This is a genomic window from Streptomyces tibetensis (assembly GCF_040647715.1).
Taxonomy (GTDB): Bacteria; Actinomycetota; Actinomycetes; order Streptomycetales; family Streptomycetaceae; genus Streptomyces; species Streptomyces tibetensis_A.
Genome location: NZ_JBEZCR010000013.1, coordinates 57,672 through 170,368, shown reverse-complemented (window position 1 = coordinate 170,368; position 112,697 = coordinate 57,672). Strand labels below are relative to the sequence as shown.

Below are 112,697 nucleotides of genomic sequence, written 5' to 3'. Positions count from 1 at the left end.
TGGAGACGGAGGGCGGGCCGGCCGAGGCACGGGCCCTGATGGCGGAGGCCGTCCGCGTGTGTGAAGCGGCACGGGAGTCGGCCCCCGACCAGGAGACCCGGCAGCAGCTCGTCGCCGAACTCGGCGACACCCACCGGCAGTTCGCCGACCTGCTGACGCGATCCGTCTCCGAGGGCGGCGAGGGCCCCGCCGGCCGGGCCGTGTTGGAGGAGGCCCTGTCCCGGCTGCAGCGGGCCGCCGAGGTGTTCACCTCCCTCGGGGAGGGCGCCCTGCACAGCCGTACCGGCACCGAACTCACCGCGGGCTGGCTGGAGATCGAGCTCGACCGCCCGGCCGACGCGAGAGCACGGGCGCGTGCAGTGCTGTCGGCATACGACGGCTACGACGGCTACGACAACGCCGGTACCGACGCCGACGCGGAGACCGGGTCCGGCGACGACGGCGACGGCGACGGCGACGGCGACGGCGGGGACGACGGCCGTTCGACGGTGCGGGCCCGGCGGGCGGAGGCGCAGCACATGCTCCGCGTCGCCTCGCAGGACTGACCGCCGCCGCTCACTCCACGCCGATTCACTCCCCGCCGGCTCATTCCACGCCGATGAGGAGCAGGGCCCCCTGCCGTCCGCCCCGGTACAGCACCGTGTCGACGGCGAGGTACCCCACGCGGACCCGGCTCTCCAGACGTTCGGCGACGGTGTCGGGGACGTCGTCGCCGAGGACCAGGGTGACCATCTCACCCCCGGCCGAGAGCATGCGGTCCAGGACGGTCTCGGCGGTCACTGCGACGTCCGAGCCGATCACGGCCACGTCCCCGTCGATCAGGCCCAGGACGTCGCCGGCCTGGCAGATGCCGGCCATCGTCCAGGCCTGCCGTTCGGCCACGGTGACCTCGGCGTAGCGGGTGGCCCCGGCGGCCGAGGTCATGGCCACGACGTCCTCGTCGAAGCGGCGGTCCGGTTCGTGGACGGCCAGCGCCGCGATGCCCTGGACCGCCGAGCGGGTCGGGATCAGGGCCACCCGGACGCCCTCCACGCGGACCTGCTCGGCCGCCGCGGCGGCGGTGTGGCGCAGGTCGGCGTCGTTGGGCAGCAGCACGACCTCGCGCGCGTGGGCCCGCCGTACGGCCTGGACGAGCTCACCGCTCGCGGGCGGCTCCCCGGGACGGGCGAGCACGGCCGTCGCCCCGGCCTCGGTGTACAGCCTGGCCAGACCCTCGCCGGGCACGACGGCCACGACCGCCCGCTCGGCACGCTCCCGAGGCGGCCGTTCGGCGCCGGTGGTGTGCACGTCACCGGCACCGAAGTGCGTGATGCGGATGCGGTGGGGCCGCCCGGCCTCGATGCCGGCCTCTACGGCCGCGCCCGCGTCGTCGACATGGACGTGGACGTTCCACAGCCCGTCGCCGCCGACCACGACCAGGGAGTCCCCGAGGGCGTCCAGCCGCCCCCGCAGCCGCTCCACGGCCGCGTCCTCGGCCTCCAAGAGGTAGATCACCTCGAAGGCGGGCCCTTCCCGGCCGGGCAGGGCGGCGGCACTGTCGGCGCACTCCCCCGGGACGCCGCCGGCTGAGGCGTGGCCGTCGGCGGAGGTGGGGGCGACGCCCGGGGCGGGGACGGCGGCCGGGGCGGGGCCGCCGGCTGAGGCGTGGCCGTCGGCTGAGGTGGGGGCGACGCCCGAGGCGGGGCCGCCGGCGGGGGTCTGGCCCTGGACGGCCTCGACGCGCGCACGGGGGCCGGGGCACGCGACGCGCGCCTGGGGGACGGGGCACGCGCTTACGCCGCCTCGGCCGCTGGGCCCGCCGGGTTCCGCCGCCCGCACCCTCTCCCCCGTGAACGTCTCCACCAACGCCCCGAGCACCGCGACCAGTCCCCGCCCGCCGGCGTCGACCACCCCGGCGCGTTCCAGGACGGGCAGCTGGCCCGGGGTCGCGGCGAGGGCCGTGCGGGCTCCGTCGTAGGCCGCCCGGGCCACGCTCCCGCAGTCGCCCTCCGCGCCGTCGGCCGCGTCGGCGGCGGCCGAGGCGACCGTGAGGACGGTGCCCTCGACGGGGTGGGCGACGGCCCGGCGGGCGGAGTCGGCCGCGTGCCGCAGGGCGAGCCGCAGGCCCCGGCCGTCGGCCCGGGGGGTGCCGTCGTCGGCCAGCACCTGGGCCATGCCGCGCAGCAGCTGGGCGAGGATCGTCCCGGAGTTCCCGCGAGCGCCGATGAGGGCCCCGTGCGCCATCGCCCGGGCGGCATCGGCGAGCGTCGGCTCTCCCGCGCCCCCGGCATCTGCGCCCCCGATGCCCGTGCTCCCGGCGTCCGCCCTGCCGGCACCCACCGCGGCTTCGGACCCCGCCGCATGCCCCGCGAACACCGCCTCGACCGCCGCGACCGCCGACTCCACGGTCAGATACAGATTGGTGCCGGTGTCGCCGTCCGCCACCGGATAGACGTTGATCGCGTCGATCTCCTCACGCGCCCGCCCCAGTGTCTCCAGCGCGAGCCCGCACCAGGTGCGCACCGCGAGAGCATCGAAGAATGTCTGCGGCACCTGCGCCACTACGCCTCCCTGAGCTGCCGGACGTGGCAGGCAGCGTAGACCCCGGGGCGGGGTTCACCGGAAGTGGGCGGGGACGGGCCCCTGAGCTGCCATGGTAGTTTCGCTCTACGGGTGCAGCCGTTGTATGCTGCTCCGGTTGCCCGATCTGATCGGGCCTTCCCCCTGGCAACGCCACTCAGATTTCGAACGGCTGTTCACAGCCCGAGAGTCTCGATCCCGGCCTGCCGGGATCAACCGTAAGTGCATCTGAAGTCTTTGGAGTGACCCGTGGCTGCCAACTGCGACGTCTGCGGCAAGGGGCCGGGCTTCGGCAACAACATCTCGCACTCGCACCGCCGTACGCCCCGTCGCTGGAACCCGAACATCCAGCGTGTGCGTACCGTGGTGGGCGGGACGCCGAAGCGCGTGAACGCTTGCACCTCGTGCATCAAGGCCGGCAAGGTCTCGCGCTGACGCTCAGCTAGCGCGCAACCACTGCTGGTTCGCTGCAGAGCCGGTCCACCTCTGGTGGGCCGGCTCTTTGCCGTGCCCGGACGTGCCGAAGTTCGCCGAGCCTGATCTTCGCCGTGCCCGCTCTTGCGTCGCCCCCTCTTACCCGTGCCCGCTGTTACCCGTGCCCGCTCTTCGCCCTGCCCGCTCTGACGATCAGCACCCTCACCGCGTCTGGCCGTCAGCGTCGTCGACGTCGTCAGCGCCCGGTGCCCGGCCGGAAGCGCCAGCCGTGATCCACCGGCCCGATCCCCCCGCCGAGGGCGAACCCGGCCGCGACGGCCCCCGTGACGTACTCCTTCGCCGCCGCCACCGCCTCCGGCACGGACTGCCCCTTGGCGAGCTGGGAGGCGACCGCGGAGGCGAGGGTGCAGCCGGTGCCGTGGGTGTGGCGGTTGTCATGCCTCGGCGCCCGCAGCCAGTGCTCCTCGGAGCCGTCGGTGAGCAGGTCGACGGCGTCCCCGGGCAGGTGGCCGCCCTTGATCAGCACCCAGCGCGGCCCGTACGCCAGCACCGCCGCGGCGGCCGTGCGCATGTCGCGTTCCGCCTCGACCCGTACGCCCGCGATCTGGGCCACCTCGTCGAGGTTGGGGGTGGCGACCGTCGCCACCGGCAGCAGCTTCGTACGAACGGAGTCCAGCGCGGAGGCGGCCAGCAGGGCGTCGCCGTGCTTGGAGACGCCCACCGGGTCGACGACCGCCGGGGCGTCCGTCCCGGCGATCAACTCGGCGACCGCCTCCACGAGTTCCGCCGAGGCCAGCATGCCCGTCTTGACGGCCTGCACGCCGATGTCGTCGACGACGCTGCGGTACTGGGCCCGCACGGCCTCCACGGGCAGTTCCCAAGCCCCCTGCACGCCGAGGGAGTTCTGCGCGGTCACCGCCGTGAGGACGCTCATGCCGTGCACGCCGAGCGCGAGCATCGTCTTGAGGTCGGCCTGGATGCCCGCGCCGCCGCCGGAGTCGGAGCCTGCGACCGTCAGGACGTTGGGGATCATGACTCTATGTCCCCGAAGTGGTCCCAGCCGCCCTTGCTGGTCCACGGCGCCCCGTCGACCGTCACCTGGGGCAGCGCCGAGGGGTTGAGGACCTCGCCGATGACCTTCCAGCGGGCGGGCAGCTTCACATCCGGCGGGAAGGTCGCCACGATCGCGTGGTCCTCTCCCCCGGTCAGCACCCATTGCATGGGGTCGACCCCGACGGCCTGCCCGATGTCGTTCATCTGGGACGGGATGTCGATGGCCCCGGAGCGGACGTCGATCCGGACCTTGCTCGCCTCGGCGATGTGCCCGAGGTCCGCGATCAACCCGTCGCTCACGTCGCACATCGCGGTCGCCCCGAGCCCGGCGGCGGCCGGACCCGCGTGATACGGCGGCTCCGGGCGCCGGTGGGCCTCCACGAACGCCCGCGGTGAGCGGAATCCCCGCGCCAGCACCGCGTACCCGGCGGCCGACCAGCCCAGCCAGCCGGTCACCGCGACGCGATCGCCGGGGCGGGCGCCCGCCCGCGTCACCGGCTCCTGGTTGCGCAGATCACCGAGCGCGGTGATCGACACCATGATCGAGTCGCCGCGCACGACGTCACCGCCGACCACGGCGGCGCCCGCCACCTGGCACTCGTCGCGCAGGCCGTCCATCAGCTCGCTCGGCCACGTCACCGGCAACTCGGCCGGGACGACCAGACCGAGCAGCAGCGCGGTCGGTACGGCGCCCATGGCGGCGATGTCGGCGAGGTTCTGCGCGGCGGCCTTGCGGCCCACGTCGTAGGCGGTCGACCAGTCGCGCCGGAAGTGCCGGCCCTCCACCAGGATGTCCGTGCTCGCCACGACCCTGCGGTCGGGCGCGGCCACCACGGCGGCGTCGTCGCCGGGGCCCACCCGGACCGCCGGGGTGGTGGTCAGACGGGAGGTGAGCTCCCTGATGAGCCCGAACTCACCGAGCTCACCAACAGTGCCCTTCATCGCCCTCTCTCCCCTTCTGTCCCTGTCCGTGCCCGGTCGCGAGGCATCTCGGTCCTCGCTACGGTCGAAGTGACCGTCACGTCCTGCCGGACCTGCACCCCGGCGCGCACAACCCCGCCCCCGCAGGTCTCCCCGCGGCGAGCGGCGACGCGATACCGTGGCGTTCCTTTTCCCCACATGATCCTCGTGGCCGCCCTGGAGGTTCCGTGGTACAGGCGTACATCCTGATCCAGACCGAGGTCGGAAAGGCCTCGGTCGTCGCCGAGACGATCGGCAAGATCCCTGGGATCATCCAGGCCGAAGACGTGACGGGACCCTACGACGTGATCGTGCGGGCCCAGGCCGACACCGTCGACGATCTCGGCCGCATGGTGGTCGCCAAGGTTCAGCAGGTGGACGGCATCACCCGCACCCTGACCTGCCCGGTCGTCCATATCTAGCCCCCGTCTACCCTGGGCCGGTGAACTCTTTCCGTCACCGGCACCGTTGTGTCTTCCGCGTGTTCCGCCTGCCCGCTGTCGCGCTGTTGATCACTGCTGCGGGCTGCTCCTCGGCAGACGACAGCGCGTCGGCGGCGGTTCCCAGTCCGGACGCGAAGGTCGTGGGACTGTGCCGGAACCTGGACAAGGTACTGCCCGCGAAGGTGGACGGTGAGCATCGTGCGGATCCCGAGCCCGCGTCGGCGCTGACGGCGGGCTGGGGCAGCCCGGCGATCATACTGCGCTGCGGTGTGCCGCAGCCGCCGAAGATGGTCGATCCCAGGGTGGCCGACGGACACGATCCGGATGCCGTCGCCGGAGGTGTGAACGGGGTCGACTGGCTGATGGAGAAGCAGGACGACGGGGGGTACGTGTTCACCACCGCCAACCGGGAGGCGTACGTCGAGGTCCGGGCGCCCGAGGGCGTGGACAGCTCGGGTGTGCTGATCGATCTGGCCGCGGCCGTGAAGAAGGCGATCCCCGAGGGGATCGCCTCCTGAGCGCCCTACCGGCGCCCTTGCCCTGAGTCCGCGGGTCGTTCGTGGCTGATCGCGCAGTTCGCGGCGCCCCTCGAGGGCCGGTTCAGCGCAGGCCCGTGGACCTGCGCAGTGCCGCCTGCACCAGCCGGTCGATCAGCTCCGGGTAGCTCACCCCGCTCGCCTGCCACATCTGCGGGTACATCGAGATGGGCGTGAAGCCGGGCATCGTGTTGATCTCGTTGATCACGAACTCGCCGTCCTCGGTGAGGAAGAAGTCCGCGCGGACCAGGCCCTCGCAGGACGCGGCCTCGAACGCCTCGACCGCCAGGCGCTGGACGTCGTCCGTCTCCTCGGGCGTGAGGGGTGCGGGGACCAGACCCGGAGTGGAATCGATGTACTTGGCCTCGAAGTCGTAGTACGCCTGGGCCTCGGGCGGGGGGATCTCGGCGGGGAGGGAGGCCCGGGGGCCGTCCTCGAACTCCAGGACGCCGCACTCGATCTCACGGCCGCGCAACGCGGCCTCCACGAGGATCTTGGGGTCGTGCCGCTGGGCCTCGGCGATGGCCTCGTCGAGTCCGGAGAGGTCGTCGACCTTGGTGATGCCGATCGACGAACCGGCCCGCGAGGGCTTCACGAACAGCGGCCAGCCGTGCTCGCCGGCGAAGTCGACGATCTTCTTGCGGGCGGCGGCTTGGTCCTGCTCCCACTCGCGCGGGCGCACCACCACGTACGGGCCCACCTTCAGCCCGAAGGAGGTGAACACCCGCTTCATGTACTCCTTGTCCTGGCCCACGGCCGAGGCGAGCACGCCCGAACCCACGTACGGGACGCCGGAGAGCTCCAGGAGGCCCTGGAGGGTGCCGTCCTCGCCGTACGGGCCGTGCAGCACCGGGAAGACCACGTCGACCTCGCCGAGCGCCTTGGGGACCGATCCCGACTCGCTGTAGACGACTTCGCGGTTGGCCGGGTCGACCGGGAGGATCACTCCGCCCTCGGCGGACTCGGCGAGGGCGTCGACGCTCGGCGGGCGCCGGTCCACGATCGCCATCCGCTCCGGTTCGTCCGCCGTGAGCGCCCAACGCCCGTCCTGGGTGATGCCGATCGGCAGGACGTCGTACTTCGTCCGGTCGATGGCCTTGAGGACGGCGCCGGCGGTGACCACGGAGATCCCGTGTTCGGAGCTGCGCCCGCCGAACACGACGGCCACACGCGGCTTGCGAGGCGGCTGCTCGGGGCTCTGGGGGAGGTTCTCGGTGCTCATATCGCGTTGAGAGTACCCGTTGGTAGGGCGGCTAGTAAGCGCCGTCGGCCTCGCGTCGCTCAGCGTCGTTCGGGCTTCGCGCTGCGCGACATCAGCTCCTTGAGGGCCACCACCGGAGGCTTGCCCTCGTGCACGATGCCGACGACCGTCTCCGTGATGGGCATGTCGACGCCGTGCCGGCGGGCCAGATCGAGCACCGACTCGCAGGACTTGACGCCCTCGGCGGTCTGCTTGGTGACCGCGATGGTCTCCTGGAGGGTCATGCCCTTGCCGAGGTTGGTGCCGAAGGTGTGGTTGCGCGACAGCGGCGAAGAGCAGGTCGCCACCAGGTCGCCCAGGCCCGCGAGTCCGGAGAAGGTCAGCGGGTCGGCTCCGAGGGCCATGCCGAGCCGGGTGGTCTCGGCGAGGCCACGGGTGATGAGCGAGCCCTTGGCGTTGTCACCGAGGCCCATGCCGTCCGCGATGCCGACGGCGAGCCCGATGACGTTCTTCACGGCTCCGCCCAGTTCGCAACCCACCACGTCCGTATTGGTGTACGGACGGAAGTACGGCGTGTGGCAGGCGGTCTGGAGCCGCTGGGCGACGGCCTCGACGGTGCAGGCCACCACGGCCGCGGCCGGCATCCGCGCGGCGATCTCCCGGGCAAGGTTGGGCCCGGTGACCACGGCGATCCGGTCCGGGCCGACCTTGGCGACGTCGTCGATGACCTCGCTCATCCGCATCGCGGAGCCGAGTTCGACGCCCTTCATCAGCGAAACCAGCACCGTGTCGGGGGCGAGCAGCGGGCTCCACTCGGCGAGGTTGCCGCGCAGGGTCTGCGAGGGCACCGACAGCACCGTGAAGTCGGCGTCCGCCGCGGCTTCGGCGGGATCGGTGGTGGCCCGGGCGTTCTCCGGGAGTTCGACGCCCGGGAAGTAGTCGGGATTGGTCCGCGTGGAGTTGATCGCCTGAGCGACCTCCGGGCGGCGCGCCCACAGGGTGACCTCGCACCCCGCGTCGGCGAGCACCATGCCGAAGGCCGTACCCCACGAACCGGCGCTCAGGACCGCCGCCTTGACCGGCTTGCTCACTTGCCCAGCCCCTCTTCCTGCACGGTGTGCCCGGCCTCCTTGTGCGTCTGCGTCTGTGCCTGGGTGCGGCGCCGCTGCTCGATCCGCTCCCGGCGCGGGTCGTACGGCGTCTCGGGTGCCTTCTCGCCGCGGATCAACTCCAGCTGGGCGGTGACGGCGGCCATGATGACCTCCGTGGCCTCCTTGAGCAGGTCCGCGGTCATCTCCCGGTCGTAGAACTGCGCGAGGTCCACGGGCGGCCCGGCGAGCACGCGGTGCGTCTTGCGGGGCAGGAGATTCGGCTTCTTCGCGTACGGCGGCAGCAACTCGTTGCAGCCCCACTGGGCGACGGGGATGACCGGGCACTTGGTCTGCAGGGCCACGCGCGCGGCCCCGGTCTTGGCGGTCATGGGCCAGCCGTCCGGGTCGCGCGTGAGGGTGCCCTCCGGGTAGAAGGCCACGCATTCGCCGCGGTCCACGGCTTCGATCGCGGCCCGGAAGGCACTCAGCGCGTCCGTGCTCTCGCGGTAGACGGGGATCTGCCCGGTGCCCCGCATCGCGGCCCCGACGAATCCCTTCTTGAAAAGCCCGCTCTTCGCGAGGAATCGCGGGACGCGCCCGGTGTTGTACTGAAAGTGCGCGTAAGCGAAGGGATCGACGTGCGAATTATGGTTCACCGCGGTGATAAATCCACCCTCGGCCGGAATGTGCTCCATTCCACGCCAGTCCCGCTTGAGCAGAACGACCAGCGGCGGTTTGCAGATCACCGCGGCGAAGCGGTACCAGAAGCCGATTCTGCGGCGGGGCACGCGGACACCTTCCTCTAGGGCCTGAAGCCGGGGCCACGGGGGGCCGCACAAGTGTCGCCCCAGGCCGCCGGTCTGTCGAGGACACCGTACGCCCCGGCACGCTGCCCGCCCGATGCCCCGGGTGACAATGACCGCGACAAGAGGAGGACGGAACACCCGTGCAGTGGACCTTGGTCGTACCCCTGAAGCCCCTGGCCCAGGCCAAGAGCAGGCTTGCGGACACCGCGGACGACGGGCTGCGGCCGGATCTGGCGCTGGCCTTCGCCCAGGACACGGTGGCGGCCGCGCTGGCCTGCCCGGGGGTGGGGGATGTGGCAGTCGTCACGGACGACGCCCGGGCGGGCCGTGAGCTGGCCGCGCTGGGCGCCGCGATCATTCCCGACGAGCCGGGTGGTGGTCTCAACGCCGCCCTCGCACACGCGACGCGGGCCGTACGGTCCGCCCGCCCGGCCCGGGCGGTGGCCGCGCTGAACGCCGATCTGCCGGCTTTGCGCCCGGCGGAATTGTCCCGGGTACTGGATGCCGCCGCCGAATTCCCGCGCGCATTTCTCCCGGACGCGGCCGCAATAGGAACGACCCTGCTGACCGCCGCCCCGGGCCGGGAATTGCACCCGGCCTTCGGCACGGACTCCCGGGCCCGGCACCGCGCGTCGGGGGCCGTGGAACTGCCTCTCACCGAGGTCGATTCCGTACGCCAGGACGTGGACACCGGCGACGACCTGCGCAGCGCGCTGGCCCTGGGGGTCGGCCCTCATACGGCCGCGGCCGCCGCGCGGTTGCTGATTCCCGGGCAGTAGGCTGCGGCCATGCAGGCGACCGCGTACACGTACGACCCCGAAAGCCGCAGCGGGCAGGTGCTCCTGGACGACGGCACTCCGGTGCCCTTCGACGCGGCCGCGTTCGACGCGGGAGGCCTCAGACTGCTGCGCCCGGGCCAGCGGGTGCGCATCGAGGTGGAAGGGGCCAGGGACGCGCTGCGGATCACTCTGGTGACCCTGCAGACCCTCTGACCACCACCGACCACGTGCGGAACACACCGCGGGCCGGACTCCGTGCGGAGTCCGGCCCGGCGCGTGAGTACCCCGGTGCCCTTACTTCTTGCGGGCGGTGGTCTTCTTGGCGGTGGTGGTCTTGCGAGCCGTCGACTTCTTGGCGGGCGCCTTCTTGGCCGTGGCCTTCTTCGCCGGGGCCTTCTTCGCGGTGGTCTTCTTCGCGGCGGTGGTCTTGGACGTCGCCGTGGTCTTCTTGGCGGGCGCCTTCTTCGCGGTGGTCTTCTTCGCGGCCGCGGTCTTCGTCGTGGCCTTCTTCGCCGTCGTCTTCTTGGCGGTGGTCTTCTTCGCGGCGGCCGACTTGGTGGTCGCCTTCTTCGCGGCGGCCTTCTTGACCGTCGCGCCGGCACCGCCGGTCAGGCTGCCCTTCGGCGCCTTCTTGACGGACACCTCGCCGCCGCGCGGCAGCTTCTTCGAGCCGCTGACCAGGTCCTTGAAGCCCTGACCGGCGCGGAAGCGCGGAACGGAGGTCTTCTTGACCCGAACCCTCTCGCCCGTCTGGGGGTTACGGGCGTACCGGGCCGGACGGTCGACCTTCTCGAACGAACCGAAGCCGGTGACCGACACCCGCTCGCCCGAGACGACCGCTCGGACGATGGCGTCCAGTACATGGTCGACAGCGTCGGCGGCCTGCTGGCGGCCGCCCATCTTGTCGGCAATCGCTTCTACGAGCTGCGCCTTGTTCACGTCTTCCCCTTCGGAGACATCGCCCGAACGAAAGTGTTCAAGCTTTTTCGCACGTTAGGCAGATATATACCGCAAATCAAACACGAAACGGGCTTATCACCCTTGTGCCGCAGCGAACTCGACGGTGTCGAGAGGTTCAGCGTTCCTCGACGGGGAGACGTCCCTCGTCGAGGTCCGTAGTGAACCGCTCCAGCCGCCTTGCCGCGTCGGCGAGATCGTGCTTGGCCGCGGCCGTAATGACCAGCAGCTTCCGGGTCAGCGCCATCCGTACGCCCTCCGGGACTTGCAGTGCGCGCACCCTTGTGTGCGCTTCCTTGAGTTGGTCCGCGACCGCCGCATAGAGCTCGAGTTGGCCGTCGTGTTCCATGCACAGATTGTGCCATCTGGGGCGAGTTGTCGCCTGCGCAGGGGACAACTGCCGCCTCAAACGGCCTTCCCGGCACACGTGGAAGTCACGGCTGTACCCCTCGCCTACCCCAGCAACCACGGGCTTAACGTGGGAAGTTGGCAGCCGAACAGCGGGTGGGCAGGGCCGTTCGGGTGCAGACACAGCTGTACCCCCGATCGGGCTGATCGGGGGTACAGAGGGGATGTTGCTGTGGCCGAAAGTCGCCTTGTTCTCAGGCGGCGGACCGTGCCGGGGTCAGACCGGGAGGGTGCGCGGCTTGAAGGAGGGGCGCTTGGCCTCGTAGGCGGCGATGTCGGCCTCGTTCTGCAGGGTGATCGAGATGTCGTCGAGGCCGTTCAGCAGCCGCCAGCGGGAGTTCTCGTCCAGCTCGAAGGCGGCGGTGATGCCCTCGGCGCGCACCTCGCGGGCCTGAAGGTCGACGGTGATCTCGGCCTGCGGGTCCTTCTCGGTGAGTTCCCACAGCGCGTCCACGGTCTGCTGCTCCAGAACGACCGTGAGCAGGCCGTTCTTGAGCGAGTTGCCGCGGAAGATGTCGGCGAAGCGGGAGGAGATCACGGCCTTGAAGCCGTAGTTCTGCAGGGCCCAGACGGCGTGCTCACGGGAGGAGCCGGTGCCGAAGTCGGGGCCGGCGACCAGGACCGTGGCGCCCTTGCGCTCGCTCTGGTTGAGCACGAACGTCTCGTCCTTGCGCCAGGCCTCGAACAGCCCGTCCTCGAACCCGTCGCGCGTGACCTTCTTGAGCCAGTGGGCGGGGATGATCTGGTCGGTGTCGACGTTGGAGCGGCGCAGCGGGACGGCCCGGCCGGTGTGGGTGGTGAAGGCTTCCATGGCTGATCAGACTCCAGCGGGCGTGCGGGTTGCGGTGTCGGACAGGTCGGCCGGGGAGGCCAGGTGACCCAGGACGGCGGTGGCGGCCGCGACCTGCGGGGAGACCAGGTGGGTGCGTCCGCCCTTGCCCTGCCGGCCCTCGAAGTTGCGGTTGGAGGTGGACGCCGAGCGCTCACCGGGGGCGAGCTGGTCGGGGTTCATGCCCAGGCACATCGAGCAGCCCGCGTGCCGCCATTCGGCGCCGGCGTCCTTGAACACCACGTCCAGGCCCTCGGAGACGGCCTGCAGACCCACCCGCGCCGAGCCCGGCACGACCAGCATCCGTACGCCGTCGGCGACTTTGCGGCCCTTCAGCAGCTCGGCCGCCGCCCGCAGGTCCTCGATGCGGCCGTTGGTGCACGAGCCTACGAAGACGGTGTCGACGTTGATGGAGCGCAGCGGCTGCCCGGCCTCCAACCCCATGTACTCCAGGGCCTTTTCGGCGGCGTAGCGCTCCGATGCGTCTTCGTACGAAGCAGGGTCGGGGACGGACGCCGAAAGCGGTGCACCCTGCCCGGGGTTGGTGCCCCAGGTGACGAACGGCGACAGTTCGGCGGCCTCGATGACCACCTCGGCGTCGAACACCGCGTCCTCGTCCGTGCGCAGCGTCTTCCAGTACTCCACCGCCGCGTCCCAGTCGGCGCCCTCGGGGGCGTGCGGGCGGCCCTGGAGGTAGGCGAACGTGGTCTCGTCCGGGGCGATCATGCCCGCGCGGGCGCCGGCCTCGATCGACATGTTGCAGATGGTCATGCGGGCTTCCATCGACAGCTTCTCGATGGCCTCGCCGCGGTACTCCAGGACGTAGCCCTGGCCGCCGCCGGTGCCGATCCTCGCGATGATCGCCAGGATCAGGTCCTTGGCGGTGACACCCTCGGGCAGTTCGCCGTTGACCGTGATCGCCATGGTCTTCGGCCGGGACATCGGCAGCGTCTGGGTGGCCAGCACGTGCTCCACCTGGGAGGTGCCGATGCCGAACGCCAGCGCACCGAACGCGCCGTGCGTGGAGGTGTGGGAGTCACCGCACACCACCGTGGTGCCCGGCTGGGTCAGGCCCAGCTGCGGACCCACGACGTGCACGACACCCTGCTCGACGTCGCCCAGCGGGTGCAGACGCACCCCGAAGTCGGCGGCGTTCTTGCGCAGCGTCTCCAGCTGCACCCGCGAGACCGGGTCCGCGATCGGCTTGTCGATGTCCAGGGTCGGGGTGTTGTGGTCCTCGGTCGCGATGGTGAGGTCCAGACGCCGCACCGTGCGGCCGCTCTTGCGCAGACCGTCGAAGGCCTGCGGGCTGGTCACCTCGTGCAGCAGGTGCAGATCGATGAAGAGAAGGTCGGGCTCGCCCTCCGCGCGCCGGACGACATGGTCGTCCCAGACTTTCTCCGCGAGTGTCCTACCCATCGCTGTTCCCTCCGGTCGGCGACGGTCCGCCGACCCAACTAGAGATCTTGAGGAGGCAGTGCCCGTACCCCTGATTCCGGGCACACACCGCCAGGCCCTTACGTCACGGGCCGTTGTGACTTCGTGATTCCAGGGTGGCGCGTTCCACGGAAAATTGAACTTGCGTTTCACAGAGTGAGACGCGAGTATCGTTTCATGGACAACAGTAGCGGCGTCGGCGTTCTGGACAAGGCGGCCCTCGTCCTGAGCGCTCTGGAGTCCGGTCCGGCCACCCTCGCGGGATTGGTCGGCGCCACCGGACTGGCACGACCCACGGCCCACCGCCTGGCCGTGGCCCTGGAACACCACCGCATGGTGGCGCGCGACATGCAGGGTCGTTTCATTCTCGGCCCTCGCCTGGCCGAGCTTGCCGCGGCCGCGGGTGAGGACCGTCTCCTCGCCACCGCGGGACCGGTGCTCACCCATCTTCGGGACATCACGGGCGAGAGCGCGCAGCTCTATCGCCGCCAGGGCGACATGCGCATCTGTGTCGCCGCGGCGGAGCGCCTGTCCGGCCTTCGGGACACGGTCCCGGTCGGTTCCACGCTCACGATGAAGGCCGGCTCCTCGGCGCAGATCCTGATGGCCTGGGAGGAGCCGGAGCGGCTGCACCGCGGCCTGCAGGGTGCGCGCTTCACGGCGACGGCCCTGTCGGGTGTGCGGCGGCGGGGCTGGGCCCAGTCGATCGGCGAGCGGGAGCCGGGCGTCGCGTCCGTGTCCGCGCCGGTGCGGGGACCGTCGAACCGGGTGGTGGCCGCGGTGTCCGTGTCCGGGCCGATCGAGCGGCTGACTCGGCATCCCGGCCGTATGCATGCGCAGGCTGTGATCGACGCCGCGGGGCGTCTGTCCGAGGCGTTGCGGCGCACCGGCTGAAGCGACCAGGTGTTTCGGGGAGAGCTCGCCTCAACGCCGCGGCAGGTTTTCCCCGACTCGGCGCCATGACAGGGACGGTTTCGTCGTCAAGTGCGGGCCGTCGGTGGTTGTTCGCGCAGTTCCCCGCGCCCCCAAAGACCAAAGAGGCCCTCCACCGAAGTGGAGGGCCTCTCGTTGATGTACCCCCGACCGGATTCGAACCGGCGCTACCGCCTTGAGAGGGCGGCGTGCTAGGCCGCTACACAACGGGGGCGTGGAGCCTGCGTTTCCGCAGGTCCGAGCTGGTCTACCTGGACTCGAACCAAGACTAACTGAACCAGAATCAGTCGTGCTGCCAATTACACCATAGACCAATGTGGTTTAGACCAGTCAGTACCCCCGACCGGATTCGAACCGGCGCTACCGCCTTGAGAGGGCGGCGTGCTAGGCCGCTACACAACGGGGGCCCTAGCAGTCCCGAGATGATCGTCGATCTGCCGATCTTCGGAACCAGTACCCCCGACCGGATTCGAACCGGCGCTACTGCCTTGAGAGGGCAGCGTGCTAGGCCGCTACACAACGGGGGCGATGCAGATGAGCTCTGCGAGCTGGCCTACCTGGACTCGAACCAAGACTAACTGAACCAGAATCAGTCGTGCTGCCAATTACACCATAGGCCACTGGAACGCAAGACCTGGAAGGTCTGTGTTCTAGCTGTGCGCCTGGGATTCCGGCCTTCCGGCCCGTTCCCCGCGGCGCAGGAAGAACATTACCCGAAGGTGGACGGGGCTCCAAAACGACTATCCGGGCCGAGCAGGGACGGCAGTTCGCCCAGGGACGCGATGCGGTGCGGCCCGACGGGCGGGTCGATCGTGGCGTACAGGCCACCGCGGTCGATCCACACCGACAGCAGTCCCGCGTCGGCGGCGCCCCGTCCGTCGATCTCCGGGTGGTCGCCGACGTAGGCGACCTGGTGCGGCGGCAGACCGAGGACATCGCAGGCCGCGAGGAACGCCCCGGCCTCGGGCTTGGAGACGCCGAGCTCGGCCGCGCACAGGATGGTCTCGAAGCGATCGTGGACGCCGAGGGCGCGCAGCTTGCGGTCCTGGACGTGGAGGCTGGAGTTGGAGAGCACGGCGTGCCGGTGGCTCGTGGAAAGGGCGTCGAGGACGGGCAGTACGTCCGGGAAGAGGGCCCAGACCGCCTCGTAGTGGGTGATGTACCGCTGGAACCACGCGTCGGCCTCGGCGTCGGTGAGGTCCCGGTCCAGGAACACCCGTACGCGGTCGCGCCGCTGCTCCTCGAAGGTGGCCTCGCCGGCCGAGAAACGGGCCCACTGCAGGTCGGTGATCTTCCGCCAGTGGTCGATGGCCTGCTCGACGCTGTCGTAGCCGTCGAGCAGGCCCTCCGCTGTGAGGTGGGCGCGCATGCCGAGGCGGTCGGCGGTGGTGTAGTCGAAGAGGGTGTCGTCGACGTCCCAGACCACGGCTTGGATGCTCATGTTCCGACCGTACCCACCACGTCCCGTGCTCAGCCCAGGGTCATGGTGCCGGTGAGGGTGAGGTCCGGACCCTGGTCGTCGCGGGGGTGGGCGGTGAGTTTCCAGGTGTACGCGCCGCCCGTGGCGCCGCCGCTGTCGGTGGTGCCGTCCCAGGCCGGGCGTACGGCGGCTCCGGTGGAAGCGCCGCTCAGGGTGCGGACGGTCGTGCCGAAGGCGTTGGTGAGGGTCAGGGTCCAGGTGGAGGGCTTGTTCAGCTGCCAGACCGGCGCCCAGGGGAAGGACTTGCCGATCACGGACGGCGAGTAGACCTGGGCTTCCATCTGCGCCAGGGGCGAGGTGGGGACGCCGCTCGGGACGATCGAGACCTCGCCGTACGTGCCGTTGAGGTAGGCGACGTGGCCGCCGAAGCGGTCGACCGCCCAGCGGCCGTTGCCGCCGCCGGTGTTCTGGTCCGTGGCGGGCAGCTTGACCAGGGTGCGGGTGGTGGCCGTACCCGTGTGGAAGTCGGTCAGCAGCAGTTCGTGGGTGGTGCGGTTCTCGCGGAGCAGGAAGCCGTCGGCGAGGCGGGCCGGGCCGAGGTCGGCCGGGACCGTGATCCTGCGGTCGGCGGCCCGGTCGTAGACGCCGGCCGAGGTGCCGCAGGACCAGTAGAGCCAGGTGTTGACGGCCTGGATGTCGGTGGGGGTGCAGGGGGCTCCGGTGGCGACGGTGGTGGTCGTGCCGGTCTTGAGGTTGCGGCCGGTGACCTGGCCCTGGGCGCTGCCCGGGGCCCACAGGGTCTGCCCCCACACCGCGGAGGCGCTGCGCTCGCGGGTGAGAGTGGTCTCGCCCGTGGTCGCGGCGCGCGGGAAGTCGACGATCCGCTGCTTGCCGGAGCCGCCGCTGTAGAGCACGTACCTGCCGGTGCCGCCGCCGATGCGACCGCGGGAGTCACCGTCCGTGGGCGCGCTGAGGACGGTGGTGGTGTCGAGGCCTACGGTGCTGACGGATTCCTGGCCCGCCTCGCTGGTCCACAGGTGGCTGACGCGGCCGTCGCCGAGGGCCTCCAGCTGGGGGCAGGCGGCGTCTCCGGTGAGGCAGGTCGGCGCGCTCAGAGCGGGGCTGCGGCGCGTCTGGGGGCCGGTGGGCCGGCCGGCGGCGTCCAGCTGGAAGCTGCTGTAGCGCAGCGAGGCGCCGGGCGTCGCTCCGTAGAGGAACAACTCGCCGCCGGCGACGGCCAGCCCTTGTACTGCGGTCGCGGCGGCGGGGACCCGCCGCCGGCGACGGCCAGCCCTTGTACTGCGGTCGCGGCGGCGGGGACCTGGGCCACCTCGGCGGTGGTGAGGCCGCCGCTGCGGTCGGGGGTGATGCGGTGGATGTTCCAGTCGAGGCTGGAGGGGCCCGCGGTGGCCAAGGCACCGCCGTCCGGGGTCGGGCCGATGCCGCCGAACGACGAGGGGAGCACGGTGGCCGAGGCGCCGGTGACCAGGGAGCGGGCGGTCAGCGCGGCCTCGGTGCCCCCCAGCACGAAGGTCGGGTTGCCGATCAGGAGCTGGTCCCCGACGACGGCTTCGAGTTGGGCGTCCGTGCTGGTCAGGGCGGTGGGCTCGGTGCCCGGTGCGGCGGCCACCCGGATCGCCTTCCAGTCGGCGACGAGCCAGCGGTCGTTGAAGGCGATCTGGGGGGTGGCGGTGTCACCGGTGACGTAGGTGCGGAACGTGCCGTCGGAGAGGTCGACCAGACCCACGGACGTCTTGCCGTCCAGCGCGTAGACGATCGCGAGGCGGGTGGCCGAGCCGCCGGTGCGGTAGAGGACGGGCCGGGCGCCCGCGGGGAAACCGGTGACCGGGGTGTCGACGGTGAGGGTGCCGTCGACGGTGCGCAGCACGTGCAGGGCGCCGGTGCCGTCCATGGTCAGCACGCTCCAGCCGACGGCGGCCCGGTAGGCCTGGCCGGTGGGGATCGTGACGGTGACGGTGACGCCCGTGGAGCGGTGCTTCTGGACCACTCTCTGGCCGTCACGGGTGTTCACCACGTCGGTTCCGGTGGCCAGGTCGTCGGGGCCCGCGTGGGCGGGCGGGACGGTGTCGGGGTAGTCCACGGTGGTGACCGAGGTGGTGCCCGGCCGGTACTGGAAGCCGGACGCGCCGGCCCAGGGGTAGTCGACGGTCACACGCTTCTCGGTGGCCAGCCGCACCGTGCCGGTCGGTTCGTCGACTGCGGGCGCCGCCTGTGCGGGTGTGGTCAGCACCGTGCAGGACAGCGCCATCGCCCCGCCGAGCGCCGCGTGGACGAGTCTTCGTGAACGGATCATGCTCTCTCCCCCTGCACCTGGGCGCACACGCGCACCGTGCACACAGGGGCATCCAACGTCCGCTCTTGAGACGGGAGTTGGCTGGAAGGGTGAACTCCGGGTGACGGCTGGGCGGACATGGTGAGGGCGGCGCCGGAAACCGGACGCCGCCCTCACCATGTGGTGCTTCGCGTTATGCGGCCAGCTTCGCCAGCGCCGCGTCGATCCGGGCCAGGGTGGTCTCCTTGCCCAGGACCTCCAGGGACTCGAACAGCGGCAGGCCGACCGTGCGGCCCGTCACGGCGACGCGGACGGGGGCCTGGGCCTTGCCGAGCTTGAGGCCGTGGGCCTCACCGGCGGCCAGGACGGCCTCCTTGAGCGACTCGGCGGAGGTCCAGTCGGCGGCCTCGAGCTTCTCGCGGGCCGTGCGCAGCAGGGCGTCCGAGCCCTCCTTCATGGCCTTGGTCCAGGAGGCCTCGTCCTCGGCCGGCTCCGGCAGGAACAGGAAGTCGACGTTGTCGGTGATCTCGGAGAGGACCTTGAGGCGGGTCTGCGCGTGCGGCGCGATGGCCTGCCACTTGGCCTCGTCGAAGGCCTCCGGGGCCCAGGGGGCGAACGGGGCCTGGAGCCAGGGGCGGCAGCGCTCGGTGAAGTCCTTCACGTCCAGCAGGCGGATGTGGTCGCCGTTGATCGCCTCGCACTTCTTCAGGTCGAAGCGGGCCGGGTTGGGCTGCACGTCGGAGATCTCGAACGCCGCGGTCATCTCGTCGATCGAGAAGACGTCCTGGTCGGCCGAGAGGGACCAGCCGAGCAGGGAGAGGTAGTTGAGCAGGCCCTCGGGGAGGAAGCCGCGCTCCCGGTAGAGGTTGAGGGAGGACTGGGGGTCGCGCTTGGAGAGCTTCTTGTTGCCCTCGCCCATCACGTACGGCAGGTGGCCGAAGGACGGGATCTCCTTGGCGATGCCCAGCTCGATCAGCGCCTTGTACAGGGCGATCTGGCGGGGGGTGGAGGAGAGCAGGTCCTCGCCGCGCAGGACGTGAGTGATCTCCATCAGGGCGTCGTCGACCGGGTTGACCAGCGTGTACAGCGGGGCTCCGTTGGCGCGGACGATGCCGTAGTCCGGAACGTTCTCCGGGGTGAAGGTCAGCTCGCCGCGGACCAGGTCGGTGAAGGTGATCGTCTCGTCGGGCATCCGGAAGCGGACGATCGGCTCGCGGCCCTGGGCCTGGTACTCCTCGACCTGGGCGGCGGTCAGCTCACGGCAGTGGCCGTCGTAGCCGGAGGGCTTGCCGGCGGCGCGGGCTGCCTCCCGGCGGGTGTCCAGCTCGTCCTGGGAGCAGTAGCAGCGGTAGGCGTGGCCGGCGTCGAGCAGCTTCTGCGCGACGTCCTTGTAGAGGTCCATGCGCTGCGACTGGCGGTACGGCGCGTGCGGGCCGCCGACCTCGGGGCCCTCGTCCCAGTCGAAGCCCAGCCAGCGCATCGAGTCGAGCAGCTGGGTGTACGACTCCTCGGAGTCGCGGGCGGCGTCGGTGTCCTCGATGCGGAAGACCAGGGTGCCCTGGTGGTGCTTGGCGAACGCCCAGTTGAACAGGGCGGTGCGGACCAGGCCCACATGGGGGTTACCGGTGGGCGAGGGACAGAAACGGACGCGTACGGGGGTACCGGATGCGCTAGCCACGCTTGACAACCTTGTTGGTGAGAGTGCCGATGCCTTCGATGGTGACGGCGACCTCGTCGCCGACGTTCAGGGGGCCGACCCCAGCCGGGGTGCCGGTGAGGATGACGTCGCCGGGGAGCAGTGTCATGGCCTCGGAGATGTTGACGATCAGGTCCTCGATGGAGTGGATCATCTCGCTGGTGCGGCCGAGCTGGCGCTGCTGGCCGTTCACCGTGAGCTGGATGGTGAGGTCGCTCGCGTCCAGGTCCGTCTCCACCCAGGGGCCGAGCGGGCAGGAGGTGTCGAAGCCCTTGGCCCGGGCCCACTGCTTCTCGCGCTTCTGCACGTCACGGGCGGTGATGTCGTTGGCGCAGGTGTAGCCGAAGATCACGTCCTTGACGCGTTCGCGTGGGACCTCGCGGCACATCCGGCCGATGACCACGGCCAGCTCGGCCTCGTGGTGCACCTCCTCGGAGAAGGAGGGGTACTGGATCTCGTCACCGGGGCCGATCACCGAGGTGGACGGCTTGAAGAAGGCGAAGGGGGCGTCGGGGACCTCGTTGCCCAGCTCGCGCGCGTGCTCCGCGTAGTTGCGGCCGAAGGCCACGACCTTGTTGGGGAGCACCGGCGGCAGCAGCCTGACCTTGCTCACGGGCACCTTCGTGCCGGAGAGCTCGAAGTCCGCGAACGGGATGCCCTTGATGATGTTCAGGACGAGTTCGTCCTGCTTGTCGCCCTCGATGGCGCCGAAGGCGACGTTCCCGTCGATGGAGAACCTGGCGATGCGCACGGGTTGCTTGGCCCCTTGACTGAAGCGGCTGGAGTCTGACGGTCCAGGCTAACGCGGGGAGGTGACCCCGCCCCGCGCATTAAGCCGGGGCGCCCCGCCGTGTACGGGTTAGGCGCCCCGTCACGCACGAAGGGGCGCCCTGTCATGGGGCGCCCCTCGGGAATCCGGTCCCGTCGCCGTGAGCATCCGGCGGCCGGCACACGTACTGGCTGGTGTCACTCCGCGGCCGCGGCGGCCGCGACGGGGATCTCCATGAGGATGGTGCGCTTGGGGTTTGCGGTCTGGGCCGGCAGTTCGACGGGGTGCTCCGGCTGCTCCGGCGTCTGCAGTTCGTCGGCGTCGTCCAGGTGTGCCAGCGTCGTGCGTCGCGGGTTGGCGATCTTGTGGAACATCGTCGTCGTCTTCACTGTTTACTTGACCCTGTCCTGTGACGGGCGCCCCGAGGGTGTGTGAACCCCCGTACGGGCGCGGGTTGTCGGTTGTGCCATCGCTGTAAAGCGTCAGGCTAAACATGCGATTCCCCGGCCCCGCCGCACGGGGGTCATGATCGGCATGTGAGTTTTCTCACGAATCAGAGGGCGAATCGGTCAATCCGGACTTGCGCTTCACCCCAACGAAACGGACATTGACCTACTGAAGCCATCATTCCGCTGCTGATCATGGCGACTGGGACACCCGACGGGGCTCATCGACTCGCGGGTTTATGCCCGAAATGGACGAACTCTCTTTCTACGACCGGTGATCCACCACTCACATGGTGTCACCTACATCACGGCTCGGCCTACGGGCCTTGTTGGAGATCCTGTGCTGTGCTGGAATCTCACGGACCGCCGCAGGATCGAGCCGGCGCACAGGGGGCGCACAGACGCGCCGAGTGGCGGTGAGAAGGGGAAGCCAGCGCCGGTCACTCACGACCACCACGGGGGCGTTTTTCAGGGCGTCCCCAGAACGCCGACACCGTGCCCCGCCGTTCAGGCGACGGGGTGCCTGGTCCAGAGGTTGCGACGCTAGTGCAGGGACGTTTCAAGAGGGATGGCAGCGCTTCGGCGGAGCCGGAGCCGCACGGCGGGACTGGCCCCGTGAAAGGCGGCCCCGCGCCCCAGCACGCCCAGAACCAGGGCCCGGCCGGTAACGGCGGTGAACGCTCCGCGCGTGCCGGCACGCCGGCCCCGTCGGGGGCCGCGGGTTCCTCCCCGGCGCTGAAGCCGCCGACGGGCCCCACCGGCCCGGGGTCGCGAATAGCCCTGCGCAACTGGCGCATCTCCACGCGACTGGTGTCGCTGCTCGCCCTCCCGGTGGTCGCGGCCACCTCGCTGGGCGCGCTGCGTATCGACCAGTCCATGGACGACATCCAGCAGCTGGACAACATGAAGCTGCTGACGGACATGACCAAGCAGGCCACCGAGCTGTCGGCCGCTCTCCAGGAGGAGCGCGACCAGTCGGCCGGCCCGCTGGCGCACGGCGGCAAGGCGACCGACTTCACGGTCAAGGGACTTCGCGAGAAGACCGACCGGGCGAGGAAGAACTTCCTCGACAGTTCCGAGGAGATCGACGGCGCCAGCAAGGACGGCAACCTCAAGGGCGTCCGCGAGTACCTCGTCCAGCTCGCCGGCGAGCTCGGCGACCTGGAGCAGATCCGCAAGGGCGCCTACGCCTCCGAGGGCAACTCCACGCAGACGATCGAGGCGTACCACCGTCTGATCGAGAACCTGATCGACCTCTCCCAGGACATGGCCGAGGCGACCAGCAACCCGGACATGATCCAGCGCACGCGTGCGCTCGCGGCGTTCTCCTCCGCCAAGGAGTACTCCTCGATCCAGCGCGCGGCCCTCGCGGCGGCACTGCCCGCGAGCAACACCACGACCGGCAAGCTCTCGCCCAACGACCGGCTCTACGCCGAGTCCGCCCTGGAGAGCCAGAACTCCGAGATCCGAAGCTTCAAGAGCATCTACGGCGAGGACGCCGCCGCCGAGCTGCTGAAGCCGATCGAGGACGGCGGCAACTCCACGATCAAGGCGACCGACACCTACGCGGGTCGCGCCCTGGTCTCCGCGAGCGGTCTCGCCCAGCAGGACAAGCGGTCCTACCGCGACTGGCTGGACGACAGCTCCACCAAGATCCAGCAGATGAAGAACATCGAGCACACGCTGCTCGAGGAGATGGAACAGAAGGCCCGCGAGCTGCGCAGCGCCACCGAGCGCGACGCGATCATCTCCGGTGCCCTGATCCTGATCGTGCTCGGTGTGTCGCTGGTCGGCGCCTTCGTCGTGGCGCGGTCCATGATCCGCTCGCTGCGCCGCCTGGAGGACACGGCCACCAAGGTCGCCTCCGACCGTCTGCCCGAGCTGGTCAAGCAGCTGTCCGAGTCCGACCCGCAGGACGTCGACACGTCCGTGGAGTCCGTCGGTGTGCACTCCCGGGACGAGATCGGCCGGGTGGCCGCGGCCTTCGACGACGTGCACCGCGAGGCGGTCCGCCTCGCCGCCGAGCAGGCCCTGCTGCGGGGCAACGTCAACGCGATGTTCACCAACCTCTCGCGCCGCTCCCAGGGTCTGATCCAGCGCCAGCTGTCGCTGATCTCCGAGCTGGAGTCCCGCGAGGCCGACCCGGACCAGCTGTCCTCGCTGTTCAAGCTCGACCACCTCGCCACGCGTATGCGCCGTAACGGTGAGAACCTCCTCGTCCTCGCGGGTGAGGAGCCCGGCCGCCGCTGGACCCGTCCGGTCCCGCTGGTCGACGTGCTCCGCGCCGCCGCGTCCGAGGTGGAGCAGTACGAGCGCATCGAGCTGGCCTCGGTGCCGACCACCGAGGTGGCCGGCCGCGTGGTCAACGACCTCGTGCACCTGCTCGCCGAGCTGCTCGAGAACGCGACCTCCTTCTCCTCGCCGCAGACCAAGGTCAAGGTCACCGGTCACGCGCTGCCCGACGGCCGGGTGCTGATCGAGATCCACGACACCGGAATCGGTCTGTCGCCGGAGGACCTGGCCGCGATCAACGAGCGGCTCGCCTCTCCCCCGACGGTGGACGTCTCCGTCTCCCGGCGCATGGGCCTCTTCGTGGTCGGCCGGCTGTCGCAGCGCCACGGCATCCGCATACAGCTGCGCCCGTCCGACTCCGGTGGTACGACCGCGCTGGTCATGCTGCCCGTCGATGTCGCCCAGGGCGGCAGGAAGCCCCAGCCCAAGCAGCCCGGTCAGCCGTCGGCCGGCGGCGGTCCGGCCGCCGCGCAGGCCGCCGCCGGTGCGGCCGCGGCCCGGCGTTCCGCCGGGGCCGGCCAGGGCGGCGGTGCCCTCGGCGCCGGTGCGTCCGGCGGGGCCTTCGGCGGCGGTGCCTTCGGCGGCGGTACGTCCGGCGGCGGCCGGCTCGCCTCCGGTCAGGGCCCGCGGGCCGCGCTGCCCGGACGTGACGCGGACGGTGGCCGTCCGGGAACGCCCGGTGGAGCGCGCGGACCGCAGGGTCCCGGGGCCTCGTCGTTCGAGCAGGGTGGTCCCTCGCAGGGCCGTCCCGCTCCCGCGGGCGCCGGGTTCGGCCAGCAGGCGCCGGGTGCCCCGCAGGGTCTGCAGGCGGCGGGCACCAACGGGCCCCAGGGACAGGACGCCTTCGGTGGAGGCCGGAGCCGCAAGAAGCAGGGCGGCGACTCCGAGCAGGGCGCGGGCCGCAGGCCGCAGTTGCCGCCGCGCGGCGGACCGCGGGCCGAGCTGCCCGGCGGTGACACGCAGCCGCGCGTGCCCAGCTGGAGCGACGAGAACGCCCAGCCGCCGGCGCCGCGCGCCTCGCTCGACGCTCCGCGCGGGCACGAGGAGCCGGACCTCTCCCGCACGTCTTCGCTGCCGCGCGCCGACGACCGGCAGGGACCGGGCACGACGGCCGAGATGCCGGCCGTGCCGCGCGACGACGACCGGCAGGGCCTCGGCTCCCCGGCCGACTTCGGCGCTCCCCAGCAGGCGGACCCGTTCGGCCCCGGCGCGAACACCTCGCAGGGCCAGGGCCAGTTCGTCCGCCCGGACGTCTTCGGCACCCCCGGCGGCCACCGCGACACCTCGTCCGCGTCGGGCCAGTACCCGGCACCGCAGTCCTACGACAACGGCTCGACGGGCCAGTACCCGGCGCCCCGCCAGGACAACGGCAGCCAGTACCCGGCACCGCAGTCCTACGACAACGGCTCGACCGGTCAGTACCCGGCCCCCCGCCAGGACAACGGCAGCCAGTACCCGGCACCGCACCAGGACAACGGCTCCACGGGCCAGTACCCCGCGCCCCGCCAGGACAACGGCAGCCAGTACCCGGCACCGCGCCAGGACAACGGCTCCGGGCGGCCCACCCTCCCGGCTCCGGCCACACCGGCCGACCCCGCGGGCACGGGCCGGTTCGAGCGGCCGCAGGCAGGTGGCGGCCGGGGTCCGGCCGACTTCGGTGCCCCGCGTCCGCCCGCCCCGCAGGCCCGGCCGGTCCGGCAGGAGCCCGAGGCCCTGCCGCCGGCGTCCGGCCCGGGCGACGGTCGTACGCCGCTGTACGACACGCTGGAGACCAACTGGTTCCACGGCCAGCAGGAGGAGCAGCCGCAGAACAACGGCTCCGCCCCGGCGGCCCCGCAGCAACCGCAGGGATCCACCGATCCTCAGCGGTCCGCACCCGCCGGCTGGCGCACCTCGCCGAACGACGACCTCGTCCGCCAGGCCGAGCGCGTCCGCCAGCCCGCCGCGGGTGGTGTCACCACCTCCGGCCTGCCGCGCCGGGTGCCCCGGGCCAACCTCGTCCCGGGCACGGCGCAGCAGCAGACCCACCAGAGCGGTCCGCAGATCTCGCGTGCGCCCGATGACGTGCGCGGCCGGCTGACCAATCTCCGTCGGGGAATCGCACAGGGTCGTCAGGCCGGGTCCACCCAGACCGGCAGCCACCCACGGCCCACTCACCAGCAGGAGCGTTAGTTGAGTCCGATGAGCCAGGCGGCACAGAATCTCAACTGGTTGATCACCAACTTCGTGGACAACACCCCCGGGGTGTCCCACACCGTCGTCGTGTCCGCCGACGGTCTCCTCCTGGCGCTGTCGGAGGGCTTTCCGCGCGACCGCGCCGACCAGCTCGCGGCCGTCGCCTCCGGCCTGACGTCCCTGACGGCAGGCGCCTCCCGGATCTTCGAGGGCGGTGAGGTCGCGCAGACGGTCGTGGAGATGGAGCGGGGGTTCCTCTTCCTGATGTCCGTCTCGGACGGCTCGTCCCTCGCGGTACTCGCCCACCCCGAGTGCGACATCGGCCTCGTCGGCTACGAGATGGCGCTCCTGGTCGACCGCGCGGGCGCGGTCCTCACCCCCGACCTCAGGGCTGAGCTTCAAGGCAGTCTGCTCCACTGATCGGCCCCGGCACCACCCGTCTCACCACATCACCGTCCGGCCGCCACACACCCCACACAGGCCCCGTCAGACGGCTTGCTGACCGACTTGCTGTCCCGCCCGGAGGACCCATGACCCCGCCCACCGCCTCTCATGATCCGTACGCGGAGCCGTACGAGGACGAGGGCGACCAGCCGCTGGTCCGGCCGTACGCCATGACCGGCGGCCGGACCCGGCCGCGCTACCAGCTGGCGATCGAGGCACTGATCAGTACGACAGCGGACCCCGCCGCGCTCATGGGGCTGCTCCCCGAGCACCAGCGGATCTGCCACCTGTGCCGTGAGGTCAAGTCGGTGGCCGAGGTGTCGGCGCTGCTCAACATGCCGCTGGGCGTGGCCCGGATCCTGGTCGCGGACCTCGCCGAGGCCGGTCTCGTCGCGATCCACCAGCCGGGCGGCGACGACGCCACCGGCGCGCCGGACGTGACACTGCTCGAAAGGGTGCTCAGTGGACTTCGCAAGCTCTGACGCGGGACGGTCCACCACCTCCGCGAAGATAGTGGTGGCCGGCGGCTTCGGCGTCGGCAAGACCACGTTCGTGGGTGCCGTCTCGGAGATCAACCCGCTGCGCACCGAGGCCGTCATGACGTCCGCTTCGGCGGGTATCGACGACCTCACCCACACCGGGGACAAGACCACCACCACGGTGGCCATGGACTTCGGCCGTATCACCCTGGACCAGGACCTGATCCTGTACCTCTTCGGTACGCCCGGTCAGGACCGCTTCTGGTTCATGTGGGACGACCTGGTGCGCGGCGCCATCGGCGCGGTGGTGCTCGTGGACACCCGGCGCCTGGCCGACTGCTTCCCGGCCGTCGACTACTTCGAGAACAGCGGCCTGCCGTTCGTCGTCGCGCTGAACGGCTTCGACGGACAGCAGCCCTACCAGCCCGAAGAGGTGCGCGAGGCGCTGCAGATCGGACCCGACACCCCGATCATCACGACGGACGCCCGGCACCGGTCCGATGCGAAGAGTGCCCTGATCACGCTGGTCGAGCACGCGCTGATGGCACGGCTGAGGTAGCACCCAATTCAGGAGTGCCATACGGCAGTTGTCGTAGATACACCGGAGCCGACTGTGTCCTTTGACACGGTCGGCCAAGGTGTTCATAACGTTTCGGCAGAGGAATCGGGTGGTACGGCCACGCGTCGCGCACATCCGGTCTCGCTGCGCGCACAATCGCCCCGCCTTTTGGCGGGGCTCGCTCTTTATGACCGTTTTATCTGGGGCTTACATCACCGGGAATCCGCCCTCGGGACTGTTTGGAAGAGCGCAGGTCGTCGTGCTGGAATGCCTGAACTGCCCAATAGTCAATGACGCCCTCGTCCGTCGCTGGCGTCTTGGGCTCTGAACACTGCGGCACAACGTTGGTGCCGACCGCCGAGAGGTTGTTGGTCGAGTGAGGCGAAGCAAGAACAGTCCCGAGCCGTCGGCCCGGGGCAACTTCACCCCGCCGCCGCGCACAGCGGCGCCCGCCCCCGTGCCCGGTTCGGAACCGACGGCCGCGCCCGCCGAGAGCGGCGGCCGTTTCTCCCCGCGCAACTGGCGGGTGGCGACCAGGCTGAACGCGATCCTGCTCATACCCGTGGTGGTCGGCCTCGTCATGGGCGGCTTCCAGGTGAAGAGCTCGATCGACACCTGGCAGGAGGCCGAGGACGCGGAGAACACCGCGCGCCTGGTCCGCGCCTCGCTGCTCTACGCCAACGCCCTCTACAACGAGCGCGACATCACCGCCGCCCCGCTGCTGCAGGGCAAGGGCAAGGACGACAAGACCGTCGTCGACGCCCGCAATCTCACCGACCGGGCCGCCGACGAGTTCGACGCCGCGGCGCAGAACATGCCGGCCAAGCCCGGTCTGGAGCGCCGGCTGGACCTGTTCCGCAAGGCGGAGCCGAAGCTGGCCACCCTGCGCCAGCTCGCCTACACCTCCAAGCTCAAGGGCGTGCAGACCGAAGAGGGCTACGTCGAAGTCGCCCACCCGCTGACGGAGTTCGCCAACGAGCTCGGCCTCGGCACCGGCAACATCACCAGCTACGGCCGGACCGTGTACGCCATCGAACTGACCAAGGCGGCCTTGTCGCTCCAGCGGTCCATCGGCATGCACATCCTGGTCAAGCCGGGCCCCGACGACGGCAACCTCTCCAGCCAGCGCATCGCCCTGTCCTCGTACGCCTACCTCGAGCGCATCGCCGTGCAGGAGTACATCGGCGGTGGCACCGAGCAGGACGCGGCCAAGCTCAAGACGGCGGAAGCCAAGATCAAGGCCGACGGTGCCGCGATGGCCCAGGAGGCCAAGGCGAAGAACCCCGACTACGTGCCGCCGCCGGCCAACCCGACGACGATGATCTCGGCCGTGGCGACGCTGCCCAGCACGGACCCGAGCGCCCGTGCCGCGCTCGCCCAGAAGGGCATCACCGCCGAGAACTGGTGGGCGGTCAACACGCTCAAGTTCAACGCGTACGAAAAGATCGAGCAGGACATGGCCGACAAGGCCGTGAGCGAAGCGTCCGACATCGCCGACGACGCCCAGCGTGACGCCTACATCACCGGTGCCGCCGTCGTGGTCGCCCTGCTCCTGGCCTTCATCCTGGCCGGTGCGGTCGCCCGCCAGATGAGCCGCTCGATGCGCCAGCTGCGCAACGCCGCCTTCGGCATCGCCGAGCAGCGTCTGCCGATGCTGGTCGACCAGCTCTCCCGCACCGACCCGGGCCGGGTCGACACCCGTGTCGCGGCCATCCCGATCGCCACCACGGACGAGATCGGCGAGGTCGCCCGGGCCTTCGACCAGGTGCACCGCGAGGCGGTCCGGCTCGCCGCCGAGCAGGCCCTGCTGCGGGGCAACATCAACGCGATCTTCACCAACCTCTCGCGCCGCAACCAGTCCCTGATCGAGGGCCAGCTGACCCTGATCACCGACCTGGAGAACAACGAGGCCGACCCGGACCAGCTGGAGAACCTCTTCCGCCTGGACCACCTCGCGACCCGTATGCGCCGCAACGGCGAGAACCTCCTGGTCCTCGCCGGCGAGGAGCCCGGCCGCCGCTGGGACCAGCCGGTGCCGCTGGTCGACGTGCTGCGCGCCGCCTCCTCCGAGGTGGAGCAGTACGAGCGCATCGAGCTCTCCGGCGTCCCGGAGGCCGAGATCCACGGCCGCGCCGTGACCGACCTCGTGCACCTGCTCGCCGAGCTGCTGGAGAACGCGACGACGTTCTCCTCCCCGCAGACCAAGGTCCGCGTGACCGCCACCCGTCTGCCCGACGGCCGCGTCATGATCGAGATCCACGACAAGGGCATCGGCCTGACCGCCGAGGACTTCGCGGACATCAACCACAAGCTGGCCAACCCGCCGACCGTGGACGCCGCGATCTCGCAGCGCATGGGCCTGTTCGTGGTCGGCCGGCTGTCCGACCGGCACGGCATCCGCGTCCAGCTGCGCCCTTCGGGCGAGCAGGCCGGAACCACCTCGCTGGTCATGCTGCCCGACGCGATCACCCACGGTGGTGGCGGCGAGCAGCACGTGGACCGCGACGAGTTCACCGTCTCGCAGATCATCCCGGAGCAGAACTTCGGCGGGGGCGGCGAGAACTTCAACCAGCAGCCCATGCGCACGGCCGCGGAACTCGGCTTCGACGACAGCCGCTACTCCGACGTCCCCGACGACATACGGGAGCTGGACCCTGTCGGCCGCTCCCTGATGCGCGAGGAGCGCCGGGCGGCTCTGGAGGCCCAGTCGCACGAGCAGCCCGAACTGCCGGGGCAGAGCGGCCAGGAGCCCTCCCAGGCGACCGGCTACCGCGACGAGTACAACGGGCAGCAGGGCTACGAGGGCGGCCAGGCCTACGACACCGGCCAGACCGGCTACCCGGAGCAGCAGCCGTCCGCGTACGACCGCCAGGCGCCGTACGAGCAGCAGCAGCCGTCGTACGACGAGCAGCGGCACACGGCGTACGAGGAGCCGCAGCGGTCTGCTTACGGCGAGCAGTACTACGCGCCGAACGGCAACGCGCCGCAGAACGACACCTTCTCGCCGAACGGCGGCTACCCGGAGCCCTCCTATGCGGAGCCGGCCCAGGAGGAGCCCTCGGGGCAGGGTGCGGGCGGCGCGGGCGGTTTCGCCGCGTTCGAGCAGCGACGTCACCAGGACGACTGGCCGCAGCAGGACGGTTACCAGAACGGCTACCCGAGCCAGTACCCTTCTGGAGCCCCGGAAACGGAATCTGCGCAGGCCGCTGACGTAAGTGAGCAGGACCGCGTAGGCTTCGACCGTCCGGGATCGGGCCCCTCTGCCGCTCACACGATGACCGACGCCGGGCTTCCCCGCCGTGGGCCCGCCGCGAGCGGTGCGAACGGTACGGGTGGCGCACGGCACGTGAGCCAGGAGCCGCCGGCCTCCGCTCCGGAGAGCAACGGCGACGACTGGCGCTCGGCCAACGACGAGCGGTGGCAGCAGGCCTCGCAGCTCCGGAAGCCCAAGGCGGGCGGGGTCACCTCCTCCGGCCTGCCGAGGCGGGTACCCAAGGCGAACCTGATCGAGGGTGCCGCCGAAAGCACCCCCCAGGGAGGCCCACAGGTCTCCCGCGCCCCGGAGGACGTCCGGGGCAGGCTGAGCAACCTGCGTCGAGGCGTCCAGCGCGGACGCAGCGCAGGCAGTGAAACGAACGGCCAGGGCTTCGGTCCTGACAGCACCTACAACCAGGAGCGTTAGTGTGAGCCCGATGAGCCAGGCGGCACAGAACCTGAACTGGTTGATCACCAACTTCGTGGACAACACCCCGGGGGTGTCCCACACGGTGGTGGTCTCCGCCGACGGACTCCTTCTGGCGATGTCCGAAGGCTTCCCCCGCGACCGCGCCGACCAGCTCGCGGCCGTCGCCTCCGGTCTGACGTCTCTGACGGCAGGCGCCTCCCGGATCTTCGAGGGAGGCGCGGTGAACCAGACGGTTGTGGAGATGGAGCGGGGATTCCTCTTCATCATGTCCGTATCCGACGGTTCGTCGCTGGCCGTCCTCGCTCATCCCGAGGCGGACATCGGCCTCATCGGGTACGAGATGGCGCTGCTGGTGGACCGAGCCGGTACGGTCCTGACACCGGACCTTCGTGCAGAGCTCCAGGGGAGCCTGCTCAACTAGTAGACGGACGGTGCGTTTTGGCGTCCCGGGGCCGTAAGGTTTCGGGACGCGGCTCCACAGCGATGGGTGCCAGGCACAGTCGGAGGAGGAGAAAGTGGCAACACCCCCAGGCGGTTCGTCTTCGGGCAACTGGTCGTACGGCCCTGCCCAGGGCCAGGGCGACGGTGGTCAGAACCCGAACCGTTACAACTTCCCCTCCGCACCGAGCCACCGGCAGCCGTACGCGCCGCAGGGCCCCGGCCCGTCGCCGTACGACCAGCCGCCGGCCCCGCGTATCCAGCCCGTGCAGCCGCAGCGCCGCACCCCCGAGCCGGCGCCCGCCGGGGCGTCGAACAACCCCCTGGTGCGTCCGTACGCCATGACCGGCGGCCGGACCCGCCCGCGCTACCAGCTCGCCATCGAGGCGCTGGTGCACACCACTGCGCAGCCGCACCAGATGCAGGGCCAGTTGCCCGAGCATCAGCGGATCTGCAACCTCTGCCGGGAAATCAAGTCGGTCGCCGAGATCTCGGCGCTCCTCACGATCCCTCTCGGCGTGGCCAGGATCCTCGTCGCCGACTTGGCGGAGGCGGGACTGGTCGCCATCCATCAGCCCGGCGGCGACGAGAACGCCGGCGGCCAGCCAGACGTGACACTGCTCGAAAGGGTGCTCAGTGGACTTCGCAAGCTCTAGCGGAGGGCCTTCCCGCTCCACCACGTCCGCGAAGATCGTGGTGGCTGGCGGCTTCGGCGTGGGCAAGACCACGTTCGTGGGTGCCGTCTCGGAGATCAACCCGCTGCGCACCGAGGCCGTCATGACGTCCGCTTCGGCGGGTATCGACGACCTCACCCACACCGGGGACAAGACCACCACCACGGTGGCCATGGACTTCGGCCGTATCACCCTGGACCAGGACCTGATCCTGTACCTCTTCGGTACGCCGGGCCAGGACCGCTTCTGGTTCATGTGGGACGACCTGGTGCGCGGCGCCATCGGCGCGATCGTGCTGGTCGACACGAGGAGGCTCGCCGACTGCTTCCCCGCCGTCGACTACTTCGAGAACTCGGGTCTGCCGTTCGTCATCGCGCTCAACGGCTTCGACGGACAGCAGCCGTACACGCCGGACGAGGTGCGCGAGGCGCTGCAGATCGGGCCTGACACGCCGATCATCACGACGGACGCGCGGCATCGGGCCGATGCGAAGAGTGCTCTGATCACGCTGGTCGAGCACGCTCTGATGGCACGACTGCGTTAGTTCTTCTGCTGTGGGACAGCCCCTGGCGGCCTCTGGGCTGCCGGGGGCTGTTGTGTGCCGGGTGCGGGTGGTGTGTGGCTTGTCGCGCAGTTCCCCGCGCCCCTGAGGCATGCATTCCTGGGCGCTGCCAGAAAAGAGGCCCCTCCGTGAGGAGGGGCCTCTTTTCGAGCTGTGGGTCAGCGCCAGCTGTGCGGGGCCCTGAAGCCGGGCTCGCGTTCCAGGCGGCGCCAGCCTGCCTTGATGCGGCCGCGGTGGGTCGGGGTCGGGTCCGTGGGGCGGGCGGCGGCGCGGGCCAGGAGGATGGCCGTGATGGCGGCGACCTCCTCGGGCTCGGCGTGGCCCTTCTCGACGCGGATGTCAGGCGATTCCATGGGTGTCAGTCTCCGTGAGGAAGATGTCCGCCGGGTTACTGCGGCGGGTTGCCGTGCTTGCGGGACGGCAGGTCCGCGTGCTTGGTCTGGAGCATGGCGAGGGACTTGATCAGCACCTCGCGGGTCTCGGCGGGGTCGATGACGTCGTCGACCAGACCGCGTTCGGCCGCGTAGTAGGGGTGCATCAGCTCGGACTTGTACTCCTTGACCATGCGGGCCCGCATGGCCTCGGGGTCCTCGGCCTCGGCGATCTGGCGGCGGAAGATGACGTTGGCGGCGCCCTCGGCGCCCATGACGGCGATCTCGTTCGTGGGCCAGGCGTAGGTGAGGTCGGCACCGATGGACTGGCTGTCCATGACGATGTACGCACCTCCGTAGGCCTTGCGCAGGATCAGCGAGATCCTCGGCACGGTCGCGTTGCAGTAGGCGTAGAGGAGCTTCGCGCCGTGGCGGATGATGCCACCGTGCTCCTGGTCGACGCCCGGGAGGAAGCCGGGGACGTCCAGAAGAGTGATGATCGGGATGTTGAACGCGTCGCACATCTGAACGAAGCGGGCCGCCTTCTCGGAGGCCTCGATGTCCAGCACGCCCGCCAGGGCCTGGGGCTGGTTGGCCACGATGCCGACGACCTGGCCGTCCATCCGGCCCAGCGCGCAGATGATGTTGCGGGCCCAGCGCTCGTGGACCTCCAGGTAGTCGCCGTCGTCGACGATCTCCTCGATGACCTTGGCCATGTCGTACGGCCGGTTGCCGTCCGCCGGGACCAGGTCCAGGAGGACGTCCGAGCGGCGGTCGGCCGCGTCCGAGGACTCCGAGCGGGGCGGGTTCTCGCGGTTGTTCTGCGGGAGCAGGGAGAGCAGGTAGCGGACCTCGGCGATGCAGGTCTCTTCGTCGTCGTAGGCGAAGTGGCACACACCGGAGGTCTCGGCGTGGACGTCGGCGCCGCCCAGGCCGTTCTGCGTGATCTCCTCGCCCGTGACCGCCTTGACGACGTCGGGGCCGGTGATGAACATCTGCGAGGTCTCGCGGACCATGAACACGAAGTCGGTGAGGGCGGGGCTGTAGGCCGCACCGCCGGCGCACGGGCCGAGCATCACCGAGATCTGCGGGATCACGCCCGAGGCCTTGGTGTTGCGCTGGAAGATGCCGCCGTAGCCGGCGAGGGCGGAGACACCCTCCTGGATCCGGGCGCCGGCGCCGTCGTTCAGCGAGACCAGCGGGGCACCGGCCGCGATGGCCATGTCCATGATCTTGTGGATCTTCGTGGCGTGGGCCTCGCCCAGGGCGCCGCCGAAGATGCGGAAGTCGTGCGCGTAGACGAAGACCGTGCGGCCCTCCACCGTGCCCCAGCCGGTGATCACACCGTCGCTGTAGGGCTTCTTGGCCTCCAGGCCGAAGCCCGTGGCCCGGTGCCGGCGCAGCTGCTCGACCTCCCGGAAGGACTCCGGGTCCAGGAGGAGTTCGATCCGCTCCCGCGCGGTCAGCTTGCCCTTGGCGTGCTGCGCCGCGGTCGCCTTCTCGCTCGGTCCGGCCACCGCCTGCGCACGGATCTCGTGCAGTTCGGCCACGCGTCCGCGCGCGTCGGTCGGCTCACCCGGCGCCTCATCCAAAACGGTCATGTAGCGACCTTACGAAGTCAACCGCGGAATGCGGGCCGTCGACTCCTCACAGTCTCCGGCGTGTTTTCCTGGTACCCCTGAACAGAACCCGGACGGGGTTGACCCTTTCTGACTGCTCAGGGGGCGTGTCGCTTGTAGGGGTCGCACAAAGCGGTCAGGCGAGGGTCACCTCGCAGAGATGTGTGGCGCATGCCGCCCCCGGAGTGACGCGCAGGCGCAGGCCGCGGCCGGCGGACAGCACCTCGACCGTCTCGTCCACGCGGCCGACCCGCCGGACCGGGCGGTCCCAGGCGATCTCCAGGGGCTCGCCGGTGCGGGGCGGTTCGCTCACGCAGAGGGTAGCGGTGCGGCCCCGGACCACGGTCAGCACGCTCGCGGCGGCGGAGGCGGTGAGGGGGCCCGCCGTGCCGGCCCGCCAGAAGTTCCCGGCCGTGCAGCCGAGTGAGGGCACGGTGACGGCCTGGCGGCCGGCGTCGTTGGCGAGCACCGACATCCAGCGGCGGTCGGCGGCCCGGCGGGCGACCGCCCGGCGGGACGCCCCGGGCATCAGGACGTAGGCGTACGTGGCGTCCTCGGGGTCGGTGCCGTGGTCGAGCCACAGGGTCTGCCAGCGGCGCGTGCGCCGCTCCCGCGTGCCGCCGGTGTTGATGTCGGACCAGGCGCCGGTGCGGTCCTCGCGCAGCGCCTTCGGCTCGCGGCCGAACAGGAGCCAGCCGCCGTGGTCCTCCAGGTGGGCCCAGTGGGGGCCCTTGACGAAGCGCGGGGTGCAGGACGCGCCGAGATTGCGGTTGTCGACGATCGTCTCGACCGGGACGCCGTCGGAGCAGGTGATCCCGGCACCGAGGCAGATCACCGCGTCCTCGACACAGAACCAGGACTTGCGGGCCTGAAGGGTGGAGCCGAGGCCCTTGAGGTGCTGGCCGAGGGCCGCGTACCTGCCGTCGGTGGTGCCGCCCACCCAGTGCGCGTCCGGGCGGGCCGTGCCCCATTCGCCGCCTTCGCGGTCGGCGAGCCGTCGGGTGGAGACGGTGGTGCCGGGCAGCCGGTACCAGTCGACGGTCGGCCAGAACCAGTCCGTGTACTGGTCGCTCGTGCCGGGCCACCAGCTGACCATGCCCGCGCCGGTGTGCCAGCCGCGGGGGTTCTCGCCGTTGCCGCACTCGTAGTGGGCGATGCGGTCGCTGGCCATGGCGATGTTCACGGTGAAGCCGGGGCCGCGGTGGACGGCACGGTCCATGGCGGGGAAGAGATGGTGCCCGGCGGGTTCGGGCGCGGCCGGGGCGGGTGAGGCGGCGACGGTGTGCAGCCGGGCCAGGTCGGCGACGCCGAACTGGGGTGCCGTCAGGATCGGGCTCACGGTGTCCCGTTCGATCCAGCCCTTGATGCGGGCGTGCCAGCGGTCCCGTTCCGCGGGGCTCGCTCCGGCCGCGAGGAGGGCGATGGCGGCGATGAGCTGGTGGCCGTGGTAGTGGTCGCTGCGAAGGATCTCGCGGTCGTCGGCGGTGAGGTGACCGCGGCTGATGGCCCGGCCGTTGACGCTGTCCATGACCAGTCCGTCGTGGACGAGCGGCACATAGGACCGCTCGACGCTGTCGAGGACGATCTGCCGGTTCGGGTCGGTGACCTCCCATGCGGATCCGGCGAGCAGGGCGAAGAGCCGGCCGAGGCCGTCGAGCATGACCTGGCCGTAGGTGCCCGAGTAGGCGACCCAGGTGTGCTGGACGAAGGAGCCGTCGGCGTAGAGGCCGTCGCCCCGGGTGACGTACGGGAAGACCGGGGAGAGCGCGTCCCGGGCGAGGGCGATCTTGGCGGGGTCTCGGCCGAGGACGCCGCGCAGGGCCACGGAGCGGCACAGGTCGACGCGGTTGGCGCCGGTGGAGGTGCCGCTGTAGTCGCCGAGGACCGAGTCGGGGACGAAGTGGTCGACGGCGGCACAGGCCGCACGGACGCGGGCCTCCCCCAGCTGTTCGTACAGGGCGGCCGTGATGTCGGTGAGCAGGCGAGGGCTGCCGATCTGCCACTCCCACCAGTTGCCGTAGGGGGTGGTGGAGGGGTGGTAGACGGTGGCGGAGAGGTGGTCGAGGCCGCGCAGGATGCCGGCGAGGAGGGCGGGGTCGGCGGTGGAGCCGGTGCCCTGCTGGACGTAGGCCCGCGTCATGGTCCACAGGCGGGCGTAGCCGAGGGTGATGCCGGCCGGTGGGTCGAAGGGATGGCCGGGCCAGAGGGAGTTCGCCGTCGGCGCCATGCTCGCGTGCAGGTCGCGGGCGAGTGCGCCGGTCTCGGCGAGCCGGGCGGCGTAGGGGTCGGCGGTCGGGTCGTAGCCGGTGCCGAGGGAGATGCCGAGCCAGCGGCGGCGGAGGGTGTCGTACGGGTCACCGGGCTCGTCGGCGGTCCGGCGACAGGGCGCCGCGCCGCCGGTCGCCGCGAGGGCCGCGGCTGCGAGCAGCAGGGCGCGGCGGCCGGGCCTGAGCAGGGCGGCGGCCCCGGCGGTGCGGCGAGGGAAGACGCGACGCTGGGGAGTCATGCCCATGCCCTACCACGGCGAGACGGTCACCTGAACGGTGGATCAGGCCGGAGTGACCGGAACGGGGGAACGGTCGTACGGGGGGGGCGGCCGCCGAGGCCCGGCGGACGCGCCTGCTCAGCCGAAGCGATGGAGCAGGCGGCGGTACAGGCCCGGTGCCAGGCCTCGGACCCGGCCCGGGAGGGTCAGCCAGGTGGGGACGTAGGCCTCGTCGCGGTTCTGCCGGACGGCCTCCCAGATCGTGCCGGCCACGCAGCCCGGCGAGAGGAGGCCGCTGCGGGTGCCGTGGTCGGGCCTGCCGCGGCGGATGTGGAAGGCCGTGTCGACGGCTCCGGGCACGACGAGGGTGACGCCCACGCCCGTGCCGCGCAGCTCTTGGCGCAGGGCCTCGGCGAAGGCGGCGAGGCCTGCCTTGGCGGCGGAGTACACCGCCTCTTCCCGCAGGCCCACGCAGCCCGCGACCGAGCCGAGCAGCACCACGCGGCCCCGTCCGGCGGCGATCATGGAGGGCAGCACCTCACGCACGAGGTGCAGCGTGGCGTTCAGGTCGAGGGTCAGCACCCGGTCGATGTCGGTGTGCGGCATGGCGGTGAAGGGGCCGGTCCAGCCCATGCCCGCCCCGGCGACCAGGACGTCGATGCGGCCGGTGGTGTGCAGCGCGGACTGGGCCAGCAGGCGTGGGCCGTCCGGGGCGGCGAGGTCGGCGGGCAGTACGACGGCCGAGGTTCCGGACGCCGTCTGCTCCAGGCGGCGCCGGTCGCGTCCGCTGAGGAGCAGCTGCCAGCCGTCCATCGCGAAACGCCGTGCCGTGGCCGCGCCGATGCCGGAGGAGGCGCCGGTGACCAGGGCCACGCGCCGGTCCAGGCGTCGCGGTGGACCGTACTGGTGCACGCGGGCCGGGGCGGGGGCCGTGGAGCGGCGCGGGGCGGGATCCGCCGGTGGGTCGTAGGCCGAGCCGGAGCCGGTGAGTGTCACGAGTCGCTCTCCCCTGCGCTGGGCGTCCGCCGTGGTCTCGTCTGTCTCCATGCGCTCCCTTGACACGGAACCCCGTCTCGCGGAGCGCCGCCACCGCACCGGGCACCGGCCGGGGGTGGCCGCTCCGGCCGCGATGGGTCCGCGACCCCTGGTCCGACCGGCGTGGGGCCGCCGTGCACCGCGTCCGGCGGTGACGCCCCGAGGGGCCGTGGATTGCGCCAAGCGGTGGAACGAGAAGGGGTGGCGGGCGCGAGACGGAGAAACCCCTCCCGAAGATGTTGAACATTGAACGGAATAGGTCTACGGTGGGTCGCGTTGGAGTAGTTAAACGTTCAACTTCACCTACGGGAGGCGTACACCATGAGCATCTTCAGCCGCACCGACAACCGGACCGCCGCCACCGACGCCGCAGTGAACCCCGAGCCGGCCGCCCTGACCGGCGACTACACGATCGACCCCGCACACTCGACGATCGGCTTCACCGCCCGGCACGCCATGGTCACGAACGTCAAGGGCAGCTTCCAGGACTTCACCGGCACGCTGCACCTCGACGGCACCGATCCGTCGCGCTCGACGGCCTCCCTCGACGTCGTGATGGACAGCATCGACACCGGCAACGCCGACCGGGACGGCCACCTCAAGAGCGCGGACTTCTTCAAGACGGACGAGTTCCCGAACATGACCTTCCGCTCCACCGGCGTCGAGGCCCTGGGCGGTGACGACTACCGGATCACCGGCGACCTGACGATCCTCGGCACCACCCGCCCGCTCGCCATCGACCTCGAGTTCAACGGCGCCGCCAAGGACCCCTTCGGCAACGAGCGCGTCGGCTTCGAGGGCAAGGCGCAGATCCTGCGCTCCGAGTGGGGTCTGACCTGGAACGCCGCACTGGAGACCGGCGGCGTCCTGGTCTCCGACAAGATCAAGCTGAACTTCGACATCTCGGCCATCAGGAACGCGTGAACCCTGGGGGACCGGCCCGGTGATTCATCGCCGGGCCGGTCTGGCCGGTTCCCGCCCCTTGTGCGGAGACTGTCGGCGTTCTCATAATCCAGCAGCAATATTTTGACCAGTCCATGCCAGCACATGGACGTTCTTTTTGCCTTGCTGCTGTCATGCGCTCGTCAATCTGATGCTCCGGTTGCACCTCCCCAGTCAACCCCCCACGGAAGGCATCACGTTGAAGAGACTCCTCACGGCCCTCAAGAGATGCGCGGTCCTCGGCGCCGCCGCGCTCGCGATCGCCAGCCTCCAGCCCGTCTCCGCCGCCCAGGCAGCCCCGTCGCCCGTCGTCGGCGGGACCCGGGCCGCGCAGGGCGAGTTCCCGTTCATGGTCCGGCTCTCCATGGGCTGCGGCGGCGCGCTCTACACCCAGCAGATCGTGCTCACCGCCGCGCACTGCGTGGGCAGTTCCGGCAACAACACCGGCATCACCGCCACCGCGGGGGTCGTCGACCTGCAGTCCAGCAGCGGCCGGGTCCAGGTCCGGTCCACCAAGGTGCTTCGCGCCCCCGGCTACAACGGCACCGGCAAGGACTGGGCGCTCATCAAGCTCGCCCAGCCCATCAACCTGCCGACCCTGAAGATCGCCACCACGACGCAGTACAACACCGGTGACTTCACCGTCGCCGGATGGGGCGCCAACCGGGAAGGCGGCTCCCAGCAGCGCTACCTCCTCAAGGCGACCGTGCCGTTCGTCAGCGACGCCGCGTGCAAGGCCTACGGCGGCCTCTACAGCGGTCTCGTCGCGAACGAGGAGATCTGCGCCGGCTTCGACGCGGGCGGTGTCGACACCTGCCAGGGCGACTCCGGCGGCCCGATGTTCCGCAAGGACAACGCCGGCAACTTCATCCAGGTCGGCATCGTGAGCTGGGGCGAGGGCTGCGCCCGGCCCGAGGCTCCCGGCGTCTACACGGAGGTCTCCACCTTCGCCTCGGCCATCGCCTCGGCGGCGTCGACCCTCTGACACGCGGCTGACCTGGGCCCGGCGCCGGAGGGTGCCGGGCCCGTTCGGCTGTGGGCCAGGACGGAGCGGACCGAGCCGGGGCTTCCCGCTCCAGCGCCGCCTTTTGACCCTCTGGCACCTCGGCCTCCTTCTGCTACGCGTACGCCGCCCCCACCGGCCGTCCGGCGGTCGTCATCGTCCATCGGCGGGGGCGGCCGGAGGGACACGACACTGACCGTCGCACGGGCGGAGCCTCGGGAAAACCGGTGGATCCGACCCCGCCGGCCCGGCTAGCCTGCCGCCCATGTCCAGCCCCGAGGCGTCCAGAGTGCGGCCACCGGCTCTCCGGTGGCTGTTCGTGACGCCGATGCCGGGCCGCTGAGGCCGCCCGCTCCGCTCCGCTGCCGGTTTGCCGTCCGACCTGTCGTGTCCGACGTCGACCTCCGGTGCGGAGTTCTTTCATGCCGTTCGCTCTTCTTCTGCTGGGCCTTGCCGTGTTCGCGCAAGGCACGTCCGAGTTCATGCTGTCCGGGCTGGTGCCGGACCTCGCGCGGGACCTGGGGGTGTCCGTCGCCACGGCCGGCACGCTGACCTCGGCCTTCGCGGCCGGGATGGTGGTGGGGGCGCCCCTCGTGGCGGGACTCGCGCGGCGCTGGCCGCGGCGGGGCGCCCTGCTGGCGTTCCTCGTCGTCTTCCTCGCCGTCCATGTCGCCGGTGCGCTCACCGGCAGCTTCGCCGTCCTGTTCGCCACCCGGGTGGTGGGGGCGCTCGCCAACGCCGGTTTCCTGTCGGTCGCCCTGGTCGCCGCCGTGGGCATGGTGCCGTCCGACGCGAAGGGGCGGGCGGCGTCCACGCTGCTGGGCGGAGTGACACTGGCGTGTGTCGCCGGGGTCCCGGCCGGGGCCGTGCTCGGCGAACTGTGGGGCTGGCGCGCCGCGTTCTGGGCCGTGGCGCTGCTGTCGCTGCCCGCGCTGTTCGCGGTGGCACGGTCCGTGCCGGGCGGTGCGGCCGAGGGCGAGCCGCCCGCGCTGCGCCGTGAACTGCGCTCGCTGCGCGACGGCCGGCTGCTCTTCACCCTGCTGCTGGGCGCCCTGGTGAACGGCTCGACGTTCTGCACGTTCACCTATCTCGCGCCGCTGGTCACCGAGGTGACGGGGCTGGGCAGCGCCTGGGTTCCCGGAGTCCTGGCCCTGTTCGGGGCCGGGGCGTTCCTCGGGGTGACCGCCGCGGGGCGTTTCGCCGACCGGCGTCCCGTGCCGGTCCTCCTCGGCGGGGGCCTGGCGCTGGGAGCGGGTTGGTGCGCCCTGGCCCTCGGGGCCGGGCACCCGGCCCTGGCCCTCCCGCTCGTCCTCGCGCAGGGCGCCCTGTCCTTCGGCGTCGGCTCCACACTGATCTCCCGGGCGCTGTACGCGGCGCAGGGCGCGCCGACCCTGGCCGGCGGTTTCGCGACGGCGGCGTTCAACGTGGGTGCGGCGCTCGGCCCTTGGGCCGGAGGGGTGGTGATCGACGCGGGGCTCGGGTACCGGGCACCGGTGTGGGTCAGCGCGGGTGTGGTGGGGCTGGCGTTCACGGTCGCCGGGGTGGCGGGGCGGACGCGGGAGCGGGCCGCGGGGCACCAGACGCCGCTACGACGCTGAGCTCGCGGGCCCATCCTGCCTTCACCGGCCCACGGGCCCCGCAGATCAGGCCCTCGCCAGGCGCCCCACCTGCCGTGCAGACAGGGCCCTGGTCAGGCGCCCCAGCCGCCGTGCAGATCGGGCCCTGGTCAGAACCCGCCCCCGAAGTCCCCTCCTCCGCCGAAGTCCCCGCCTCCGAAGCCCCCTCCGAAGTCGCCGGCGTCGAAGTCCGCGCCGGAGACGTCGCCGCCCTCGTAGCCGCCGAAGTCGCCGTAGCCGGAGCCGTAGTCGGCCGCGTAGGCGGGGCCGGCCATCATGCTGCCGAGCATGGTGCCGACGAGGAGGCCGGGCAGCAGGCCGCCGCCGAAGTAGCCACCGGCCCAGGGGCCGTACGCCGGGCCGGCCTCCCAGTAGGGGCGGCGGCCGTGGTCGGTGTCGACCTCGCGGATCGCCGGGTCACGGCCCTCGGCCAGACGCCTGTCGTCGGCCGCGCAGACGGGGACCTCGCGGGCGGCTCCGGCCGGTGGCGTCCAGGTGGCATCGGCGACGGACGGGCCGTGGCGCGGGTCGAAGAAGCAGGGCGGGCGGCGCTCCGGCAGGGCCCCGCCCTCGCGGCGGGCCGCGAGCCGGGCCAGGGAGAACCGGCCGTCCTCCACGGCCTGGGTGACGGCCCGGACGTCCTCCGGTTTCGCCGCGGCCGCCATCAGGGACTTGGCCTGCTCGTAGGAGTCCAGGGCACGCTCGTAGTCGGTGCGCATCGCGTCGTCCGCCCCCGGCTCCCCGGGATGGAAGTCGAGCCGGTCGAGCTCCTCGCCGAACGCGGTGATGTCCTCGTCGACGACCACCCGCAGCTTCTCCAGCGCGGCCCGCTGCTCCTCCTCGCGGCGGCGCCGGTTGCGGCGGGCCACGGCGTAGACGCCGGCGCCGCCGGCCGCCACCAGGGCGCCGATGGTGATCAGGCCGCCGACCGGCACGTCCGTGCCCGAGCCGTCGCTCCAGCTGCTCGGCGCCGAACCGCCCACGTTGCGCAGGGCGTCGTCGACGAAGTCGTTCAGCTGGGCCTTGGTGTCCCCCGCGTCCTGCACCGCCGTGACCAGGTTGGACACCGCCGTCCTGCTCATCACGGAGCTGTCGGCCCGGGCGTCGAACCGGTCGCCGAGACGGATGCCGTACAGGCCGGTGATGCCGGTCTCCGTGCGGAGGTTCCGGAAGAGGTCCTGCGTGGGGTAGCCGGCCGGGAGGACCGCCACGAAGACGGGCTTGCCGGCGTCCTTGATCTTGTCGGCGAGCGCCTCGGCGTCCGACGCCGCGAGCTGCCCGGAGGCGGCCGGGTCGACGTAGACGGGACTCTCGCGCAGTGCCCGGGCGACCTGGGAGACGTCGGTTGCGGCGTGCGCGCCCGGCGCACCGGCCAGCAGCACCGCCAGCACGGCGGCGAACGGCACGATCAGCAGACGTACGACGGTACGCACCAGTGCGGCCCTCATATGTTCGAAAGTACCTGAAACGGCGCAGAAAGGGTTATCCGTCGAGGCGGGGATTTGCCGGCGCGGCTGCGCCTAGGATGCCCCTGGCCATCCAGGAGGGCGGGAGCGGAGCATGTTCGGACGACGCAGGGCTGCGGACATGACGGTGTCCGAACTGACCGAGCTCGACCGGTCGCGGACGCGCGCCGACCTGCTGTGGGAGCTGTTCCGGCATGCCGAGGCGGAGGTGACGTCGGCGATCGGCTGGTATCTGTCCCGCCGCCGGGTGCCGTCGCTGTGGTCGCGTTCGCTGCGGGCGCTCGCCACGCTGCTGGGCATCGTCGGCACGATCACGCCGCTGGTGCACGCGGCCTCGCCCACGACCGTGCAGCCCGAGTGGGGGTTCGTGTTCCTGGCCGGCGGCGCGGGCTGTGTGCTCTTCGACCGGATCTTCGGGTTCTCGGCGTCCTGGACCCGCTACATCCGCGCGGAGATGGCGCTGCAGCAGATCCTGAAGAAGGCGCAGTCCGACTGGGCGCAGGCGTTCCTGAGGACCACCGACTCCCCCAGCGACAAGGAGCAGGCCACCCTGCTCGGGGTGATCGAGCGGCTGCGGACCGACGCGCAGCGGATCATCGAGGACGAGGGCGCGGCGTGGGTCGGCTATCTGGCCGACGGCGTCGAGGAGCTGACCCGCTCCACCAGCACCGCCACCGGCCAGCGCGCCCACACCGCGGGCCTCTTCCGTCTCGACCGGACCCCGGGCCGTGACCGCGGCGGCGACGTCCCGGGGCCGCGGTCCCGGGACACGGCGATCTGACACGCGCCCCGGGCCACCCGGCCCGCGGGGGCGAGCGCTACTCGGCCGGAGCGACGCCCGCCCGCAGCAGCCCGTAGGTGTACGCGTCCTCCAGGGCCTGCCAGCTCGCGGCGATGACGTTCTCGGCGACGCCGACCGTCGACCACTCGCCCGCGCCGTCGGACGTGGAGATCAGCACGCGGGTCGTGGAGTTGGTGCCGTGCTTGCCCTCCAGGATGCGGACCTTGTAGTCCACCAGCTCCAGCTTGGCGAGCTGCGGGTAGATCTTCTCCAGGCCCACGCGCAGGGACCGGTCGAGGGCGTTGACCGGGCCGTTGCCCTCCGCGGTGGCGACGATGCGCTCGCCCTTGGCCCACAGCTTGACGGTGGCCTCGTTGGCGTGGGAGCCGTCGGGCCGGTCCTCGACGATGGCCCGCCAGGACTCGACCTCGAAGTAGCGCAGCCGCCTGCCCTGGACCTCGGCGCGCAGCAGCAGTTCGAAGCTCGCGTCGGCGGCCTCGTAGGTGTAGCCCTCGAGTTCGCGCTCCTTCACCCGCTCGACCACCCGGCCGACCAGCTCGCGGTCGCCGCCGAGGTCGACGCCGAGCTCCTTGCCCTTGAGCTCGATGGACGCCCGCCCGGCCATGTCGGAGACCAGCATCCGCATGGTGTTGCCGACCCGTTCGGGGTCGATGTGCTGGTACAGGTCCGGGTCGACCTTGATCGCCGAGGCGTGCAGTCCGGCCTTGTGGGCGAAGGCCGAGAGGCCGACGTAGGGCTGGTGCGTGGAGGGGGTGAGGTTGACGACCTCGGCGATGGCGTGCGAGATGCGCGTCATCTCCCGCAGACGGCCCTCGGGCAGGACCTTCTTGCCGTACTTCAGTTCCAGGGCCGCCACGACCGGGAAGAGGTTGGCGTTGCCGACGCGCTCGCCGTAGCCGTTGGCCGTGCACTGCACGTGCGTCGCACCGGCGTCGACGGCGGCCAGGGTGTTGGCGACCGCGCAGCCCGTGTCGTCCTGGGCGTGGATGCCGAGCCGGGCGCCGGTGTCGGCGAGGACCGTGGAGACGACGGCCTGGATCTGGGCCGGGAGCATGCCGCCGTTGGTGTCGCACAGGATGACGACGTCGGCGCCGGCCTCGGCGGCCGTACGGACGACCGCCTTGGCGTACTCGGGGTTGGCGCGGTAGCCGTCGAAGAAGTGCTCGCAGTCGATGAAGACCCGGCGGCCCTGCTCCTTGAGGAAGGACACGGTGTCGCGGACCATCGCCAGGTTCTCGTCCAGGGTGGTGCGCAGCGCGAGCTCGACGTGGCGGTCGTGCGACTTGGCGACGAGCGTGATCACCGGTGCGCCGGACTCCAGGAGCGCTCTGACCTGAGGGTCCTGGTCGGCGGTGGTGCCGGCGCGGCGGGTGGAGCCGAACGCGACGAGCTGGGCGTGCCGGAAGTCGATCTCCTGCCGGGCGCGGGCGAAGAACTCGGTGTCCCGGGGGTTGGCGCCCGGCCAGCCGCCCTCGATGAAGCCCACGCCGAAGTCGTCCAGGTGCCGTGCGATGGCCAGCTTGTCCGCGACGGTGAGGTTGATGCCCTCCCGCTGGGCGCCGTCGCGCAGGGTGGTGTCGAAGACGTGGAACGAATCGTCGAGCTCGCTGGTTTCGGTCATGGTCTCAAGGCTCCTGAGGATGGGATCTCGGTCGTACCGGAATGACCGGCTCCACCGCCCTCACATACTCCCTCGCGCTCTCGCCTCCGGCTGTGGGTGGGCCAGAAATGCGAAAAACCTCTCGCGGGTGCGAGAGGTCTGCGCGCGGGTCGAGGACGACGGTGTCCACCCGTACCTGGTCGTACGTGATGGTCACTGCGGACCGGCGCGCCTGCTGCCAATAATCGTGGCGAACGAGAGCACGGGGGAAGTCTGGCACACCTCCCGCGCTCCGCTCACCGCCGTCTCAGGATGCGGTCGGTCACCTCGGGTGACGGACGTGGATACGACCCGGGCGGGCGTTCAGCCGTCCGTGAGGAGGCTGTCGGTGAGGAACTCGCTCACATGCCGGAGGATCTGCGCCCGGTCGGTGCCGCGCAGGCCGATCGCCACGTGGATGGCGAAGCCGTCCAGCAGGGCCCGCAGCCGGGCGGCGAACCGGTCCGGGTCGACGCGGCGGAACTCGCCCCGCGAGATGCCCTCGGCGAGCAGGGCCACCAGGTCGCGGTGCCAGGCGCCCTCGATGGCGGCCTGCCGGTCCCGGGCGTCCTCATCGGCGTTCTGCGAGCGGTTCCAGACCTCCAGCCACAGCGTCCAGTGCGGGTCGCGGTGGCCGTCGGGGACGTACAGGTCGACGTAGGAGTCGAGACGTTCACGGGCGGGCGCGGTCCGGGTCAGCAGCCGCCCCCGTTCCGTCCCGAGCCGTCCCTCGCTCCACTCCAGGGTGCGCAGCAGCAACTCGTCCTTGGAGCCGAAGTAGTAGAGCAGATGGCCGCTGCTCATCCCGACCTCACGGCCGAGGGCGGCCATGGTGAGCTTCTCCAGGCCGCGCTCGGCGATCATCTCCATGGCGGCGGCGAGAACGTCCTCGCGGGGCGGGGCCTGCCTTCGCCCACCGGCCATGTGCGCTCCTAGATCCTCGGCTGCTGTTGTGTGATGCAGTGGATGCCGCCACCGCCCGCGAAGATCGTACGGGCGTCCACCAGCGTCACGGTCCGCTCCGGGAACAGGCGGCGGAAGATGCCGGCCGCGATCTCGTCGCGCGGGTCGTCGAAACCGCACAGCACCACGCCGCCGTTGCAGAGGTAGTGGTTGATGTAGGAGTAGTCGGCCCAGTGGCCGTCGGCTTCCAGGACGGTCGGGGCGGGGACCTCGACGACCTCCAGGCGCCGCCCGCGGGCGTCCGTCTGCGACCTCAGCCGGCCGATGACGTCCTTGGTCACCTCGTGGTCGGGGTGGGCCGGGTCCGGCTGGGAGTGCGCCACGACGACGCCCGGGCGGGCGAAGGCCGCGACGATGTCGACGTGCCCGAGGGTGCCGAAACCGTGGGGAGGATAGTCGCCGGTCAGGCCGCGCGGCAGCCAGATCGCCTTGCGGGTGCCGAGCTGGGCGTGGATCTCGGTCTCGACCTGCTCGCGGGACCAGCCCGGGTTGCGCTCCGGTCCGAGCTGGACGGTCTCGGTCAGCAGGACGGTGCCCTCGCCGTCGACGTGGATCGCCCCGCCCTCGTTGACGAGCGTCGAGGCGTACGTCCGGGCCCCGGCGAGGTCGGCGACGTGCGCGGCGATCTTCGTGTCGTGCTCCCAGCGGGCCCACTCCTGGGCGCCCCAGCCGTTGAACGTCCAGTCGACGGCGGCCAGTCCGCCCTTCCCGTCGGTCAGGAAGGTCGGACCGATGTCGCGCATCCAGGCGTCGTCGAGGTCCCGCTCGACCGTGTCGACGCCGTCGCCCAGCAGAGCGCGCGCCTCGCCCGACCGTCCCGGCCCGCACACCACCGTCACCGGCTCGAAGCGGCGCACGGCCCGGGCCACCGCGGCCCAGGCGACCCGGGCGGCGGCCAGCTCCCCGGGGTCGTCGAAGGTCTGGTTCGGGCCCGGCCAGGCCATCCAGGTGCGCTCGTGCGGAGCCCATTCGGCGGGCATGCGGAAGCCGTCGGCGGCTGCGGGCATCGTTGATCCTCAGAGGAAGTAGAGACGGTTGAGGGAGACGGACTCGGCCGGTTCGGAGCGCAGCGGCTCGCCGTCGAGGGTGACGAGACCGGTGCGCTGGTCGACGTCGACGGCTCCGGTACGGGAGTTGAGGCGCAGGTCGGCCGGGCCGATGCCGCGAGTGCCGCGCACGGCGACCCTGCGGCGCCGGGTCGGCATGGTGTCGTTCCCCTGGTCGAGGGCGGCCTGTGCGACGAAGGCCACCGAGATGTCGGCCGGTGTCGCCCCGTGCGCGCCGAACTGCGGCCCGAGGACGAGGGGTTCGCAGGTGTCGGTCGCCGCGTTGGGGTCGCCGACCACGCCGTACGCGGGGAAGCCGGCCTTCAGCACCAGCTGCGGCTTCGCGCCGAAGTACTCGGGCCGCCACAGCACGATGTCGGCGAGCTTGCCGGTCTCGAGGGACCCGACCTCGTGCGAGAGCCCGTGCGCGAGGGCGGGGTTGATGGTCAGCTTGGCCATGTAGCGCAGGACGCGCTCGTTGTCGTGCTCGGCCTCGGGAGCGCCGAACTCTGCCTTCATCTTCCCGGCCATGGCGAAGGTACGGCGGACGGTCTCGCCCGCGCGTCCCATGCCCTGCGCGTCCGACGAGGTGATGCCGATCGCCCCCAGGTCGTGCAGGACGTCCTCGGCGCCCATGGTCCCGGCCCGGATGCGGTCCCGGGCCATGGCGGCGTCGCCGGGCAGGTCGGTCTTGAGGTCGTGGACGGAGACGATCATGCCGTAGTGCTCGGCGACGGCGTCCCGGCCGAAGGGCAGGGTCGGATTGGTGGAGGAGCCGATGACGTTGGGCACGCCCGCCATCTTCAGGACGTTGGGGACGTGTCCGCCGCCGCAGCCCTCGATGTGGAAGGCGTGGATGGTCCGGCCCTCCAGCACGCGCAGGGTGTCCTCCACCGACAGGCACTCGTTCAGCCCGTCGCTGTGCAGGGCGACCTGGACGTCGTGCTCCTCGGCGACGCGCAGGGCGGTGTCCAGGGCGCGGGTGTGGGCGCCCATGTCCTCGTGCACCTTGAACCCGCAGGCGCCACCCTCGGCGAGGGCCTCGATCAGCGGCGCCTCGTGGGAGGAGGAACCCCGGCCCAGGAAGCCGATGTTGACCGGCCAGGCGTCGAACGCGTTGAACGCGTGCCGCAGCGCCCAGGGCGAGTTGACGCCGACGCCCCACACCGGGCCGAACTCCTGCCCGATGACCGTGGTGACGCCGGAGGCGAGCGAGGCCTCCATGATGCGCGGCGACAGCAGGTGGACGTGGGTGTCGACGGCCCCGGCGGTCGCGATGAGCCCCTCGCCGGAGACGATCGAGGTGCCCGTGCCGACGACGACGTCGACGCCGTCGAGGGTGTCGGGGTTGCCGGCCCGCCCGATCGCGCGGATCCGGCCCTCGCGGATGCCGATGGAGACCTTCCGGACGCCCTGCACGGCGTCGATGACGACGACGTTGCTGATGACGACGTCACAGGTCTCGCGGACCGCGGCGGCCTTGAGGTGCAGTCCGTCGCGGGCGGTCTTGCCGAACCCGGCGAGGAACTCGTCGCCGTGGAGCTGGGAGTCGGACTCGACCCGGACGACCAGCCCCGAGTCGCCGAGACGGATGCGGTCACCGGCGCGGGGCCCGTGGGTGGCGGCGTACTCGTAGGGGGTGAGGCGGCGCGCCTCGGCGGGGTGTCCTCCTGGGCGGCTCATCGCTCGACCTCCTGATCAGGTGTTTCCGGTACGCCGAGGTAGCCGCAGGCGGCGGCCCGCCGCAGCGCGTCCTCCTTCGCGCCCGGCGCGTCCAGCGGCCCGTCGACGAGCCCGGCGAAACCGATGGCGATCCGCTCGCCCCCTATCGGCACCAGCCCGACCTCGGCGCTCTCCCCCGGCCCGAACCGCACGGACGACCCCGCGGGCACGGCCAGTCGCATGCCGTAGGCCCGGCCGCGGTCGAAGGCCAGCCGGGGGTTGGCCTCGAAGAAGTGGAAGTGGGAGGTCACCGAGACGGGCACCGTCGCGGTGTTGGTGACCGTGAGCCGCTCGGCCGGCTCGGGCTCGGGACGGTCCGGCCCGGGCAGCAGTGCGCCCGGCGCGTCCGGCCCCGAGCCGCCGCCGATGGGGTCGGAGACGACCGCGAGCCGGGAGCCGTCGTCGAAGACGGCCTCGACGTGCACCTCGGTGACCACGTCGGCGACGCCGGGCAGCACGTCGTCGGGCCCCAGGACGGACCGGGCCGCCTCGACGGCCTCGGCGAGCCGCCTGCCGTCCCGGGCGGCCTCGCACACCGTGTCGGCGATGAGCGCGGTCGCCTCGGGGACGTTGAGCCTCAGCCCCCTGGCCCTGCGGGCCCGGGCGAGCTCCGCGGCTCCGAAGAGCAGCAACCGGTCGCGTTCGGTCGGGGTCAGCCGCATGTCACTCCCTCCATTTAGAGCGTCACTCTAAACCTAAATTTCCCGTGCTCGTAAGGTTGACGACAGACCCGCGCACCGAGCACATTGAACGTCGCTCTAACCGAGGGAGACAGCATGCCGATAGAACAGCGCGGAGTCGACACCATCCCCGAGGAGGAACGCACCAGCGGGCCGCGGGACCTCGTCTCGATCCTGCTCGGCTCCAACCTCTGCCTGGGCGTGATCGTCTTCGGCTGGCTGCCGCCGTCGTTCGGCCTGGACTGGTGGTCCTCGGTCAGCGCGGTGCTCGCGGGCACGGTGGTGGGCGTGCTGTTCACGGCCCCGCTGGCACTGGTCTCGCTGCGCACCGGCACCAACCTGTCGACCTCCTCCGGCGCCCAGTTCGGGGTCCGCGGGCGGCTGGTCGGCTCGGTGGTCGGGCTGCTGCTGGCCCTCGGCTACACCGCGCTGACGGTGTGGATCGGCGGGGACGTGATGGTGAGCGTGCTGGGCCGGCTGGCCGGACTGCCACAGGGCGGGAGCTCGTACGGCGTGGTCTACGGGCTGCTCGCCGCGGCCACCGTCGCGGGCGCCGTCTACGGCTACCGAGTGCTGCTGGCGATGTCACGGGTGCTGGCCTTCGGCATGACGGCCCTGCTGGCGCTCGGCGTGATCGCCTACGCCCCCGGCTTCACCACCACCGCGCTGCCCGAGGCCGGCGGCTATCTGCTGGGCGGGTTCTGGCCCACCTGGCTGCTCGCGGCCGTGGCCGCCGGGCTGTCCGGGCCGGTCGCGTTCATCACGCTGCTCGGCGACTACACCCGCTACATCTCACCGGCCCGCCACTCCTCGCGCCGGGTGCTGCACGCGACCTGGCTCGGGCTGATGCTGGGCCTGCTGGTGCCGCAGCTGTTCGGCACGTTCACGGCGTACGCGGCCGGGGCGGCCCTCGACTACGCCGGCCCACTGGTCGACGCCGCCCCCGGCTGGTACCTCGTCCCGCTGCTCCTCGCGGCCTCGGCCGGCTCGGTCGGCAACGCGGGGCTGATGCTGTACTCGATGGGCCTCGACCTGGACGCGATCCTGCCGCGCGCCTCGCGGGCCCGGGCGACCTACGTGGTCGCGGCCGTCGCCACGGCCTGTGTCTTCGCCGGGCACCACTACTCGACCGCACAGGACGCGATGACGTCCTTCGTGCTGCTGCTGACCGCCATCGGCACGCCCTGGGCGGTCATCACCCTCATCGGCTTCGCCCGCTGCGGCGGGGTCTACGACGCGGACGCCCTCCAGGTCTTCAACCGCCGCGCCCGGGGCGGCGTCTACTGGTACCGCGCCGGCTGGAACGTCCCGGCGACCCTCTCCTGGGCGGCCGGAGCGACGGTGGGCGTCCTGGCCGTGTCCCTGCCGTCTCATGAGGGCCCCCTGCTGTCCCTGACGGGCGGGGTGGACTGCAGCTTCCTGCTGTCGGGGGTGGTGGGAGGGGCGGCGTACGTGCTGTCGGCCCCGGGCTCGTCCGCGGAAGAGCCCGGGGCCGCTGAGGCGACGCCCGCTTCTCACCCGGTCGATTCGCGCCCCGCTTCTTGAGCGGCGGTTTCCCGGCGGAGCGACGGTCCGTCTTCTTTGTCCGACTGATTCGGGCGGTGGTGGGGCAGAGGTCCGGGGGTCCGGGGGCGGAGCCCCCGGGACCAGGGCGGCTCAGCCCAGGCGGTGCATCCAGCCGTGCTGGTCCGACGCCGTACCCCGCTGGATATCGAGCAGCGCCTGACGAAGGCGGAGCGTGACCTCGCCCGGCTCTCCCCCGCTCTGCTTCCACTCCGCCGTAGCCCGCTTCACCGTACCGACCGGAGTGATCACCGCGGCCGTACCGCAGGCGAAGACCTCGGTCAGCGACCCGTTCTCCGAGTCCCGCTGCCACTGGTCGACCGAGACCCGGCCCTCCTCGGCCTCGTACCCGAGGTCACGGGCGACGGCGAGCAGGGAGTCCCGGGTGACGCCCTCCAGGATCGAGCCGGTGAGCGACGGCGTGACGATCTTGTTCCCGTACACGAAGTACAGGTTCATGCCGCCCAGCTCCTCGACCCAGGTGTGCTCCACGGCGTCGAGGTAGCAGACCTGGTCGCAGCCCTTCGTCGCGGCCTCGGCCTGCGCGAGCAGGGACGCCGCGTAGTTGCCGCCCGTCTTCGCGTCGCCCATGCCGCCGGGGACGGCGCGGACGCGGTCCTCGGAGACCCAGATGGACACCGGCTTCACACCACCCGGGAAGTACGCACCCGCCGGCGAGGCGATCACCAGGAACAGGTACTCGTTGGCCGGCTTCACACCCAGCCCGACCTCAGTGGCGATCATGAAGGGGCGCAGGTAGAGGGACTCCTCGCCGCCGTGCGCCGGCACCCATGCCTTGTCCTGCTGCACCAGGACGTCGCACGCCTCGATGAACGTCTCGACCGGCAGCTCGGGCATCGCGAGCCGGCGGGCGGAGCGCTGGAACCGCTCGGCGTTCTTCTCGGGGCGGAACGTGGCGACGGACCCGTCGGGCTGCCGGTAGGCCTTCAGCCCCTCGAAGATCTCCTGCGCGTAGTGCAGGACCGTGGTGGCGGGGTCGAGGGAGATCGGCGCGTACGGCACGAGCTGACCGTCGTGCCAGCCCCGGCCCTCCGTCCACTTGATCGTCACCATGTGATCGGTGAAGTGGCGGCCGAACCCGGGATTGGCCAGGATCTGCTCGCGTTCGGCGGCGGAGAGCGGGCTGGCGGAGGGCTTGAGCTCGATCGTGGGCGTCGTCATGGGTTGATGTCCTTCACCGGTTGTAGTGACGGGCCGCGCTCGGTACTGCTCTGATGGTGACCAGTGCTAGGACGTCCGAGCATTCCCTCATGTCGCGGCCTCGCGTTCGATTATCGCCCGGAGGCGGCGGCGGAAGGAACGGGGTGACTGCGGCCCGGTGGTCGAGGGTGGCACCCGGCGGGAACATGCGGAAGCCGCCGGGCGCGGATGCGACCCGGCGGCTTGCGAAGAGCAGCGGCGGGTCAGCCGGCTACGCGTACGGCGAGCGCGTCGCCGATCTCCGAGGTGGAGCGGGCGGGCTTGCCGGTGCGCTCGCCGAGGTCGGCGGCGACCGCCTCGTCGATGCGGGCGGCCTCGGCCTCGTAGCCGAGGTGGCGCAGGAGCAGGGCGACGGACAGCACGGTGGCGGTCGGGTCGGCCTTGCCCTGCCCGGCGATGTCCGGGGCCGAGCCGTGCACGGGCTCGAACATGGACGGGAAGTCGCCGGAGGGGTTGATGTTGCCGGAGGCGGCGACGCCGATGCCGCCGGAGACGGCCGCGGCCAGGTCGGTGACGATGTCGCCGAAGAGGTTGTCCGTGACGATCACGTCGAAGCGCTCGGGCTGCGTGACGAGGTAGATCGTCGCCGCGTCCACGTGCATGTACTCGGTGGTGACCTCGGGGAACTCCTCCGCCACCTTGTTGAAGACGTTCGTCCACAGGTGACCGGCGAAGGTCAGCACGTTGTTCTTGTGGATCAGCGCGAGCTTCTTGCGGGGGCGGGCCTGGGCCCGGGCGAAGGCGTCCCGGACCACGCGCTCCACACCGAAGGCGGTGTTCACGGAGACCTCCGTGGCGACCTCGTGCTCGGTGCCCTTGCGGATGGTGCCGCCGTTGCCGGTGTACGGGCCCTCGGTGCCCTCGCGGACCACGACGAAGTCGATCTGCGGCTCGCCCGCGAGCGGGGTGGCGACACCCGGCAGGAGCTTGGAGGGGCGCAGGTTGACGTGGTGGTCGAAGGCGAAGCGCAGCTTGAGCAGGAAGCCGCGCTCCAGGACGCCGGAGGGCACGGTCGGGTCGCCGATGGCGCCGAGCAGGATGGCGTCGTGCCGCTTCAGGGCGTCGAGGTCGGCGTCGGTGAGGGTCTCACCGGTGGCGTGGTAGCGCCGGGCGCCGAAGTCGTACTCCTCGGTCTCCAGCTTCACATCCTGCGGAAGGACGGCGGAGAGGACCTTCAGACCTTCGGCCACGACCTCCTGGCCGATGCCGTCACCGGGGATCACTGCGAGATTGATGCTGCGAGACATGCGGGCACCCTACTCCTCGTCCCATGGGATGACACACGGCGTCCGTCATGCGGACACGCCCGGAGGCGCCCATCCGGGGGACGGCACGCGTCCGTCGGGTGCCGTTCACCCGTATGTGGTGCGGCCGTTGGCCTTTGCTGGGAAGTTCTCGGGACATGGAGATCCCCCACTTCGGCATCCCGCCCGAGCTCGCACGCCGGATGAGCATGGCCGAGCAGCACGAGTACCTGCGGACGCGGCTGTCGCGGCGGCGCACCCTGGTGACCGCGGGCGCGGTGGCGAGCGGGCTGCTGACCGGCTGCGGCTCCGGGTCCGGCTCCCGTTCCGGGCAGGGTGGCGCCACCGGGACCGGGAGCCCGTCGCCCGCCACGTCGAAGGCGCCCGGCTCCCTCGTGACCCCGTTCGGCCGTCATCTGGCCTTCGGCGCCGATCCGAAGACCCAGATGCGGATCTCCTGGCAGGTGCCGCTCGCGGTGCGGAAGCCGTACGTCCGTATCGGCCTGCGCCCCGACGACCTCGGCCGCAGGGTCGAGGCGGAGCTGCGCGACCTGCACACCCCGGAGCTGAAGGGCGTACGGGCGGCGGTCGAGCAGTACTACCTCCATGCGGCGCTGGACGGGCTGCGCCCGGACACCACCTACTACTACGGCGTCGGCCACGAGGGCTTCGACCCGGCCTCCCCGCGGCACCGGTCGACCGTCACGACCTTCCGCACGGCACCGGCGAGCCCGCCCGGGCGGTTCGTGTTCACCGCGTTCGGCGACCAGGGCGTCGGTGACGAGGCGGCCCTCAACGACCGTACGCTGCTGCGCCGCGAGCCCGCCTTCCATCTGCACGCCGGCGACATCTGCTACGCCGACCCGACCGGCAAGGGCAAGGAGTCGGACGTCTTCGACGCGACCCAGTGGGACCGGTTCCTCAAGCAGACCGAGCCCGTGGCCCGGTCGGTGCCGTGGATGGTGACGACCGGCAACCACGACATGGAGGCCTGGTACTCACCGGACGGCTACGGCGGCCAGCTCGCCCGCTTCTCCCTGCCGGACAGCGGCTTCGACGCGCGTACGGCACCGGGCGTCTACGCCTTCACGTACGGCAACGTCGGCGTGGTCGCGCTGGACGCGAACGACGTGTCGTACGAGATCCCCGCCAACTTCGGCTACACGGAGGGACGGCAGACGAAGTGGCTGGACGGGAAGCTCGGCGAGCTGCGGGCTTCGAAGGACGTCGACTTCATCGTCGTCTTCTTCCACCACTGCGCGTACTCGACGTCCACGCACGCCTCGGACGGCGGGGTGCGCGCCGAGTGGCTGCCGCTGTTCGCCCGGCACGAGGTGGACCTGGTGATCAACGGGCACAACCACGTGTACGAACGGACCGACGCCGTCAAGGGCGGCGAGGTGGGCCGGCCGGTGCCGGTCGGCGGCACGACGGACCCGAGGCGGGACGGGATCGTGTACGTCACCGCGGGTGGCGGCGGCAAGGAGCTGTACGGCTTCCCCGACGGCGTGAAGGAGAGTTACGAGGGCAACACCGCCGGCCACGAGGCGGTCAGCACGTTCCGGTGGACCAAGTCGCGGAACATCCAGGAGGAGTCGGCGCAGTGGTCACGGGTGCGCTACCGCGGGTTCTCGTTCCTCTCGGTGGAGGCGGTCAGCGGCGCCCGGCCGAGGCTGAAGGTGTCGGCGCTGGCGTCGAGCGGTGAGCGGATCGACCATTTCGAGGTGCGGCGCGGGGCGTGAGACCCCGCACCGCGCCTCGTCGGGCGGCTCCCGGTCCTGGTGACGCTGTGGCTCAGTGGCCGCTGGATCCGCCGTTGTCCCTGCGGTCGAGGGCGCGCTGGAGCGCGGCGGCGGCGTTCTTGCGGTCGGACTCGGTGGTGCGGGAAACGTGACGGACTCGGCGGCGGACGGTCGTCTCGGCCATGGGAAATCGACTCCTTCGACAGCACGGAGTGCAACAGGGAGGGATACGAGACGCCGGAAGAGGCGGGGAGCGGTGCCGCAGGGATTGCCTGCACGGGGCGCGGCTCACGACCGCCATTCGCTTGGTCGAGCGAGACGTTCGGCTCCTACAAAGCTAAGGGAGCGCGGAGCGTCTGTCTCCACAATTACTCGGACTTCCTACTATCTGAGACGGTGGACTGAGTCACACCGCGCTGACCTGCGGTGATTCCTAGAGCACGTCACCGTCGCGCCAGTCGAAGACCAGCTCGTGCGCGGGGTCGAGGAGGCCGGCGAGGGCGGGCCGCACGTACGTGCTGTCCTCTTCCTCCGGCAGGCGGACGATGCCGTCCCGCGGGCTGAGGGCGTGCACCGCGCCGTCCCAGAGCCGCCAGCCCCGGGAGGTGTAGAGGCGGGCGCCCTCGTCGCTCGCGGACAGGGCACCGAGGTCGTAGGCGCGGTCGACGACACGCTCCAGCTCCGCCATCACCCGTGCGCCGAGCCCGCCGCGACGGACATCGGCGCGCACGGCGACGTTCTCGACGTACCCGGCCCGCAGCCACCGCCCGCCGTGCCGCACCCGGCGCATCACGACCGCCCCGTGCGCGGCGAGCCCGGAGCCGTCGTGCACGAGGGCGTGCATGCCCCCGAGACCGTGGTCCCAGTCCTCGTCACCGAAGTCACCCTCGAACGCGGCGTCCAGCAGGCCGCGCACGGCGTCGAGTTCGGCGACGGTCAGATCGGCGGTGTGGGCGGTGCGCACTCGGATGCTCATCGGCCCAGTCTTTCCCCGGACATGCCGACGGGCCAGGTCTTTTCGACCCGGCCCGTCGGTTCACGCGGGGGATGTCAGCCCATGTGCGGGTAGGTGTAGTCGGTCGGCGGGACCAGGGTCTCCTTGATGGCGCGGGTCAGGGTCCAGCGCATCAGGTTCTGCGGGGCACCGGCCTTGTCGTTGGTGCCGGAGGCGCGGCCGCCGCCGAAGGGCTGCTGGCCGACGACGGCGCCGGTCGACTTGTCGTTGATGTAGAAGTTGCCGGCCGCGTAGCGGAGCTTGTCGGCCGTGTAGGCCGCCGCCGCGCGGTCGTTCGCGATGACCGAGCCGGTCAGGGCGTAGTCGGAGACGGACTCCATCTGGGTCAGCATCGCGTCGTACTGGTCGTCCTCGTAGACGTGCACGGCGATGATCGGGCCGAAGTACTCGGTGCGGAACACCTCGTTCTCCGGGTCGGTGCACTCGATGACGGTCGGGCGGACGAAGTAGCCGACCGAGTCGTCGTAGGTGCCGCCCGCGACGATCGTGCAGGTCGGGTCCTCCTTGGCGCGGTCGATGGCGGCCTTGTTCTTGGCGAAGGCACGCTCGTCGATGACGGCGCCGATGAAGTTCGACAGGTCGGTGACGTCACCCATCTTGATGCCGTCGACCTCGGCGGCCAGCTCCTCCTTGAAGCCGGAGTTCCAGATCGAGGCGGGGATGTAGGCCCGGGAGGTGGCGCTGCACTTCTGGCCCTGGAACTCGAAGGCGCCGCGGGTGAACGCCGTCTTCAGGACGGCCCGGTCGGCCGAGGGGTGGGCGACGAGGAAGTCCTTGCCGCCGGTCTCACCGACGAGGCGCGGGTAGGTGCGGTACTTCTCGATGTTCGCGCCGACCGTCTTCCACAGGTACTGGAAGGTGGGGGTCGAGCCGGTGAAGTGGATGCCGGCGAGGTCGCGGTGCTCCAGGGCGACCTTGGAGACCTCGATGCCGTCGCCGGTGACGAGGTTGATGACGCCCTTGGGCAGCCCGGCCTCCTCCAGCAGCTGCATCAGCAGCACGGCGGCGTGGGTCTGCGTCGGGGACGGCTTCCACACGACGACGTTGCCCATCAGGGCCGGGGCGGTCGGCAGGTTGCCGGCGATGGCGGTGAAGTTGAAGGGCGTGATCGCGTAGACGAAGCCCTCGAGCGGGCGGTGGTCCAGTCGGTTCCAGACGCCCGGGGAGTTCGCCGGGGGCTGCTCGGCCAGGAGTTTGCGGGCGTAGGAGACGTTGAAGCGCCAGAAGTCGATCAGCTCGCAGGGCGTGTCGATCTCGGCCTGCTGGGCGGTCTTGGACTGGCCGAGCATGGTGGAGGCGGCGAGCGTCTCGCGCCAGGGGCCGGACAGCAGCTCGGCGGCGCGCAGGATGATCGCAGCGCGGTCGTCGAAGGACATCGCACGCCAGGCGGGCGCGGCAGCCAGGGCCGCGTCGATGGCGTCCTGGGCGTCCGCCTGCGTGGCGTTGCGGTACGTGCCGAGCACCGCCTGGTGGTTGTGCGGCTGGACGACCTGGAAGGTCTCGCCGCCGCCCATCCGCTTCTCGCCGCCGATGGTGCAGGGCAGGTCGACGGGGTTGTCGGCCAGCTCCTTCAGCCGGGCCTCCAGCCGGGCCCGCTCGGGCGAGCCGGGGGCGTAGCCGTGCACCGGCTCGTTGACGGGGGTGGGGACCTGGGTCACAGCGTCCATGTTTTCCGTAACTCCTTACTGAGCGGTGATTCGGTCTCGGCCCTTGTCGGGCTCTGGCCCCTTGAGGGCTCTCAGCCCTTGGTGAGCATCGAACGGGCGAAGAAGCGCAGGTTGGCCGGCTTCTCCGCGAGACGGCGCATGCTGTGCCTTCCCGGGGGACGACCCCCGGACCCCCAGCAGACGCCGCAGCACAGCCACGTTCCCTCAGCCACGGGTGATCACGCTCCGGGCGAAGAAGCGCAGGTTGGCCGGCTTCTCCGCGAGACGGCGCATGAAGTAGCCGTACCAGTCGGTGCCGTACGCGGTGTAGACGCGCATCCGGTGGCCCTCGGCGGCCAGCCGCAGGTGCTCGTCGGTGCGGATGCCGTAGAGCATCTGGAACTCGTACTCGTCCGGCTTGCGCCCGGCCTGGTGGGCCAGCTCCTGGCCGATCGCGATCAGACGCGGGTCGTGGGACCCGATCATCGGGTACCCCTCCCCCGCCATCAGCGTACGCAGAATGCGGACGTATGCCCGGTCGATCTCGCGTTTGTCCTGGTACGCGACGGAGGCGGGCTCCTTGTACGCGCCCTTGACCAGACGGACCCGGCTGCCGCTCTCCGCGAGGCGGCGGGCGTCCGCCTCGGTGCGGAACAGGTAGGCCTGGATCACACAGCCGGTCTGCGGGAAGTCCTTCCGCAGCTCCTCGTGGATGGCGAACATCGAGTCGAGGGTGGTGTGGTCCTCGGCGTCGAGCGTGACCGTGGTGCCGATCTCGGCGGCGGCCTCGACGACCGGGCGGACGTTGCCCAGGGCCAGCTCGTGGCCACCCTCCAGCGCCTGACCGAACATCGACAGCTTCACCGACATCTCGGCGCGGGTGCCGAGCTCCAGCGGCTTGAGGCGGTCGACGAGTTCCAGGTAGGCGTCCCGGGCGGCGGCGGCCTGCGCGGGGCTGGTGATGTCCTCGCCGACGACGTCCATCGTCAGCTCCAGCCCCTGCTCGGTCAGGCTCCGCACGACGGGGACGATGTCGTCGACGTCCTCGCCCGGGATGAAGCGGTCGACGACCTGCTTGGTCACCGGGGCCGCCGAGATCAGGCGTCGCATCCGGTCGCTGCGAGACGCGGCGAGAATCACGGGACCCAGCACGGGGCACCTCCAAGCACCAGCAACGTGAAGGCCGGACCCCTCGCGGACGACGCGTCGGGTACGGCACGGAGAACCACCGTGAAACCTAAGGATCCCTCCGATCGTGGGCCATCGACAGCTGTCACGCATCCGTGCCGCAGATCTCAGACAGATGTATGAAGGGCTCTGTGAAGTGCGCGACAATGCCCGGGTGACGTCGGAACACAGGGGCGACTACGAGGAGCTGGTCGACGAGATCTCGGAGCTGCTCGGCGCGCCCGCGACCCTGGAGAACAGGGACTTCGAGCTGATCGCCTTCGGGGCCTACGACAGTGAGGGCGACCTGGATCCGTCGGCCCTGGATCCGGTGCGCACCCGCTCGATCCTCACCCGCCGTTCGACGGCGGCGGTCCGGGCCTGGTTCGAGGGCTTCGGCATCACCCGGGCGACGGCCCCGGTCCGTATCCCTCCGACACCGGAGGCCGGGGTCTACCGGGGCCGGATCTGCCTCCCCGTTCGCCATCGGGGTGTGGTGCACGGCTATGTCTGGCTCCTGGACGACGATCCCGGCCCGAGCGAGCACCAGCTCACCGCCGCCATGCGGGTCACGGCCCGCATCGGCGCCCTGCTCGCGGACGAGGCGCAGCACGGCGCCGACCTCAGCCGCGAACTCCGGGCCGTCCTCACCGCCGAGCCCGGCTGGCAGAGCGACATGGCCGTCGCCGAGCTCCGTACCGCCCTCGGTTCCCGCGCCGACGGCCTCCACGCCCTGATGTGCGTCGCCCCCTGGCCCTCGGCCGATCCGGACGACGCCCCGTCGGTCCGCGCGGTCCCGGGCGCGACGGCGCTGTGCACCCTGCCGTGGGGGGCGGCGGCCCAGTGCCTGGCGGTGCTGATCCGCTTGCGGTCCCCTGACGTCCTCACCCCGGCGACGACGGCGGCGGGGCGCCTGCTGGAGAGGGCGGGCGGGGGAAGCGGCCCGGAGGGCGGGGCCGGCGGAAGCAGCGGGGCGAGCGCACCCGGTGGGGCCAGCAGGAGCAGCGGAACCAGCGGGCCGAGCGGAGCGGGCGGGCCGAGCGGCCCGGGCCCGGCACCGGCCGCCGGTATCGCCACCCCGCGCTCCGGCCTCGCCGAGTCGGCGACCGCCTGGCGGGAGGCGTCGGCGGCCGCCCGGGCCGCATTGGCCGAGGCGCGCTTCGGGCCGGTCGCGCAGTGGGCGTCGATCGGGCCGTTCCGGCTGCTCACGGCCCTGCCACCCGAGGTCGCCCACGACCCGGTCGCCCGCGCACTGCTCACCCCGGTCCATCACGAACTCGCCCGGACCGCCGAGGTCTACCTCGACCGCGCCGGCCAGGCCGCCCGGGCCGCCGCCGAGCTGGGCATCCACCGTCAGACCCTGTACTACCGCCTGTCCCGGATCGAGAAGCTCACCGGCCTCGACCTGGACGACGGCGAGGACCGTCTGCTGCTGCACATGGCCCTCAAGGCACACCGACTGTGAGGACGGCCCGTTCATGCCCCTGCTGCTGCTCGACCTCGACAACACCCTGATCGACCGGGACGCCGCCTACCGCGCCACGCTGCTGGACTTCCTCGCCGACCACGGGCTGCCCGAGGACGACATCGACTGGCTCATGACCGTCGACGCCAGTGGGTACACACCCCGCCCGGAGGTCGCCCTGGCCATGCACGGGCGGTACGGCGACCGCGTCCCCCAGGACACGGTCCGCGCACTGCTCGACCGAGGCGCGGCCGACCGCGCCGTGCTGTCCGCGCCCGTCCGCAGCGCGCTCGAGAAGGCCACCGCCGCCGGCTGGACCCTCGCCATCGTCACCAACGGCCGTACCTCCCAGCAGGAGAGGAAGATCCGCGTCACCGGCCTCGACGCGCTGACCCACGGCTGGGCCGTCTCCGAGGCCGTCGGCCACAAGAAGCCCGCGCCGGAGATCTTCCACGCCGCTGCCGTCGCCGTCGGCGCCACGCTGGAGGGCGCCTGGGTGATCGGCGACTCCCCGCACGCCGACATCGCCGGCGCGGCCGGCATCGGCGCCCGCAGCGTCTGGGTGTCGGCGGGCCGCCCCTGGACCGGGACGGCACTCACTCCCACCCGGACCGCCCCCGACACCGCGTCCGCCATCGAGTCGGTCGTGGGCGTGCCCGGCTGAGGCGTCACTTCCCCTCGGCTGCCTCGATCACCCGGCGCAGCCCCGCCGTGAGGTGCTCGGCCTCGGGAGCGTGCTCCGGGTCGAAGGTCCACTGGGCCATCAGGCCCATCATCAGGGTCAGGTAGAAGTACCCGACGGTGTCCACCTGCTCGTCCGTCACATCGGCCTCGTGTCCGCCGAGGAAGAGGGGCAGGATGCCGCGCGCGCCCTCGCGCTGGGCCCGTGCGAGATGTTCCCGTACCTCCGGCAGCTGGTCCCCCATGGCCACGATCTCCATGCTGAGCCGCCACATCGAGCCGGGCTCCCGCATGGTCCCGATGATGTTCGCCCAGACGTCGGTGAAGCGCTCCAGCGACCCCGGCTCCCCGCGCAGCTCACCGCCGCCCTCGAAGGCGTCGGACATGCCCTCCACCATCTCCACGTACGCCTGTGCCAGCAGCGCGTCCTTGGAGCCGTAGTGGTAACCGATCGACGCCAGGTTGGTCCCCGACTCCTTGACGATGTCGCGCGCGGTCGTGCGCAGGAAGCCCTTCGCCAGCAGGCAGCGCTTGGCGCCCTCCAGCAGATCCTCACGGTGTCCCATGGCACGCCACCCTATCCCCAGATCCAGACGAGCGTATTAAACAGGCGTACTAGACAAGCGTTTAATACGCTCGTACAGTCCTGCCCATGACGACGAACCCCCCTCCTCCCGCCCTCGCCGGCCGCCGCGAATGGGCCGCCCTCGGCGTGCTGATGCTCCCGCTGCTGCTGGTCTCGATGGACGTCTCGGTCCTCTACTTCGCGATCCCCGCGATCAGTGCCGACCTGGAGCCGAGCGCCACCCAGCAGCTGTGGATCTTCGACATCTACGGCTTCGTGCTGGCCGGCCTGCTGATGACGATGGGCTCGCTCGGCGACCGCGTCGGCCGCCGCAGGCTCCTGCTGATCGGCGCCGCCGCCTTCGGCACGGCCTCGCTGGTCGCGGCCTACGCCACCAGCGCCGAGACCCTGATCGCCGCCCGCGCGGTCCTCGGCATCGGCGGCGCGACCCTGATGCCCTCCACGATGGCGCTCGTGCGCACGATGTTCACCGACCCGGCGCAGCGGACCAAGGCGATCGGTGTGTGGTCGGGGGTCATGACGGCCGGCATCGCACTCGGCTCGGTGATGAGCGGGGTGCTCGTCGAGCACTTCTGGTGGGGCTCGGTCTTCCTGGTCAACCTGCCCGCCATGCTGCTGCTCCTGCTGCTCGGCCCGGTCCTGCTGCCCGAGTCGCGCACGCCGGACCCCGGCCGCTTCGACCTGCTGAGCGTCCCTTTGTCGATGGCGGCGGTGCTCCCCGTGATCTACGGCCTGAAGGAACTCGCGGCCGAGGGCTGGAACGTGCGGTACGCGATGTCGGTGACCGTCGGCCTGCTCTTCGCCGCCCTGTTCGTCCACCGCCAGCGCACGGCGGCCTCCCCGCTGATCTCACCGGACCTGTTCCGGGCCCGCGGCTTCAGCCCGGCCGTCGTCCTCAACCTCGCCGCCGCCTTCGGCATGATGGGCTCGGCGTACTTCACGACCCAGTACATCCAGTCGGTCCTGGACAAGGGTCCTCTCGAAGCGGCGCTGTGGAGCCTGCTGCCGTCGGTGCCCATCGGGCTCGCGGCCCCGGTCTCCGCCCAGCTCGTGCGGCGGGGCGTTCCGCGTGCGCACGTCGTCGGCGGCGGCTTCGCGGTCGCCGCGTGCGGCTACGTGATGCTGGCCCTGGCCGGTACGGATTCGCTGTGGCTGCTGCTGGCCGCGTGCGCCGTCCTGACCTGCGGCATCGTGGCCGTCATGTCGCAGGTGGCGGACCTGGCCCTGAGCGCCGCTCCCGTGGAGAAGGCGGGTGCCGCGTCGTCCCTGCTGGAGACGGGCACGGAGTTCGGCGGCGCGCTGAGCATGGCGTTCCTCGGCTCCATCGGCACGGCCGTCTTCCGGCACGACATCCCGGACTCGGCACCCGCCGCGGCGCGCGAGACCCTGGGCGGCGCCCTGGCCGTGGCCGACGGGCTTCCGGGGCGTGCGGGGGACGCCCTGGCGACGGCGGCACGCGAGGCCTTCACCAGCGGCATGCACGCGGCGGCCGTCACGGGCGCGGTGCTGCTGACCGGTGCGGCGGCAGCGGCGGTGCTGACCCTGCGGCGGGTGGGGGTACGCGAAAACGCCGGACGGGCTGATCAGCTCAGCCCGTCCGGCGTCTGAGGACGTAGCCGTTCAGGACGAACGGGCGCCCGGGGGCGCGGCCCCCGGGAACGTCAGGCCAGGTTCACCGACCGGGCCGAGGTCGCCCCGATCTCCGCGGCCACCTCGGCCAGCACGTTCGCGGTCACGGTGTCGTCCACGGTCAGCACCGCCAGCGCCTCGCCGCCGGCCACCGAACGCGACACCTGCATGCCGGCGATGTTGAGGCCCGCCTCACCGAGGATGCGGCCGACCGTGCCGACGATACCGGGGCGGTCCTCGTACTTCAGGACCAGCATGTGGTCGGCGAGCGCGAGGTCCACGTCGTAGTCACCGACCGCGACGATCTTCTGGAGGTGCTTGGGGCCGGCCAGCGTGCCGGACACCGACACCTCCTCGCCGTCGGCGAGGGTGCCGCGCACCGTGACGACGTTGCGGTGCTCGGTCGCCTCGGAGCTGGTGGTGAGGCGCACCTCGACACCGCGCTCCTGCGCGAACAGCGGCGCGTTGACGTAGGAGACCGTCTCGTCGACGACGTCCTCGAAGACACCCTTGAGCGCGGACAGCTCCAGCACCTTCACGTCGTGCTGGGTGATCTCGCCGTAGACCTCGACATCGAGGCGGACCGCGACCTCACCGGCGAGCGCGGTGAAGATCCGGCCCAGGCGCTCGGCGAGCGGCAGACCCGGCTTGACGTCCTCGGCGATGACACCGCCCTGCACGTTCACCGCGTCCGGCACGAGCTCACCGGCGAGCGCGAGGCGCACCGAGCGGGCCACGGCGATACCGGCCTTCTCCTGCGCCTCATCCGTGGAGGCGCCGAGGTGCGGGGTGCAGACGACCTGGTCGAACTCGAACAGCGGGGAGTCCGTGCAGGGCTCCTTCGCGTAGACGTCGAGACCGGCACCGGCGACCCGGCCCTCCTTGAGGGCGGAGTACAGCGCCTCCTCGTCGACGATCCCGCCGCGCGCGGCGTTGACGATGCGCACGCTCGGCTTGACCTTGCGCAGCGCCTCGTCGCCGATGAGGCCGACCGTCTCGGGGGTCTTGGGCAGGTGCACGGTGATGAAGTCGGAGACCTCGAGCAGCTCGTCCAGCGACAGCACCTTCACGCCCATCTGGGCGGCGCGGGCGGGCTGGATGTAGGGGTCGTAGGCGACGACCTTCATGCCGAACCCGGACATGCGCTGGGCGACCAGCGCGCCGATGCGGCCGAGGCCGACGACACCGAGGGTCTTCTCGGCCAGCTCGACGCCCGTGTACTTGCTGCGCTTCCACTCGCCGTTCTTCAGCGCGGCGTTGGCCTGCGGAATGTGCCGGGCGGTGGCGACGAGGAGACCGCAGGCCAGCTCGGCGGCGGTCACGATGTTCGAGGTGGGGGCGTTGACGACCATCACGCCGGCCTTGGTGGCGGCGGAGACGTCCACGTTGTCCAGGCCGACGCCGGCTCGTGCGACGACCTTCAGCTTGTTCGCGGCGGCGATCGCCTCGGCGTCGACCTTGGTGGCCGAGCGGACCAGGATCGCGTCCACGTCGACGATGGCCGGGAGCAGCTCGGCCCGGTCCGCGCCGTTGCAGTGCCGGATCTCGAAGTCCGGGCCCAGGGCGTCGACGGTGGCGGGCGACAGCTCTTCAGCGATGAGTACGACGGGTTTCGAGCTCACGTGAGTCCTCACAAGTCCAGTGCTGCGGACGGCCGTCCCGACGGCCGCAGGCGGTGGAGGGGGGCTAGCCGCGGAAGACGCACGACGCTGTGGGCCTGACGCGTATGTGTGCAGCAGTCTAGTGGCGCACGGGGCGTCGTCCTGTGCCGCTGCGGAAGGATCACCCGTCCGTGGCCGGACGGGATGGACAACGCCGTACCACCGACGTTACCCGGGGTTCGCCGAAGGGGCCGGAGCGGGTTCGCTCCGGCCCCTCGGGCAGGCGGCTTACGCCTCCTCGTCGACCCAGCTCATGAGCTTGCGCAGCTCCTTGCCGGTGGTCTCCAGCAGGTGCTCGGAGTCCTGCTTCTTGTACTCGTTGTACTTCTTCAGACCGCCGTGGTACTCGTCCATCCACTGCGTCGCGAAGGTGCCGTCCTGGATCTCGGCGAGGACCTTCTTCATCTCGGCCTTGGTGGCGTCCGTGATGATGCGCGGGCCGGTGACGTAGTCGCCCCACTCGGCGGTCTCGGAAATCGACCAGCGCATCTTCTCCAGGCCGCCCTCGTACATGAGGTCCACGATCAGCTTCAGCTCGTGCAGGCACTCGAAGTAGGCGATCTCCGGCTGGTAGCCGGCCTCGGTCAGCGTCTCGAAGCCCGCCTTGACCAGGGCGGCGGTACCACCGCAGAGGACAGCCTGCTCACCGAACAGGTCGGTCTCGGTCTCCTCGGTGAAGGTCGTCTTGATGACGCCGGCGCGGGTGCCGCCGATGCCCTTGGCGTAGGACAGGGCCAGCGCGAAGCCGTTGCCCGTGGCGTCCTGCTCGACGGCGGCGATGCAGGGAACGCCGCGGCCTTCCTCGTACTGACGGCGCACCAGGTGGCCCGGGCCCTTCGGGGCGACCATGCAGACGTCCACACCGGCCGGGGGCTTGATGAAGCCGTAGCGGATGTTCAGGCCGTGGCCGAAGAACAGGGCGTCGCCGTCGCTCAGGTTGGGGGCGATGTGCTCCTCGTAGACCTGGGCCTGGATCGGGTCCGGGACGAGGATCATGATGACATCGGCCTCGGCGGCGGCCTCCGACGGGCTCACCACGCGCAGGCCCTGCTCCTCGGCCTTGGCCTTGGACTTGGAGCCCTCGTGCAGACCGACGCGCACGTCGACACCCGAGTCACGGAGCGACAGCGCGTGGGCGTGGCCCTGGCTGCCGTAACCGATGACCGCGACCTTGCGGCCCTGGATGATGGACAGGTCGGCGTCGGCGTCGTAGAACAGCTCGGCCACTTTGGGTTCTCTCCTCGGGAGTGCAGATGTTGCGTCCCACCGTATGACGGGGGGCGGAAGGGAAGTCTGCGGGTCTCGGAATACGGGCGGCCGACGGCGCGCCGACCGCCCGTTTCGGGTCTCAGGCCGACCGGTCCAGGGCGCGCAGCGACCGGTCCGTGATCGAACGGGCACCGCGGCCGATCGCGATCGTGCCGGACTGGACGAGCTCCTTGATGCCGTACGGCTCCAGCATCTTGAGCATCGCGGTCAGCTTCTCGCCGGACCCGGTGGCCTCGATGGTGACGGCCTCCGGGGAGACGTCGACGGTCTTGGCGCGGAACAGCTGGACGATCTCGACGATCTGGGAGCGCGTCTCGTTGTCGGCGCGCACCTTCACCAGGACGAGTTCGCGCTGCACCGCCTGCGACGGCTCCAGCTCGACGATCTTCAGCACGTTGACGAGCTTGTTGAGCTGCTTGGTGACCTGCTCCAGCGGCAGGTCCTCCACGCCGACGACGATGGTGATGCGGGAGATGTCGGGGTGCTCGGTGACACCCACCGCGAGGGAGTCGATGTTGAAGCCGCGGCGGGAGAACAGGGCGGCGATCCGGGCGAGGATGCCGGGGGTGTTCTCCACCAGGACGGAGAGCGTGTGCTTGGACATGGTCTTTTACGTCTCTCTCGCTCAGTCGTCTTCGTTGTCGCCGAAGTCGGGGCGGACGTCCCGGGCGGCCATGATCTCGTCGTTGGAGGTGCCGGCGGCGACCATCGGCCACACCATCGCGTCCTCGTGGACGATGAAGTCGACGACGACGGGGCGGTCGTTGATGGAGTTCGCCTCTTCGATGACCTTGTCGAGGTCGTCCGGGGACTCGCAGCGGATGGCGTAGCAGCCCATGGCCTCCGACAGCTTGACGAAGTCGGGGACGCGGGTGCCGCGGGCCTCGGGGTTGACGTCGTCCGGACCCGAGTGCAGGACCGTGTTGGAGTACCGCTGGTTGTAGAAGAGGGTCTGCCACTGGCGGACCATCCCGAGGGCGCCGTTGTTGATGACGGCGACCTTGATCGGGATGTTGTTCAGGGCGCAGGTGGTCAGTTCCTGGTTGGTCATCTGGAAGCAGCCGTCGCCGTCGATGGCCCAGACGGCCCGCTCGGGCGCTCCGGCCTTCGCGCCCATGGCGGCCGGGACGGCGTAGCCCATCGTCCCGGCGCCGCCGGAGTTGAGCCAGGTGCCCGGCTTGTCGTACTCGATGAAGTGGGCGGACCACATCTGGTGCTGGCCGACGCCCGCCGCGAAGATCGTGCCCTCGGGGGCGAGCTGCCCGATGCGCTCGATGACCTGCTGCGGGGAGAGCGAGCCGTCGCCGGGCTGGTCGTAGCCGAGCGGGTAGGTGTCGCGCCAGCGGTTCAGGTCGTTCCACCACGCGCTGTAGTCGCCCTGGTGGCCCTCGCCGTGCTCCTTCTGGACGGCCTGGATCAGGTCGGCGATGACCTCGCGGGCGTCACCGACGATCGGCACGTCGGCCGCGCGGTTCTTGCCGATCTCGGCCGGGTCGATGTCCGCGTGGACGATCTTGGCGAGCGGGGCGAAGCTGTCCAGCTTGCCGGTGACGCGGTCGTCGAAGCGGGCGCCGAGGGCGACGATCAGGTCGGCCTTCTGCAGTCCGGTGACGGCGGCGACCGAGCCGTGCATACCGGGCATGCCCAGGTGCTGCGGGTGCTTGTCGGGGAACGCCCCCAGCGCCATCAGCGTGGTGGTGACGGGGGCACCGGTGAGCTCGGCGAGGACCTTCAGCTCGGCGGTGGCCTTGGCCTTGAGCACGCCGCCGCCGACGTACAGCACGGGCCGCTTGGCCTGGGTGATCAGCTTGGCGGCCTCGCGGATCTGCTTGGCGTGCGGCTTGGTCACCGGGCGGTAGCCGGGAAGGTCCATGGCGGGCGGCCAGGAGAAGGTGGTCTTCGCCTGGAGGGCGTCCTTGGCGATGTCGACCAGGACCGGGCCGGGGCGGCCCGTGGAGGCGATGTGGAACGCCTGGGCGATGATCCGCGGGATGTCCTCGGCCTTGGTGACGAGGAAGTTGTGCTTGGTGATCGGCATGGTGATGCCGACGATGTCCGCCTCCTGGAAGGCGTCCGTGCCGATCGCCTTCGACGCCACCTGGCCGGTGATCGCCACCAGCGGCACGGAGTCCATGTGCGCGTCGGCGATCGGGGTGACCAGGTTGGTGGCGCCGGGGCCGGAGGTGGCCATGCAGACGCCGACCTTGCCGGTGGCCTGGGCGTAGCCGGTGGCGGCGTGACCCGCGCCCTGCTCGTGGCGGACCAGGACGTGGCGCACCCGGGTCGAGTCCATCAGCGGGTCGTAGGCCGGGAGGATCGCACCGCCGGGAATGCCGAATACCGTGTCGGCGCCGACCTCCTCGAGAGAGCGGATGAGGGACTGCGCGCCCGTCACCTGCTCGGGGGCGGAGTGTCCTCCGGATCGGGGCCGGGGCTGCGGGTGGTTGGCCCCGGTGGCCTGCTCGGTCATCGGCATTCTCTTCTCAGATGCTGAGGGTTTTTGCGAGGTTTGTACGGTCTTCGGCAGTTGCACGATAGGCGCCTGTGCAACAAAAAACCCCTCGTGCCATAAGGCAAGCGAGGGGAGCGCGCCGGGTGGGGTCGCTGAGCGGTCGAGGCTCAGCGTCAGCCGACGCGCTGTCCAAGTACGAGAATTCGGGTGCGCATGGCACTGACCCTCTCCCCGGCACGCACTCACTGTCAAGTGGGTGGGACGGGAGTCTCATTATGTGAGCGCAGTGTCGCGCCTCCTCCGATGACGGCGGACACGCCCGAGCTGTACACCCGCGGAGCGCCGCCCGCGAACGCGGGTTCGGACGGCCCGTTCGGCACCGGATAGCGGCCTGCGGCGAGCGCCCGGCGCAGCCGGTACTCGTCGAGCGGCCCGGAGAACGCCATGCCCTGCCCGTGCGTGCAGCCCATCGCGCGCAGGGCGGTGACCTGCTCGGGCAGATCCACCCCCTCGGCGACGGACTTCAGCCCGAGGTCGCCCGCGATGCGCAGCAGCCCGCTGGTGATCTTGTGCAGACGCGCGGACTCGACGACGCCCTCGACCAGACCGCGGTCGAGCTTCAGCACGTCGACGGGGAGCCGCCGAAGGGCGGTGATCGCCGCGTAGCCGCTGCCGAAGCCGTCGAGCGCGATCCGTACGCCGACCCGTCGCAGAGCGCCCAGACGCCGCTCCAGCTCGTCCAGCGAGACCCTCGGGTCGGCGTCCGACAGCTCGATGATCAGCGACCCCGGCGGCAGCCCGTGCCGTGTGAGCAGCGCCTCGATCGAGCCGAGCGGCATCGACCGGTCCAGCAGCCGGCGGGCGCTCATCCGCACGACGACCGGCACGGACAGCCCGGTCGCGTGCCGCTCGGCGGCCTGCTCGACGGCCTCCTCGATCATCCACCGGCCCAGCTCGGCGGTCCTGTCGCCGTCCTCCGCCACGCGCAGGAACTCCGCCGGGGTGAAGAGCACCCCCTGCGAGGAGCGCCAGCGTGCCTGTGCGGACACCGACGAGATCCGGCCGTCCCCCAGGGACACCACCGGCTGGTGCAGCAGGGCGAACTCCCCGTCGTGCAGCGCGGCCCGCAGTCGGGTGGCGAGCTCGGCCTTGCGGACGACGTCCTGCTGCATCTGTGGCTTGTACAGCTCGACGCGGCCCTTGCCGCCGGCCTTGGCCCGGTACATGGCCAGGTCGGCGTTGCGCAGCAGTTCGCCGGCGCCGAGGCCGGCTTCGGCGAAGGCCACGCCGATGGAGGCGTTGACACGGACATCGTTGCCGTCGATGAGGTAGGGCTGGGACAGCGTCGTCCTGAGCCGGTCGGCGAGCTCCAGTATGTGCCGCTCGCGGGCGTCCCGGTCGCGGGTGTTGTCCCCGGCGATCAGGGCGGCGAACTCGTCTCCGCCGAGCCGGGACGCGGTGTCGCCGTGCCGGACGGAGTCCTGGAGCCTGCGGGCGGCCTGGACCAGCAGCTCGTCCCCGGCCTGGTGTCCGATGGTGTCGTTGACGGCCTTGAAGCCGTCGAGATCGATGAACAGCACGGCCGTGTTCCGCAGAGCCACACCCCGGTCGGAGGCGCGGCGGCCCGAGAGGGCGTGCTGGACGCGCTTGGTGAACAGGGCGCGGTTGGGCAGGTCCGTGAGCGGGTCGTGCTCGGCGTTGTGCTGCAACTGGGCCTGCAGACGCACCCTTTCGGTCACGTCACGGCTGTTGAAGATGAGGCCGCCGTGATGACGGTTGATGGTCGACTCGACGTTCAGCCAGCCGCCGTCACCCGAGCGGAAGCGGCACTCGATGCGCGTGGTGGGTTCCTCGACCGGGTGGGCCGCGAGGAACCGGCGCACCTCGTGCACGACGCAGCCCAGGTCCTCGGGGTGGATGAGGTTGGCCAGTTCCGTGCCCACCAGCTCCTCCGCCGGGCGGCCGTACACACCGGCGGCTGCCGGGGAGACGTACCTCAGGACGCCACTGGGTGCGGCGATCATGATGACGTCGCTGGAGCCCTGCACCAGGGAGCGGAAGTGGTTCTCCTTCTGTGCCAGTTCCTGGGTGAGGGTGATGTTGTCGAGCAGCATGATGCCCTGGCGCACGACGAGCGCGAGGACCACCGTGCCGCCGGTGAGCAGGACCACGCGGTCGACGCTGCGGCCGTTGAGGACGTTGTAGAGGATCCCCAACGTGCACACGGCGGCCGCGAGATACGGCGTGAGGGCGGCGAGGGAGCCGGAGATGGGCCGGGCGGCCGGATACCGGCTGTGCTCGGCGCCGGGCAGGGGCGCCTGGTGGTGGGTGCCGCCGCGCTGCCCCGGCACGTGCTCGTGCACCACGCGGGTGTGCCCGGCGCCGTGCCGCTCGGAGCCGTGCCGGTCGCACTCCGCGCGCGACCCCGCCCACGGGGCGTACGCCAGGAGCAGCGAGCCGGCGAACCAGCCGGCGTCGAGCAGCTGTCCGGAGCGGTAGTCGTGGTGCATGAGCGGTGAGGTGAACAGGGCGTCGCACATCACGGTCAGGGCGAGGGCGCCGATGGCGGTGTTCACGGCGGAGCGGTTCACCGCCGAGCGCCTGAAGTGCAGGGCGAGGACCATGCTCACCAGGGCGATGTCGAGCAACGGGTACGCCAGCGACAGCGCGATGTGCGCCACGCCGGGCCCTTCCGATTTCGCGGCCTGGGCGAGGGCGAGGCTCCAGGCCAGCGTCAGCAGCGAGCCGCCGATGAGCCAGGCGTCCAGCCCGAGGCAGACCCAGCCCGCCTTGCTCACCGGCCGTTTGGCGAGCACGAGCAGTCCGACGATCGCGGGCGGCGCGAAGCAGAGGAAGAAAAGGTCGGCGTAGCTGGGACTGGGCACGGGCAGGCCCAGGACCACCTCGTACCATCCCCAGACGAGGTTGCCCAGGGACGCCATGGCCGAGGAGAGGCTGAACAGCAGCCAGGCGGGTCGAAAGCGGGTGCGGCGGCTGCGGGCGTAGAGGAGGCACGAGACGGCGGCGGTGCCGGCCGCGGCGCTCAGCCCGAAGTCGCCCATGAAGAGGGCCACTTCGTAGGAACCCCAGCCGAACGCGGCGCCGACGGCGTATCCCGCGCAGGCCAGGGCGAGGGCGAGTTGGAGGGCCAGGCCCGGCCGGCGGCGGGTGACCGGGGTGCGGGGCAGCGGCGCGCCCGTGGACGGAGGCTGTGCCCGCAGCGCTCCGTCCAGCGTGGGGGTGGGGGGCGCGCTCACCGGGTCCTCCCGGCGAGCGCGGCTCCCGGGTCCCGCGGGCCCCGGTGGACCGGCCGGGCATGCCTCCCGCTCCTGCCGGAACCGCCGGACCTGCCAGAACCGCCGGACCTGCCGGACCTGCCGGATCCGCCGGGCCTGCCGGATCCGCTGGACCTGCGGTGAGGATGGCCGTGATCCGTGTGGTGTGCGGTGTGGTGGGTGTGGTGGCCGACGTGATCGGCGTGCTGACCGCATCTGCTCGCGGCCGCCCGCCAGGGTCGCCGCCGGCAGCCCCGCCCCGTCGGATCGCTCGTCCAAAGGCCGTGCATCGCCTGTCGCCCCCCTCACAGTCCGAAGTGTCCGTCCCCGGCGCCGATTGGTCCCCGGCGCAGCCCCTGTCGGGACGATACACCAGTCTCGTCACTCAGGGACATAGGTTCTCTACGCTCCGTGACGATCAACAGATATATGAGTACCCACCGCACCCGGGGGATTGCGGACGGTACCCGAAGGTCTCTCAGTCGGTTGATGCACCCGTCGTGAGGATCACGTTGCGGAGCGGCTCCCGGTTCACATAACGGTTCAACTGGTCCACCAGGAGCCGCTTGGCGCGCGGAAGGAACGCGGAGGTGGGGCCGCCGACGTGGGGGCTGATGAGTACCCCCGGCGCACGCCACAGGGGGTGTTCGCGCGCCAGCGGCTCCGGGTCGGTGACATCGAGGGCGGCGGTGATGCGGCCGGTCTCCAGCTCGGCGAGCAGGGCCTTGGTGTCGACGACGGGGCCGCGGGCGACGTTCACCAGGAGCGCGCCGTCCTTCATCCGGGAGAGGAAATCCGCTCCGGCCAGGCCACGGGTGGCCTCGGTGAGCGGGGTGGACAGGATCACGACGTCCGCCTCCGGCAGCAGCGCGGGAAGGTCGGTGAGCGGATGCACCGGACCGCGCGCCGTGGTGCGCGCGGAGCGCGCGACGCGCGCCACCCGCGCCACCTCGAACGGAACGAGCCGGTCCTCGATGGCCTCGCCGATGGAGCCGTATCCCACGATGAGGACGTTCCTGTCGGCGAGTGCCGGCCGGAACCCTCCGAGCCACTCCCCCCGGTCCTGCGCGCGGACGAAGTCGGGGATCCCGCGCAGCGAGGCCAGGATCAGTGCGAGGGTGAGCTCGCCGGTGCTGGCCTCGTGCACTCCTCGCGCATTGCACAGCCGCACACCCGCGGGCAGCTGCCCGAGCGCCGGCTCCACGTGGTCGATCCCGGCGGAGAGGGTCTGCACGACCCGGATGTTGCTCATCCGCCCCATGGGACGTACGCACAGCGGGCTGGGCTTCATGTAGGGGACGACGTAGAAGGCGCAGTCGGCCGGGTCCGCGGGGAAGTCCTCTTCGCCGTTCCAGAAACGGTAGGCCGGACCCTCGGGGAGTCCGTCGATCTCGTCCGGCGGGATGGGCAGCCACACGTCAGCAGTCATGCTCTGGAGGCTATGTCAGGAGCGTGTGACGGCAGAGGTTAGGTTGGGGTGGCTCGAACAGGGAGGGTCACGACCAGGTGGAGCGCAGGACGATCGGCGCGGCGGCGCTCGCGGTGGGGGCCGTCGGACTCGGGTGCATGCCGATGAGCTGGGCCTACAGTGCGTCGCGGCGGCGGGGCGACGAGTCGCTCAGGGCGGTGCACCGGGCGCTCGACCTGGGGGCGTCCCTGCTGGACACCGCCGACATGTACGGCCCCTTCACCAACGAGCTGCTGGTGGGCCGGGCGTTGAAGGAGCGGCGGTCCGACGCGTTCGTGTCGACGAAGGTCGGGCTGCTGGTCGGCGACCAGCACATCGTCGCCAACGGCCGCCCCGGGTATGTGAAGCGGGCCTGCGACGCGTCGCTGCGGCGGCTGCAGACGGACGTCATCGACCTCTACCAGCTGCACCGGGCCGATCCCGAGGTGCCGGTCGAGGAGACCTGGGGCGCGATGGCGGAGCTCGTCCAGGCCGGAAAGGTACGGGCGTTGGGCCTGTGCGCGGTGGGCGCGCGGGCCGGTCGCCGTGCCGGGGCGCGGATGCACGACGGAACGATTCGGCAGCTGGAGCGGGTGCAGCAGGTCTTCCCGGTGAGCGCAGTGGAGGCGGAGCTGTCGGTGTGGTCGCCGGAGGCGCTGGAGGCCCTGCTGCCGTGGTGCCGGACGCGGGGCGTCGGCTTCCTGGCCGCGATGCCGTTGGGCAGCGGCTTCCTGACCGGCAGGCTGCGCCCCGGCGCGGGCTTCGAGGCGGACGACCCGCGTGCCCGGCACCCCCGCTTCACGGCCGAGATGATGGCCGCGAACCAGCCGTTCGTCGCGGGCCTGCGCCGCGTGGCCCGCCGGCACGGCACGGGTGTCACGGCCGCCCAGGTCGCCCTCGCGTGGGTGCTGGCCCAGGGCCCGCACGTGGTTCCGGTCCCCGGCGCGAAGCAGGAGCGCTGGGTCACGGAGAACACGGCGGCGACGGATGTGCGCCTGACCCCGGACGACCTCAGGGAGATAGCCGCGCTGCCGCCGGCCCAGGGATCGTGGGACTGAGGACGGTCTGCGCCCGGCGCGTTTCGGGCAAACGCCGTGTTCCCGCTATGGCGTTGCGAGATCGGGAACCCCGGAGCCGCCGGCGGTGTATGACAGGGAGAAGGACCTGCCCCGTCGAAGGGACCATGATCGTGCAACGTCGAGCCGTCCCGGCCGTGCTGGCCGCCGCCGTGCTCCTGCTGACGGCCGGTTGCTCCTCCGACGAAGGAGGCCCGTCCGGCAAGGACGACAGTGCCTCCCCGAGCCGTACGGCACCGGGATCGTCCGCGCCGCCGCGGCAGGCCGCCGAGGAGACGCCTCCCGCGCAGGGCTCCGTGAAGGTGGTGCGCACCGTCGCCGGGGGCCTGGACTCCCCCTGGGGGCTCGCCCCGCTGCCGGGCGGCGGTCTGCTCGTCGCGTCCCGGGACGAGGGGACGATCGTCCGGGTGGACGAGAAGACCGGCAAGAAGACCGAACTGGGCGAGGTGCCGGGGGTCTCGGCGGCCGGCGAGGGCGGCCTCCTGGGGATCGCCCTGTCCCCCGACTACGCCTCGGACCGCATGGTCTACGCGTACTTCACTTCGGCGTCCGACAACCGCATCGTGCGCATGATCTACGACGGGCGCAAGCCCTCCGGCGAGCAGCTCGGCGCTCCCGACACGGTCTTCAAGGGCATCCCCAAGGGCTTCATCCACAACGGCGGGCGTATCGCGTTCGGACCGGACAGGATGCTGTACGTGGGTACCGGCGAGAGCGGCGACACGGGCCTGTCCCAGGACAAGGACTCCGTGGGCGGCAAGATCCTGCGTCTGACCCCGGAGGGCGAGCCGGCGCCGGGCAATCCGTTCCCCGACTCGCCGGTGTACTCCTACGGCCACCGCAATGTGCAGGGCCTGGCCTGGGACGGCAAGCAGCGGCTGTTCGCCTCGGAGTTCGGGCAGGACACCTGGGACGAGCTGAACGCGATCAAGCCGGGCGGCAACTACGGCTGGCCGGAGGCGGAGGGCCGCTCCGACGACAAGCGCTTCCGCAACCCGGTCGAGCAGTGGACCACGGCCGAGGCCTCCCCCAGCGGTATCGCGCACGCCGAGGGGTCGATCTGGATGGCGGGCCTGCGCGGCAAGCGACTGTGGCGCATCCCGTTGAACGGCACGGCGGCCTCCGCGGAGCCACAGGCGTTCCTGGAGGGCGAGTACGGGCGGCTGCGCACGGTCGTAGCGGCGGGCGGCGACAGGCTCTGGCTCGTCACCAGCAACACGGACGGCCGCGGCAGCCCCGAGGACGGCGACGACCGGATCCTGGAACTGCGGGTGAAGTAGCCCCGGGAACCGCCGGCGGGTTGCCCCGGCCGCCGCCGCGCCGTCGAACCATTCCAGCAGCCCGGTCCCGGGCTCGACGGCGATGACCGGGTGGCGGACCCGGCCCGGGAGCGAGGGGGCTACTCACTCTCGCCGTTCGCGTCCTCCTCGCCGTCCGAGTCGCCCTCGTGCTCCTGCGGCGGGCGTACGACGACCTTCCCGGACGCGAGGTCTATCGGTCCGCGTCCGGGATCGCCGTCCCCGACGTCCTCACGGGTCAGTTCCAGGCGGTTCTGCTCGTCGCGGGTGTGTTTGCGGCCGGGCGAGAAGAGTTCCTCGAACACGTTGAACAACTGAACCTCCCTGCGGCCGCGGAGTCCGCGCCCTCTTCACAGCGTATGCCTCAGCCTGCGGTACCGGGCATGACCAGTTCGGCCGGGAACAGCCCCAGCCGGTGCGCCACCGCCGCCGCCTCGCCCCGCCCGGAGACGCCGAGCTTGCCCAGGATGTTCGAAACGTGCACGCTCGCGGTCTTCGGCGAGATGAACAGCTCCTCCGCTATGCGGCGGTTGGTGTGACCCGCGGCGACCAGGCGCAGGACGTCCCGTTCCCGGCTGGTGAGGCCGAGGGCGTCGGCGGGGTCGGCGTGGCCGGGTTCCGTGGCGGGTGCGAGCGGGAGGCGGGCGCGCCGGGCGAGCGCGGTGGCGGCGTCCTCGAGCGGCCGGGCGCCGAGGTGGCGGGCGACGGTGTGGGCGAGCCGCAGCAGTTCCGTGGCACGGTCGCGCTCGTTCTCGCCTTCGCCCGCCAGCAGGGACTCGGCCAGGCGGTACCGGACACGGGCGAGGTCGTAGGGCCGGTCCAGGGGTTCGAAGGCGGTGACGACGTCCGACCAGGTGTCCGGGTCGCTCCGGCCCTCGGCGCGACGGAGTTCGGCGCGGACCCACCGCTCGTGGGCGAACCAGACGGGGGCGTGGGTGGTGAGGCGCCTGACGGCGGAGAAGATCGCGTCCAGGATCTGCTCACGACCGTCGCGGGCGGCGGGCAGTGCCCTGGCGTCGGCCTCGGCGGTGGCCGCCTCGAGCAGCAGCGGCCAGGCGTAGCGCTGGGTGCCGAGCGGGAAGCCGGAGGCGAGGGTGCGGGCCAGTTCGGCGCGTGCGTCGGCCAGGCGGCCCTCGGCTGCGGCGACGGCGACGGTGAGGCAGGAGATGGGCAGGTCGTGCTGCGGCATCGGGTCGTGCGGGCCGTAGGAGGCGCGTGCCTCGGCGAGGTGGCGGGCCGCGTCGGACACTTCACCGCGGGCCAGGGCGAGGAACGCCTGGCTGTTGGCGCCCGACCCGTACGGCCCGGCCGTCTGCCCCAGCCGCTGGGCGCTGACGGCCGCCTCGGCCGCCTCGTCCCAGCGGCCGAGGGAGATGAGCGACTCGGCGAGGTTGCCGTGGACCCAGCCCTCGGACTCGGTCAGTCCCATCCTGCGGGTGAGCCCCAGGCCTTCACGCAGGATGGCCACGGCCTCCTCGGAGCGCCCGATGCCCTCCAGCGTGGAGGGCAGGTTCACATGGCTGCGGCCCACGACGACCGCGAGACCCCGGGCCACCACTTCGTCCCGGACCTCGTACATGTGGGCCAGCCCGGCTTCGATCTGCCCGGCCTCGACCATGAGCCCGCCGAGGGTGAGGCGGGCGTTGGACTCGATCTCGTCGGCGCCCACCATGCGCGCGTACTCGACGGCCCGCTCGGCGGCCGTCAGGGCCTCCGCGCCGGGCTCGCGCAGCATCGACCAGTGGGCGGCCGTGGCCAGTACCTCGGCGTGCACCTCGGACGGCGGCAGTCCGCGGACCAGTTCCTGCGCGGTGGCGATCTCCTGCCAGCCGTCGCCCCGGGCCAGCCGCTGGACCAGCCGGGAGCGCTGGATCCAGAACCAGGCTGTGCGAAGGGGGTCGTCCTCTTCCTCCAGGAGGCGCAGGGCCCGCTTGGTGATCTTCAGGGCGCGTTCGCGCTCCCCGCAGAGCCGTCCCGCCACGGCCGCCTCGGCCAGCAGGTCCAGGTGGCGCAGGGCGGTGGTGGCGGGGTCGCAGCCGCAGGGGGGATAGACCTCGGTGTAGTCGACGGGGCGCAGGGCGCCGCGTACGGCCTCGGGAGCGGAGTCCCACAGTTCCATCGCCCTCTCCAGGAGCCGGAGTTGCTCGGAGTAGGCGTGGCGGCGGCGGGCCTCGACGGAGGCTTCGAGGACGGCGGGCAGGGCCTTGGCGGCGTCGTGGGCGTGGTACCAGTAGCTGGCCAGGCGGGTCGCCCGCTGGTCGGCGGGGACGAGGGAGGGGTCGGTCTCGAGGGCTTCGGCGTAGCGGCGGTTGAGGCGGGAGCGTTCGCCGGGGAGCAGGTCGTCGCTGACGGCCTCGCGGACCAGGGAGTGGCGGAAGCGGTAGCCGTCGCCGCCGGGTGCGGGGGCGAGGATGCTCGCGTTCACGGCGGCCCTCAGGGCCTCGATGAGATCGTCCTCGGCGAGGCGGGCGACGGCGGCCAGCAGCCGGTACTCGACGGTGGAGCCGCCCTCGGCGACGATCCGGGCGACCTGCTGCGCGGACTCCGGCAGCCCTTCCACACGGACGAGCAGCAGGTCGCGCAGGGAGTCGGTCAGCCCCGTACGGCAGCCCTCGTGGGCGGCCACGGCGAGTTCCTCGACGAAGAAGGCGTTGCCGTCGGAACGCTTGAAGATCGCGTCGACCTGGTCGGCTTCGGGTTCGTGGGCGAGGATGCCGGCGACCTGGCGGCCCACCTCGTCGCGGTTGAAGCGGGCGAGTTCGAGGCGGCGGATCGTGCGGAGCCGGTCGAGTTCGGCGAGCAGCGGCCTGAGCGGGTGGCGGCGGTGGATGTCGTCGGAGCGGTAGGTCGCGAGGACGACGAGGCGGCCGGTGCGCAGGGTACGGACGAGGTAGGAGAGCAGATGCCGGGTGGAGGCGTCGGCCCAGTGCAGGTCCTCCAGGGCGAGGACGACGGTGTGCTCGGCTGCGACGCGCTCCAGCAGGCGTGCGGTGAGCTCGAAGAGGCGGGCCATGCCCTCCTCGTCGTGCCGCCCGGCCCGCGACTCGCCCAGCTCGGGCAGCAGCCGGGCCAGCTCCTCCTCCTGGCCGGCGGAAGCCGTGGCCAGCTCGCCGGGGAGGTCGCGGCGCAGGGCGCGCAGCGCGGTGGAGAAGGGGGCGAAGGGCAGCCCGTCGGCGCCGATCTCCACGCACCCGCCGAGTGCGACCACCGCCCCGCGGCGGCGGGCGGCGGCAGCGAACTCCTCGACGAGGCGGGTCTTGCCGATCCCGGCCTCCCCGCCGATGAGCAGCGCCTGCGGCTCGCCCTCGCAGGCGCGTGCGAGGGCGTCGTACAGGGTGCCCAGTTCCTCGGCACGGCCGACGAACACGGGACTGACGGACCTGGTCTCCACAGGCCCGAGCATCGCATGCGGATCCGGCGGTGTGGCACCGGTTTTCCGTCGAACGGCCGGTGCGGCGGCCGCCGTTCCACTGCGAACGACGGCCGCTGCTCCCCGGACTGCGACAGCGGCGGCCGCGGGTTTCGTCCCGGTGGCCCCGGCGGCGGCCGATCTCGCCCCGGTGTTCACGCCGTCCGGGTGGACCGGAGCCGGCGGAAGCGGCGGCTATGGCTCTCGTGTTCGGCGGAGCCCCCTCCCTCTTCGTGGCGGGCCGCGCGGCGGGCCCGGGCGGCCTCGCGGACCAGACGGGCGTGGTCGGCCCGGCGGATGAGGTCGGTGGTGCGCATCTGCTGGAGCTCGTATTCGTACACGGTGTGTCCTTCGAGGAGAGGCCGGTCGCGGAGGGTTCTCCGCGATGACCTCACTCTCGTCTCCCAGGCGGGGCCCCCACATCGGGAGAGTTCCGCATCTTCGGCGGCGCACGGTGCCTTAGACGCGGCTGAGGGGCCTCAGGGACTCCGTAAGGTGCTCACGGAATCGCCTGAGGCCCCTCAGGACCTGCGGACTTGCAGCTCGCGGGCGCTCAGCTCGCGGACGGCAGGCCGAGCAGGATGCCGGTGTACTTGAGGACGGCCAGGAACAGGCCGATGACGCCGAGCGCGACTCCCGCCCAGGCGACGGACTTGATCCAGGGGGCCTGGACCCTGCCCGGCGTGCCGAACGCGGGCCGGGCCAGCGTCACGGCGCCGACGACCAGCGCGATCAGCGCGAACAGGCCGCCCCACAGGGCGGTGGTCTGCCAGGCGTCGCCGTAGACCGCCTGGATCTGCTGGGCCACGCCCGCGTTCTGCGCGGTCTCCAGCTGACCGACGAGGTTCTGGCGCGCGGAGGCGACGGTGCCGATCCAGCTGCCGGTGAGCGAGACGACGCCCAGCGCGGCGGAGACCACGGCGGCGGCGCCCTGGCCGACGCCGGACGGGCTCTCCTCCTTGGCCGGCGCGTCGTCGGCCGCGGAGGGGCTGTGGCCCTCGGCCGGCGCGTCGTCGGCCGCGGTCGTGACCTCGGTCCGGGGCACCTCGTCGGACGTGGTGGTGTCCACCGCCTTCTCATCGGTCGTGGCCTTGGTGGCCTCGGTCTCGTCCACTGCGTTCGTTGCCATGTCTCGCACCGTAGGGTCGCTGTCTGAGAAGTCTCTTAATGATCGTTGTGAGCCGCACGCGCGCGTGCGGCCCGCCACTCGGGCGCCAGCACGGACCAGACTTCGAGATCGTGCCGTACGCCACCATAGGGGTGGGCCTCGCGTCGGACACCGTCGCGGGTCATCCCGAGTCGGCGCGCCACGTTCAGACTGGGCTGATTGAGTGACGCGGCGACCCATTCGACGCGGTGGATGCCGCGCTGTTCGACGGCCCAGTCGATGAGGACCCGCATCGCGCGCGTGACCAGGCCCCGGCCCGTCGCGGCGGGCTCCAGCCAGCAGCCGACCTCGCAGGTGCCGGTGGCCGCGTCGAAGTTCAGGAACAGCACCCCGCCCACCAGGGTCCCCTCCAGCCACAGGCCGTGCAGGGAGCCGGTGTCGGCGGCGCGCATGTCGGCGTAGCGCTGGAGCTTCGCGCGGGCCGAGGACAGGTCCGTCTCGGTCGTCCCGAACGGGATGTACTGCCCGATGAACTCCCGCCCGCGCTCCAGATGCGCCAGGAACTCCCCGGCGTGCCAGGGTTCCAGGGGCCTCAGCTCGGCGTCGTCACCCAGGGATATCGCGTACATCCCGCTGCCGCTCCTCCGTGGCCAGGACGTCCGCCACCTCGGCGTCCGTCGCGGCGGCCAGCCTCTCATGGGCGGCCCGGCTCTCGGGCGGTTCGATGCTGATGCGCGGCATGCGCTTGTCCAGCCAGCGCGGCAGCCACCAGTTGGCCCCGCCGAGCAGGTGCATCAGGGCCGGGACGAGCAGCGTGCGCAGGACGAAGGCGTCCAGGGCGACGGCGGCGGCCAGGGCGATGCCGAACATGGCGATCACACGGTCGCCGCTGAGCACGAAGGCGAGGAAGACGGAGATCATGATGACGGCGGCCGAGTTGATCACCCGGCTGGTCTCGGCGAGGCCGACGCGCACCGCCCGCCGGTTGTCCCCGGTCTCCAGCCACTCCTCGTACATCCGGCTGACCAGGAAGACCTGGTAGTCCATGGAGAGGCCGAAGAGCACCGACACCATGATCACGGGCAGGAAGGGTTCGATGGGCCCCGCGCTGCCGAGGCCGAGCAGTTCGCTGCCCCAGCCCCACTGGAAGATCGCGACCACCACCCCGAAGGCGGAGGCCACGGCGGCGACGTTCATCGCGGCGGCCTTCAGCGGTATCCCGATCGACCGGAAGGCGAGCAGGAGCAGCAGACAGCCGAGGCCTATCACGACCCCGACGAAGACGGGCAGCTTGGAGACGATGACGTCGGCGAAGTCGTCGTAGCCGGCCGTCATGCCGCCCACCTGGACATCGAGCGTGGTGCCCGACTCGGCGCGCGGCAGCACCTCCTCGCGCAGCCGGTCGACGAGGTCGCTGGTCTGCTTCGACTGCGGGGAGGACTCCGGTACGACGGTGAGGTACGCGGCCCTTCCGCCGGAGTCGAAGGTCACCGGGGTCACCGAGGCGACTCCGTCGGTGGCGCGGAGGGTGGCGTCGAGGTTGTCCAGGGCGAGCTTGTCGTCGGCGCCGTCGACCTTCGTGACGAGGGTGAGCGGGCCGTTCACGCCCGGGCCGAAGCCGTCGGCCAGGAAGTCGTAGGCCTGGCGGGTGGTGGCCGTCTTCGGGCCGTTGCCCTGGTCGGAGGTGCCCAGGTGCAGGGAGAAGGTGGGCAGGGCGAGGACGGCCATGACCACCAGGGCGACCGCGCCGAGCATCTTGGGGTGGCGCTCCACGAAGGCCGCCCAGCGGGCCGCGAAGCCGGTGGGCACCTCGGGTTCCGGGCCGTGCTCCGCGAGGCGGCGACGCTCGCGGCGGCTGAGGGCGCGCATGCCGATGAAGGAGAGCAGGGCGGGCAGCAGGGTCACGGAGGCGGCGACGGTGAGGATCACGGTGAGGCTCGCCGCGACGGCGACGCCGTTGAGGAAGCTCAGCCGGAGGATCAGCATGCCCAGCAGGGCGATGCAAACGGTGGCACCCGCGAAGACGACCGCCCGTCCGGTGGTCGCGACGGCGTTCGTGGCGGCCTCGGTGACGGACAGCCCGCGCTTGAGCCCGCGCCGGTGCCGGGTGACGATGAACAGCGCGTAGTCGATGCCGACGCCGAGTCCGACGAGCATGCCCAGCATGGGGGCGAAGTCGGCGACGGTCATGGCGTGCCCGAGCAGCACGATCCCGGCGTAGGCGGTGCCGACACCGACCAGAGCGGTGGCGATGGGCAGCAGGGACGCGGCGAGCGAGCCGAAGGCGAGGAACAGCACCACCGCGGCGACGATCACGCCGACGATCTCGGCGACGTGCCCGCCGGAGGACTCCGTGAGCGCGACGGCGCTGCCGCCCAGCTCCACCTGGAGCCCGTCGCTCTCGGCGCTCTTCGCGGTGTCGACGACGGCCTGCGCCTCGCCCTTGGTGATGTCCTCGACCGGGTCGTCGAAGACGACCGAGGCGTACGCCGTGCGGCCGTCCTCGCTGATGCGGCCCGTGCCCGGCCCGCCGTAGGGACTGGTGACCGAGGCCACGCCGGGGAGGTTCTCGATCCGGTCCAGGGTGCGGGTCATCGTCTGCTCGACGTCGGCGGCGCGGACGCTGCCGGATGTGGTGTGCCAGACGACGGAGTCGCCGTCACCGCCGAGCTGCGGGAAGCCCTCGTGCAGCAGCTCGGTGGCGCGGCCCGACTCGGTGCCGGGGACCTGGTAGTCGTTGGAGTACGTGGTGCCTGCGACGGCGGCGCCCGCGGCGACCCCCGCGAACGCGAGGAGCCACAGCAGGACGCTGAGCAGACGGCGCTGGACACACCAGCGGGCGAGGGCTGCCACGAAACGTGCTCCCGGAGTTGCCGTGTGTGGATCTTTGACCGGGAACAGTCACGTACACGAACTGAACGGCCAGCAAAGAACGCATGAGCAATGCGCTGCCACTCTTACAAACCAACGAGATCATTTGTCGGTTTCGTGGGGTTATTCACAGCGGCCGGGCTCAGTCGGACTGATCCCCCAGCGCCATCACCATCACGCCCGCGATCAGCAGCCACAAGGCGCGCCGGGTGCGGCCGCGGGAGCCCAGCACGGCGGCGGCAGCGCATACGGCGGCCCCGCCGGCGTAGGCGGCCGGGACGAGTGCCGGGGCGGAGCGGGCGAGGCGGAGCAGCGCCGCGGCGAGACCGGCCAGGGTCAGTGCGGCGCCGGTGCCCGTCGCGGTCCAGCGGGCTCGGCGCGCGTCGTTCTCGTCTTCCGGCAGCTCCGCACCGTCCACCGGGTCGTCGCCGTCCGTCGGGTCGTCGGCCTCCGGCGGGCGGTCGGGCTGCGGCGGGTGGTCCGTCTCGTCCTGCCCGGCGACCGCCTCCGGGTCCGCTATCTCCGGATCGATGTCGGAATCAGAACGTCCACTCATGGCCGAGACGGTAGCGCGCCGCCTGGGGAAAACCGGGTGCGGGGTCGCCGGGCCGCCTGTTAGCGTCCCTCGGTCCCGAGGAAACGTCCGCGGCCTCCCGCCGCCCGGCCGAAGCAGGTGCATTGTTTGACGGTCCGACCGAGCTCCTCCGCATCCCCTTTCTTCCTCAAGGACTCAAGGAGCCCGTTCACCGATGCCGGACATCACTTCCCGGACCTCGAACGACCCCCTCGCTGACCGTGTGAGCCACCCCGGCTACCCGCGCAGCAACGGCTACGACGCCCGCTGGACCATCGACAACCAGATGGGCCCGCACGCGCTGTGGCTGCTGGAGTGGCTGGCCCCCGCTCTGGGGCTCGACACCCTGAGCCCCGGCTCCCGGGTGCTCGACCTGGGCTGCGGCCGTGCCATGACGTCGATCTTCCTCGCCAGGGAGTACGACGCCCAGGTCGTCGCCGCCGACCTGTGGATCAAGCCCGACGAGAACGCCGGGCGCATCGCCGAGGCGGGGGTCGCCGACCGGGTGCTGCCCGTGTTCGCCGAGGCGCACGACCTGCCGTTCGGGGAGGGCACCTTCGACGCGATCGTGAGCATCGACGCGTACCAGTACTTCGGCACGAACGACCTCTACCTGCCCACCCTGACCCGGTTGCTCAAGCCGGGCGGGCGGATCGGGGTCGTGATGCCGGCGCTGCGGGAGGAGCCGGAGGGCGACGAGCCGCCGGCGCACCTGAAGAAGTACTGGGAGAAGGACCCCGGCTTCTGGGCGTTCCACTCCCCCGCCTGGTGGCGGCGGCTGTGGGCCCGCAGCGGGGCCGTCGAGGTCGAGACGGCCGACTGGCTCGACGACGGCTGGCGCGACTGGCTGCTGTGGAGCGAGGTGTGCGCCGAGGAGAGCACGAGCGAGTTCATGGCCGACATGGCCCGCTGGTCGGTCGAGCTGATGCACGCCGACGTGGAGCACGTCCTGGGCTTCACCCGGGTCGTCGGCCGCCGCTCGTAGACGCCCGAGGGGGATGCACCGGGCTCGGTGCATCCCCCTGGGGTTCACACGTGCGGTGCTCAGCCCTCGCTGACGCCCAGCTTCTGAAGGATCAGTTCCTTCACCCGGGCCGCGTCGGCCTGGCCGCGGGTCGCCTTCATGACCGCGCCCACCAGGGCACCGGCCGCGGCCACCTTGCCGCCGCGGATCTTGTCCGCGACGCCCGGGTTGCCGGCGATGGCCTCCTCGACGGCGGTGGTGAGCGCGCCCTCGTCGGAGACGACCTTCAGCCCGCGCTTGTCGACGACCTCGTCCGGGGTGCCCTCCCCCGCGAGGACGCCCTCGATGACCTGCCGGGCCAGCTTGTCGTTCAGGTCGCCCTTCGCGACGAGCTCGGTGACCCGGGCCACCTGCGCCGGCGTGATCGCCAGCTCGTCGAGCGCCTTGCCCGACTCGTTGGCGCTGCGGGCCAGCTCGCCCATCCACCACTTGCGGGCGGAGGCGGCGTCGGCCCCGGCCTCGATCGTGGCGACGATGGGCTCCAGCGCACCGGCGTTGAGGATGGCCTGCATGTCGGTGGCCGTGACGCCCCACTCCTCGCGGAGCCGGTTGCGGCGCACCAGCGGCAGCTCGGGCAGCCCGGCCCGGATCTCCTCGACCCACTCGCGGGACGGGGCGACCGGGACGAGGTCGGGCTCCGGGAAGTACCGGTAGTCCTCGGCCTCCTCCTTCACGCGGCCCGAGGTCGTCGACCCCGTGTCCTCGTGGAAGTGCCGGGTCTCCTGGATGATCGTGCCGCCGGAGGACAGCACGGCCGCGTGCCGCTGGATCTCGAAGCGGGCCGCGCGCTCGACGGACCGCAGCGAGTTGACGTTCTTCGTCTCCGAGCGGGTGCCGAACTTCTCGGTGCCGTGCGGGCGCAGCGACAGGTTCACGTCGCAGCGCATCTGGCCCATCTCCATGCGGGCCTCGGAGACGCCGAGCGCCTTGATGAGCTCGCGCAGCTCACGGACGTAGGCCCGGGCGACCTCGGGGGCACGCTCGCCGGCGCCCTCGATCGGCTTGGTGACGATCTCGATGAGGGGGATGCCGGCGCGGTTGTAGTCCAGCAGCGAGTGCGAGGCGCCGTGGATGCGGCCGGTGGCACCGCCGACGTGGGTCGACTTGCCGGTGTCCTCCTCCATGTGGGCGCGCTCGATCTCCACGCGGAAGGTCTCGCCGTCCTCCAGCTGCACGTCGAGGTAGCCGTTGAAGGCGATGGGCTCGTCGTACTGGGAGGTCTGGAAGTTCTTCGGCATGTCCGGATAGAAGTAGTTCTTCCGGGCGAAGCGGCACCACTCGGCGATCTCGCAGTTGAGCGCGAGGCCGATCTTGATGGCGGACTCGACGCCGGTCGCGTTGACGACCGGGAGCGCGCCGGGCAGGCCGAGGCAGACCGGGCAGGTCTGCGTGTTGGCGTCCTGGCCGAGGGCGGTCGAACAGCCGCAGAACATCTTGGTCTTGGTGCCGAGTTCGACATGGACCTCAAGGCCCATGACGGGGTCGTACGACGCGAGTGCGTCCTCGTACGACACCAGGTCGGTCGTGGTGGTCACGGTGAGTACTTCCCTCTCAGCCCAGCAGGACGTCGTCGTCGCCCAGCCGCTTCAGCTCGCGGTAGAGAATGGCCAGGTTGGTGACGACGGCGGCTCCGGTCACGACCGCGTCGAGCAGCCGCAGCGTGTCGTTGTCTCCGCGGGCCTTCTTGATCTGCTTGTAGACACCGACGGCGCCGAACGCCGACGTGGCCATCGACACGTACAGACCGGACTTGGACTTCTTGAAGCCCTTGGCCTTGGACAGTGCGCTCACAGCGACGGAGCCTCCTCGATCAGCGGGTGGCCCCACTTTTCCACGAAGGCGGCCTCGACGGCGGCACCCACCTTGTACAGGCGGTCGTCCTTCATGACGGGGGCGATGATCTGCAGGCCGACCGGGAGGTTGTCCTCCGGGGCGAGGCCGCACGGCAGCGACATGGCCGCGTTGCCCGCCAGGTTGGTCGGGATGGTGCACAGGTCGGCGAGGTACATCGCCATCGGGTCGTCGGCGCGCTCGCCGATCGCGAAGGCGGTGGTCGGGGTCGTCGGGGAGACGATCACGTCGACCTGCTCGAACGCCCTGTCGAAGTCCTGCTTGATGAGCGTGCGGACCTTCTGGGCGCTGCCGTAGTAGGCGTCGTAGTAGCCACTCGACAGGGCGTACGTGCCGAGCATGATGCGGCGCTTGACCTCGGGGCCGAAGCCGGCCTCGCGGGTGAGCGAGGTGACCGCCTCGGCGGAGTTGGTGCCGTCGTCGCCGGTGCGCAGGCCGTAGCGCAGGCCGTCGAAGCGGGCGAGGTTCGAGGAGCACTCCGAGGGCGCGATCAGGTAGTACGCCGACAGCGCCAGGTCGAAGGACGGGCAGTCCAGCTCTACGATCTCGGCGCCCAGCTCCTTGAGCAGCGCGACCGACTCGTCGAACCGCTGGATGACACCGGCCTGGTAGCCCTCGCCGCGGAACTGCTTGACGACGCCGACGCGCATGCCCTCGACGCTGCCGTTGCGGGCGGCCTCGACGACCGCGGGGACGGGCTCGTCGATGGAGGTCGAGTCCAGCGGGTCGTGCCCGGCGATGACCTCGTGCAGCAGGGCGGCGTCCAGGACCGTGCGGGCGCAGGGGCCGCCCTGGTCGAGGGAGGAGGAGAAGGCGACCATGCCGTAGCGGGAGACCGCCCCGTACGTCGGCTTCACACCCACCGTGCCGGTGACGGCGGCCGGCTGCCGGATGGAGCCGCCGGTGTCGGTGCCGATGGCCAGCGGGGCCTGGAAGGAGGCGAGCGCGGCGGACGAACCGCCTCCGGAGCCGCCGGGGATCTTGGTGAGGTCCCAGGGGTTGCCGGTGGGGCCGTAGGCGCTGTTCTCGGTGGAGGACCCCATGGCGAACTCGTCCATGTTGGTCTTGCCGAGGATGACGACGTCGGCGGCCTTCAGGCGCTGGGTGACGGTCGCGTCGTACGGCGGGATCCAGCCCTCGAGGATCTTCGAGCCGACCGTCGTGGGCACGCCCTCGGTGGTGAAGATGTCCTTCAGCGCGAGGGGCACGCCGGCCAGCGGGCCGAGCTTCTCGCCCCGCTCGCGCTTCTCGTCGACGGCACGGGCCTGGGCGAGGGCGCCCTCGCGGTCGACGTGCAGGAAGGCGTGCACCTTCTCGTCGACGGCCTCGATGCGGGCGAGGTGGGCCTCGGTGACCTGCACCGCGGTGAGCTCGCCGGAGGCGATCTTCGCGGCGGTCTCGGCGGCCGTGAGCTTGATGATGTCCGTCATGGCTGTTAGTCCTCCCCCAGGATCTGCGGCACCTTGAAACGCTGCTGCTCCTGGGCCGGGGCGCCGGAGAGCGCCTGCTCGGGGGTGAGCGACGGACGGACCTCGTCCTTGCGCATGACGTTCGTCAGCGGGAGCGGGTGCGAGGTCGGCGGTACGTCTTGGTCGGCGACCTCGCTGACGCGTGCGACCGCGCCGATGATGTCGTCCAGCTGTCCCGCGAAGTGCTCGAGCTCTTCGGGCTTCAGCTCCAGACGCGCCAGCCGGGCGAGGTGGGCGACCTCCTCGCGCGTGATGCCAGGCATGCAGCGATCCTCTGGGGTGAGTGAATGTGGTGTGGCCCAATCCTATGGGGCGCGGGGCCGTGCCCGTGAAACGGTTTCGCCCGTCCGTCAGTGGCGGCGGTTTTCCCAGGCCTCGCTCTTCAGGAAGTGGTTGTCGTACAGCTCCTGCACCTCGAGGAGGCTCTCGGGCGTGACCTCGCCGAGTGCGACGCGCCGCAGGTGGCGGAAGTACTCGAAGCGCTCGACGCCGGGTGTGAGGACGATGAGCAGATCGGCGTCGGCCCCGGGGACCGCCGCGAAGGCGTGCGGCCTGCCGGGCGGGACGATGACGAGGTCGCCGGGGCCCGCGGTGACGATGTCGTCCCCGGAGAGGATCTCGGCGGCCCCGTCGAGCAGGAAGAACATCTCGGCCGAGTTGTCGTGCAGGTGCGGCCTGGCGCCGTCGGCGCCCGACACGAGGGTGACGCGCTGGGTGGACAGGGCGCCGCCGGTCGCACTGCTGTCGGCCAGCAGGCGCACGGAGACGGGGGCGCTGCCGACGACTTCGGCGTCGGCGGCGCGGACGATCACGGACTCGTCGAACCGCGGAACGAACAGCGACATCTCAGGACCTCCGGATCACGTGGGGGACGTGTTCAGACCGCGAAGAGCAGTCCGGCGCTGATCAGGATGACGACCGCGGTGGCGAAGTGGATCCCGAAGGCCACCGCCTTCGTCCCGCCGTGGCGCAGCACGATCACCGTGTCGCCGAGCGGTATGAGTGCCACGGCGAGCATGAACCAGGCCTCGGCCCCGGCTCCCGCGAAGGCGAGGAGCACCAGACCGACCAGCCCGAGGGCGCCGTCCCGCAGGCCCTTGATCGTCAGGTAGGCGCCGGCGTCGCCGCCGGGGTCTGCCGGGACGCCGTAGCCGGCGGCCGCTGGACCGGGCTGGAAGAGGAACCGGTAGCCCAGGAACAGGCAGAACACATTGAGCACGACAGCCAGGGTGTACGCGGTGATGGTCATGACTCTCCTCGAATTCCGGCAGGCGGCTTGCCGCCGCGTTTTCTAGCAGCGCTAGGAACAAGAGTGACGCTAACAGAGCATCGGCAGGAACGCTAGCGATGCTAGGATTTCTCTCATGACGATCCAGACGCGCCGGGAGCGCGAACGAGCGGAACGCGAGCGGCTGATCGTGACGGCCGCACGGGAGTTGGCGGAGGCGGAGGGCTGGGACGCGGTGACCACCCGCCGGCTCGCCGACGAGATCGAGTACAGCCAGCCGGTGCTCTACAGCCACTTCAAGGGCAAGGGCGCGATCATGGCGGCGGTGGCCGTGCAGGGGTGCGCGGACCTGGCCGGCGAGCTGCGTGCGGCGCGCACGGCGGCCGGGAGCGCTCGCGACGCACTGGCGGCGGTGGGCCGCGCCTACACCGCCTTCGCCCGGCGGCGGCCCGCGCTCTACGACGTGATCTTCACGCTCGACGTGGACCTGCCCTTCGCCACTCCCGAGGCGCCCGCGGCCCTCCAGGACGCCTTCGGCGAGCTGCTGCAGGCCGTCCAGCCGATCGCGGCCGAGGGTGAGGACCTGGGAGCGCTGACCGAGACGTACTGGGCCGGGCTGCACGGATTGGTGACCCTGATGCGCAGTGGCCGACTGCCCGAGGAGGCACACGAGCGACGGCTGGGGCTGTTCATCGGCCACTTCGTGCCGTCCGGCACGAGCTGAGCGCTCGCCCGAGGGGAACCGGCCGGCGGCGCCGTGCCCCAGAGGGTCTGCGGTCCGTGTCGCCCGGCGGTGGCGCGGCCGGGCGGGCGGACCGGAGGGAGGACGGCCCTACTCGTCGGCCGTCGCCGCGGGCAGCGCGGCACGCGGGCGCTGCCAGCCTCGGGGACCCCGCGCCCGCAGCCACGCCGTGGTCTCCTCGGGGGGCATCGCGGCGGCGACCAGCCAGCCCTGGACGGCGTCGCAGCCGAGGTCGCGCAGGCGCTCCCAGGTCTCGTCGTCCTCGACGCCCTCGGCGACGACGAGCAGGCCGAGGGAGTGGGCGAGGTCGACCGTGCAGCGCACGATCTCCGCGTCCTCGGCGTCGACCGCGAGCCGGGCCACGAACGAGCGGTCGATCTTCAGCTCGCTCACCGGCAGCCGGCGCAGGTGCACGAGCGAGGAGTAGCCCGTGCCGAAGTCGTCCAGGGACATCTTCACGCCGTGCGCCGTCAGTTGGTTGAGGGTGTCGGCGGCGCGCTGCGGGTCCTCCAGCAGCACGTGTTCCGTGATCTCCAGTTGGAGCGCTCCCGCCGGGACGCCGTGCCGGGCCAGCCGGGCGGCGACGGAACCGGCGAAGCCGGGGGTGTGCACATCACGCGGGGAGACGTTCACCGCGACCGGCACGAACAGGCCCTGCTCCCGCCAGCGCGCGACCTGGCCGAGCGCGGTCTCCAGCACGTACTCGGTGAGGTGGGGCATCAGGCCGGAGGACTCGGCGATCGCTATGAACTCGTCCGGCGGCACCTTGCCCCGCTCGGGGTGCACCCAGCGGACCAGCGCCTCCAGGCCCGCGACCTGCCCGTCGAAGCGGACCTTGGGCTGGTAGTGCAGATGCACCTCGTGCGCGTCCAGGGCTCGGCGCAGATCGCCCAGCAGGCCGAGGCGGTCGGGGGTGTTGGAGTCGCGCTTGGACTCGTAGACCTCGACGCCGGTGCGGTCCCGCTTCGCCTGGTACATCGCCACGTCCGCCCGCCGCAGCAGTCCCTCGGCGTCCAGGGCGTGGTCGGGGAAGACGGCGACCCCGGCGCTGGCCTCCAGCACGAGGGTGAGGCCGTCGAGGTCGAGGGGAGAGCTGAGGGCGGCCACGAGGTTGCGGGCGACCCGGGTCGCGGAGGTCGTGGAGTCGGCGACCGGGAGTAAGACGGCGAACTCGTCCCCGCCCAGCCGGGCGGCCTCCGCCCCGCGCGGCAGCGCCACCCGCAGCCGGTCGGCGATCTGCAACAGCAGCCGGTCACCGGCGAGATGACCGAGGGTGTCGTTGACCGACCGGAACCGGTCGAGGTCGATCAGCATCAGGGCGGCTCGGGCGTCGATCCGCTCCGCGTCGTCCAGTGCGGTCCAGATGCGCTCCAGCAGCCACTGACGGTTGGGCAGTCCGGTCAGCGGGTCACGCAGCTGCTCCTCCGCCCGGGCCCGGGCTATCCACAGGGTGGAGTCCAGGGCGATCAGGGGGATGGAGAACAACGGCAGCAGGATGGGCTTGGCCACGGCGACCACGCAGACCAGCGGCGCGATGCCCAACAGCGCGACGGCGACCAGGCCCTGCCTGACCAGGGCGGTGCGGGCGACGGTGGGCAGGCCGGGGCGCGGGGCGTGCAGGCACCAGAGCAGGACGCGGGTGACCATCAGGTAGGCGACGGCGACCAGGACGACCTGGGGTGCGGTGGCGAGGGTCCAGGCGGCGGGCTCCGCCGGAGTTTCGACGGACGGCACGGTCCCGAGGACGCCCAGCACGAGCGCGCCGGCGCCGATGCCGAGGAGGTCGACCGCGCCGTGCAGCACGCCCGGGCGCCAGCGGTTGCGGCGGGCCGTGCCGACCAGCACGACGACCGTGAGGCTGACCATGCCGGCCGGAACCCAGCCGTAGAGCAGCAGCACCGCGAGGGTGAGGACGGCGCCCGAGCCGGTGCCGCCCCACCAGCGGGAGCGGCCCAGCATCACGAGGTGACCGACGATGATGCCGGTGAGCACGGCCAGCGACCAGCCGGCCGTACCGGCCGGGAAGAGCGCGTGGCCGTGCGTGAAGGCCCGGTAGAAGCCGGCGCCCAGGACGAAGCCGGCCGCCGCGACGACGGCCGCGGGCAACGCGGGCCAGGACTGGTGCCGTTCGCCGTCCTCGTCCGGATCGGCGCCGGCCGGGCCGGGGGTGTGTTCGACGGCCGGCTGCACCCCGGGGCCGTCCACGGCGCGCCCCGCGCCGCCGCGCCCGTCCGGGGTGTACTGTCCGACGGCGCGCACCTCCGCACCCGGACGCCCCGCCGACCACACGGCCTCACGGACCGCACGCCATGCGGCCGCCATGCGGCGCAGGTGCAGCCGTGAGCCCGGCGCGGCGCTCTCGGTCGGTTCCATTCCCGTCCCTCTCACAGCCGGCGGTGCCCCACGCCCCGCGGCCCGGTGCCCGACAACCCTTGGGCGGCCCGCGTCGGAAGACCCTTCCCCGCGCTCTGCGCGAGCACGAAGATGCCCCGACCGCAGCTGGGCACGGCAGGCGCACATCTCAACAGTAGGCCGCTGATGGCTTCCACGGGCAGCGGTCGCCGACGGTTGCCCGAATGCGCCCCGGCCACCCGTATGCATCTGGTATGCGCCGAACGGGTGGCCTTCAACCGCTACTCCTCGGCCGAAAGGGCGACTTCGGCCGCCGCGTCCGGTCCCTGCTCCAGCAGGACGCCGAACCCGTCCTCGTTCAGGACCGGAACCTTCAGCTGCATCGCCTTGTCGTACTTCGATCCGGGGCTGTCGCCCACCACGACGAACGACGTCTTCTTCGAAACCGAGCCGGTCACCTTCGCTCCGCGGCTCTGCAGCGCCTCCTTGGCGCCGTCCCGCGTGAAGTGCTCGAGCGTGCCGGTGACGACGACCGTGAGGCCTTCGAGCGGGCGCGGCCCCTCGTCCTCGCCGGTGCTCTCGGCCTCCATGCGGACACCGGCGGCCTTCCACTTGCGGATGATGTCGCGGTGCCAGTCCTCGGCGAACCACTGCTTGAGGGAGGCGGCGATGGTCGGGCCGACGCCCTCGGTGACGGCCAGCTCCTCCTCCGTGGCCTGGTCGATGCGCTCGATCGAGCGGAACTCGTGGGCCAGTGCCTCGGCGGCGACGGGCCCGACGTGACGGATCGACAGGCTGGTGATGACGCGGGCCAGGGGGCGCTCCTTGGCCGCCGCGATGTTCTCCAGCATGGCGACCGCGTTCTTGCGGGGCTCGCCCTGCTGGTTCGCGAAGATCGTGGCGGTCTTCTCCTCGCCGGTCTTCGGGTCGCGCTTGGGCAGGCCGCTGTCCGGGTCGAGGACGTACGCCCTGATGGGCAGCAGCTGCTCGATGGTGAGGTCGAAGAGGTCGCCCTCGTCGACCAGAGGCGGGGTCTTGGGCTCCAGCGGGGCGGTCAGGGCGGCCGCGGCGACATAGCCGAAGTGCTCGATGTCCAGGGCCTTGCGGCCCGCCAGGTAGAACAGGCGCTCGCGCAACTGGGCCGGGCAGGTGCGGGCGTTGGGGCAGCGCAGGTCGACGTCGCCCTCCTTCATGGGCCGCAGCGCCGTGCGGCACTCGGGACACTCGCTCGGCATCACGAACTCGCGCTCGCTGCCGTCGCGCAGGTCGGCCACGGGGCCGAGGATCTCCGGGATGACGTCACCCGCCTTGCGCAGCACGACCGTGTCCCCGATGAGGACGCCCTTGGCCTTGACCACGTCCTGGTTGTGCAGCGTGGCGAACTCGACCTCGGAGCCGGCGACCGTGACCGGCTCGACCTGGGCGTAAGGGGTGACGCGGCCGGTGCGGCCCACGCCCACGCGGATGTTGACGAGCTTGGTGTTGACCTCCTCCGGCGCGTACTTGTACGCGATGGCCCAGCGCGGGGCGCGCGAGGTGGAGCCGAGGCGGCCCTGGAGGGGGATCTGGTCGAGCTTGACGACGACGCCGTCGATCTCCCACTCCACGGAGTGGCGGTTCTCGCCGAAGTACGCGATGAACTCCCGGATGCCCTCCAGGCCGTCGACCACCCGGTTGTGGCCGGATGTGGGCAGGCCCCAGGCCTTCAGCAGGTCGTAGGCCTGGGAGAGGCGGGTCAGGCCGGTGAAGCCCTCCAGGGCGCCGATGCCGTGGACCACCATGTGCAGGGGCCGGGTGGCGGTGACGCGCGGGTCCTTCTGCCGCAGGGAACCGGCCGCCGCGTTGCGCGGGTTGGCGAAGGGCTTGTCGCCGGCCTCCACCAGGCGGGCGTTGAGCTCCTGGAACTTCTCCATCGGGAAGTAGACCTCGCCACGGATCTCCACCAGATCCGGGACGTCGTCACCCTTGAGTCGGTCGGGGATCTCCGCGATCGTCCGCACGTTCGGCGTGATGTCCTCGCCGGTGCGGCCGTCACCGCGGGTGGCCGCACGGATGAGGCGGCCGCGCTCGTAGGTGAGGTTCACGGCGAGGCCGTCGACCTTGAGCTCGCACAGGAAGTGGTACTCCTGCTCGCCCAGTTCCCTGGCGATGCGCTCCGTCCAGGCGGCCATCTCCTCGTCGTTGAACGTGTTGTCGAGGGAGAGCATGCGCTGGCGGTGCTCGACCGCCGTGAACTCCGTCTCGTAGGACCCGGAGACCTTCTGGGTCGGCGAGTCCGGCGTGCGCAGCTCGGGGTGCTCCTCCTCCAGCGCCTCCAGGGAACGCAGCAGCCGGTCGAACTCCGCGTCGCTGACGACGGGAGCGTCCTTCACGTAGTAACGGAAGCGGTGCTCCTCGATCTGCTCCGCGAGGCGCGCGTGCTTCTCCCGTGCCTCGGCGGGCACCGTCGTCGTCTCCGCCTGCTTGTCGCCGGCCACCGTGTCGTCCTCCCGTTACTCTGGGTTGTCCGCGAGGGATCTCGCCGCCCGGGCGCAGTGCGCGAGAGCCCTGCGCGCGTACCCCGGGGAGGCCCCCGCGAGTCCGCACGCCGGGGTGACCGTGACCGCCTCCGCGAGAAGCCCCGGTGACAGCCCCAGCCTGCGCCACAGCGTCCTGACACCCATGACGCTACCGGCAGGGTCTGACAATGGACCCTCGGTGCCCGGCACGACACCGGTGAAGAGCCGGGTCCCGGCCTCCACGGCCTCCCCGAGCGCGTCGTCGTCACGCTCGGTGAGCAGCGAGAAGTCGAAGGAGACGGCGGCCGCCCCGGCCCGGCGCAGCAGGGCGAACGGCACGTCCGGGGCGCAGGAGTGGACCACGACCGGCCCCTCTTGGTGCACCCCGACGAGGTCGCGCAGCGTCTGCTCGGCGAGCTGCCGGTCGACGGCCCGGTGGGTGCGGTAGCCGCTGGCGGACTTCACCTGCCCGCGCAGGACCGCGGTGAGGGACGGCTCGTCGAGCTGGAGGACGAGCTGCGCGCCGGGGATCCGCCGCCGCAGTTCGGCCAGGTGCTGGCGCAGTCCCTCCGCGAGGGAGGCGGCGAGGTCGCGGCAGGCACCGGCGTCGGAGAGGGCCGCCTCGCCGTTCCTGAGCTCCAGGTTGGCGGCGAGGGTCCAGGGGCCGACGGCCTGGACCTTCAGCGGCCCCTCGTACTCCTGCGTGAACTCCTCCAGCGCGTCGAGGTCCTCGCCGAGCCAGGAGCGGGCGCGCTTGGTGTCCCGGCCCGGCCGGTCCCCGAGCCGCCAGCCGCTGGGCTCCACGCGCGCGTACAGCTCGACGAGCAGGCCGGCGGTCCGTCCGATCATGTCCGCGCCGGGTCCCCGGGCGGGCAGTTCGGGCAGGAAGGGGAAGTCTTCGAAGGTGCCGGTGACGGTCTTGGCGGCCTCACGGGCGTCGCCGCCGGGCATGGAGCCCACGCCGGTGGCGGCGCCGAACCTGAACTGGCTGTTTTCACTCACCGGAGAAGCCTACGCAGCGCCCCCGCCGGGGTCAGCCTCCCGGGCGGACCGTCAGGTCGTTGACCTCCGCGTCGCGCGGCAGGTCCAGGGCCATGACGATCGTCGTGGCGACCGACTCCGGGTCGATCCACCTCGAGGCGTCGTACTCCTTGCCCTCCTGCTGGTGGACCTTGGCCTGCATGGGGCTGGCCGTGCGGCCCGGGTACACCGAGGTGACACGCACCCCGTGGCCGTGCTCCTCGTGGCGCAGGGAGTCGGCGAGGGCCTTCAGGCCGTGTTTCGAGGCGGCGTACGCGGACCAGTCGGCGTGGGCGTTGAGGCCGGCACCGGAGTTGACGAAGAGCACGTGTCCGCGGGCGGCGCGCAGTTGGGGCAGGAAGTGGCGGGTCAGCTCGGCGGGGGCGATCAGGTTGACGTTGAGCTGGTGGCGCCAGGTCTTCGGGGTGAGCTCGCCGACCGGGCCGAGGTCGACGACGCCGGCGATGTGCAGCAGCGAGTCCACGCGGTCCGGCAGCGACTGGTGGGAGAAGGCCCAGGAGAGCCGGTCGGGGTCGGCGAGGTCTCCGACCAGGGTCCGCGCCCCGGGAAACTCGGCCGCCAGTTCCTTCGCACGGCCCGCGTCGCGCGCGTGCAGCACGAGCTCGTCCCCGCGCGCGTGCAGGCGGCGGGCCACGGCCGCGCCGATGCCGGAGCCGGCTCCGGTGATCACATGAGTAGCCATGCCCGCCATGCTCGCATCAGCCGAGGGGCACACCGGGTACCGGCCCGGGCCGCCGCCGGCCCCGTGCCCCGCGTCATGCGATGCCCCGGCTCTCCTCCAGGTACGCCAGCGCACCCACCGGCTCCTCGGCGAAGAACACCAGGTCGGTGAGCGGGCGGGGCAGGAAACCCTCGGCGTCCATGCGGCGGAACTGCTCCTTCAGGCCGTCGTAGAAGCCAGCGGTGTTGAGCAGGACCACGGGCTTGTCGGTGTGCCCGTGCTTCTTCAGTTCCAGGATCTCGGTCGCCTCGTCGAGCGTACCCGTGCCGCCGACCATGATCACCACGGCGTCGGCCCGCTCCAGGAGCAGCTTCTTGCGCTCGGCGAGGTCCTTGGCGACGACCATCTCGTCGACGCCCGGGCGGGCCTTGGCCGCGAGGAACTGCACGGAGACACCGGCCAGCCGGCCGCCCGCCTCCTGCACCCCGTCGGCGACCACCTTCATGAGGCCGACGTCGGAGCCGCCCCAGACGAGCGTGTGGCCGCCCTTGCCCAACAGCGTGGCGAACTCGCGGGCCGGGCCGGTGTAACGCTCGTCGAGGTCGGCGGCGGACAGGAAGACACAGATGTTCATGAACCCACCGTACGGGCCCGGTCCCCCGTCACGGTGACCCGTATTTTGGACTGCCGGTGCGGCAGGCGCTCCCAGTCGTCCATGAACCGGGCGTCCAGGCCGTGCTTCGCGGCGAGGTCGGTGAGCGTGCGGGTGCGGTAGTAGAAGTCCTCGTGCAGGACCTGGTGCTCCTCCCCCTCCGTGCGGTCGAAGGTGAAGTCGAAGAACCCGCCGGGCGCGAGGATCCGGCCGACGTGGGCGAAGCCCTCCTCGATGACGTGCAGCGGCGAGTGCGAGAAGACGCTGTGCGCGTGCACGACGTCGAAGTGGGCGTCCGGCAGGAAGGCGAAGGCGAGGTCGCCGGCGAGCGCCAGGTACGGCAGCTTGGGCTGCAGCTTCTCGGCCACGAGGGTGTCCTGGGCGGCGAGCAGGATGTGCGGCGAGATGTCGATGCCGTAGTAGTGCCCGGTGTCGAGGTGGTCGATGAACAGCCGCCCGGCGCGCAGGTTGCCGCAGCCGATCTCCAGCATCCGGTGGTGCGGCCGCAGGCCGTGGCCCACCAGGTAGTCGAACTGCATGCGGCCGATCCGCGCCCACTGTTCGCGCGAGGGGTTGTGTCCCACCGCCGCCTCGGTGCTGCGGGCCGCGTCCGAGGCCATCACGGCCCGGTAGTACGCGATGTGGTCGGGGTGGCGCAGCCGCAGCCAGGCGTCCCGCACCGCGCGCCGGGCGTGCGCGGGCACGCGCTCCGGGTGGCGCACGGCGTACCGGACCTGGTGGAGCAGGCGGGAGCGGTTTCCGGACGGTGCCGTGGCGCGCATGGGGCCTCCTGCGGCGAGGGAAGAACTCCGCTTCAGCGTGCGCTGTACCGGTGGAGTCGGCTACCCGAGGAGGGGCGATCGTGACCAGAGGACATCGCATCACCGTCGAGCGGAGCGACGCGCGCGTGCGCGTGGTGCACGGCGGGCAGGTGCTGGCCGAGAGCGACCGGTCGCTGGTGCTGCGGGAGACGGGGTGCCCCGAGCGGTACTACCTCCCGGCCGAGGACGTGCGCCTGGACCTGCTGACACCGTCCGCCACACAGACGTACTGCCCGTTCAAGGGCACCGCCTCCTACTGGTCCCTGCCGGACGCGGCGGACCTCGTCTGGGCGTATCCGGACCCCAAGCCGGAGGTCGCCGAGATCAGGGACCACCTGTGCTTCTACGAAGTCGAAGTGTTCTGATCGGCTGACGCGCCGCCCGCTTCACCGATGAACACCGCGCCGTGCGGCAGTCTGCATGAGCATGGACAAGAAGATCCTTTCGCGCGACGGCACCCGCATCGCCTACGAGAGCACCGGACAGGGCCCCGCGGTCGTCCTGGTGAGCGGCGCGATGTCGACGGGCGGCACCCTGGCGCCGCTGGCCGTGTCGCTCTCGGAGCGTTTCCAGGCCGTGGTGTACGACCGACGGGGCCGCGGCACCAGCGGTGACACCGCGCCGTACGCCGTGGAACGTGAGGTCGAGGACCTGGCCGCGGTGATCGAGGCGGTGGGCGGCGAGGCGCTGCTGTACGGCATCTCCTCGGGCGGGGCCCTGGCCCTGGAGGCGGCGGCGAGCGGGCTGCCGGTGCGGCGCGTGGCCGTCTACGAGACGCCGTTCGCCATGTCGGAGGAGGGCGCCAGGGAGCGTGCCGAGTACACCCGGCGGCTGACGGAGGCGCTCGGGGAGGGGCGGCGCGGGGACGCGGTCGAACTGTTCCTGCGGCTGACGGGGCTGGCCGAGGGCATGATCCAGGGCGCCCGCCAGTCCCCCATGTGGGCCGGGATGGAGGCGATGGCCCCGAGCCTCGCCTACGACGACGCCGTGATGGGCGACGGCACCGTCCCCCGCTCCCGGCTGGGCTCGGTCGGCGTCCCCGTCCTGGCGGCGGCGGGCGAGGCGAGCCCCGAGTGGCTGCGCGATGCGGCCCGGGCGATCGCGGAGGCGGTCCCCGAGGGCACCTGCCGCACGCTCCAGGGACAGACACACATGGTCGAGCCGAACGTGCTGGCGCCGGTGCTCATGGAGTTCTTCGGCCGGGCCTGAAAGAGGCGGCAGCACGGGGGCACGCGCACGCGGAGTACGCCCCCGGCCCCCGCGGCGGAAGATCGCGTGGAGCACGCCTCCGTCCCCGCGGCGAGACCGCGTGGGGCACGCCCGCGGTCCCCGCGCCAGGACGGCGTGGGGCACGCCCCCGGGCTTCGGGGCGGGATCGCGTGGAGTACGTCGCCGGGGCCCCGAGCCGGCTTCAGGCCACGCCCGCCGGCGCGCGGGTCGTCGACGCGATGGTCGCCGAGCCCACCACGCGCGTGCCGTCGTAGAGCACGATCGCCTGGCCGGGGGCGACGCCGCGGACGGGCTCGGTGAAGGTGACCTCCAGGGTGCCGTCGACGACGTCGGCGGTCACCTCGGTCTCGCCGCCGTGGGCGCGCAGCTGGGCCGTGTAGGTGCCGGGGCCGGCGGGGGCGGCACCGCACCAGCGGGGCTTGATCGCGGTGAGGGCGCTGACGTCCAGGGCGGACGCCGGGCCGACGGTCACGGTGTTGTCGACCGGGGAGATGTCGAGGACGTAGCGCGGCTTGCCGTCGGGGGCCGGGGTGCCGATGCGTAGGCCCTTGCGCTGGCCGATGGTGAAGCCGTACGCGCCCTCGTGGGTGCCGATCTTGGTGCCGGACTCGTCGACGATGTCGCCCTCCGAGCGGCCGAGCCGATTCGCGAGGAAGCCCTGGGTGTCGCCGTCGGCGATGAAGCAGATGTCGTGCGAGTCGGGCTTCTTGGCCACGGCCAGGCCCCGGCGCTCGGCCTCCGCGCGGATCTCGTCCTTGGTGGTGACGGTGTCGCCGAGCGGGAACATCGCGTGGGCGAGCTGCCGGTCGTCCAGCACGCCGAGGACGTAGGACTGGTCCTTGGCCATGTCGGAGGCGCGGTGCAGTTCGCGGGTGCCGTCCTCGCGGACGATCACCTGGGCGTAGTGGCCGGTGCAGACGGCGTCGAAGCCGAGCGCGAGCGCCTTGTCGAGCAGGGCGGCGAACTTGATCTTCTCGTTGCAGCGCAGGCAGGGGTTGGGGGTGCGGCCGGCCTCGTACTCGGCGACGAAGTCCTCGACGACGTCCTCGCGGAAGCGGTCGGCGAGGTCCCACACGTAGAACGGGATGCCGATGACGTCCGCGGCGCGGCGGGCGTCGCGCGAATCCTCGATGGTGCAACAGCCCCGCGCGCCGGTCCGGAAGGATTGGGGGTTGGCGGAGAGCGCGAGGTGGACGCCGGTGACGTCGTGGCCCGCTTCGGCCGCGCGGGCGGCGGCGACGGCGGAGTCGACTCCGCCGGACATGGCGGCCAGGACGCGGAGGGGGCGGGGGCGCTGCGGGGTCTCAGTCATAACCCTTCCAGGGTACGGGGGCGCGGGAACCGGGACCGCCGGGTATCCGTTGACGATCACATGGGACAGCGGAAGGCTTCGAGGGACGGCGACCGGAAGGTCGGCCGCCGCGCGCTGCTGATCGGCGGCACGGTGGCCGCGGCGGGCTCCGCCGTGCTCGCCCGGGACGAGCTGGCACGTCTGTGGTGGCGGACTCCGGGCGTCGAGAAGCCGCGCAAGGAGGGCGAGGTCGACTACGCGGGCGCCCGCTGGGTCGCGGCGTCGGAGGCGAACTGGCGCCGCGCGGACCGGCCCGACGACTACGGCATAGACATGGTGGTCGTCCATGTCACGCAGGGCAGCTTCGACAGCGCGGTGAAGGCCTTCCAGGACCCGGGGCACAGGGCGGCCGCGCACTACATCGTGCGGCAGGACGGGCATGTGGCACAGATGATCCGCGAGCTGGACGTGGCGTACCACGCGGGCAACCGCGACTACAACGAACGCAGTGTCGGCATCGAGCACGAGGGTTTCGTGGACCGCCCGCAGGACTTCACGGACGAGATGTACGAGGCCTCGGCCCGGCTCACGGCCCGGATCTGCGCCCGCTACGACATACCCGTCGACCGCGAGCACATCATCGGCCACGTGGAGGTCCCGGGCACGGACCACACGGACCCGGGGCGGCACTGGGACTGGGAGAAGTACATGCGCCTGGTACGCCGGGCGCGGACGAGCCCGGCCTGAGGCCAGGGCCGTTCTCCACCGCTGCTGCCGGGTCGTTCGCAACTGCCGCTGCCAGGACCCGGCTCGGCAGGCGCCGCCCGCACGACCTGCCCCGTCGCAGGCCCTACGTCAGCCCCGCCGCCCTGGCCCGTTCCACCGCCGGGCCGATGGCCTTCGCCAGGGCCTCGACATCGGCCTCGGTCGAGGTGTGGCCGAGAGAGAAGCGCAGGGTCCCGCGGGCCAGGTCGGGGTCGGTGCCGGTGGCGAGGAGGACGTGGCTGGGCTGGGCGACACCGGCGGTGCAGGCGGAGCCGGTGGAGCACTCGATGCCCTGGGCGTCGAGCAGAAGCAGCAGGGAGTCGCCCTCGCAGCCGGGGAAGGTGAAGTGCGCGTTGGCGGGAAGGCGTCCCTGCGGGTCCGGGTCGCCGCCGAGGATCGCGTCCGGCACGGCCGAGCGGACCGCTGTGACGAGGCTGTCACGCAGGGCGCCGATCTCGCGGGCGAACCACTCGCGCTGCTCGGCGGCGAGCCGTCCGGCGACGGCGAAGGAGGCGACGGCGGGCACGTCGAGGGTGCCGGAGCGCACATGCCGCTCCTGACCGCCGCCGTGCAGGACGGGCACGGGGGTGTGTTCGCGGCCGAGGATCAGCGCGCCGATGCCGTAGGGACCGCCGATCTTGTGGCCGGAGACCGTCATCGCGGCGAGGCCGGAGGAGGCGAAGTCGACAGGGACCTGGCCGAAGGCCTGGACGGCGTCCGAGTGCAGCGGGACCCCGAAGTCGGCTGCCGCGTCGGCGAGTTCACGCACGGGCAGGATCGTCCCGATCTCGTTGTTCGCCCACATGACGGTGGCGAGGGCCACGTCGCCGGGGTTGCGGGCGATCGCCTCGCGCAGGGCGCCGGGGTGGACCCGGCCGTGACGGTCGACCGGCAGGTACTCGACGGTGGCGCCTTCGTGTTCGCCGAGCCAGTGCACGGCGTCGAGGACCGCGTGGTGCTCGACGGGGCTGGCGAGGACGCGGGTGCGGGCCGGGTCGGCGTCGCGGCGTGACCAGTAAAGGCCCTTGACGGCGAGGTTGTCGGCCTCCGTGCCGCCCGAGGTGAAGACGACCTCGCTGGGGCGGGCGCCGAGGGCTTCGGCGAGGGTCTCGCGGGCCTCCTCGACGGTGCGGCGGGCCTGCCTGCCGGATGCGTGGAGGGAGGACGCGTTGCCGGTGGCACCCAGCTGGGCGGTGAACGCCTCAACCGCCTCCGGGAGCATCGGGGTGGTCGCGGCGTGGTCGAGGTAAGCCATGGTGAGCCCGATTCTACGGCTCCTTCTCGACCGGCCTCAGAGCAAGGCTGGCCGAACGTGAACCGCTTTCCGGCGCGGCGACGGCCCGTCGTCCCCGGGCCCGGCCGCGGCGTTCCGGCGGACGGCTGTGCGACGGCGGCTCAGAAGCTCCACGAGATCGTGCTGTCGAACTGCATGAAGGCCGCGAGGACCAGCAGGTCGGCGACGCCCAGGCCAAGACCCAGCAAGGCGCGGCCACGGCGCTCGGTGCCGCGCCACAGGGCGACACTCGCCAGCACGATGGCGATGGGGCCGAGGAAGAGGTTGAGCACGAGCAGGCCGAGCAGGCCGAGGATGAAGGACGCGACGGCCATGCCGTCGGTGTCACGGAGACCGGTGCGACGCGAGGCCGGAGCGGTGAGCTGCATGGTGATCGACTCCCGAAGTCGGATCGAGGGGACGGTGGACGGCGTCGGTGTCAGTGGGCCTGCGTGTGGCGACGGCGGCCGCGCTCGCGGAGCGCGAAGATGCCGAGCCAGACGGCGATGACGGCGCCGACGGCGACGGAGAAGGTGAGCGGTGCGTGGGCCACGGTGCCCAGGACGACACCCAGCAGCAGGAGTGCGGCGACGATGAACAGCACGGGAAACAACCCCCAGGGTTTCGGTGAACGTTTGTGGTTACAGTTGTTCACTGACTTCCCAGTCTAACGCCTCCCATGACTTTCCAATTCCAGAGAACAGTTGTTAACTGCATGGTATGAGTCACACCCTCGGCATCCGGCAGGCCCAGAAGCAGAAGACCCGGCAGGCACTCCTCGACGCGGCCCTCGGGCTGCTGGAGGAACAGAGCCTGAGCAGCCTGGGACTGCGCGAGGTCACCCGTGCCGTCGGCGTCGCCCCGACGGCCTTCTACCGCCATTTCCGCTCCACGGCGGATCTGGGCGTGGCCCTGGTCGAGGAGGCGCTGGGCAGCCTGCACCCGATGATCCGGACGACGGTGTCCACGACGGGCGACCACGAGGAACGCGTCGCGCGCGCCATCGACCTGATCGCCCGTCACGTCGACGGGTACCCCGCCCATGTCCGTTTCATCGCTCGTGAACGACATGGCGGAGTTCAGCCGGTCCGGGAGGCGATAAGGGACCAACTGGCCCGGTTCGCGCAGGAGGTCAAGGACGAACTGGCCAAGGACGCCGTCTCGGAGGGCTGGAACGAGGACGACCTGCTGATGCTCGCGCACCTCTACGTCGACCAGATGCTGAGCACGGCGTCGCTGTTCCTGGAGGCCCTCGAAGGACCGGAGGAGGAGCGCCCGGACCGGACCCGGCGCGTCACGCAGCTGGCGACCCGCCAGATGCGGCTGATCGGCCTCGGCCGCCACCACTGGCTGGACTGACTCTCGGCCGCCACCACTGGCTGGACTGACTCTCGGCCGCCGTCACTGGCTGGACCGGCCCCCCGGCCGCCGTCACTGGCTCGATCGACGCCCTCGGCCGCCACTGGCTCGACTGACGCCCCGGCCGCCGTCACTGGCCGGATCCGGTCCCTCGTTCGCCGGATCGACGCCCTCGTGACAACGCACAGGGGCGGCGCGCCCGTTCGCCGGACGCGCCGCCCCTGCCGTGCCCCGGGCGGATCGGGGCCCGCACTACGCCTACTGCTCCTTCCGGGACTGCCGGGGCTGCTGCCCCTGCCCCTGACCGCCTGCGGCCTGACCGCCGCCGCCCGGGCCGCCGCAGCCGCCGCCCTGACCCCCACCGGGACCGCCCTGGCCGCCCTGTCCGCCTTCCGGCGCACCGCTGGGCATCCCCGAAGGAGCCCCGGACGGCGTGCCCGTGGGCTTGGCGCCCGCGGAGGCGGCACCGGACGGAGCACCGGACGGAGCACCGGAAGGGACACCCGAGGCCGCCCCCGACGGTGCCTGGCAGGCCTGCTGCTGCCCGGACCCGCCACCGCTGTTCGGCGACGACGTGGAGTCGCCCGACCCGCAGGCCGCCAGGGCCAGGGGCGAGAGCGCCAGCAGGGCCACGGCGGGGAGGAGACGCGCACGCTTCATGAGAGACAGCTCCAGGGAGGGTGAGGAAGTCCTGAGGCGTGAACTCAACCAACCCTGTTTGGGCCCCTCTTGGGGTCGCCCTGTGACCTGCCTGTCAACGAGGCAAAGTTCAGCCCAACCGGACCCGCGCCAGCTGCCGGGACTGCGCGACCAGCCGGTCCGCGCTGTCCCACACCTCGGCGTCCTCCTCGAGGAAGCCGCCGGCGAGGTTGCGGGTGGCGATCGAGACCCGCAGTGGGCCCGGCGCCGGGCGGCACCGGACGTGCACGGTCAGTTCGACGGTCGGCACCCAGCCCTTCAGGCCGAGCTCGAACGCGGTGGGTGGCAGTGCGTCGACCGCGAGCAGCAGGGAGAGCGGGTCGTGGTCGCGCCCGTCCTTGAGCCCGAACCAGGCCCGCATCTCCCCCTTGCCGGAGGGCTGCCCGAGGGCCCAGCCGAGGGTGGAGGGGTCGAGCTTGAGCGTCAGGCGCTCCGTGATCGCCGAGCTGCCTTCGAAGGGGGCGGGCCCGTCCTCCGGGCCGAAGCAGTGCTCCAGCGGGGGGATCGCGGGCGGCCGGGCCGTGGTGCGGACGTCGTCCGGCAGGGCGTCCAGGTCGCCGTAGGAGGCGAGGACGCGGATGCGTTCGACCTCGCGGCCCTCGTCGTCGTACTGGAAGAGGGAGGCCTGACCGGTGGACAGGGTGCGGCCGGTGCGGACGACGTCCGTGCGGACGACCGCGGGGCCGGGCTGGGACGCGGTCAGGTAGTGCGCCGAGATCGTGAAGGGGTCGGCGTGCGGCAGGGCGTCCGCGAGGGCGCGGCCCAGGACGGCCAGCAGGTAGCCGCCGTTGACGGCACTGATGATCGTCCAGCCGGCGGAGAGGTCGATGTCGTAGACGCCCGGCGCGCGGCGGGTGAGCGCGGTGTCGCGGTCGAACTCGCTGTCGCCGATCGTGGCCCGGGCGGCCGGGGCGGTGGCTGCTTCTGGCATGGCTGAACAGTACAAGAACTAACTACTAAGCGGTAGCTTTCTGTCGGCGATCCGGGTCATACGCCCCCCGCGTCGTCCTGGGTCATGCCTTGGTGAGACACGGGCAATTCTTCGGTAAGTGTCGGACTCGTCCGTAAACCCGCGTTCGCCTTCCCTCCTCTGTAGGGGCATGAGCCTCACCGGAACGCCGTTCCTCTGCACGCTGGTCGTCCTGTCCGTCGCCGCCCTGGTGCTGCCGCTGGTCCTCTGGTCGCGCATCCGCGGGCACCGGGCCCTGCGTCTCGCGGCCCGGGCGCTGATGCTGCTGTTCGCGCAAGGGACGGCCGTGGCCCTGGTCTTCACCCTGGTCAACAACGCCGACAACCTGTACGACAACTGGGCCGACCTGCTCGGCACCGGCGACCACGTGGAGCAGGCGGCCGATCTGGGCGCCGACGGCACCGGCGGCATCGCGCTCACCCGGCTGCCCAAGGTGCGCCAGACCTTCGAGCCCGCCACCGGACCCGGCATGGGCGCGGCCGGCGGCGTGCGGGTCACCCAGCTCGCGGGCCGGGTGTCGGGGGTGAACGCCGAGGTCTACGTCTGGCTGCCGCCGCAGTACGGCGAACCGGCCTTCCGGCATCACCGGTTCCCGGTCGTGGAGCTGCTGCCCGGCTACCCCGGCTCGGCGAAGGCGTGGTTCGGCTCGCTGTACGCGCACGAGCAGCTTCAGCCGCTGATGCGCGACGGCCGGGTGGCCCCGTTCATCCTGGTCGCGCCCCGCACCAACCTGCTGGCCGCCGTGGACACCGGCTGCGCCAACGTCCCGGGCACGGTCAACGCCGACACCTGGCTGAGCGTCGACGTACCCAAGATGGTCATGGACAACTTCCGCGCCCAGCCCGCACCGCAGGGGTGGGCCGTCGCCGGCTACTCGGCCGGGGCGCACTGCGCGACCAGGCTCGCCGTCGCCCATCCCGACCGCTACCGGGCCGCCGTCAGCATGTCCGGCTACAACGACCCGAGCGGCGAACGCGACTCGCTCACCGCGCAGAGCCCCGCATTGCGTTCCGAGAACAACCCGCTCCTGATGCTGCGCAGGTCGTCCGTCCCGCCGCGGATCGCGCTGTACCTCTCCGGCCAGCCGCACGACGGCTACGAGGACGCCCTCGCCGTGCAGCGGGCCGCGAAGGCCCCGACGACCGTGCACGTCGTGTACATCCCCAAGAGCGCGGGCGGCCACGACATGGCGCTGTGGCGGCCGCAGGTGGTCCCGGCGTTCCGCTGGCTGACCCAGCAGATGGGCATCGGCCGGGTCACGGCAGGACGGGCTGCTCCTCCTCGCTCACCGTCGACCGCCGGTGCCACGCCCGCGGAGCTCGCCAGTGGTACCGCATCGCGAGCAGGCGCAGTACGAAGGCGGTGATCACCGCGGCACCGCTGGTCACCGGGTTCAGGGCGTCGTAGCGGATGCACAGGGCGGCCAGGGCGGAGCCCATGATCGCTGGGACCGCGTACAGGTCGCGGTCCCAGCGCAGCAGGGAGGGGACCTCGTTGGCGAGGACGTCGCGCAGCACCCCGCCGCCCACGGCGGTGGTCAGCCCCAGACCGGCGGAGGCGGTCAGGCCGAGCCCGTACTCGTACGCCTTGATCGTGCCGGCGACGCAGAACAGGCCGAGGCCGGCCGCGTCGAAGACGTTCACCGCGATCTGGATGCGCTCCACCTGGGGGTGCAGGAAGAAGACGAGGAGGGTGGCGAGCAGCGGGGTGAGGAAGTACCCCAGGTCCGTGAAGGCGGCCGGCGGTACGGCCCCGATGACCAGGTCGCGGAAGAGCCCTCCGCCCAGCGCGGTGACCTCGGCGAGGACGGCCATGCCGAACACGTCGAAGTTCTTGCGCACGGCCAGCAGGGCGCCGGAGATCGCGAAGACGAAGATGCCGATCAGGTCGAGCGTGTGCTGGACGGACGGGCTGAAGAGTTGCTGGAGCACCCGAACATTTTCACCCACGGGTGAGCCCCCGCCCTGATGTGCGAGGGCGGGGGCTCGGCCGGGCTCACTTCTCCACGGGCGCGGCGCCGTTGCCGGCGGTCTTGTCCACGCCGTTCTCGGCGGCCACCTCGGAGGCCGACGACAGCAGCTCGGTGTCCTGGGGCTGCTGGTCCTCGAAGTTCTCCGGGTGGTGGCAGGCGACCTGCTGTCCGGCCCTCAGCTCCACCAGCGGCGGCTCGGTCGTCTTGCAGATCTGCGTCGCCTTCCAGCACCGGGTGTGGAAGCGGCAGCCGCTCGGCGGGGCGATCGGCGAGGGCACGTCGCCCTTGAGTAGGATGCGCTCGCTCTTGACGCCCCTGCGCTTGGGGTCCGGGATCGGCACGGCCGACAGCAGGGCCTTGGAGTACGGGTGCATCGGCGACTTGTACAGCTGGTCGCGCTCGGCCAGCTCGACGATCTTGCCGAGGTACATCACCGCGATCCGGTCCGAGACGTGCCGGACGACCGACAGGTCGTGCGCGATGATCACGTACGTCAGGCCCAGCTCCTCCTGGAGGTCGTCCAGCAGGTTCACCACCTGCGCCTGGATCGACACGTCCAGCGCGGAGACCGGCTCGTCCGCCACGACCAGCTTGGGGTTGAGCGCGAGCGCGCGGGCGATGCCGATGCGCTGGCGCTGACCGCCGGAGAACTCGTGCGGATAGCGGTTGTAGTGCTCGGGGTTGAGGCCGACCACCGACAGCAGCCGCTGGACCTCCTTCTTCACTCCGCCCTCGGGCTCGACGCCCTGGAGCCGGAAGGGGGCGCTGACGATCGTGCCGATCGTGTGGCGGGGGTTCAGCGAGGAGTACGGGTCCTGGAAGATCATCTGCACGTCGCGGCGCATGGGGCGCAGCTCGCCGGTCTTCAGGTGCGTGATGTCCTTGCCCTCGAACTGGACCGATCCGCCGGTCGGTTCGAGCAGCCGGGTGATCAGCCGGCCCATGGTCGACTTGCCGCAGCCCGACTCGCCGACGACGCCCAGCGTCTCGCCCTTGCGCACCTCGAAGTCGATGCCGTCGACGGCACGCACCGCGCCGGTCTGCCGCTGGAGCAGGCCCTTGCGGATCGGGAAGTGCTTCTGAAGGCCGGTCACCTTCAGCAGCACCTCGCTGTCGGCGGTGGTGCCCTGGGTGAGGGTGCTCCCGCCGGTGTCCGGTGTGCTCACCGTTTTGTCGTCGCTCACAGCTTCGGCGCAATCTCTTCGGTCCAGATACGCTCCCGCTGCTCCTGCGTCATGTGGCAGGCGGCCCAGTGCGAGCCGCCGACCTCGGTCAGCTCGGGACGGACCGTGCGGGTGACGTTGTCCTTCGGGATGTCCGCGTACGGGCAGCGCGGGTTGAAGGCGCAGCCGGTCGGGAGGTTGATGAGGGAGGGCGGCGCGCCCTTGATCGGGATGAGCCGGTCGGTCTCCTCGCGGTCCAGACGCGGCATCGAGCCGAGCAGGCCCCAGGTGTAGGGGTGCCGGGGCTCGGAGAACACGTCCTCGGCGGGGCCGCGCTCCACGCACCGGCCGCCGTACATGACCAGCAGGTCGTCGGCCATCTCGGCGACCACGCCCAGGTCGTGGGTGATCATGATGACCGCGGAGCCGAACTCCTTCTGCAGGTCCCGGATCAGGTCCAGGATCTGCGCCTGCACGGTGACGTCCAGGGCGGTGGTCGGCTCGTCGGCGATGAGCAGCTCGGGGTTGTTCACCAGCGACATGGCGATCATGGCGCGCTGGCGCATACCGCCGGAGAACTCGTGCGGGTAGCCGTCGACGCGCTTGCCGGGCTCGGGGATGCCGACCCGGTCGAGCATCTCGATCGCCCGCTGCCTGGCGGCCTTCTTGCTGACGTCGTGGTGGACCCGGTACGCCTCGACGATCTGCTGCCCCACGGAGTAGTAGGGGTGCATCGCCGACAGCGGGTCCTGGAAGATCATGGCCATCTTCCGGCCGCGCAGCCGCCGTACGTCGTCGGGGTCGGCCGCGATCAGCTCCTGGCCGTCCAGCCAGACCTCACCGGAGACCTTGGCGCGCGCCGAGCGGTGCAGGCCCATCACGCCGAGCGAGGTGACCGACTTGCCGGAGCCGGACTCGCCCACGATGCCCAGGGTCTGGCCCTTGCGCACGTCGAAGCTGACGCCGTCGACGGACTTGACCAGACCGTCGTCGGTGTCGAAGTGGATGCGCAGGTCACGGACGGACAGGAACACGTCGTCCGGGACGGACGCGGCGGTGGTGTCCGGTTCGCCGAGCGCGGCTTTGTCGAGCTTGCTCACGAGTACCTCACCCGGGGGTCGATGGCGGCGTACACCAGGTCGACGATCAGATTGCAGAAGACGATGAAGAACGCGGCGACCAGGGTCACGCCCATCACGATGGGCAGGTCGTTGTCCTTGATGGCCTGGACCGAGTATGCGCCGATGCCCTGGAGGGAGAACACCGTCTCGGTGAGCACCGCGGTGCCGACCAGGGTGCCGAAGTCCATGCCGAAGATGGTGACGATCGGGGTGAGTGCGGAGCGCAGGCCGTGCTTCGCCACGACCGTGGTCTCCTTCAGGCCCTTGGCCCTGGCCGTTCTGATGTAGTCCTCACTCATCGTCTCCAGCATGCCCGCCCGCGTGAGGCGGGCGTAGAGCGCCGAGAAGAGGAAGGCGAGGCTGACCCAGGGCAGCATCAGGTGCCAGGCCCATTCGGCGGGATTGTCGGTGAACGGGACGTAGTCGACGCTGTCCCAGATCGGGATCTCGTAGACGAAGAGCGCGAGCAGGATCTGGCCGGTGAAGAAGATCGGGAGCGAGACGCCGGCGAGCGCGATGAACATGGAGATGCGGTCGATCGGCTTGCCCTTGCGCAGTGCCGAGATGACACCGGTCGTCACACCGGTGATCAGCCAGATCACCGACGCGCCGACAGCCAGGGAGAAGGAGACCGGGATCCGCTGTTCCAGCTGCGGCCACACCTCGATGTGGCTCTTGAAGGAGTACCCGAAGCAGGGGGCACCGCAGTGCGTCGCGTCGGGACCGAACGTGTAGTTGGCGCCTACGACGAGGCCCTTCAAGAAGTGCCAGTACTGCTCGTAGACCGGCTGATCCAGTCCCAGGTTCCTCTTGATCGCGGCGACGGACTCGGGGTTCGCGTCCTTGCCGACGTACTGGGTGGCCAACTGGTCGGCCGTCTGGCCCCCGAGGCGGGGCACCAGGAAGAAGATGGCGAAAGTGACTGCGCTGACCACCAGCAGCAACAGCACCGCGCCCATGACGCGTCGGAGGATGTACGCAGCCACAGCTGTACGGCCCCGGGTGGCCGCGACGGGATCGTCCGCCGCGGCCACCCGGTGCCTTCACCTGCCTTTCGAAAGGATCCGGCCTGCTGAATTACTTCGAGGAGCTCATCAGCAGGTAGTCGTACATGCCGAGGTAGGCCTGCGTGACCGTGACGTTGGTCGCGGAGGTCGGCCGCAGCAGCAGGTTCTTGCGGTAGACGACCGGGACGACCGAGGCGTTGTCGAGCACCATCTTGTCGATGTCACCCCAGGCCTTGGTGCGGGCCGCGTCGTCGGTGTTGGCGATCGCGTCCGTCAGGGCCTTGTTGATCTTCGGGTCGTCCAGCTCCATCAGGTTGTTGCCACCCGAGGGCTTGATGGCGGCACCGTTGACGATCTGGTCGAGGAAGCCGTAGCCGGTCGGCCAGTCGGCACCCCACGCCATCGACAGCATGCCGAGCTTGTTGTCGTGGACGTAGCTCGGGACACCGGCGAAGTTGGAGAAGTACTTACCGGCCGGGAACTGCTTGATCTCGACGTTGATGCCGATCTTCTTCAGCGACGCCTGGACGGCGGTGGCCTGCGCGACCTCGGCGGGACGGTCCGAGCGGGCGGTCAGGATCGTGTTGAAGCCGTTGGGCTTGCCGCACTGCTTCAGCTCTTCCTTGGCCTTCGCGGCGTTGCCCTTGTGCCCCTCGGTCGCGTAGGTGTCGAACTTGGTGTAGCCGTTGACCGACGGCGGCAGCAGCGTGGTCGCCACGTCACCCTTCGGCGTGCCGCCCATCGCGTCCAGGACGGACTGCTTGTCGAGACCCCACTGCACGGCCTTGCGGCAGTGGATGTTGTCGAAGGGTGCCACCTTCAGGTTCAGCGCGATGTACTGCGTGGCGCCCGCGTACGAGCTGTCCGTCTGGCCGGCGTTCTTGCCGGTCAGCACCTTCGGCTGGGTCTGCGGTGCCACACCGGTGCCCGCCGCGTCGCCCGTGATCTTGTCGGAGAGCAGGTCGTTGTCGATCGTGACCTGGTTGACCTTGAACTTGATCGTGATCTTGTCCGGCAGGGCCTTGCGGATCGGGTCCGTCTTGGCGTCCCACTGCTTGTTGCGCACGAGGGTGGCGCCGCGGCCCTCCTCGTAGGACTGGAACTGGTACGGGCCGGTGGACTGGATGGCCTGCACGTACTTCGCACCGGTGTCCTTCGCCTGCGGCACGGGGGCCGTCTGCGAGAAGGTCGCCAGGTAGTCGAAGTCGGCGAACGGCTGCTTCAGCTTGAAGACGATCGTCCGGTCGTCCGGCGTCTCGATGGACTTGATGCCCTCGGCGGACTTGTCCTTGTAGGGGCCCTTGTACTTGTCGCCGCCCTCCAGGTACGACTTGAAGTACGTCGGGCCGTTGGACAGTGCC

102 protein-coding genes and 5 tRNA genes (2 of these 107 cut by a window edge) are annotated in these 112,697 nt (G+C 71.4%); 33 read left to right on the top strand and 74 right to left on the bottom strand.

Annotated elements, in window-relative coordinates; translation table 11 throughout:
- On the top strand, positions 1–545 hold the final stretch of the coding sequence (locus AB0B29_RS30880) for a tetratricopeptide repeat protein (RefSeq protein WP_362244872.1). It extends 2,452 nt beyond the left edge of the window; only the last 545 of its 2,997 coding nucleotides appear in the window; its start codon lies beyond the left edge, outside the window; its stop codon occupies positions 543–545.
- Between the two features lie 40 nt (positions 546–585).
- Here AB0B29_RS30880 and AB0B29_RS30875 read toward each other — a convergent pair whose 3' ends face one another.
- Positions 586–2,541, bottom strand: coding sequence for a DAK2 domain-containing protein (locus AB0B29_RS30875; RefSeq protein ID WP_362244870.1), 1,956 nt, complete (start codon positions 2,539–2,541; stop codon positions 586–588).
- Between the two features lie 267 nt (positions 2,542–2,808).
- Between AB0B29_RS30875 and rpmB the strand changes: the two genes are divergently transcribed.
- Positions 2,809–2,994 carry a 50S ribosomal protein L28 gene (rpmB, locus tag AB0B29_RS30870; RefSeq protein ID WP_004924906.1) on the top strand — a complete coding sequence of 62 codons (186 nt, stop codon included), beginning with the start codon at positions 2,809–2,811 and terminating at the stop codon, positions 2,992–2,994.
- A 235-nt stretch (positions 2,995–3,229) separates the two neighbouring features.
- Here rpmB and thiD read toward each other — a convergent pair whose 3' ends face one another.
- Positions 3,230–4,027, bottom strand: coding sequence for a bifunctional hydroxymethylpyrimidine kinase/phosphomethylpyrimidine kinase (thiD, locus tag AB0B29_RS30865; RefSeq protein ID WP_362244868.1), 798 nt, complete (start codon positions 4,025–4,027; stop codon positions 3,230–3,232).
- Entirely contained in the window at positions 4,024–4,989 is a 966-nt protein-coding gene (locus AB0B29_RS30860) for a thiamine-phosphate kinase (RefSeq protein WP_362244866.1), read from the bottom strand. The genes thiD and AB0B29_RS30860 overlap by 4 nt, the downstream gene beginning before the upstream one ends.
- Positions 4,990–5,195: 206 nt before the next feature.
- Here AB0B29_RS30860 and AB0B29_RS30855 point away from each other — a divergent pair, with 206 nt between their 5' ends.
- Both AB0B29_RS30855 and AB0B29_RS30850 read left to right on the top strand, forming a co-directional pair.
- The gene (locus tag AB0B29_RS30855) at positions 5,196–5,429 is read left to right on the top strand and encodes an Lrp/AsnC family transcriptional regulator (RefSeq protein ID WP_362244864.1); all 234 of its coding nucleotides are present in this window, start codon (positions 5,196–5,198) and stop codon (positions 5,427–5,429) included.
- A 20-nt stretch (positions 5,430–5,449) separates the two neighbouring features.
- Positions 5,450–5,968 (top strand): DUF3515 domain-containing protein, encoded by a 519-nt coding sequence (locus AB0B29_RS30850; protein ID WP_362244862.1) that lies wholly within the window; start codon positions 5,450–5,452, stop codon positions 5,966–5,968.
- Between the two features lie 82 nt (positions 5,969–6,050).
- On the opposite strand, the gene AB0B29_RS30845 is transcribed toward AB0B29_RS30850, so the two are convergent.
- From AB0B29_RS30845 to AB0B29_RS30835, 3 genes are read right to left on the bottom strand one after another with little or no spacing between them, the layout of a single operon-like run.
- Positions 6,051–7,208 (bottom strand): D-alanine--D-alanine ligase family protein, encoded by a 1,158-nt coding sequence (locus tag AB0B29_RS30845; RefSeq protein ID WP_362244860.1) that lies wholly within the window; start codon positions 7,206–7,208, stop codon positions 6,051–6,053.
- Positions 7,209–7,267: 59 nt separating this feature from the next.
- On the bottom strand, positions 7,268–8,278 hold the full coding sequence (locus tag AB0B29_RS30840) for an NAD(P)H-dependent glycerol-3-phosphate dehydrogenase (protein ID WP_362244858.1): 1,011 nt from the start codon (positions 8,276–8,278) through the stop codon (positions 7,268–7,270).
- Positions 8,275–9,066: a lysophospholipid acyltransferase family protein gene (locus AB0B29_RS30835; RefSeq protein WP_362244856.1), complete on the bottom strand. Its 792-nt coding sequence runs from the start codon at positions 9,064–9,066 to the stop codon at positions 8,275–8,277. Before AB0B29_RS30835 ends, AB0B29_RS30840 begins: the two co-directional genes overlap by 4 nt.
- Positions 9,067–9,224: 158 nt before the next feature.
- Between AB0B29_RS30835 and cofC the strand changes: the two genes are divergently transcribed.
- Positions 9,225–9,863 (top strand): 2-phospho-L-lactate guanylyltransferase, encoded by a 639-nt coding sequence (gene cofC / locus AB0B29_RS30830; protein WP_362244854.1) that lies wholly within the window; start codon positions 9,225–9,227, stop codon positions 9,861–9,863.
- A 9-nt stretch (positions 9,864–9,872) separates the two neighbouring features.
- Positions 9,873–10,076, top strand: coding sequence for a hypothetical protein (locus AB0B29_RS30825; protein ID WP_104781455.1), 204 nt, complete (start codon positions 9,873–9,875; stop codon positions 10,074–10,076).
- Positions 10,077–10,157: 81 nt separating this feature from the next.
- Here AB0B29_RS30825 and AB0B29_RS30820 read toward each other — a convergent pair whose 3' ends face one another.
- From AB0B29_RS30820 to leuC, 4 genes are all read right to left on the bottom strand, one after another.
- Positions 10,158–10,802, bottom strand: a complete 645-nt coding sequence (locus AB0B29_RS30820) for an HU family DNA-binding protein (RefSeq protein ID WP_362244852.1) — start codon at positions 10,800–10,802, stop codon at positions 10,158–10,160.
- 136 nt (positions 10,803–10,938) lie between these two features.
- Positions 10,939–11,169, bottom strand: coding sequence for a hypothetical protein (locus tag AB0B29_RS30815; RefSeq protein ID WP_362244850.1), 231 nt, complete (start codon positions 11,167–11,169; stop codon positions 10,939–10,941).
- 276 nt (positions 11,170–11,445) lie between these two features.
- Positions 11,446–12,039, bottom strand: a complete 594-nt coding sequence (gene leuD, locus AB0B29_RS30810; RefSeq protein ID WP_362244848.1) for a 3-isopropylmalate dehydratase small subunit — start codon at positions 12,037–12,039, stop codon at positions 11,446–11,448.
- 6 nt (positions 12,040–12,045) lie between these two features.
- On the bottom strand, positions 12,046–13,476 hold the full coding sequence (leuC, locus tag AB0B29_RS30805) for a 3-isopropylmalate dehydratase large subunit (protein WP_362244846.1): 1,431 nt from the start codon (positions 13,474–13,476) through the stop codon (positions 12,046–12,048).
- Positions 13,477–13,671: 195 nt separating this feature from the next.
- Between leuC and ndgR the strand changes: the two genes are divergently transcribed.
- Positions 13,672–14,388, top strand: a complete 717-nt coding sequence (gene ndgR, locus AB0B29_RS30800) for an IclR family transcriptional regulator NdgR (protein ID WP_003993203.1) — start codon at positions 13,672–13,674, stop codon at positions 14,386–14,388.
- Positions 14,389–14,568: 180 nt separating this feature from the next.
- On the opposite strand, the gene AB0B29_RS30795 is transcribed toward ndgR, so the two are convergent.
- The 11 genes from AB0B29_RS30795 to AB0B29_RS30745 all read right to left on the bottom strand — a co-directional run bounded on the left by AB0B29_RS30795 (position 14,569) and on the right by AB0B29_RS30745 (position 20,994).
- A tRNA-Glu gene (locus AB0B29_RS30795) sits at positions 14,569–14,641 on the bottom strand.
- Positions 14,642–14,669: 28 nt separating this feature from the next.
- Positions 14,670–14,741, bottom strand: a tRNA-Gln gene (locus AB0B29_RS30790).
- A 20-nt stretch (positions 14,742–14,761) separates the two neighbouring features.
- Positions 14,762–14,834, bottom strand: a tRNA-Glu gene (locus tag AB0B29_RS30785).
- Positions 14,835–14,881: 47 nt separating this feature from the next.
- Positions 14,882–14,954: transfer RNA gene (locus tag AB0B29_RS30780), tRNA-Glu, on the bottom strand.
- A gap of 21 nt (positions 14,955–14,975) precedes the next feature.
- Positions 14,976–15,047 (bottom strand) — tRNA-Gln (locus tag AB0B29_RS30775).
- Positions 15,048–15,136: 89 nt separating this feature from the next.
- Positions 15,137–15,868 (bottom strand): HAD family hydrolase, encoded by a 732-nt coding sequence (locus AB0B29_RS30770; RefSeq protein ID WP_362244844.1) that lies wholly within the window; start codon positions 15,866–15,868, stop codon positions 15,137–15,139.
- Between the two features lie 29 nt (positions 15,869–15,897).
- Positions 15,898–17,067, bottom strand: coding sequence for a FlgD immunoglobulin-like domain containing protein (locus tag AB0B29_RS30765; protein WP_362244842.1), 1,170 nt, complete (start codon positions 17,065–17,067; stop codon positions 15,898–15,900).
- Positions 16,959–18,161: a hypothetical protein gene (locus tag AB0B29_RS30760; RefSeq protein WP_362244840.1), complete on the bottom strand. Its 1,203-nt coding sequence runs from the start codon at positions 18,159–18,161 to the stop codon at positions 16,959–16,961. The genes AB0B29_RS30765 and AB0B29_RS30760 overlap by 109 nt, the downstream gene beginning before the upstream one ends.
- Positions 18,162–18,333: 172 nt before the next feature.
- Positions 18,334–19,818 carry a glutamate--tRNA ligase gene (gene gltX / locus AB0B29_RS30755; RefSeq protein ID WP_362244838.1) on the bottom strand — a complete coding sequence of 495 codons (1,485 nt, stop codon included), beginning with the start codon at positions 19,816–19,818 and terminating at the stop codon, positions 18,334–18,336.
- A complete protein-coding gene (locus tag AB0B29_RS30750) occupies positions 19,811–20,587 on the bottom strand; it encodes a fumarylacetoacetate hydrolase family protein (protein ID WP_362244836.1) in 777 nt (258 codons plus the stop codon). The genes gltX and AB0B29_RS30750 overlap by 8 nt, the downstream gene beginning before the upstream one ends.
- 215 nt (positions 20,588–20,802) lie before the next feature.
- Entirely contained in the window at positions 20,803–20,994 is a 192-nt protein-coding gene (locus AB0B29_RS30745; RefSeq protein WP_202509583.1) for a hypothetical protein, read from the bottom strand.
- Positions 20,995–21,597: 603 nt separating this feature from the next.
- On the opposite strand from AB0B29_RS30745, the gene AB0B29_RS30740 reads away from it, so the two are divergent.
- From AB0B29_RS30740 to AB0B29_RS30705, 8 genes are all read left to right on the top strand, one after another.
- Entirely contained in the window at positions 21,598–25,515 is a 3,918-nt protein-coding gene (locus AB0B29_RS30740; protein ID WP_362244834.1) for a sensor histidine kinase, read from the top strand.
- A 9-nt stretch (positions 25,516–25,524) separates the two neighbouring features.
- On the top strand, positions 25,525–25,938 hold the full coding sequence (locus AB0B29_RS30735; RefSeq protein WP_031138073.1) for a roadblock/LC7 domain-containing protein: 414 nt from the start codon (positions 25,525–25,527) through the stop codon (positions 25,936–25,938).
- Between the two features lie 110 nt (positions 25,939–26,048).
- A complete protein-coding gene (locus AB0B29_RS30730) occupies positions 26,049–26,444 on the top strand; it encodes a DUF742 domain-containing protein (RefSeq protein ID WP_030851927.1) in 396 nt (131 codons plus the stop codon).
- Positions 26,425–27,000 (top strand): GTP-binding protein, encoded by a 576-nt coding sequence (locus tag AB0B29_RS30725; protein ID WP_097220936.1) that lies wholly within the window; start codon positions 26,425–26,427, stop codon positions 26,998–27,000. Before AB0B29_RS30730 ends, AB0B29_RS30725 begins: the two co-directional genes overlap by 20 nt.
- A gap of 376 nt (positions 27,001–27,376) precedes the next feature.
- Entirely contained in the window at positions 27,377–30,682 is a 3,306-nt protein-coding gene (locus tag AB0B29_RS30720) for a sensor histidine kinase (protein WP_362244832.1), read from the top strand.
- Positions 30,683–30,692: 10 nt separating this feature from the next.
- Positions 30,693–31,106, top strand: coding sequence for a roadblock/LC7 domain-containing protein (locus tag AB0B29_RS30715; protein ID WP_003993185.1), 414 nt, complete (start codon positions 30,693–30,695; stop codon positions 31,104–31,106).
- Between the two features lie 94 nt (positions 31,107–31,200).
- Positions 31,201–31,779: a DUF742 domain-containing protein gene (locus AB0B29_RS30710; protein ID WP_029181511.1), complete on the top strand. Its 579-nt coding sequence runs from the start codon at positions 31,201–31,203 to the stop codon at positions 31,777–31,779.
- Complete coding sequence (locus AB0B29_RS30705) at positions 31,760–32,341, top strand: GTP-binding protein (RefSeq protein ID WP_014675207.1); 582 nt, start codon at positions 31,760–31,762, stop codon at positions 32,339–32,341. The genes AB0B29_RS30710 and AB0B29_RS30705 overlap by 20 nt, the downstream gene beginning before the upstream one ends.
- 176 nt (positions 32,342–32,517) lie before the next feature.
- Here the strand turns inward: AB0B29_RS30705 and AB0B29_RS30700 are convergent, their stop codons facing one another.
- The 4 genes from AB0B29_RS30700 to AB0B29_RS30685 all read right to left on the bottom strand — a co-directional run bounded on the left by AB0B29_RS30700 (position 32,518) and on the right by AB0B29_RS30685 (position 37,830).
- The gene (locus tag AB0B29_RS30700; RefSeq protein WP_361923784.1) at positions 32,518–32,712 is read right to left on the bottom strand and encodes an acyl-CoA carboxylase subunit epsilon; all 195 of its coding nucleotides are present in this window, start codon (positions 32,710–32,712) and stop codon (positions 32,518–32,520) included.
- Positions 32,713–32,747: 35 nt separating this feature from the next.
- Positions 32,748–34,331: an acyl-CoA carboxylase subunit beta gene (locus AB0B29_RS30695; protein WP_352096863.1), complete on the bottom strand. Its 1,584-nt coding sequence runs from the start codon at positions 34,329–34,331 to the stop codon at positions 32,748–32,750.
- Positions 34,332–34,485: 154 nt separating this feature from the next.
- Complete coding sequence (locus tag AB0B29_RS30690; protein ID WP_362244830.1) at positions 34,486–36,855, bottom strand: polysaccharide lyase 8 family protein; 2,370 nt, start codon at positions 36,853–36,855, stop codon at positions 34,486–34,488.
- Between the two features lie 117 nt (positions 36,856–36,972).
- Positions 36,973–37,830 carry an SDR family NAD(P)-dependent oxidoreductase gene (locus AB0B29_RS30685; RefSeq protein WP_362244951.1) on the bottom strand — a complete coding sequence of 286 codons (858 nt, stop codon included), beginning with the start codon at positions 37,828–37,830 and terminating at the stop codon, positions 36,973–36,975.
- A gap of 360 nt (positions 37,831–38,190) precedes the next feature.
- Between AB0B29_RS30685 and AB0B29_RS30680 the strand changes: the two genes are divergently transcribed.
- From AB0B29_RS30680 to AB0B29_RS30670, 3 genes are all read left to right on the top strand, one after another.
- Positions 38,191–38,793: a YceI family protein gene (locus AB0B29_RS30680; RefSeq protein ID WP_362244828.1), complete on the top strand. Its 603-nt coding sequence runs from the start codon at positions 38,191–38,193 to the stop codon at positions 38,791–38,793.
- Positions 38,794–39,010: 217 nt separating this feature from the next.
- Positions 39,011–39,796 (top strand): S1 family peptidase, encoded by a 786-nt coding sequence (locus tag AB0B29_RS30675; RefSeq protein ID WP_362244826.1) that lies wholly within the window; start codon positions 39,011–39,013, stop codon positions 39,794–39,796.
- Between the two features lie 440 nt (positions 39,797–40,236).
- Positions 40,237–41,412: a Cmx/CmrA family chloramphenicol efflux MFS transporter gene (locus tag AB0B29_RS30670; protein ID WP_362244824.1), complete on the top strand. Its 1,176-nt coding sequence runs from the start codon at positions 40,237–40,239 to the stop codon at positions 41,410–41,412.
- Positions 41,413–41,540: 128 nt separating this feature from the next.
- Here AB0B29_RS30670 and AB0B29_RS30665 read toward each other — a convergent pair whose 3' ends face one another.
- Positions 41,541–42,878: a hypothetical protein gene (locus AB0B29_RS30665; protein ID WP_362244822.1), complete on the bottom strand. Its 1,338-nt coding sequence runs from the start codon at positions 42,876–42,878 to the stop codon at positions 41,541–41,543.
- Between the two features lie 112 nt (positions 42,879–42,990).
- On the opposite strand from AB0B29_RS30665, the gene AB0B29_RS30660 reads away from it, so the two are divergent.
- Positions 42,991–43,677 carry an SLATT domain-containing protein gene (locus AB0B29_RS30660; protein ID WP_362244820.1) on the top strand — a complete coding sequence of 229 codons (687 nt, stop codon included), beginning with the start codon at positions 42,991–42,993 and terminating at the stop codon, positions 43,675–43,677.
- A 37-nt stretch (positions 43,678–43,714) separates the two neighbouring features.
- Here AB0B29_RS30660 and cimA read toward each other — a convergent pair whose 3' ends face one another.
- The 5 genes from cimA to ureA form a co-directional block, all read right to left on the bottom strand.
- Positions 43,715–45,319, bottom strand: a complete 1,605-nt coding sequence (gene cimA, locus AB0B29_RS30655; protein WP_362244818.1) for a citramalate synthase — start codon at positions 45,317–45,319, stop codon at positions 43,715–43,717.
- Positions 45,320–45,661: 342 nt separating this feature from the next.
- Complete coding sequence (locus AB0B29_RS30650) at positions 45,662–46,261, bottom strand: TetR/AcrR family transcriptional regulator (RefSeq protein ID WP_362244816.1); 600 nt, start codon at positions 46,259–46,261, stop codon at positions 45,662–45,664.
- A gap of 8 nt (positions 46,262–46,269) precedes the next feature.
- Entirely contained in the window at positions 46,270–47,307 is a 1,038-nt protein-coding gene (locus AB0B29_RS30645) for an agmatine deiminase family protein (RefSeq protein ID WP_362244815.1), read from the bottom strand.
- Between the two features lie 9 nt (positions 47,308–47,316).
- On the bottom strand, positions 47,317–49,029 hold the full coding sequence (locus AB0B29_RS30640) for an urease subunit alpha (protein WP_362244813.1): 1,713 nt from the start codon (positions 49,027–49,029) through the stop codon (positions 47,317–47,319).
- Complete coding sequence (ureA, locus tag AB0B29_RS30635; RefSeq protein WP_362244811.1) at positions 49,026–49,730, bottom strand: urease subunit gamma; 705 nt, start codon at positions 49,728–49,730, stop codon at positions 49,026–49,028. Before ureA ends, AB0B29_RS30640 begins: the two co-directional genes overlap by 4 nt.
- A 114-nt stretch (positions 49,731–49,844) precedes the next feature.
- On the opposite strand from ureA, the gene AB0B29_RS30630 reads away from it, so the two are divergent.
- Positions 49,845–51,293, top strand: coding sequence for a cytosine permease (locus AB0B29_RS30630; RefSeq protein ID WP_362244809.1), 1,449 nt, complete (start codon positions 49,845–49,847; stop codon positions 51,291–51,293).
- A 111-nt stretch (positions 51,294–51,404) separates the two neighbouring features.
- Here AB0B29_RS30630 and AB0B29_RS30625 read toward each other — a convergent pair whose 3' ends face one another.
- Positions 51,405–52,493, bottom strand: coding sequence for a branched-chain amino acid aminotransferase (locus AB0B29_RS30625; RefSeq protein ID WP_362244807.1), 1,089 nt, complete (start codon positions 52,491–52,493; stop codon positions 51,405–51,407).
- Positions 52,494–52,735: 242 nt separating this feature from the next.
- The gene (locus AB0B29_RS30620; RefSeq protein ID WP_362244805.1) at positions 52,736–53,779 is read right to left on the bottom strand and encodes a 3-isopropylmalate dehydrogenase; all 1,044 of its coding nucleotides are present in this window, start codon (positions 53,777–53,779) and stop codon (positions 52,736–52,738) included.
- 155 nt (positions 53,780–53,934) lie between these two features.
- Between AB0B29_RS30620 and AB0B29_RS30615 the strand changes: the two genes are divergently transcribed.
- Entirely contained in the window at positions 53,935–55,518 is a 1,584-nt protein-coding gene (locus AB0B29_RS30615; RefSeq protein ID WP_362244803.1) for a purple acid phosphatase family protein, read from the top strand.
- 52 nt (positions 55,519–55,570) lie between these two features.
- Here AB0B29_RS30615 and AB0B29_RS30610 read toward each other — a convergent pair whose 3' ends face one another.
- The 4 genes from AB0B29_RS30610 to AB0B29_RS30595 form a co-directional block, all read right to left on the bottom strand.
- Entirely contained in the window at positions 55,571–55,702 is a 132-nt protein-coding gene (locus AB0B29_RS30610; RefSeq protein ID WP_104781486.1) for a hypothetical protein, read from the bottom strand.
- Between the two features lie 249 nt (positions 55,703–55,951).
- On the bottom strand, positions 55,952–56,494 hold the full coding sequence (locus tag AB0B29_RS30605; RefSeq protein WP_362244801.1) for a GNAT family N-acetyltransferase: 543 nt from the start codon (positions 56,492–56,494) through the stop codon (positions 55,952–55,954).
- Positions 56,495–56,568: 74 nt separating this feature from the next.
- Positions 56,569–58,200 carry an L-glutamate gamma-semialdehyde dehydrogenase gene (pruA, locus tag AB0B29_RS30600; RefSeq protein ID WP_362244799.1) on the bottom strand — a complete coding sequence of 544 codons (1,632 nt, stop codon included), beginning with the start codon at positions 58,198–58,200 and terminating at the stop codon, positions 56,569–56,571.
- A 204-nt stretch (positions 58,201–58,404) separates the two neighbouring features.
- Positions 58,405–59,331 carry a proline dehydrogenase family protein gene (locus AB0B29_RS30595; RefSeq protein WP_362244797.1) on the bottom strand — a complete coding sequence of 309 codons (927 nt, stop codon included), beginning with the start codon at positions 59,329–59,331 and terminating at the stop codon, positions 58,405–58,407.
- A 151-nt stretch (positions 59,332–59,482) separates the two neighbouring features.
- Here AB0B29_RS30595 and AB0B29_RS30590 point away from each other — a divergent pair, with 151 nt between their 5' ends.
- Complete coding sequence (locus AB0B29_RS30590) at positions 59,483–60,811, top strand: PucR family transcriptional regulator (RefSeq protein WP_436845916.1); 1,329 nt, start codon at positions 59,483–59,485, stop codon at positions 60,809–60,811.
- Positions 60,812–60,824: 13 nt separating this feature from the next.
- Complete coding sequence (locus AB0B29_RS30585; protein WP_362244793.1) at positions 60,825–61,475, top strand: HAD family hydrolase; 651 nt, start codon at positions 60,825–60,827, stop codon at positions 61,473–61,475.
- 4 nt (positions 61,476–61,479) lie between these two features.
- On the opposite strand, the gene AB0B29_RS30580 is transcribed toward AB0B29_RS30585, so the two are convergent.
- Positions 61,480–62,058: a TetR/AcrR family transcriptional regulator gene (locus AB0B29_RS30580; protein WP_362244791.1), complete on the bottom strand. Its 579-nt coding sequence runs from the start codon at positions 62,056–62,058 to the stop codon at positions 61,480–61,482.
- Between the two features lie 86 nt (positions 62,059–62,144).
- Between AB0B29_RS30580 and AB0B29_RS30575 the strand changes: the two genes are divergently transcribed.
- Positions 62,145–63,686, top strand: coding sequence for an MFS transporter (locus tag AB0B29_RS30575; RefSeq protein WP_362244789.1), 1,542 nt, complete (start codon positions 62,145–62,147; stop codon positions 63,684–63,686).
- Positions 63,687–63,739: 53 nt separating this feature from the next.
- Here the strand turns inward: AB0B29_RS30575 and serA are convergent, their stop codons facing one another.
- The 6 genes from serA to AB0B29_RS30545 all read right to left on the bottom strand — a co-directional run bounded on the left by serA (position 63,740) and on the right by AB0B29_RS30545 (position 73,793).
- Positions 63,740–65,329, bottom strand: a complete 1,590-nt coding sequence (serA, locus tag AB0B29_RS30570; protein WP_362244787.1) for a phosphoglycerate dehydrogenase — start codon at positions 65,327–65,329, stop codon at positions 63,740–63,742.
- A 267-nt stretch (positions 65,330–65,596) separates the two neighbouring features.
- Positions 65,597–66,595, bottom strand: coding sequence for a ketol-acid reductoisomerase (gene ilvC, locus AB0B29_RS30565; protein ID WP_362244785.1), 999 nt, complete (start codon positions 66,593–66,595; stop codon positions 65,597–65,599).
- Positions 66,596–66,716: 121 nt separating this feature from the next.
- Positions 66,717–67,241, bottom strand: a complete 525-nt coding sequence (ilvN, locus tag AB0B29_RS30560) for an acetolactate synthase small subunit (protein ID WP_003993148.1) — start codon at positions 67,239–67,241, stop codon at positions 66,717–66,719.
- A gap of 21 nt (positions 67,242–67,262) precedes the next feature.
- The gene (locus AB0B29_RS30555; RefSeq protein WP_362244783.1) at positions 67,263–69,107 is read right to left on the bottom strand and encodes an acetolactate synthase large subunit; all 1,845 of its coding nucleotides are present in this window, start codon (positions 69,105–69,107) and stop codon (positions 67,263–67,265) included.
- A 230-nt stretch (positions 69,108–69,337) separates the two neighbouring features.
- The gene (locus AB0B29_RS30550; RefSeq protein WP_362244781.1) at positions 69,338–72,346 is read right to left on the bottom strand and encodes a putative bifunctional diguanylate cyclase/phosphodiesterase; all 3,009 of its coding nucleotides are present in this window, start codon (positions 72,344–72,346) and stop codon (positions 69,338–69,340) included.
- Between the two features lie 496 nt (positions 72,347–72,842).
- Positions 72,843–73,793, bottom strand: coding sequence for a 2-hydroxyacid dehydrogenase (locus AB0B29_RS30545; protein ID WP_362244780.1), 951 nt, complete (start codon positions 73,791–73,793; stop codon positions 72,843–72,845).
- A 77-nt stretch (positions 73,794–73,870) separates the two neighbouring features.
- On the opposite strand from AB0B29_RS30545, the gene AB0B29_RS30540 reads away from it, so the two are divergent.
- Positions 73,871–74,869 (top strand): aldo/keto reductase, encoded by a 999-nt coding sequence (locus AB0B29_RS30540; protein ID WP_362244778.1) that lies wholly within the window; start codon positions 73,871–73,873, stop codon positions 74,867–74,869.
- A gap of 125 nt (positions 74,870–74,994) precedes the next feature.
- Entirely contained in the window at positions 74,995–76,167 is a 1,173-nt protein-coding gene (locus AB0B29_RS30535) for a PQQ-dependent sugar dehydrogenase (protein ID WP_362244776.1), read from the top strand.
- Positions 76,168–76,286: 119 nt separating this feature from the next.
- Here AB0B29_RS30535 and AB0B29_RS30530 read toward each other — a convergent pair whose 3' ends face one another.
- The 7 genes from AB0B29_RS30530 to AB0B29_RS30500 form a co-directional block, all read right to left on the bottom strand.
- Positions 76,287–76,490: a DUF6191 domain-containing protein gene (locus AB0B29_RS30530; protein ID WP_436845918.1), complete on the bottom strand. Its 204-nt coding sequence runs from the start codon at positions 76,488–76,490 to the stop codon at positions 76,287–76,289.
- A gap of 59 nt (positions 76,491–76,549) precedes the next feature.
- The gene (locus AB0B29_RS30525) at positions 76,550–79,588 is read right to left on the bottom strand and encodes a helix-turn-helix transcriptional regulator (RefSeq protein ID WP_362244772.1); all 3,039 of its coding nucleotides are present in this window, start codon (positions 79,586–79,588) and stop codon (positions 76,550–76,552) included.
- A 161-nt stretch (positions 79,589–79,749) separates the two neighbouring features.
- Positions 79,750–79,935, bottom strand: a complete 186-nt coding sequence (locus AB0B29_RS30520) for a hypothetical protein (protein ID WP_362244770.1) — start codon at positions 79,933–79,935, stop codon at positions 79,750–79,752.
- 212 nt (positions 79,936–80,147) lie between these two features.
- Entirely contained in the window at positions 80,148–80,723 is a 576-nt protein-coding gene (locus tag AB0B29_RS30515) for a hypothetical protein (protein WP_362244768.1), read from the bottom strand.
- Between the two features lie 35 nt (positions 80,724–80,758).
- Entirely contained in the window at positions 80,759–81,331 is a 573-nt protein-coding gene (locus AB0B29_RS30510) for a GNAT family N-acetyltransferase (protein ID WP_362244766.1), read from the bottom strand.
- On the bottom strand, positions 81,309–83,555 hold the full coding sequence (locus tag AB0B29_RS30505; protein ID WP_362244764.1) for an MMPL family transporter: 2,247 nt from the start codon (positions 83,553–83,555) through the stop codon (positions 81,309–81,311). Before AB0B29_RS30505 ends, AB0B29_RS30510 begins: the two co-directional genes overlap by 23 nt.
- A gap of 160 nt (positions 83,556–83,715) precedes the next feature.
- On the bottom strand, positions 83,716–84,129 hold the full coding sequence (locus AB0B29_RS30500) for a hypothetical protein (RefSeq protein WP_362244762.1): 414 nt from the start codon (positions 84,127–84,129) through the stop codon (positions 83,716–83,718).
- Between the two features lie 193 nt (positions 84,130–84,322).
- Between AB0B29_RS30500 and AB0B29_RS30495 the strand changes: the two genes are divergently transcribed.
- Complete coding sequence (locus tag AB0B29_RS30495) at positions 84,323–85,132, top strand: SAM-dependent methyltransferase (protein WP_362244760.1); 810 nt, start codon at positions 84,323–84,325, stop codon at positions 85,130–85,132.
- Between the two features lie 59 nt (positions 85,133–85,191).
- Here AB0B29_RS30495 and gatB read toward each other — a convergent pair whose 3' ends face one another.
- From gatB to AB0B29_RS30465, 6 genes are all read right to left on the bottom strand, one after another.
- Positions 85,192–86,706: an Asp-tRNA(Asn)/Glu-tRNA(Gln) amidotransferase subunit GatB gene (gatB, locus tag AB0B29_RS30490; protein WP_362244758.1), complete on the bottom strand. Its 1,515-nt coding sequence runs from the start codon at positions 86,704–86,706 to the stop codon at positions 85,192–85,194.
- Between the two features lie 16 nt (positions 86,707–86,722).
- Positions 86,723–86,962: a hypothetical protein gene (locus tag AB0B29_RS30485; RefSeq protein ID WP_019329755.1), complete on the bottom strand. Its 240-nt coding sequence runs from the start codon at positions 86,960–86,962 to the stop codon at positions 86,723–86,725.
- On the bottom strand, positions 86,959–88,452 hold the full coding sequence (gatA, locus tag AB0B29_RS30480) for an Asp-tRNA(Asn)/Glu-tRNA(Gln) amidotransferase subunit GatA (RefSeq protein WP_362244756.1): 1,494 nt from the start codon (positions 88,450–88,452) through the stop codon (positions 86,959–86,961). The genes AB0B29_RS30485 and gatA overlap by 4 nt, the downstream gene beginning before the upstream one ends.
- Positions 88,453–88,457: 5 nt before the next feature.
- The gene (gene gatC / locus AB0B29_RS30475; RefSeq protein ID WP_030851400.1) at positions 88,458–88,754 is read right to left on the bottom strand and encodes an Asp-tRNA(Asn)/Glu-tRNA(Gln) amidotransferase subunit GatC; all 297 of its coding nucleotides are present in this window, start codon (positions 88,752–88,754) and stop codon (positions 88,458–88,460) included.
- Between the two features lie 87 nt (positions 88,755–88,841).
- Complete coding sequence (locus tag AB0B29_RS30470) at positions 88,842–89,336, bottom strand: cupin domain-containing protein (RefSeq protein WP_362244754.1); 495 nt, start codon at positions 89,334–89,336, stop codon at positions 88,842–88,844.
- Between the two features lie 32 nt (positions 89,337–89,368).
- Entirely contained in the window at positions 89,369–89,740 is a 372-nt protein-coding gene (locus AB0B29_RS30465; protein ID WP_362244752.1) for a DUF4267 domain-containing protein, read from the bottom strand.
- A 115-nt stretch (positions 89,741–89,855) separates the two neighbouring features.
- On the opposite strand from AB0B29_RS30465, the gene AB0B29_RS30460 reads away from it, so the two are divergent.
- Positions 89,856–90,443 (top strand): TetR/AcrR family transcriptional regulator, encoded by a 588-nt coding sequence (locus tag AB0B29_RS30460; RefSeq protein ID WP_362244750.1) that lies wholly within the window; start codon positions 89,856–89,858, stop codon positions 90,441–90,443.
- Between the two features lie 108 nt (positions 90,444–90,551).
- Here the strand turns inward: AB0B29_RS30460 and AB0B29_RS30455 are convergent, their stop codons facing one another.
- The 6 genes from AB0B29_RS30455 to AB0B29_RS30430 form a co-directional block, all read right to left on the bottom strand.
- Positions 90,552–92,834: a putative bifunctional diguanylate cyclase/phosphodiesterase gene (locus AB0B29_RS30455; protein ID WP_362244748.1), complete on the bottom strand. Its 2,283-nt coding sequence runs from the start codon at positions 92,832–92,834 to the stop codon at positions 90,552–90,554.
- Positions 92,835–93,094: 260 nt separating this feature from the next.
- Positions 93,095–95,290, bottom strand: a complete 2,196-nt coding sequence (ligA, locus tag AB0B29_RS30450; protein WP_362244746.1) for an NAD-dependent DNA ligase LigA — start codon at positions 95,288–95,290, stop codon at positions 93,095–93,097.
- A gap of 15 nt (positions 95,291–95,305) precedes the next feature.
- Positions 95,306–96,313: a methionine synthase gene (locus tag AB0B29_RS30445; protein ID WP_362244744.1), complete on the bottom strand. Its 1,008-nt coding sequence runs from the start codon at positions 96,311–96,313 to the stop codon at positions 95,306–95,308.
- A 31-nt stretch (positions 96,314–96,344) separates the two neighbouring features.
- Positions 96,345–97,034 (bottom strand): SDR family oxidoreductase, encoded by a 690-nt coding sequence (locus tag AB0B29_RS30440; protein ID WP_362244742.1) that lies wholly within the window; start codon positions 97,032–97,034, stop codon positions 96,345–96,347.
- Between the two features lie 73 nt (positions 97,035–97,107).
- Positions 97,108–97,647, bottom strand: a complete 540-nt coding sequence (locus tag AB0B29_RS30435; protein ID WP_362244740.1) for a TIGR00730 family Rossman fold protein — start codon at positions 97,645–97,647, stop codon at positions 97,108–97,110.
- Positions 97,644–98,447: a class I SAM-dependent methyltransferase gene (locus tag AB0B29_RS30430; protein ID WP_362244738.1), complete on the bottom strand. Its 804-nt coding sequence runs from the start codon at positions 98,445–98,447 to the stop codon at positions 97,644–97,646. The genes AB0B29_RS30435 and AB0B29_RS30430 overlap by 4 nt, the downstream gene beginning before the upstream one ends.
- Before the next feature lie 80 nt (positions 98,448–98,527).
- On the opposite strand from AB0B29_RS30430, the gene AB0B29_RS30425 reads away from it, so the two are divergent.
- A complete protein-coding gene (locus AB0B29_RS30425; RefSeq protein ID WP_362244736.1) occupies positions 98,528–98,851 on the top strand; it encodes a DUF427 domain-containing protein in 324 nt (107 codons plus the stop codon).
- A gap of 61 nt (positions 98,852–98,912) precedes the next feature.
- Entirely contained in the window at positions 98,913–99,695 is a 783-nt protein-coding gene (locus AB0B29_RS30420) for an alpha/beta fold hydrolase (RefSeq protein WP_362244734.1), read from the top strand.
- 202 nt (positions 99,696–99,897) lie between these two features.
- On the opposite strand, the gene mnmA is transcribed toward AB0B29_RS30420, so the two are convergent.
- Positions 99,898–101,028, bottom strand: a complete 1,131-nt coding sequence (gene mnmA, locus AB0B29_RS30415) for a tRNA 2-thiouridine(34) synthase MnmA (protein WP_362244732.1) — start codon at positions 101,026–101,028, stop codon at positions 99,898–99,900.
- A 60-nt stretch (positions 101,029–101,088) separates the two neighbouring features.
- Between mnmA and AB0B29_RS30410 the strand changes: the two genes are divergently transcribed.
- Positions 101,089–101,754, top strand: coding sequence for an N-acetylmuramoyl-L-alanine amidase (locus AB0B29_RS30410; protein ID WP_362244730.1), 666 nt, complete (start codon positions 101,089–101,091; stop codon positions 101,752–101,754).
- A 103-nt stretch (positions 101,755–101,857) separates the two neighbouring features.
- On the opposite strand, the gene AB0B29_RS30405 is transcribed toward AB0B29_RS30410, so the two are convergent.
- From AB0B29_RS30405 to AB0B29_RS30395, 3 genes are all read right to left on the bottom strand, one after another.
- A complete protein-coding gene (locus AB0B29_RS30405; protein ID WP_362244728.1) occupies positions 101,858–103,027 on the bottom strand; it encodes a cysteine desulfurase family protein in 1,170 nt (389 codons plus the stop codon).
- A gap of 140 nt (positions 103,028–103,167) precedes the next feature.
- Positions 103,168–103,434: a DUF4190 domain-containing protein gene (locus AB0B29_RS30400; RefSeq protein ID WP_362244726.1), complete on the bottom strand. Its 267-nt coding sequence runs from the start codon at positions 103,432–103,434 to the stop codon at positions 103,168–103,170.
- Between the two features lie 50 nt (positions 103,435–103,484).
- Positions 103,485–103,649, bottom strand: a complete 165-nt coding sequence (locus AB0B29_RS30395) for a hypothetical protein (protein ID WP_031103608.1) — start codon at positions 103,647–103,649, stop codon at positions 103,485–103,487.
- A gap of 116 nt (positions 103,650–103,765) precedes the next feature.
- Between AB0B29_RS30395 and AB0B29_RS30390 the strand changes: the two genes are divergently transcribed.
- The gene (locus tag AB0B29_RS30390; RefSeq protein WP_362244724.1) at positions 103,766–104,404 is read left to right on the top strand and encodes a TetR family transcriptional regulator; all 639 of its coding nucleotides are present in this window, start codon (positions 103,766–103,768) and stop codon (positions 104,402–104,404) included.
- 258 nt (positions 104,405–104,662) lie between these two features.
- On the opposite strand, the gene AB0B29_RS30385 is transcribed toward AB0B29_RS30390, so the two are convergent.
- Entirely contained in the window at positions 104,663–105,064 is a 402-nt protein-coding gene (locus tag AB0B29_RS30385) for a hypothetical protein (protein ID WP_362244722.1), read from the bottom strand.
- Between the two features lie 109 nt (positions 105,065–105,173).
- Positions 105,174–106,034, bottom strand: coding sequence for a thioesterase family protein (locus AB0B29_RS30380; RefSeq protein WP_362244720.1), 861 nt, complete (start codon positions 106,032–106,034; stop codon positions 105,174–105,176).
- A 169-nt stretch (positions 106,035–106,203) separates the two neighbouring features.
- On the opposite strand from AB0B29_RS30380, the gene AB0B29_RS30375 reads away from it, so the two are divergent.
- Positions 106,204–107,439, top strand: a complete 1,236-nt coding sequence (locus tag AB0B29_RS30375) for an alpha/beta hydrolase (RefSeq protein WP_362244718.1) — start codon at positions 106,204–106,206, stop codon at positions 107,437–107,439.
- Here AB0B29_RS30375 and AB0B29_RS30370 read toward each other — a convergent pair.
- The 5 genes from AB0B29_RS30370 to AB0B29_RS30350 form a co-directional block, all read right to left on the bottom strand.
- Positions 107,330–108,004: a trimeric intracellular cation channel family protein gene (locus tag AB0B29_RS30370; RefSeq protein WP_362244716.1), complete on the bottom strand. Its 675-nt coding sequence runs from the start codon at positions 108,002–108,004 to the stop codon at positions 107,330–107,332. The genes AB0B29_RS30375 and AB0B29_RS30370 overlap by 110 nt on opposite strands.
- 64 nt (positions 108,005–108,068) lie before the next feature.
- Positions 108,069–109,229: an ABC transporter ATP-binding protein gene (locus tag AB0B29_RS30365; RefSeq protein WP_362244714.1), complete on the bottom strand. Its 1,161-nt coding sequence runs from the start codon at positions 109,227–109,229 to the stop codon at positions 108,069–108,071.
- A complete protein-coding gene (locus tag AB0B29_RS30360; RefSeq protein ID WP_362244712.1) occupies positions 109,226–110,308 on the bottom strand; it encodes an ABC transporter ATP-binding protein in 1,083 nt (360 codons plus the stop codon). The genes AB0B29_RS30365 and AB0B29_RS30360 overlap by 4 nt, the downstream gene beginning before the upstream one ends.
- On the bottom strand, positions 110,305–111,315 hold the full coding sequence (locus AB0B29_RS30355; RefSeq protein WP_362244710.1) for an ABC transporter permease: 1,011 nt from the start codon (positions 111,313–111,315) through the stop codon (positions 110,305–110,307). The genes AB0B29_RS30360 and AB0B29_RS30355 overlap by 4 nt, the downstream gene beginning before the upstream one ends.
- Before the next feature lie 91 nt (positions 111,316–111,406).
- A protein-coding gene (locus AB0B29_RS30350; protein WP_362244708.1) for an ABC transporter substrate-binding protein crosses the window boundary here: on the bottom strand, positions 111,407–112,697 show its 3' portion. It continues 473 nt past the right edge of the window; 1,291 of the gene's 1,764 nt are visible here — the last part of the coding sequence; its start codon lies beyond the right edge, outside the window — the gene reads right to left on this strand; the stop codon is at positions 111,407–111,409.

Bases quoted from the DNA above. Each gene is read 5' to 3' on its own strand.
- AB0B29_RS30435 (WP_362244740.1), bottom strand. From the start codon at position 97,647: ATGAACATCTGTGTCTTCCTGTCCGCCGCCGACCTCGACGAGCGTTAC.
- AB0B29_RS30760 (WP_362244840.1), bottom strand. From the start codon at position 18,161: ATGATCCGTTCACGAAGACTCGTCCACGCGGCGCTCGGCGGGGCGATG.
- AB0B29_RS30470 (WP_362244754.1), bottom strand. From the start codon at position 89,336: ATGTCGCTGTTCGTTCCGCGGTTCGACGAGTCCGTGATCGTCCGCGCC.
- AB0B29_RS30845 (WP_362244860.1), bottom strand. From the start codon at position 7,208: ATGAGCACCGAGAACCTCCCCCAGAGCCCCGAGCAGCCGCCTCGCAAG.
- AB0B29_RS30860 (WP_362244866.1), bottom strand. From the start codon at position 4,989: ATGAAGGGCACTGTTGGTGAGCTCGGTGAGTTCGGGCTCATCAGGGAG.
- gatA (WP_362244756.1), bottom strand. From the start codon at position 88,452: ATGACGGACATCATCAAGCTCACGGCCGCCGAGACCGCCGCGAAGATC.
- AB0B29_RS30615 (WP_362244803.1), top strand. From the start codon at position 53,935: ATGGAGATCCCCCACTTCGGCATCCCGCCCGAGCTCGCACGCCGGATG.
- AB0B29_RS30825 (WP_104781455.1), top strand. From the start codon at position 9,873: ATGCAGGCGACCGCGTACACGTACGACCCCGAAAGCCGCAGCGGGCAG.
- AB0B29_RS30405 (WP_362244728.1), bottom strand. From the start codon at position 103,027: ATGGCTTACCTCGACCACGCCGCGACCACCCCGATGCTCCCGGAGGCG.
- AB0B29_RS30555 (WP_362244783.1), bottom strand. From the start codon at position 69,107: ATGACCGAGCAGGCCACCGGGGCCAACCACCCGCAGCCCCGGCCCCGA.
- AB0B29_RS30460 (WP_362244750.1), top strand. From the start codon at position 89,856: ATGACGATCCAGACGCGCCGGGAGCGCGAACGAGCGGAACGCGAGCGG.
- AB0B29_RS30605 (WP_362244801.1), bottom strand. From the start codon at position 56,494: ATGAGCATCCGAGTGCGCACCGCCCACACCGCCGATCTGACCGTCGCC.
- AB0B29_RS30640 (WP_362244813.1), bottom strand. From the start codon at position 49,029: ATGAGCCGCCCAGGAGGACACCCCGCCGAGGCGCGCCGCCTCACCCCC.
- AB0B29_RS30380 (WP_362244720.1), bottom strand. From the start codon at position 106,034: ATGCCAGAAGCAGCCACCGCCCCGGCCGCCCGGGCCACGATCGGCGAC.
- AB0B29_RS30375 (WP_362244718.1), top strand. From the start codon at position 106,204: ATGAGCCTCACCGGAACGCCGTTCCTCTGCACGCTGGTCGTCCTGTCC.
- AB0B29_RS30620 (WP_362244805.1), bottom strand. From the start codon at position 53,779: ATGTCTCGCAGCATCAATCTCGCAGTGATCCCCGGTGACGGCATCGGC.
- AB0B29_RS30525 (WP_362244772.1), bottom strand. From the start codon at position 79,588: ATGCTCGGGCCTGTGGAGACCAGGTCCGTCAGTCCCGTGTTCGTCGGC.
- AB0B29_RS30590 (WP_436845916.1), top strand. From the start codon at position 59,483: ATGTATGAAGGGCTCTGTGAAGTGCGCGACAATGCCCGGGTGACGTCG.
- AB0B29_RS30645 (WP_362244815.1), bottom strand. From the start codon at position 47,307: ATGCCCGCAGCCGCCGACGGCTTCCGCATGCCCGCCGAATGGGCTCCG.
- AB0B29_RS30770 (WP_362244844.1), bottom strand. From the start codon at position 15,868: ATGAGCATCCAAGCCGTGGTCTGGGACGTCGACGACACCCTCTTCGAC.
- AB0B29_RS30440 (WP_362244742.1), bottom strand. From the start codon at position 97,034: ATGGCTACTCATGTGATCACCGGAGCCGGCTCCGGCATCGGCGCGGCC.
- AB0B29_RS30650 (WP_362244816.1), bottom strand. From the start codon at position 46,261: ATGGCCGGTGGGCGAAGGCAGGCCCCGCCCCGCGAGGACGTTCTCGCC.
- AB0B29_RS30625 (WP_362244807.1), bottom strand. From the start codon at position 52,493: ATGACGACGCCCACGATCGAGCTCAAGCCCTCCGCCAGCCCGCTCTCC.
- AB0B29_RS30580 (WP_362244791.1), bottom strand. From the start codon at position 62,058: ATGGGACACCGTGAGGATCTGCTGGAGGGCGCCAAGCGCTGCCTGCTG.
- AB0B29_RS30630 (WP_362244809.1), top strand. From the start codon at position 49,845: ATGCCGATAGAACAGCGCGGAGTCGACACCATCCCCGAGGAGGAACGC.
- AB0B29_RS30465 (WP_362244752.1), bottom strand. From the start codon at position 89,740: ATGACCATCACCGCGTACACCCTGGCTGTCGTGCTCAATGTGTTCTGC.
- leuD (WP_362244848.1), bottom strand. From the start codon at position 12,039: ATGGAAGCCTTCACCACCCACACCGGCCGGGCCGTCCCGCTGCGCCGC.
- AB0B29_RS30680 (WP_362244828.1), top strand. From the start codon at position 38,191: ATGAGCATCTTCAGCCGCACCGACAACCGGACCGCCGCCACCGACGCC.
- AB0B29_RS30500 (WP_362244762.1), bottom strand. From the start codon at position 84,129: ATGAGTGGACGTTCTGATTCCGACATCGATCCGGAGATAGCGGACCCG.
- AB0B29_RS30510 (WP_362244766.1), bottom strand. From the start codon at position 81,331: ATGTACGCGATATCCCTGGGTGACGACGCCGAGCTGAGGCCCCTGGAA.
- AB0B29_RS30545 (WP_362244780.1), bottom strand. From the start codon at position 73,793: ATGACTGCTGACGTGTGGCTGCCCATCCCGCCGGACGAGATCGACGGA.
- AB0B29_RS30420 (WP_362244734.1), top strand. From the start codon at position 98,913: ATGGACAAGAAGATCCTTTCGCGCGACGGCACCCGCATCGCCTACGAG.
- AB0B29_RS30390 (WP_362244724.1), top strand. From the start codon at position 103,766: ATGAGTCACACCCTCGGCATCCGGCAGGCCCAGAAGCAGAAGACCCGG.
- ilvN (WP_003993148.1), bottom strand. From the start codon at position 67,241: ATGTCCAAGCACACGCTCTCCGTCCTGGTGGAGAACACCCCCGGCATC.
- AB0B29_RS30535 (WP_362244776.1), top strand. From the start codon at position 74,995: ATGATCGTGCAACGTCGAGCCGTCCCGGCCGTGCTGGCCGCCGCCGTG.
- AB0B29_RS30610 (WP_104781486.1), bottom strand. From the start codon at position 55,702: ATGGCCGAGACGACCGTCCGCCGCCGAGTCCGTCACGTTTCCCGCACC.
- thiD (WP_362244868.1), bottom strand. From the start codon at position 4,027: ATGATCCCCAACGTCCTGACGGTCGCAGGCTCCGACTCCGGCGGCGGC.
- AB0B29_RS30715 (WP_003993185.1), top strand. From the start codon at position 30,693: ATGAGCCAGGCGGCACAGAACCTGAACTGGTTGATCACCAACTTCGTG.
- AB0B29_RS30700 (WP_361923784.1), bottom strand. From the start codon at position 32,712: ATGGAATCGCCTGACATCCGCGTCGAGAAGGGCCACGCCGAGCCCGAG.
- AB0B29_RS30410 (WP_362244730.1), top strand. From the start codon at position 101,089: ATGGGACAGCGGAAGGCTTCGAGGGACGGCGACCGGAAGGTCGGCCGC.
- cimA (WP_362244818.1), bottom strand. From the start codon at position 45,319: ATGACCGAAACCAGCGAGCTCGACGATTCGTTCCACGTCTTCGACACC.
- gatC (WP_030851400.1), bottom strand. From the start codon at position 88,754: ATGCCTGGCATCACGCGCGAGGAGGTCGCCCACCTCGCCCGGCTGGCG.
- AB0B29_RS30815 (WP_362244850.1), bottom strand. From the start codon at position 11,169: ATGGAACACGACGGCCAACTCGAGCTCTATGCGGCGGTCGCGGACCAA.
- AB0B29_RS30400 (WP_362244726.1), bottom strand. From the start codon at position 103,434: ATGCAGCTCACCGCTCCGGCCTCGCGTCGCACCGGTCTCCGTGACACC.
- AB0B29_RS30730 (WP_030851927.1), top strand. From the start codon at position 26,049: ATGACCCCGCCCACCGCCTCTCATGATCCGTACGCGGAGCCGTACGAG.
- AB0B29_RS30575 (WP_362244789.1), top strand. From the start codon at position 62,145: ATGACGACGAACCCCCCTCCTCCCGCCCTCGCCGGCCGCCGCGAATGG.
- AB0B29_RS30455 (WP_362244748.1), bottom strand. From the start codon at position 92,834: ATGGAACCGACCGAGAGCGCCGCGCCGGGCTCACGGCTGCACCTGCGC.
- leuC (WP_362244846.1), bottom strand. From the start codon at position 13,476: ATGGGTAGGACACTCGCGGAGAAAGTCTGGGACGACCATGTCGTCCGG.
- AB0B29_RS30735 (WP_031138073.1), top strand. From the start codon at position 25,525: ATGAGCCAGGCGGCACAGAATCTCAACTGGTTGATCACCAACTTCGTG.
- AB0B29_RS30385 (WP_362244722.1), bottom strand. From the start codon at position 105,064: ATGAAGCGTGCGCGTCTCCTCCCCGCCGTGGCCCTGCTGGCGCTCTCG.
- AB0B29_RS30690 (WP_362244830.1), bottom strand. From the start codon at position 36,855: ATGACTCCCCAGCGTCGCGTCTTCCCTCGCCGCACCGCCGGGGCCGCC.
- AB0B29_RS30670 (WP_362244824.1), top strand. From the start codon at position 40,237: ATGCCGTTCGCTCTTCTTCTGCTGGGCCTTGCCGTGTTCGCGCAAGGC.
- mnmA (WP_362244732.1), bottom strand. From the start codon at position 101,028: ATGACTGAGACCCCGCAGCGCCCCCGCCCCCTCCGCGTCCTGGCCGCC.
- pruA (WP_362244799.1), bottom strand. From the start codon at position 58,200: ATGGACGCTGTGACCCAGGTCCCCACCCCCGTCAACGAGCCGGTGCAC.
- AB0B29_RS30430 (WP_362244738.1), bottom strand. From the start codon at position 98,447: ATGCGCGCCACGGCACCGTCCGGAAACCGCTCCCGCCTGCTCCACCAG.
- AB0B29_RS30585 (WP_362244793.1), top strand. From the start codon at position 60,825: ATGCCCCTGCTGCTGCTCGACCTCGACAACACCCTGATCGACCGGGAC.
- AB0B29_RS30660 (WP_362244820.1), top strand. From the start codon at position 42,991: ATGTTCGGACGACGCAGGGCTGCGGACATGACGGTGTCCGAACTGACC.
- AB0B29_RS30515 (WP_362244768.1), bottom strand. From the start codon at position 80,723: ATGGCAACGAACGCAGTGGACGAGACCGAGGCCACCAAGGCCACGACC.
- ndgR (WP_003993203.1), top strand. From the start codon at position 13,672: ATGGACAACAGTAGCGGCGTCGGCGTTCTGGACAAGGCGGCCCTCGTC.
- AB0B29_RS30695 (WP_352096863.1), bottom strand. From the start codon at position 34,331: ATGACCGTTTTGGATGAGGCGCCGGGTGAGCCGACCGACGCGCGCGGA.
- ureA (WP_362244811.1), bottom strand. From the start codon at position 49,730: ATGCGGCTGACCCCGACCGAACGCGACCGGTTGCTGCTCTTCGGAGCC.
- AB0B29_RS30665 (WP_362244822.1), bottom strand. From the start codon at position 42,878: ATGAGGGCCGCACTGGTGCGTACCGTCGTACGTCTGCTGATCGTGCCG.
- AB0B29_RS30495 (WP_362244760.1), top strand. From the start codon at position 84,323: ATGCCGGACATCACTTCCCGGACCTCGAACGACCCCCTCGCTGACCGT.